A 111,492-nucleotide genomic window follows, 5' to 3' on the forward strand; every position below is an offset into this window, starting at 1 on the left:
GTTGATGGCGCGTTCTTGATGCCAGTTGAAGATGTGTTCTCTATTTCTGGTCGCGGTACAGTTGTGACTGGTCGTATCGAGCGCGGTATTGTTAAGGTTGGTGAAGAGATCGAGATCATCGGTATCAAGCCAACATTGAAGACAACATGTACAGGCGTTGAGATGTTCCGTAAGTTGTTAGACCAAGGTCAAGCTGGTGACAACGTGGGTATCTTGTTGCGCGGTACAAAGCGTGAAGAAGTTGAGCGTGGTCAAGTATTGGCTAAGCCAGGTTCTATTACGCCACACACACACTTCACAGCTGAAGTGTATGTGTTGAGCAAAGACGAAGGTGGTCGTCACACACCATTCTTCAACAACTACCGTCCACAGTTCTACTTCCGTACAACGGACGTAACAGGTTCAATCGAATTGCCGAAAGACAAAGAGATGGTGATGCCTGGTGATAACGTGACAATTACAGTTAAGTTGATCGCTCCGATCGCGATGGAAGAAGGTCTCCGTTTTGCGATCCGTGAAGGTGGCCGTACTGTAGGCGCTGGTGTTGTTGCTAAAGTTTTAGATTAATTAGTTTTGCAGAAAACGGTGACGTGAATGTTGCACGTCACCGCGCTCTTTAGTTATATCGCGACAACATCGCACTGCTCTTTAGGATAAAAAATGCAAAATCAGAAAATTCGTATTAGATTAAAAGCTTTTGACTATCGTTTGATCGATCAGTCAGCTGCTGAAATCGTTGACACAGCCAAGCGCACTGGTGCGGTTGTTAAGGGTCCAGTACCTTTGCCAACACGTATTGAGCGTTTTGACATCCTACGTTCACCACACGTTAACAAGACTTCACGTGATCAATTAGAGATCCGCACACATTTGCGTTTGATGGATATCGTTGATCCTACTGAAAAAACTGTTGATGCGTTGATGAAGTTGGATCTTCCAGCTGGTGTAGACGTAGAAATTAAGCTTCAGTAAGCAAAAAAGGCTATTGCAGGGCCCAAAAAAAGGCGCTACAATAGTCGGCTTTCCAGAAATATCTGGAAAAAGTAGTAAAAAAGTAATATTTATATAAATTTCCGCTGACCAATCGTAGTCGGCATTGGAGTAATGATATGAGCCTAGGCTTAATCGGCCGTAAGGTCGGCATGACCCGCCTCTTCACAGAAGAGGGTGATGCTGTGCCGGTCACAGTTATCGACGTAAGCGATAACCGCATTGCGCAAGTTAAAACCGAGGAAACTGACGGCTATACAGCTGTACAGTTGGCATTTGGAACTCGCCGTGCTTCACGCGTTGTAAAACCTCAAGCTGGTCACTATGCAAAAGCAGGTGTATTGGCAGGTAGCGCACTTAATGAATTCCGTATTGACGCAGCTAAAGCTGGTGAGCTTAAGGTTGGCGACATTATTGGTCTTGATACATTTGCCGTTGGTCAAAAAGTTGACGTGCAAGGTACCACGATTGGTAAGGGTTACGCCGGTACCATCAAGCGTTATCACTTCGCTTCAGGTCGTGCTTCACACGGTAACTCACGTTCACACAACGTTCCTGGCTCAATCGGTATGGCCCAGGACCCAGGTCGTGTTTTCCCAGGTAAGCGCATGACAGGCCACTTGGGTGACGTGACACGCACAGTTCAAAATCTTGAAGTTGCTCGTATCGATGCAGAACGCAAATTGCTCTTGATCAAAGGTGCAGTTCCAGGTTCTCGCGGCGGCAAAGTCATCATCACACCAGCAGTGAAAACTGCTGCTGCTAAATAAGGGGCCCGCACATGGAATTAAAGCTCCTACAAGCTGACGGAAAACTGGGCGCAGGCGTTTCTGCTTCACCAGAAGTTTTCGAGCGTGAATATAACGAAGCATTGATTCACCAGATCGTTGTTGCATATCAAGCCAACGCTCGCAGTGGTAATCGTGCTCAAAAAGACCGTGAACAAGTTAAACATACAACGAAGAAGCCATGGCGCCAAAAAGGCACAGGCCGTGCTCGTGCTGGTATGTCATCTTCACCATTGTGGCGCGGGGGTGGTCGTATATTCCCTAACTCACCTGAAGAAAACTTTTCACACAAAGTTAACAAGAAGATGTATCGCGCAGGTATGCGTTCAATCTTGTCTCAGTTGGCACGCGAAGGTCGCTTAAACATCGTTGAGAGTTTCTCAGTTGAAGCGCCTAAGACTAAGTTGTTGGCTGAAAAAGTTAAAGCAATGGGCTTGGAGTCAGTATTGATCATCGCCGACAAGGTTGATGAAAACTTGTACTTGGCTTCACGTAACTTGCATAAAGTTGGCGTAGTTGAAGCGCAGCATGCGGATCCACTTTCATTAATTCACTTCCAAAAAGTGTTGATCTTGAAATCTGCAGTTGCTCAAATTGAGGAGATGCTCAAATGATCGCTACACGTAAAAATGATCATCGCTTGATGCAAGTATTGGTTGGCCCAGTGATTTCTGAAAAAGCAACAATGGTTGCAGATAAGAATGAACAAGTGGTTTTCCAAGTGATGCGCGATGCAAACAAATTAGAAATCAAAGCTGCTGTTGAATTGTTATTCAAAGTAGAGGTGGAGTCTGTTCAGGTGGTTAATCAAAAAGGTAAAGCAAAGCGCTTTGGCCGTTTTGAAGGTCGCCGCAATCACACCAAGAAGGCTTATGTTTGTTTGAAGCCTGGTCAAGAAATTAATTTTGAAGCGGAGGCAAATTAATCATGCCTTTAATGAAGACTAAACCGACTTCACCTGGACGTCGTTCCATGGTGAAAGTGGTAAATCCAGATTTGCACAAGGGTAAACCTTTTGCAGGTTTGTTAGAGCCACAACATCAAAAATCAGGTCGTAACAATAACGGTCACATCACGACACGCCATAAGGGCGGTGGTCATAAGCATCACTATCGTGTTGTTGACTTTAAGCGTAATGACAAAGATGGTATTCCAGCGAAAATTGAACGCTTAGAATACGATCCAAACCGTACTGCAAACTTAGCCTTGTTGCTATTTGCAGATGGTGAGCGCCGTTACATCATTGCTCCTAAGGGTGCAGTGGTTGGTCAGGCAATCATGAGCGGTTCAGAGGCCCCAATCAAAGTTGGTAACAACTTGCCATTGAGAAATATTCCTGTTGGTAGCACGATCCACTGCGTGGAAATGTTGCCAGGTAAAGGTGCTCAAATGGTTCGTACTGCTGGTGGTTCAGCAGTGCTTTTGGCTCGTGAAGGCGTGTACGGTCAAGTGCGTTTGCGCTCTGGCGAAGTACGTCGTGTACACATTGAATGTCGTGCAACGATTGGTGAAGTAGGTAATGAAGAACACAGCCTACGTCAAATCGGTAAAGCTGGTGCAAATCGCTGGCGCGGTATTCGTCCAACAGTTCGCGGTGTTGCAATGAACCCAGTCGATCACCCACATGGTGGTGGTGAAGGTCGTACAGGCGAAGGTCGTGTTCCAGTATCTCCATGGGGCACGCCAACGAAGGGTTACAGAACACGTCGCAATAAGCGTACGACAAGCATGATTGCTCAACGTCGTCAAAAGCGCTAATAGAATAAGGAAATAGACATGACGCGCTCAGCTAAAAAAGGCCCATTCTGCGAAGTAACCCTTGTTAAAAAGGTTGAAACTGCAGTAGCCAACAAAGATAAGAAGCCCATCAAGACATGGTCACGCCGTTCGACCATTCTTCCAGACTTCATTGGTCTCACAATTGCCGTCCACAATGGTCGTCAGCATGTACCTGTGTACATCACTGAAAACATGGTTGGACATAAATTGGGTGAGTTTGCCCTAACGCGCACCTTCAAAGGTCACGCGGCAGATAAGAAAGCGAAGAAGTAAGAGGACGATGATGGAATCTAAAGCTATTCACCGCAGCGCCCGCATTTCAGCGCAAAAAACACGTTTGGTCGCTGACCAAATTCGTGGATTGCCAATTGCTCGCGCGCTAAATATTCTCACATTCAGCCCTAAAAAAGCTGCATTCATCATGAAGAAAGTAGTTGAATCTGCTATCGCTAACGCGGAGCACAATTCAGGTGCTGATATTGATGAGTTGAAAGTGAAGACAGTCACTGTTGATAAGGCCACATCGCTCAAGCGTTTTACTGCTCGTGCTAAGGGTCGCGGCAACAAGATTGAAAAACAAACTTGTCACATCACTGTGACTTTGAGCAACTAAGGAAGAGACATGGGTCAGAAAATACATCCAACCGGATTTCGTCTCTCGGTAAGCCGTAACTGGACTTCACGCTGGTACGCTAACAGCAACGACTTTGCAAAAATGTTGCAAGAAGACGTTGAAGTTCGTAGCTACCTTAAGAAGAAGTTGAAAAATGCATCAGTGAGCAAAGTGATCATTGAGCGTCCTGCAAAGAACGCAAAGATCACTATCTATAGCTCACGTCCAGGTGTTGTTATTGGCAAAAAAGGCGAAGACATCGAAGTGTTGCGCAAAGAGTTGCAAAAGCGCATGGGTGTGCCAGTTCACGTCAATATCGAAGAAATTCGCAAGCCTGAAGTTGATGCTCAGTTAATCGCTGATTCAATCACACAACAGCTTGAAAAACGTATCATGTTCCGTCGCGCGATGAAGCGTGCAATGCAAAGCGCAATGCGCTTAGGCGCTCAAGGTATCAAGATCATGAGTGCTGGCCGTTTGAACGGTGCTGAAATTGCTCGTACAGAATGGTACCGTGAAGGTCGTGTGCCTCTTCATACATTGAAGGCTGATATTGATTACGCAACATCAGAAGCAGAAACAACATACGGCATCATTGGTGTGAAGGTTTGGGTTTACAAAGGTGACACATTGGGTCGCGTTGATGTAAACGCAGTTGCACCTGCAGCACCTGAAGCAGATCAAGAGAAAAAGACTCGTCGTCCTAGCACACGTGCACCACGTAAAGCTAAAGAAGACGGTGATAAGCCAGCAGCTGATGCTAAGCCAGCAGTAAAACGCGTGCGCAAAGTAACTAAGCCTGCTGAGAAGGCTGGAGAATAATTATGTTGCAACCAAAACGTCGTAAGTACCGTAAGGAACAAAAAGGCCGTAATACTGGTGTTGCCACTCGTGGTAGCAGCGTAGCATTCGGTGACTTTGGTTTGAAAGCAGTTGGTCGTGGTCGATTGACAGCTCGTCAAATTGAGTCTGCACGTCGTGCGATGACTCGTCACATTAAACGTGGCGGTCGTATTTGGATCCGCATTTTCCCAGACAAGCCAATTTCTCAGAAGCCTGCAGAAGTTCGTATGGGTAACGGTAAGGGTAACCCAGAGTACTACGTAGCTGAAATCCAACCAGGTAAAGTTTTATACGAGATGGATGGTGTTGACGAAGTATTGGCGCGCGAGGCTTTTAGACTTGCTGCTGCTAAGTTGCCAATTCAAACTACATTTGTTGTGCGCCAGCTTGGCGCCTAATTTGGACGGGACAAAATGAAAGCTTCCGATTTGAACGCCAAAGACGTTAAATCTTTAAACCAAGAGCTATCTGAATTGCTCAAGGCCCAATTTAAATTGCGCATGCAAAAGGGCACTCAGCAACTTTCAGATACTAGCCAACTCGGCAAAGTAAAGCGCGACATCGCTCGTGTAAAAACTGTTATTGCCCAGAAAGCGAGCAAATAATGACTGAAACTACAAAAAAATCATTGCGCCGCACCTTGATCGGTCGCGTAGTGAGCGACAAAATGCAAAAAACTGTGACTGTATTGGTTGAGCGTCGTGTAAAGCATCCTTTGTATGGCAAATATGTTGCTAAATCAAAGAAATACCATGCTCACGATGAAACAAACCAGTACAAAGACGGTGATATGGTTGAGATATCAGAGTCAAAGCCAATCTCACGCAGCAAGTCATGGGTTGTAACAAAATTGGTTGAAGCGGCGAAAGCAGCTTAAAAACTAACAAAACGGGCTTGCAACGATAGTTCAGGCCTGTTATAGTAGAGGGCTTTCCAGCGACGTATGCTGGAAAGTAATTGATTCAGAAGTATTAATCCGGGATTTTGGTCGAAAGATTGAGGTCCCTCAACGGAACCAAGACTGATTGCCTATGGCGCTCAAGTTGGGGATAAAAAGATGATTCAAACTGAAAGCAGACTAGAGGTTGCCGATAACACCGGTGCCCGCGAAGTATTGTGCATCAAGGTGCTCGGTGGTTCAAAACGCCGTTACGCCAGCATTGGTGACATTATTAAAGTGACGGTTAAAGACGCCGCTCCGCGTGGTCGTGTTAAAAAAGGTGATATTTATAACGCCGTGGTGGTTCGCACTGCCAAGGGTGTACGTCGTCCAGACGGTTCACTAATCAAATTTGATTCCAATGCGGCTGTTTTGCTTAACGCAAAACTAGAGCCAATTGGTACACGTATTTTCGGGCCAGTAACACGCGAATTGCGTACTGAACGCTTCATGAAAATCGTTTCTCTCGCGCCAGAAGTTATTTAAGGGGTCGATATGAACAAGATTCGTAAAGGCGATCAAGTAGTAGTTATTACTGGTCGTGACAAAGGAAAAAAAGGCACAGTGACTGAAATCCTCGAGGGTAAATTACTCGTTGATGGCGTTAATGTGTACAAGAAAAACGTTAAACCAAACCCAGCGACTGGTGCAACAGGTGGTGTAGTTGATAAGACTATGCCAATCCAAGCATCTAACGTTGCATTGGTTGACGCAAACGGCAAACCATCACGCGTTGGCATCAAAGTGGCTGACGGCAAGAAGGTTCGCTACCTCAAGACAACTGGCGCTGTAATCGCTGCCTAAGACGAGGATAACTAAATATGTCAACACGTTTACACAGCTTCTATAAAGAAAAAGTTGCAGCCGATTTGATGAAGAAATTCGGTTACAAGTCTGTTATGGAAGTGCCGCGCATCACCAAGATCACATTGAACATGGGCTTGGGCGAAGCGGTGAATGATAAGAAAATTATTGAACACGCTGTTGGTGATCTAACAAAGATCGCTGGACAAAAGCCTGTTGTAACTAAAGCGCGTAAAGCTATTGCGGGTTTCAAAATCCGTCAAGGCTACCCAATTGGTGCAATGGTGACTTTGCGTGGTCAAACAATGTATGAATTCCTAGATCGTTTTATTACAGTTGCATTGCCACGTGTGCGCGATTTCCGCGGTATCTCTGGTAAGGCATTTGACGGTCGCGGTAACTACAACATTGGTGTTAAAGAGCAGATCATTTTCCCGGAAATCGAGTACGACAAAATCGACTCACTACGTGGATTAAATATCAGCATTACCACTACTGCTAAAACTGATGACGAAGCAAAAGCTTTGTTAGCAGCGTTTAAATTCCCATTCCGCAATTAAGAGGTCATCGTGGCTAAATTAGCATTGATTGAACGCGAAAAGAAGCGCACCAAGACTGTCGCAAAGTATGCCGCTAAGCGTGCAGAGTTAAAAGCGATTATTGATGACGTCTCTAAGAGCGAAGAAGAACGTTATGAAGCTCGTTTGAAGTTGCAACAGCTTCCACGTAACGCAAGTCCAACTCGCCAGCGTAATCGCTGTGCATTAACTGGCCGTCCTCGCGGCACGTTCCGCAAGTTCGGCTTGGCCCGTAGCAAAATCCGTGAAATCGCCTTCCGTGGCGAGATCCCTGGTGTAACCAAGGCCAGCTGGTAAGCGGCGAAAGATTAGGAGAACACATGAGTATCAGCGATCCAATCGCCGACATGCTGACGAGAATCCGTAACGCGCAAGCGGTACAGAAGACAAACGTCGCCATGCCTTCTTCCAAGCTCAAGGTAGCGATTGCCAACGTTCTAAAAGACGAAGGTTATATCGACAGCTTTGAAATTGCTGGAGAAGCGGCTAAACCTGTATTAAATATCAGCCTAAAGTACTACGCAGGCCGTCCAGTTATTGAGCGCATTCAACGCGTATCAACACCTGGTTTGCGTATCTACAAAGGTCGCCATGACATTCCAAAGGTTTTGGACGGTCTAGGTGTTGCAATCATTTCTACGCCACAAGGCGTGATGACAGATCGTAAAGCTCGCGCTATTGGCGTGGGTGGCGAAGTCATCTGCTACGTAGCTTAATAGGGAGAACGAAGATGTCAAGAGTCGGTAAAAGCCCTATTGAGTTGCCAAAAGGCGCGGATGTGCAGATTGCTGCAAATCAAGTAACAGTTAAAGGCCCATTGGGTACGTTGTCACACACATTGCACCCACTCGTTGGTTTGCAACAGAAAGATGGCGTTCTTCAAGTCGTTTGTAACGATGAGTCTGCAGAATCAAATGCTTTGTCAGGCACAACACGTGCCTTGGTGAGCAACATGGTTAAAGGCGTAACAACAGGTTTTGAGCGCAAGCTTAGCTTGGTGGGCGTTGGTTACCGTGCTTCTGTTCAGGGTAACGCATTGAAATTGCAATTAGGTTTCTCACATGATGTGATTCATGATTTGCCAGCAGGTGTTAAGGCAGAAACTCCATCACAAACTGAGATCATTATTAAAGGCGCCAACAAGCAGCAAGTTGGCCAGGTAGCCGCAGAAGTTCGCGCATACCGTCCACCAGAGCCATACAAAGGCAAGGGTGTACGTTATGTTGATGAAGTGGTTCGCCTCAAAGAAACCAAGAAGAAGTAATCGGGGTTAGATATGAACAAAAATGAAACACGAGTTCGCCGCGCACGCCAAACCCGCATCAGAATTGCGGAACAATTGGCTCATCGTTTGACGATTTATCGTTCTAACCAGCATATCGTTGCTCAGCTTTACAGCGCAGATGGCACCAAAGTTCTTGCAGCTGCTTCAACTATGGAAGCAGATATCAAAAAAGCATTGAACGGTAATGGTGGTAACAGTGCTGCAGCTCAGCATGTTGGCAAAACTATTGCTGAACGTGCCATCAAGGCAGGCGTTACAGAGGTAGCGTTTGACCGTGCTGGTTTCCGTTACCATGGCCGCGTGAAAGCGTTGGCAGAGGCTGCGCGTGAAGCCGGCCTTAAGTTCTGATCGCGAAGGCTCAAGGAAATAATATGGCAAAGATGCAAAATAAAGTTCAATCTGAAGAGCGTGATGATGGTCTACGCGAAAAGATGATCGCTATCAACCGAGTGACCAAAGTTGTTAAAGGTGGTCGTATTCTCGGTTTTGCTGCACTAACAGTGGTTGGTGATGGTGATGGCGGCATTGGTATGGGTAAGGGCAAGTCAAAAGAAGTGCCAGTAGCTGTACAAAAAGCAATGGACGAAGCACGTCGCAAGATGTTCAAGGTTTCTTTACGCAGCGGCACATTGCAGCACACAGTAGTTGGTCAGCATGGCGCGTCACGCGTTTTGATCTCTCCAGCTAAAGACGGTACTGGTGTTATTGCTGGTGGCCCAATGCGTGCGGTATTTGATGTGATGGGTATCACGAACGTGGTTGCAAAATCACTTGGTTCAACAAACCCATACAACATGGTTCGTGCAACTTTGGATGGCTTACGCAAAATGAGCACTCCTTCAGAAATCGCTGCAAAGCGCGGTAAATCTGTAGAGGAGATCCTAGGTTAATCGCCAGGAAAAATATATGAGCACAGTAAAAATTCAATTAGTACGTAGTCTTATTGCTACTCGTGAAGATCATCGCGCAACAGTACGTGGCTTAGGCTTGCGTCGCGTGAATTCTGTTTCTGAGTTGCAAGATACGCCAGCAGTTCGCGGCATGATTAACAAAGTGTCTTACTTGGTTAAAGTCATCAAGTAATACTTAGGGATAGATATGGAACTCAATAAAATTAAACCTGCAGAAGGTGCTAAGCACGCTAAGCGTCGTGTGGGTCGTGGTATTGGCTCAGGCTTAGGTAAAACTGCTGGCCGTGGACACAAAGGTCAAAAATCTCGTTCAGGTGGTTTCCACAAAGTTGGCTTCGAAGGCGGTCAAATGCCTTTGTATCGTCGCTTGCCAAAACGTGGTTTCGTATCTTTGAGCAAACAGTTTGACGGTCAAGTGACATTAACTGATTTGCAAAAGCTTGGTTTGGCTGAGATTGATCTAGTAACTCTTAAAAAGAGTGGCTTGGTATCTGGCTTAACTAAGAGTGTAAAAATCATTAAAACTGGTGAGTTATCAATGGCAATCACAGTGCGTGGCATTTTAGCTACTGCCGGTGCTAAAGCTGCTGTTGAAGCCGCTGGTGGCAAATTTGTTGAAGCAGCTTAAGAGTTAATCCTTAATGGCCATTGCATCTCCAAACCTCGCAAGCATGAAATCAGGAAGCAAGTTCGCCGACTTACGTCGTCGCTTGATTTTCTTGGTTTTGGCATTGGTGGTTTACCGCATTGGCGCGCATATTCCAGTGCCAGGTATTGATCCTGACCAATTGGCTCAATTGTTTGATAGCCAAAGTGGTGGAATTCTTGGAATGTTCAACCTGTTCTCAGGCGGAGCACTTTCTAGATTCACGGTGTTTGCACTTGGAATCATGCCGTACATTTCTGCATCGATCATCATGCAGTTATTGACCATCGTTCTTCCAACATTGGAGGCAATGAAAAAAGATGGTCAAGCAGGACAAAGAAAAATCACGCAGTACACACGTTATGCAACTTTGGTGTTGGCATCTTTCCAAGCGCTTGGTATTGCGATTGCATTAGAAGCGCAAGCAGGATTGGTGATTGATCCAGGCTTTACATTCCGTATGAATACTGTGATCACACTTGTGACAGGAACAATGTTCTTGATGTGGTTAGGTGAGCAAATCACTGAGCGTGGTTTGGGTAACGGTATTTCAATCATCATTTTCGGCGGTATTGCAGCTGGTTTGCCTGGCGCACTTGGTGGTTTGTTTGAATTGGTAAGAACTGGTTCAATGAGCGCACTATCAGCTATTTTGATTGTTGCAATCGTTATCGCCGTAACTTATTTTGTGGTGTTTGTAGAGCGTGGTCAGCGTCGTGTATTGGTTAACTATGCCAAACGTCAAGTTGGTAACAAGGTATACGGTGGCCAAGCTTCTCATTTGCCATTGAAGTTAAACATGGCAGGCGTTATTCCTCCAATTTTTGCTTCATCAATTATTTTGTTCCCGGCAACAATTGCAGGTTGGTTCACAGCAGGTGAGACAACAAGCTCTGTGACTTTATTTATTAAAGATTTGGCGGCAACTTTGTCACCAGGTCAGCCAGTTTATATTTTGATGTATGCATTAGCGATTATTTTCTTCTGCTTCTTCTACACAGCAATGGTGTTTAACAGCAGAGATACAGCAGACAACCTTAAGAAGAGTGGCGCTTTTGTTCCAGGTATTCGTCCTGGCGATCAGACCGCGCGTTACGTTGATAAGATTTTGACGCGCTTGACGTTGATCGGTGCTGCTTACATGGTTTTGGTTTGTTTGTTGCCAGAGTTTTTGGTGTTACGTTGGAATGTGCCGTTTTACTTCGGTGGAACATCACTTCTAATCATCGTGGTTGTGACAATGGACTTCATGGCCCAAGTTCAGTCATACATGATGCAGCAGCAATATGATTCACTATTGAAGAAGGCTAACTTCAAAATGGGTAACTCGTAAGCTATATGGCAAAAGATGATGTCATACAAATGGCTGGCGAGATTGTTGAAAACTTGCCTAATGCCATGTTTCGTGTGAAGTTAGAAAACGGACATGTGGTGTTGGGACATATCTCAGGAAAAATGCGTATGCACTATATCCGCATTCTTCCTGGCGACAAAGTGACGGTGGAGCTTACTCCATACGACTTGTCAAAAGCGCGAATTGTGTTCCGCGCGAAGTAGTAACTAATTGTATAGAAGAGGTTAATTATGAAAGTTTTGGCATCTGTAAAGTGTATCTGCCGCAACTGCAAGATTATTAAACGCAAGCGCGTGGTCCGAGTGATCTGTTCATCAGATGCTCGTCACAAGCAGCGTCAGGGTTAATAAGAAGCCGTCTCAAAAAAGAGGAACGTTACATGGCACGTATCGCAGGGGTAAACATCCCAAATCATCAACACACCGTTATTGGTTTAACGGCTATTTTTGGTATTGGCAATTCATTGGCTCGCAAGATTTGCGAAGCTTCTGGTGTTGCAATCGACAAAAAAGTTAAAGACCTAAACGATGCTGATTTAGAAAAACTTCGTGAAGAGGTAGGCAGGTTCACTGTTGAAGGTGACTTGCGTCGTGAAGTGACAATGAACATCAAGCGCCTAATGGACTTAGGTTGCTACCGTGGTCTGCGTCATCGCAAAGGCTTGCCAATGCGCGGTCAACGCACACGCACTAATGCTCGTACACGCAAAGGCCCTCGTAAGGCCGGTATTGCACTTAAGAAATAATTAGGAAGAGCTGACAATGGCAAAACCACAACAAAACAACGCGGCTCGCGCCCGTAAAAAAGTTAAAAAGAATATTGCTGACGGCATTGCGCACGTTCACGCATCATTCAATAACACTATCGTGACTATCACTGATCGCCAAGGCAATGCGTTGTCATGGGCTACATCAGGTGGCCAAGGTTTTAAAGGTTCTCGTAAATCGACACCGTTTGCCGCACAGGTAGCAGCTGAAGTTGCTGGCCGCGCAGCGATCGAGTGCGGTATCAAGAACTTGGCAGTTGAGATCAAGGGCCCAGGTCCTGGTCGCGAATCTGCTGTTCGTGCTTTGAATGCTCTTGGCATCAAAATCACGGAAATCCAGGACGTTACGCCAGTTCCACACAATGGCTGCCGTCCTCCAAAGCGTCGTCGTATCTAATTTTTTTAATCAAGCCCACCGTCCATTGCTTGTAAAGAATGGACTCACCCTCAGTTATTAACTGAAGGCAAAGAAAGGATGAATCGTGGCACGTTACATAGGCCCTAAAGCCAAACTATCACGTCGGGAAGGTACCGACTTATTTCTAAAGAGCACACGTCGCTCTTTATCAGACAAATGCAAGCTTGACACTAAGCCAGGTCAACATGGCCGCACATCTGGTGCGCGTACATCTGACTACGGTAATCAATTACGTGAAAAGCAAAAAGTTAAGCGTATTTACGGTGTTTTGGAGCGTCAGTTCCGCCGTTATTTCGCTGAAGCTGAGCGTCGCAAAGGCAACACAGGTGAAAACTTGTTGATGTTGTTGGAGTCACGTTTAGACAACGTCGTATACCGCATGGGTTTTGGCTCAACACGCGCCGAAGCACGTCAATTGGTTTCTCACAAAGCAATTTTGTTGAATGGTAATGTTGCAAACATTCCTTCAATGCAAGTTCGTCCAGGTGACGTTATTGCAATTCGTGAAAAAGCTAAAAAACAAACTCGTATTCAAGAGTCTTTAGGTCTTGTTGCTCAGTCAGCTGATGTTAGCTGGGTGAACGTAGACGCTACTAAATTAGAAGGCACATTCAAGCAAGCCCCTGATCGTGAAGACATCGGTGGCGATATCAATGAAAGCTTGATCGTCGAACTTTACTCACGTTAATGTGTCGCCCTCTTAAGGAATAAATATATGCAAAACACACTGCTGAAGCCGAAAATTATTTCCGTTGAAGCGCTTGCAGAAAACCAAGCGAAAGTAGTTATGGAACCGTTTGAACGCGGTTATGGCCATACCTTGGGTAATGCCTTGCGTCGTGTGCTTTTGTCGTCTATGGTAGGTTGTGCTCCAACAGAAGTCAGCATTGCTGGCGTAGTTCATGAGTACTCAACAATTGATGGCGTGCAAGAAGACGTTGTTAACCTATTATTGAACCTCAAAGGCATTGTTTTTAAATTAGAACAGCGTGATGAAGTAACCATCAACTTGCGCAAAGAAGGCGCAGGCGTTGTTTTGGCAAAAGACATTGAATTGCCTCACGATGTTGAAATCATCAATCCTGATCACGTGATCGCACACTTATCTGCAAACGGTAAGTTAGATATGCAAATCAAGATTGAAAAAGGACGTGGCTATGTTCCTGGCAACGTTCGTAAATATCAAGACGAATCTTCAAAGACGATTGGTAGCATTGTTCTAGATGCTTCATTCAGTCCAGTTCGTCGTGTTAGCTACGCCGTTGAATCAGCTCGTGTTGAGCAACGCACAGACTTAGATCGCTTGGTCATGACAATTGAAACGAACGGTGTATTAACACCTGAAGAAGCAATTCGTCAGTCAGCTAGCATCTTGGTTGATCAGTTAGTAGTATTTGCACAACTTGAAGGTACACAAGCTGCCGGCGACTTGGCTCCAAGCCGTTCACCAGCTGTTGACCCAATGTTGATGAGACCTGTTGATGATCTTGAATTAACAGTTCGCTCTGCAAATTGCTTAAAAGCTGAAAACATTTACTACATCGGTGACCTCATTCAACGCACTGAGAACGAGTTGTTAAAGACTCCAAATCTTGGCCGCAAATCATTGAATGAAATTAAAGATGTCTTGGCCGCTCGCGGTCTGACCTTGGGCATGAAGCTAGATAACTGGCCTCCTGCAGGTCTTGAGAAATAATAGAAAGGAAGAGCCACCATGCGTCACGGAAACGGACTTCGTAAATTAAATCGTACATCCTCACATCGTTTAGCGATGTTGCGCAACATGTCTAATTCATTGTTGCAGCACGAGGTTATTAAAACAACTTTGCCAAAAGCTAAAGAGTTGCGTCGTGTAGTTGAGCCGCTAATTACTTTAGGCAAAAAAGACAACTTGGCTAACCGCCGTTTAGCATTTGATCGTTTGCGCGATCGTGAAATGGTTACCAAACTCTTCACAGAGTTGGGCCCACGCTTTGCTACACGTCCAGGCGGCTATTTGCGTATTTTGAAGTTCGGCTTCCGCGTGGGTGACAATGCACCTATGGCTTTGGTTGAGCTTTTGGATCGCCCAGAAGTCACTGAAGCACCAGCAGCAGAATAAAGCTCGCTGTTCAATAAAAAAGCCTGGTTTTGCCAGGCTTTTTTGTTTGGAAGATAATGGGTGATGGATTCAATTTACCTGATCATTACAACGGTTGCTAAGCAAGAGGATGCCAATAAATTGGCCAACCTAGCCACAGAAAAAAATATGGCTGCCTGCGCACAAATACAGTCAGTGTGCACCTCTACTTATCGCTGGCAAGGTCAAATAGAAACAGCAACTGAATACCCGGTTCATTTCAAAACAAATGAATCAGGCAAGCAGGCCTTGATGAGCCTGCTGAAGCAAAACCACCCTTATGATGTCCCTGAAATTATTTGTATCAAGGTCGATGAGGTCGATTCAGATTATGCTGATTGGTTGAATGCCCAGATAACTAACAAAAATGATTAAAAATTTACTAATTTCTTTTGCATTAATGTTTAGTGCAATCACTGCGCAGGCGCAAAATTTTCTTGCGCCAGAGCAAGCCTTTCAGGTCAGTGCCGAATATCAGTCTAAGGATGAAATTGTTTTGAATGTAAAACCTGCGAAGGGTTATTACATCTACCGTGAATCAATCAAGTTCAAGCTGGTAAAAAATAATGGTGATCTATCGCTGGGTCCTTCGCAATTACCGCAAGGCAAAATTAAATTCGATGAAAACTTTGGTAAAGAACTAGAAACCTACCCAAAGGATTTCAGCATACTGCTTCCTTTGATTAATAACAAAGATGCTTCAGGAATGATTCTCAGCATGGAGTTGCAGGGCTGTGCTGATAAAGGAATTTGTTATCCGCCGATGGAATTAAGGTTCACTCTGTCAGGTTTGCAGTCAGTAGTAAATGGCGTTTTATATGAGGAGGGCGCTGAGGCTGAATCGGGTGCACAAAATACGACGAAGCAACTAGGCTTATCAGATCTATGGTCAGCTAGAGATGATGCTGGATTGTTAACGGGCATGTTGCAAAATATTTCCCCAATCATTTTGTTGGGATCATTCTTTATCTTGGGGCTTGCAATGGCTTTAACGCCCTGCGTGCTACCAATGTTGCCAATCATGTCGAGTGTGATATTTGGCTCAAAGACTAATCAACATCGTGATGTATCGAAGTTGAGATCATCAGTGCTAGCCATGTCTTATGTGCTGGGCATGGCAATCATGTACAGCGTGGCTGGCATGATCACAGCTGCGCTTGGCGCGAATATTCAAGCGTGGTTGCAAAACCCATGGGTCTTGAGCGTATTTGCATTGATGTTGTTGGCCCTGGCAGCGAGCTTGTTTGGTTTCTATGAGTTACGTTTACCCCAGTCGCTACACAACAAAATTGATCGCATTGCTGGAAAGCAAGAGGGCGGAAGTGTGGTTGGGGCATTCATGTTGGGCGCCATTTCAACATTGATTGCAAGTCCTTGCGTCACGGCACCATTGGCGGGTGTTTTGGCGTTCATTGCGCAAACAGGTTCAATCCCAATGGGAGGAGTTTTATTGTTTGTGATGGCCTTAGGCATGGGCTTGCCACTGATGCTGTTTGCAATTGGTGCTAAGGGTATCATTCCAAGGGCCGGTGCTTGGATGACGGTGGTGCAAAGAATTTTTGGTGTTCTTTTGATTGGATTGGCAGTTTGGGTTGCGTCACCAATTTTCACAAGCTCTAAGTCATCAAGTAACGAAACCATGCATCGATTGGAGTCGGGCATTGTGTTCCAGCGGGTTGCGAATACTGCACAGCTAGATGCCTTATTAAATCAGGCGAAACAAAAAGGGCAACCTGTCTTGCTTGATTTCTATGCAGACTGGTGTGTGACTTGTAAAGAGATGGAATTGCTGACTTTCAGTGATGAGAAAGTTAAAGCAGCGCTGGGTGCTTATTTGTTGATTCAAGTAGATGTCACAAAAAATACTGTGGACCATCAGCGCATATTGAAACAATATGCTTTGTTTGGGCCGCCTGCTATTTTGTTTTTTGACGCAAATGGCGAAGAAAAGATAAGCAGGAGAGTGATTGGATTTATGAAAGCAGAGCGCTTCTTAGAGCGCCTGCAATAAATCTAGCCAGTGATCTAATTACTTGTTGGCGTTTAAAAGTCTTGCTGCATCTCTGGCGAAGTAAGTCAGAATGCCATCCGCACCAGCACGCTTAAATGCCAACAAAGATTCCATCATTACTGCCTCTTCATTGATCCAGCCATTTTGTGCTGCAGCTTTGATCATTGCGTATTCGCCACTCACCTGATAAGCAAATGTTGGGTAGCCAAGCTCTTCTTTGACTCTTCTAACGATGTCTAAGTAAGGCATGCCAGGTTTGACCATCACCATGTCAGCACCCTCTTCAATATCAAGAGCGACCTCTCTGATTGCTTCATCAGAGTTGGCTGGATCCATTTGATAATTTTTCTTATCGCTCTTGCCTAAATTGCCGGCAGAGCCAACTGCATCTCTGAATGGGCCGTAAAAAGCTGAAGCGTATTTTGCAGAGTAGGCCATGATTTGAGTGTGAATAAACCCATGAGCCTCAAGAGAGTCTCTGATAGCACCAATGCGACCATCCATCATGTCAGATGGCGCGACGATGTCTGCGCCTGCTTGCGCATGTGTCAATGCTTGTTTGATCAATGCGTCAACTGTTGGATCATTGAGAACATAGCCATCAGCATCGATGATGCCGTCTTGACCATGGCTGGTGTATGGATCAAGAGCAATATCCGTCATGATGCCAAGATTGGGGAATTGTTTTTTGAGTTCTTTGATCGCCTGTGGAATCAATCCATTGGGATTGAAAGCTTCTTTGCCATCTGGAGTTTTGAGTTCTGCTCTGATCACTGGAAACAAGGCCATTACTGGAATGCCAAGCTTGACGCAATCTTCAGCAACTACCATCAACTTATCAAGAGATAAGCGACTAACGCCCGGCATGGATGAAACAGTTTCTTCTCGACCACTGCCATCAAGCAAGAAAACTGGATAAATAAAATCATTAGATGACAGTTGATTTTCTTGAACTAAGCGACGTGACCAATCTGTTTTGCGTAAGCGACGTGGACGATGAAATAGTTGCATATAAAACCTTATGAAGAAAGTTGGGGTTTTAGATTTTTAGAAATCCGATTTTCATTGCTGGTATGGGCTGCAGATGCTTCGATGCCCAACCAATTTGAAACCATAGCGTCAGCTTCAACCAGGCCAATTCTTTTGGTGCTTGAGAATAGCTGAACTGTGTATGGTCCATGCGGGTTAAGTTCTTTGAGCTTTTCTTGAAGTTTTTTAAGGGCCAAACGGCTCTCTGATTGATTCAATTTGTCGCATTTTGTTAATAAAACATGAATTGGGCGACCCGTTGGGCTGAACCATTCAATCATTTGCTGGTCTAAATCAGTCATGCCACGGCGAGAATCCATGATCAAAACCATGCCTTTTAAGTTCGGTCTGGTTTGCAAATAGCTGGAAAGCAGATTATTCCAATGACTCTTTGTTTTGAGGTCAACCTGGGCATAGCCGTAACCTGGTAAATCAACTAAATTCGCTAAATTGGTCTTATCTTTCGTTAAAATACCGAAAAAGTTGATATGTTGCGTTCTTCCTGGTGTTTTACTAGCAAAAGCAAGGCGATTTTGCTGGCAAAGTACGTTAATTGCAGTCGACTTTCCAGCATTTGAACGACCGGCAAAAGCCACCTCGGGGATCTCCCAAGTGGGCAAATCAACCAAGTGGTTAATGGTTACTAGAAATTGTGCTTGATGTAGGGTCGACATAGATGTTTAAGAGTTAGACCTATTGTAAAATCTAACGCTGTTAATTGGTTGTTTAGTTAAAAATAAAGATTTAATAATCTTCGCATCATATACACACAGGTGAGAGCACAATGCGTCAAACATTTTCCGTCACATTAAAAACTTTGGTGATTGCCCTAGGTTTATCTTTGGTCAATCCTTCATTTGCAGCTGAACCTGCTGCAGCGCCAGCTGGCCCAGCAAAGGCTGATATCGCAAAGGGTGAGGCTTTGTACAACGCCGGTGATGCCAAGCGTGGTCTTGCCGCTTGTATGGGTTGCCATGGCCCTAACGGAGTCAGTGGTGGTGGCACCTATCCTAAGTTAGCTGGTCAGCATGCTGCTTATACAGTGAAACAGCTAAAAGATTACAAGGCTGGAAAAGAGCGTCCTAATGCCATCATGTCTGCTTTTGCTGGAATGATGACAGAGGAAGACATGATCAACGTTGCTGCCTATTTGGAAAAGCAAACACCTGGTTTGGGTACTGCTAAAAACAAGGCCAGCATTGAATTAGGTCAAAAGATTTACCGTGGCGGTATTGCTTCTAAGCAAGTGCCTGCCTGCGCAGCTTGTCATGCACCGAATGGTGCAGGTATTCCATCACAGTATCCACGCCTATCAGGTCAGTGGGCTGAATACACGGAAGCTCAGTTGGTTGCATACCGTCAAGGTGAGCGTAAGAACAGCGTGCAGATGACTGGAATTGCCTCTAGAATGTCAGATGCTGAAATTAAAGCCGTGTCAGATTACATCGCCGGTTTGCGTTAATTTATAAATTAAGTAGCTCTCAATAAGAAGGGCCCACGAACATTGTTTGTGGGCTTTTTATTTTTTAAAAGAAGGTTATGGCGAACACGGTTCTTGCAACATCTGATAGTCGTTTGAAAAGATTTAATCGAGCTAGCGTTGAGTTGTTATCCTCAATGCGTTTCGCCATTGCATTGCTAACAATCATTTCTATTGCCAGCATCATTGGAACGGTGATTAAGCAAGGCGAGCCATACGCAAACTATGTCAATCAATTCGGACCATTCTGGGCAGAGATTTTCAACGGCTTAGGATTGTTTGCGGTTTATACAGCCTGGTGGTTCTTACTGATTTTGGCCTTTTTGGTTGTCTCAGTATCCTTCTGCGTGTTGCGCAACGCACCGAAAATGTTGGCCGATGTTCGTGCTTGGAAAGAGCATGTTCAAGAAGGTGGATTAAGAGCGCTTCACCATCACTTTGAATTTTCTACAGGCAATCTTTCTACTCAAGCCGCCGCAGCAAAAATTGCTGATCAGTTAGCAAAAGAAGGTTACTCAGTTAAGACGCTGGTTTCTGAGGACAGTTCTAGGGTGCTTGCAAAAAAAGGTGCTGCCAGTAAGTGGGGTTATATCTTCGCCCACAGTGCGATTGTTTTGATTTGCTTGGGTGGCTTGCTAGACGGTGATTTGTTCACACGCGGGCAAATTTGGTTCGGTGGGAAAAGTGTTCTTCCAGAGAGCACGCAGGGAATGTTGATTTCAGATATTCCAAGTGAACATAAATTAAGCGAAGCAAACCCAAGTTATCGAGCAAATATTTTTGTTCCAGAAGGTGGCACGAGCGCTACAGCATTGCTGAGCTCAACAAGTGGCAGCATCATTCAAGAATTGCCTTTTTCAGTTTCATTGAAAAAATTCCACGTGGAGTATTACAGCACCGGAATGCCAAAGTTATTCATGAGTGAAGTACTCATCAAAGATTTGGATACTGGTAAAGAAACAGAAGCAAAAATCAAAGTGAATGAACCAATGATTCACCGAGGCGTTGCCATTTATCAATCAAGTTTTGAGGATGGCGGCTCTAAATTAAAGTTGCGCGCTTACCCAATGCAGGGAGCTGCTAACTCTGTTCAAACAAGTTTTATTGTTGATGGCAACGTTGGTCAAAGTACCAAGCTAAAGTCCAGCGATGGTACAAGTTATACCCTCGAATTCAGCGGCTTTAGACCAACCAACGTTGAAAATATTTCTAATGCATCCGGTCAGTCTGATGCCAGAGGCGTTGCTTTGCAGCAATCCGATGCCGGCCTTAAGAAATTGCTCGGCGATCGATTGGGCTCTGGTGCAAAAACAAGCAAGCCAGTTGATTTAAAAAATGTGGGGCCATCAGTTCAATATAAGTTAAGAGATGCTGCCGGCCAAGCGCTTGAATATAGCAATTACATGCAGCCACTGTTCATCGACGAAATGCCGATGTTCATGTTGGGTGTGAGACAAAGTTCTGCGGAAGAGTTTAAATATTTGCGCATACCTGCTGATGCGAACTTGAGCATGAATGAGTGGTTGATTTTGAGAACTCTTTTGCAAGATTCAGGCGCTCGTCAACGTGCTGTGCAGCGCTTCATTGGAACCATCGGTCAGCAACAGGGTTTTGCTGGTGCGCCACAAATGTTGAACCAGTTAAGAGAGAGTGCTAGCAGATCAATTGAGTTATTTTCCGGCTCAACAGCATTCGCTATTCAGCAAGCAAAAGAAGCTGGTATCAAACCGGGTGGTTTTGCTGCCTTAGGTTCATTTATCGACAAAGCTGTTCCAGAAGCAGATCAACAAAAGGCAGCTGAAGTGGTTTTAAAAGTATTGAATGGGGTTATTTGGGAGTTGTGGCAAGAAGCCAGAGGTCAGTTGAAATTACCACCTTCTAAAAATGACATGGAGAGTCAGCGCTTCATTCAGGCTGCAACCTCTGCCTTGTCAGACGCTAATTTTTATCCTGCCCCTTTGGTCTTCCAGTTGGAATCATTTGAAGAGGTCAAAGCAAGTGTCTTTCAGGTCACCAGATCCCCTGGCAAGAACATGGTTTATCTAGGTTGTTTACTATTGACCCTGGGTATTTTTGCCATGTTCTATTTGCCAGAGAGAAGAATCTGGGTCAGAAGTCTATCTAATGGCAAACAACTATTTGCTATGTCGACATCCAGAAAAACATTGGATTTTGAAAAAGAGTTTGAAAAATATCAGAAAGATTTTCAATAATGGAAACTAAATACGTTAGTACGGTTCAAGGTGGCTTGCTTCAAAACCTAAAGCAAGGTTTTGTGAATATTTTTAAAAGCTTGGGCGTAATGGATTATCTGTTTGCTTTGGCTTTATTGGTTGGTGCATTTTTTGCCGAAAGTCGTTTCCATAACTTCATGGATAGCTATGAACAAACGATTTTGTTTTGTTCAGTTCCTGCATTAGCTATTTTGGGTTGGGCTTGGAAGCCGCTCAGAACTTTGATGATCAGTTCAACAATTCTGACTTTCATAGCCATCTATTTCTACCAAACGCCAGAGGGTGGAGTTCTTGCAAGGGCTGAGCAAGCATTCTTTTTGAAGTACATGCTTTCTAGCCAGTCTGCCATTTTGTGGATGAGCGTGTTTTTCTGTTTCAGCACACTTTTCTACACCTTGAACTTATTTTTCCGTTCACAAAATATGGGCTCAACTGGATCTAAATTCTGTTGGGCAGCGGTTTACATTGGCTTAACTGGCATGTTGGTGCGTTGGTATGAGTCTTATTTGATGGGCGCCGACATTGGCCACATTCCTATTTCAAATTTATATGAAGTATTCATTCTCTTCTGCTTGGTAACAGCACTGTTCCACTTGTATTACGAAGCCAAGTACAAATCTTTGGTGCTTGGTTCTTTTGTTTTATGGATCATTGCAGCAGCCGTGGGTTTTATTCTTTGGTACAGCGTCACGCGTGATGCGCATCAAATTCAACCATTGGTACCAGCCTTGCAAAGCTGGTGGATGAAAATACACGTGCCAGCAAACTTTATTGGTTATGGCACATTTGCTATTGCAGCTATGTTAGGCATTGCCTATTTGCTCAAGGCAAAAAATATCATGGCAGATCGTTTGCCAAGCTTAGAGTTACTTGATGATGTGATGTACAAAGCCATTGCAGTTGGTTTCGCATTCTTCACAATCGCAACGATTCTTGGCGCCTTATGGGCGGCAGAGGCCTGGGGTGGCTACTGGAGCTGGGATCCGAAAGAAACCTGGGCGCTGATTGTTTGGCTTAACTACGCTGCTTGGTTACACATGCGCTTGATGAAGGGCCTAAGAGGCGTGGTTGCAGCTTGGTGGGCAGTAGTAGGTCTTTTTGTCACGACCTTTGCTTTCATCGGTGTGAACATGTTCTTGTCAGGCTTGCACAGTTACGGAGCGCTTTAATTAAGAGTTATTAAAGCCTAGCGCTTGAGTATGAATGCCCTGAAATCTTTAAAAGCTTCAGGGCATTTTTTTAGTTGCTTTAGTTGCTTCAGTTGTTTAGGCGGGCAACAGTCTTTCGTTAGCAAAGAGACTTTCAATCGACTCTCGCTCTCGGATCAAATGAATCGTTGAACCATCAACCATCACTTCTGCTGCTCTGCCTCGGGTGTTGTAGTTTGAGCTCATGGTGAAGCCATAAGCGCCCGCTGACAAAATAGCTAATTGATCACCAGCTTGAACATTGAGTTCGCGATCTCTTCCAAGCCAATCACCTGATTCACAAATAGGCCCGACGACATCACAAGTCATGTTCGGTGCAGTTGATTGCTTCACTGGAACAATTGAGTGATAGGCCTCATACATGGCTGGACGCATTAAATCGTTCATGGCTGCATCAACAATACAAAAATTCTTGGTTTCACCAGGCTTGATGTATTCAACAGTCGTCAATAAAAGACCTGCATTGCCAACTAAAGATCTACCTGGTTCAAAGAGCACCTCAAGGTGTCCGTAACCTTTTGCTTCAATGTGGTTGAGCAAAGTGTTGGCAAAGTCAGTGATCGCTGGTGGCGTGTCGTTTGCGTAGTTGATGCCCAAGCCACCGCCGATATCCAAGTGATGAATGTTGATACCGTTGTCGCCAAGAGATTTAATTAACTCCAGTACGCGGTCCAAGGCATCTAAGTAAGGGCTGATTTCTGTGATTTGTGAACCAATATGACAATCAATGCCAACAATCTTGCAATTGCTCATCGATGCAGCTTCACGATAGGTGTTGATCACCTCATCATAGGCGATACCAAATTTATTGCCCTTCAGGCCCGTTGAAATGTAAGGGTGTGTTTTAGGGTCGACATCTGGATTGACCCTTAATGAGATTGGCGCAACAACTCCTAAGCTTGCAGCGACTTCATTTAATCTTGAAAGTTCAGGAATTGATTCAAGGTTAAAACATTTAACCCCTGCTTTGAGGGCGGCAGTCATTTCTGTGCGACTTTTGCCAACCCCAGAAAAAACAATTTTTTTCGCTTCGCCGCCAGCTGCTAAAACTCGTGCCAACTCACCAGCGCTCACAATGTCAAAGCCAGCGCCTAGGCGAGCAAAAACATTCAAGATGGCTAAATTGCTATTGGCTTTCATGGCATAGTGAACTTGTGCCCGGCGCTCACCGTTTGGCTTAAAACAGGCCTTTTCGTAGGCATTAAAAGCATCTGTCAGAGCTTTTCTGCTGTAAACGTACGTTGGCGTACCAAATTCTTTGGCAATTTGAGAGAGGGGCACATTTTCAGCAAACCATTCTTGCTGGACGATTGAGAAGCCATTCAGGCTTGGAACAGAATTCATTTGGAATCTTTCGCAGGAGGCCACTGTTTACCGGTGGGTTCTGCTTTTTCAGGTTGAGTCGGGGCTGGAGGTATAGTTGGTAGCGTGAGAGGTCCACGTATCCCACATCCGAAGAGGGATATTGCTACACAAAGAAGCCAAGTCCTAGATACAATAAAACGCATATGTATAAGTATATAAATGATCTCTGACTATAGCATGGCAAATATAAAAATGATGAACAAAGACATAGAAACATTATCAGACGCTGGTTTTTACGCAATTGCTGAAAAAACCTTGAAAGCCATTGAGATTTCTTTGGAGGAGGCTTTTCAGGAAACGGATTTAGACCTTGATATCTCAAGACAGGGTGGCAATGTCGTGAATATTCAATTTGAAGACAAGAGTGTGATTGTTGTGAACACGCAGTCACCGCTTCAAGAGATTTGGGTTGCTGCGAAAGAGGGCGGGTTTCACTATAAGTGGGCTGGTACTCTTCAAGAGCCTCTGTGGTTGGATACAAAAACGGGTGCTGAACTATTTAGCGAATTAAGCCGTCTCGCTAGTCAACAAGCGAAAACCACCTTAGAAGTGAAATTTATTTAAAGCTGCAATTAATTTAAAGCGGCGCTTAATCTAAGGTAGTTGTTTTGCCAAAGAATGGAACAAATGCAGGAATGGTCCAGTCGCCATCTTGCTGAGCAACGCCTGCAGGCACTGGTCGTGGTGATTCTGGAACACCGTTCAGTGCAGTCTTCATGTACCTGATCCACATAGGTAATGCTAGGCCGCCACCAGTCTCGCGATCACCTAAGCTCTTGGGCTTATCAAAGCCCATCCATGCGACTGCCACCACATCTGATTGATAGCCTGCAAACCATGCATCCATGGATTCATTGGTTGTACCTGTTTTACCCGCAATGTCAGATCTACCTAAAGCAGGTCTGGCTGAGGCAGCTGTTCCAGATTTGGTGACTTCTTGTAACAAACTATCCATCACAAAAGCAGTGCGCGCATCCAATGCCCGTAAATTTGCATCGCCTGCTTTTTGAGGGCTTGCTTCAAATAGAACGTTGCCTTTTGCATCAATCACTTTACTGATCAAGTAAGGCTCAACACGGTAACCGCCATTGGCGAATACGCCGTAACCAGTGGCAAGTTCAAGTGGCGTTACTGCGCCAGCACCTAAAGCCATGGTTAAGTAGGGCGGATGTTTTTCTGCTTCAAAGCCAAAGCGTTGAATAAAGTCTTGAGCGTAACGAGGACCAATCTTTCTAATGACTCTGACCGATACCAAGTTTTTAGATTTTGCCAAAGCGGCACGAAGTTTCATTTGACCTTCAAACTTACCGTCGTAGTTTTTAGGGCTCCACATCTGACTGCCTGTTTCAAGTGCGCTGATTGAAAGTGGCGCATCATTCACCAGCGTATTTGGCATGATGCCCTTTTCAAGTGCGGCAGCATAGATGAACGGTTTGAATGAAGAGCCAGGCTGGCGTTGCGCTTGAGAAACACGATTGTATTTATTTCTATTGAAATCAAAGCCACCTACTAAAGCTCGAATACCACCATTGTTTGCATCTAAGGCGACAAAGGCAGCTTCAACTTGAGGCATTTGCGCCAGAATCCAGCGACCATCTGATGGTAATACTCGAATAATGGCGCCAGGTTTGATTTGTTGTTTTGGTTGAGCTTTGTCTGACAAAGCGACTGTGCCAAGCTTGAGGTCGTCACCTTTGATTGTGACAGTGTCACCAGTGGCAATCACCGCTTGAATTTCTTTTGGATTGGCCGCTATCACCACGCCAGCTAACAAATCATCACTGCTTGGATGATCACTCAAGATGTCGTCAATGGCTCTTTGTCTGGCAGTTGAATCTTCAGGAAGTTTGATATATCCCTCAGGCCCTCGGTATTTATGACGTAGCTCATAATCCATGATGCCTTTTCGAACCGCTGAATAGGCAGCATCTTGTTCTGCTTTTCTGATGGTGGTGATAACAGTCATGCCTTGGGTATAAATGCCATCACCATATTCACTGATCAATAACTGGCGAACCATTTCAGTTGCGAAGTCAGCTTTGGTTGTGAACTCTCGACCAATTCCGCGAATATGAAGTGTTTCACTCATGGCAGATTGATACTGGCTTGGGGTGATCATTTTTAAGTCACGCATTCTTTGCAAAATATATTCTTGACGAATTTTTGCGCGACGATAATTCACCACTGGGTTGTATGCTGATGGGGCTTTAGGTAAGCCAGCCAGCATGGCTGCTTCAGCAATTGAAATTCGTTGAATATCTTTACCAAAGTAAATTTGAGCAGCACTGCCAAATCCGTAAGCCCTCTGTCCCAAATAAATTTGGTTCATGTACAACTCAAGAATTTGTTCTTTAGATAGGTTGGATTCAATTTTCCAAGCTAATAAGACTTCATAAATTTTTCTGGCGAATGATTTTTCATTCGTTAAGAAAAAGTTTCTGGCCACTTGCATGGTGATCGTTGATGCACCTTGCGCAAGTCGACCCCTTAAGTTTGCGAGCGTGGCTCTTAGTACGCCCCAGTAATCAACGCCACCGTGCTCATAAAAACGCTCATCTTCAATCGCAACAACAGCATTTTTAAGATAACTTGGAATTTCTTCAATCGCAATGATGTTTCTGCGTTCCTCGCCAAACTCGCCAATCAATGCATTGTCGGCGGTGTAAATGCGCAGAGGAACTTTGGGGTTGTAATCTGTGATGGTGTCTAGGTCGGGTAGATTGGGTTTTGCAACAACCAGCGCATAAACAATCACCAGGCCTAATAAGATAAGGCCGGCGCTTCCCAAGAAAATCCCCCAACGAATTAAATACTGTTGCCAATTGCGTCGTGGTTTTCTAGATTGTGCACCCCCGCCTAAGCGTGAGGGTGGTCTGACTGGCTTGCGAGATTCACTCATGACTTGATTATAGAGATAGCTTGAAAAGAGGGGTATGAAAAAAAATCAGGGAAACCCTGACAAAAATTTCAGAATTTTCTGACAAGAAATCAGCATTTTGCTGATTTATGAAGATGAAGCCAGTCTAGATAATCCTTTGATGATCAAACGCAACTTCACTTCAGACTCTTATGACCAAGCTTTTTCTGAGCAAGGGATAAAAACACCAGTTTTTCATCAAGAGCTCATTAAAAAATTGACCGGCGAGAAAATCCAAATTTTTTGCTCAAAACATGGCTTATTAATACTCAGCTTTATCAATCTTATTGGGATCCTTGGGTTGCTAATTTTTATGATGAGCCAATTGCATGATTTTCATCAGCGCATGGATGACGAGCGCAGCAAATTTTCGAGATTGGAAAGTCTGGTCAAGGAACTTGGGAGTCATCCACAGAAAGCCAAGCGCCATGAATTGTCTCCTCAAGATACTCAGCCTGAGCCAGAGCCGGACTTAATGAGCGCTGACTTGAACATCAGATATTTGGGCTTGATGCATGCGGGTCACTCATTCAAAGCCCTGATGGAGATTGATGACGTCACAAGCTTTTATGGCAAGGGGCAAATGATCAATGGTCGTTGGTTGATTAAATCTTTTGATCAGTCCCAAATGGTTTTGGAATCAATCAAGGGTCAGCAAGTGACCATTCTTTTGGAGTAATGACGATGAATAAAAGAAGGTTATGGCTCAAGTTGTCTCTGATGATGTTGATGATTCGATCATCGAATGCGTGCGCCCAAGATGGGTTTGGCGAGAAAACGATCACCCTTAAATTTTCATCCATAGATCTTCGACAACTCTTGCAAATGTTGGCAGATATGCGAGGTTTGAATTTGATGATGAGCGATAAGGTTTCTGGCAAAACCAGTATCAATATGAGAAATGCATCATGGCAAACAACCTTTGATTCAGTTTTGGCCAGCAAATCTCTTGGCTCGCGTTTTGATAAAGATGTTTTATGGGTGGCACCCTATGAAGAGCTCGCCTTGTTTCATCAAAGACAAAAAGACCGTGAGCAGCAGCATCAAATGGGGCAGATGGGAGAGCTGCGTCAAATCATGATTGAGGCAAGGATTGTTGAGGCCGAGAGAAGGTTTGCGCAAAACTTGGGGGCAAAGTTGGCTTATCAACAACAGCCTAATTTAAAAACGGCTCATCATCTCGGCGCTTCTGGTCTGAATGGGTTTGAACCTGGAACTGCGGCTATCACCCTATTGGGCAAGCAGGCAACCCAAGCTTTGAATATGGAACTTTCAGCCCTAGAGTCGAATGGCTTAGGGAATATTGTGTCGAATCCAAGAGTGTTGGCCGCTGAGAATACTCAGGCCCTGATTGAACAAGGCACCGAGTTGCCTTATCAGTCATCAGCAGGTCAGGGCGCCACAAAAGTTCAGTTCAGGAAAGCCAATCTTCGTTTGGAGGTTAAACCGCGGATTCAGAAAAATCAGATGATTGTTTTAGATGTGGACATCAATAAAGACAGTGTCGGATTAAAAACCGAGCAAGGGTTTGCCATTGATACCAAGCATGTCAAAACACAGGTTTTGGTTGAAAGCGGTGGAACGGTGATTTTGGGAGGTATTTTTCAAGAAACAGAAAGAAAAGATGATGCCAAGGTCCCATTCTTGGGCTCAATTCCATTGATTGGCTTTCTTTTCAGGCAGGAGTCGAAGTTCAAGGACAAAACAGAATTATTAATTTTTTTAACACCAACCTTGGTTTCTGGTCAAAAGCCTCAGTAGAATCTCATGTATGAACAGTTTTCCAGAAAATATCTTTTTAGTTGGGGTGATGGGCGCCGGTAAAACCACCGTTGGCCGTCTCTTGGCTAAAAAATTAGGAAGACGATTTGTGGATTCGGATCATGAGATTGAAGCGCGTTGTGGCGTTCGCATCCCAACCATTTTTGAAATGGAGGGTGAAGAGGGATTTCGCAAGCGTGAGGCTCAGGTCATTGATGAATTAACCCAAGAAAAGAATTTGGTTTTGGCTACGGGTGGTGGTGCTGTTTTATTGCCTGAAAATCGTCAACATCTTCATGAAAGGGGTGTGGTTGTGTATTTGCGCGCAACACCTCATGAGCTTTGGTTAAGAACTCGCAATGACAAGGGCAGACCATTGCTCAATAATGATGACCCTAGAGGTACCCTTGAAAAGCTTTTCGCGATTCGTGATCCCTTATACAGAGAAACCGCCCATCATGTGATTGATACTGGCAAGCCCAGCGTCACTCAGTTGGTGAACACACTAATGATGCAATTCGAATTATCAACATGAATACTCTTCAATTAGATTTAGGTCAGCGCAGTTATCCGATTCATATTGGACCTGGCTTACTTGATCAAGCAGACTTATATAAAAAACACATCAAGGGTACTTTCACAGCGGTGGTCACCAATGAAACGGTTGCTCCTTTGTATGCCGATAAGGTGGTTAAAACCCTAGAGGGCATTGGTCAAAAAGTGAAGCTGATTGTTTTGCCTGATGGTGAAGTATTTAAAACATGGGAAGTGTTGCAAAAGATTTTTGATGGCTTGTTAGAGAATTCTGCTGATCGAAAAACCACGCTGCTTGCATTGGGTGGTGGTGTGATTGGTGATATGACAGGCTTTGCTGCTGCATGCTATATGCGTGGCATCAAATTCATTCAAGTTCCAACCACCTTGTTATCTCAAGTAGATTCATCAGTGGGTGGTAAGACAGGCATCAACCATCCTTTGGGTAAAAACATGGTGGGTGCTTTTCATCAGCCGCAAGCTGTGATCGCTGATCTAGATACTTTAAAGACCTTGCCGCCTGAAGAATTGGCAGCGGGTTTGGCTGAAGTGATCAAGCATGGCGCCATTGCTGATCATGAATTTTTATCTTGGATTGAGAAAAATCAAGACGCACTGAATAACTGTGATCCGGCTGCCATGGAATACGCTGTGCGCCGTTCATGTGAAATCAAATCTGAAGTGGTGGCTCAAGATGAAAAAGAAGGTGGTATTCGTGCGATCTTGAATTTTGGTCACACCTTTGGTCATGCGATTGAAGCGGGCATGGGTTACGGTGCTTGGTTGCATGGTCAAGCCGTTGGTTGTGGCATGGTCATGGCTGCTGATTTATCAGTTCGAGTAGGTTTGCTATCTGAAGCCGAAGCATCACGCTTAAAGAAGATCATCGAAGCGCTTCGTTTGCCGACTCAACCTCCTAAATTAGGGGTTGATCGTTTCATGGAATTAATGAGTGTTGATAAAAAAGCAGAAGGTGGCGAGGTTCGTTACATTTTGCTCAATGGTTTGGGGCAGGCAAAAATCCAAAAAGTGGATGATGATCTTGTGATTCAAACGCTGATCGCCAACGGGGTAGCTTGATGAGCTTGCTTGAGTGAGTTGTGATGAGCTTAGCTAGTTATGCAGCAAACCCGGCATTATCTTTAGGACGCTTGCATCCTGAGCCAGAGGAGCCAACCCAATCTGGCCGAAATGCATTTCAACGAGACCGAGACAGAATCATTCATTCAACCGCCTTTCGCCGGCTTGAATACAAAACTCAAGTTTTTTTAAATCATGAAGGCGATCACTTCAGAAATCGCTTGACCCATAGTTTGGAAGTTGCGCAGATTGGTCGTTCGGTGGCCAGGCGCTTAAATCTCAACGAAGACTTGGTAGAAGCTATTTCTTTGGCTCATGATTTAGGTCACACGCCTTTTGGTCATGCGGGACAAGATGCGCTCAACGAGTGCATGAAAGAATATGGCGGCTTTGAACACAATTTACAAAGTTTATGGGTCGTTGATTTTTTAGAAGAGCGCTACGCAAGGTGGGATGGCTTAAATCTTTCTTTTGAAACTCGTGAAGGCATTCTGAAACATTGCTCCAGAAAAAATGCTGAAAAATTAGGCCCTTTGGGACAGAGATTTTTAAAAGGACATCAACCGAGTTTAGAAGCGCAGTTGGCTAATTTTGCTGATGAAATCGCTTATAACAATCACGATATCGACGATGGTATTCGCTCGGGTTTATTAAATATTCAGCAACTGTCTGAAGTTGCCTTGTGGCAAGAGCAGTATGATCGGGTGAAACATTCATTCCCTGATTTGAGCGGGCGCCGCTTGGTCTATGAAGTGATTCGACACATCATTCATGTGCTCGTTGATGATTTGGTCAAAGAAACACAACGCCGACTTGAGGAGTTCTCGCCAAGCACCATTGACGATGTGCGTCATGGTTCACCGATAGTTGGCTTTTCCGCAAGCATGCGTGAACAAGCCAGTGCGATGAAAAAGTTCCTTTTTAAAAACTTGTATCGTCATCCACGAGTTCAATCTGTCACAAGTGAAGCGGCCAACATGGTTAAAGTGTTATTTGCACACTACCAAGAATCCCCGCAAGACTTACCTGATGGATTCAGATCTGAAGATGAGTTGCAACGACGCATATCGCATTACATTGCTGGCATGACAGATCGTTTTGCCAATAAAGAATTTCATAAGTTGACTGCTTAAATGGCCAGACTTCAAAGAGTAGTTCTTCCTGGTTATCCGCTTCACATCATGGTCAGGGGGCACAACTCCAAAGATATTTTTATTTCTGATGAAGATAAAAAATCTTATCTTGAGTGGCTCAAAGATGCTGCACGAGAATATGAGCTCGCCATTCATGCTTTTGGATTGATGCCCAATCATGTGCATATTTTGGCGACACCAAAAACCGTCTTAAGTGCCTCTAAAGTGATGCAATCGATTGGGCGTCGCTACGCACAATTGTTTAATCAAACACATGCTTCAAGTGGCACTGTGTGGGAAGGCAGATTCAAATCCTGCTTGATTGACCCTGATGCTTACTTTTTATTGGTTCAAAAATACATCGAACAAAATCCAGTGAGAACTGGCTTGGTTCAAAAACCTGAAGAATGGCCTTGGTCCAGTTATCGACATCATGCAGGCGCTGAAACAATCCCTTGGATTGCGGACCATCCATCCTATTGGGCGATCGCCAACACCCCTTTTGAGCGGCAAATGGCTTGGCAAAGATCAGTATTGGAGCCATTAAGTCCTGGTGAAGTTGAAAAAGTAAGTAAACACTTAAGCTATGGCTGGCCAATGGCAAGCGAAGACTTTCTAAAGCAATTAGCTCTCAAAACATCCAGGCCGCTTCAGCCTCGACTTGCTGGCAGACCTAAAAAGTCTTAAAAAGCCTGAAAAGAAACAAGTTTTGCCATAATTTGGTGCATAAATCTCTTCATTTCAAATGACTATGTCCCCAATTTATTGATTCAAATATTTGGCCGTTAAATAATTAGTGACAGACACCAATTATTTTTATTGCTTGCCCACGGGTAATCCCCTATAGTTGTCAAAAACCCTGTTTCGCCGGGGACAAAGTCTTTTAAAAAGACGCCCATTGTTATTTATCAAGGAATTATCTGTGACTACTACTCCTTCATTGCGCCCTGAAGCGCAAGGTCTTTATGACCCAGTCAATGAACACGACGCATGCGGCGTTGGCTTCGTTGCTCACATCAAAGGCCACAAGAGCCATGACATCGTTTCTCAAGGTTTAAAGATTCTTGAGAACATTGATCACCGTGGTGCGGTAGGTGCAGATCCGTTGATGGGTGACGGTGCTGGTATCTTGATTCAAATTCCAGATCAGTTCTACAGAGAAGAAATGGCCAAGCAAGGCGTGAATTTACCGCCAGCAGGTGAGTACGGCGTTGGTATGGTGTTCATGCCAAAAGAAAGTGCTTCACGTTTAGCTTGTGAGCAAGAATTAGAAAGAACAGTTCGCATTGAAGGTCAAGTGGTCCTAGGTTGGAGAGATGTACCAGTTGATGCAACGATGCCAATGTCACCAACTGTTAGAAAAACAGAGCCAGTGATCCGCCAAATTTTCATTGGCCGCGGTCGCGACATCATGACAACTGATGCTCTAGAGCGTAAGTTGTATGTGATCAGAAAGACAGGCAGTCACGCAATTCAAGCATTACAACTACAGCATGGCAAAGAGTACTTTGTGACTTCTATGTCAGCCAGAACAGTGGTTTACAAAGGCCTTCTTTTGGCAAACCAAGTAGGTGCTTATTACGAAGATTTAAAAGATTCAAGAGTAGTGTCAGCGTTGGCCTTGGTGCATCAGCGCTTCTCAACCAATACATTCCCAGCATGGGAGTTGGCTCACCCATACCGCATGATTGCTCATAACGGAGAAATCAACACAGTTAAGGGTAACGTTAACTGGATCAACGCAAGAACAGGCGCCATCAGTTCACCAGTGCTTGGCGATGACTTACAAAAATTATGGCCTTTGATTTATCCAGGTCAATCAGACACAGCCAGTTTTGATAACTGTTTAGAGTTATTGGTGATGGCTGGATACCCAATGTCACACGCCATGATGATGATGATTCCTGAAGCATGGGAACAACACACATTGATGGACGAGAATCGTCGTGCTTTCTATGAATACCACGCAGCGATGATGGAGCCATGGGATGGTCCTGCAGCGATCGCCTTCACAGATGGTCGTCAGATTGGTGCAACTTTAGACCGTAATGGTCTACGTCCAGCACGTTATTACGTGACTGATGATGACTTGGTCATCATGGCTTCAGAGGCAGGTGTATTGACCTTCCCAGAAAACAAAATTGTTAAGAAGTGGCGTTTGCAACCAGGCAAGATGTTCTTGATTGACATGGAGCAAGGTCGCATCATTGATGACGTTGAGTTAAAAGATGCTTTAGCAAAAGCCAAGCCATACAAGAGCTGGATTGAAGCAGTTCGTATCAAGCTTGATGAAATCGACGTGACATCGGAAGATGTTAAAGAGGATGCACAGAATATTCGTCCTGCAGCCAGCTTGCTAGATCGTCAACAAGCATTTGGTTACACACAAGAAGATTTGAAGTTCTTGATGGCGCCGATGGCTTCAAACGGTGAAGAAGCGATTGGTTCAATGGGTAATGACAGCCCATTGGCAGTTCTATCAAATAAGAACAAACCTTTGTACAACTACTTTAAGCAGTTGTTTGCTCAGGTAACAAACCCACCAATCGATCCTATTCGTGAAAACATGGTGATGTCTTTGGTTTCATTCGTAGGACCAAAGCCAAACTTGTTGGATACCAATAACATCAATCCACCGATGCGCTTGGAAGTGTCACAACCAATTTTGGATTTTGATGACATCGCTAAAGTTCGTCACATTGAACACTACACAGGCGGTAAGTTCCGCTCATACGAGTTAGACATTTGCTATCCATCAGCATGGGGCAAAGACGGTGTAGAGGCACGCCTTGCATCACTCTGTGCTGAAGCAGTAGATGCAGTTCATTCTGGTTACAACATTTTGATCATCAGCGATCGTCAAGTGGCTGCTGATCACGTCGCTATCCCGGCGCTATTGGCAACATCAGCCATTCATCAACATTTGGTTGATAAAGGCTTGCGTACAAGCACTGGTTTGGTTGTTGAAACAGGCAGTGCGCGCGAGACACATCACTTTGCATTGTTAGCAGGTTACGGAGCTGAAGCAGTTCATCCGTACTTGGCAATGGAAACTTTGGTTGATATGGCCAAAGGTTTGAAGGGTGATCTATCTGCTGAGAAAGTTGTTAAGAACTTCACCAAAGCTGTTGGTAAGGGCTTGCAAAAAGTGATGTCTAAGATGGGTATCTCAACATACATGTCTTACACCGGCGCACAGATTTTTGAAGCCATCGGTTTGAACAAAGAGTTGATCGATAAATACTTCAAAGGTACTGCATCGAATGTTGGTGGTATTGGTATTTTCGAAGTGGCTGAAGAAGCATTGAAGATGCACAGCTTGGCATTTGGTAATGATCCAACATTGACCAATATGTTGGATGCTGGTGGTGAGTACGCTTTCCGTGTTCGTGGTGAAGATCACATGTGGACACCAGACTCAATTGCTAAGTTGCAACACTCAACACGTCAGGGCCCGGAAAAAGGTGGCTACCAAACGTATAAAGAGTACGCCAACATCATCAATGATCAAACCAAGCGTCATATGACTTTGCGTGGTTTGTTTGAGTTTAAGATTGATCCTAATAAAGCAATTCCATTAGATGAAGTTGAGTCAGCAAAAGAAATCGTGAAGCGTTTCGCAACAGGTGCGATGTCTTTAGGTTCTATTTCTACAGAAGCTCACGCAACTTTAGCAATCGCGATGAACCGCATCGGTGGTAAATCAAATACTGGTGAAGGCGGTGAAGATAACAAGCGTTATCGCAATGAACTCAAAGGTATTGCCATCAAGAATGGTGAAACTTTGGCCAGCATCCTTGGTGATGATGTGATCGAAGCAAACATCCCATTGAGTGAAGGCGATTCATTGCGTTCTAAGATCAAGCAAGTTGCTTCAGGTCGTTTTGGTGTGACTGCTGAGTATTTAACTTCTGCTGATCAAATTCAGATCAAGATGGCTCAGGGTGCTAAGCCTGGTGAAGGTGGTCAGCTTCCTGGTAGCAAGGTGTCAGATTACATCGGTAAATTGCGTTATTCAGTACCGGGCGTTGGTTTGATTTCTCCTCCTCCGCACCATGACATTTACTCAATTGAAGATTTGGCTCAATTGATCCATGATTTGAAAAACGTTAACAGCAAAGCCGATATCTCAGTGAAGTTGGTTTCTGAGGTGGGTGTTGGTACTGTTGCTGCTGGTGTTGCCAAGGCAAAAGCAGATCACGTTGTGATCGCTGGCCACGATGGTGGTACAGGCGCATCACCGTTGTCATCGATCAAGCATGCTGGTAGCCCATGGGAATTGGGTCTTGCTGAAACACAGCAAACATTGGTATTGAATGGTTTGCGCAGCCGTATTCGTGTTCAAGCAGACGGACAAATGAAGACTGGTCGTGACGTGGTGATTGGTGCTCTATTGGGCGCTGATGAATTTGGTTTTGCTACTGCACCATTAGTGGTTGAAGGTTGCATCATGATGCGCAAGTGTCATTTGAATACTTGTCCAGTGGGCGTTGCAACACAAGATCCTGAATTGCGTAAGAAGTTTTCAGGCAAGCCAGAACACGTTGTGAATTTCTTCTTCTTCATCGCTGAAGAAGCTCGCGAAATCATGGCGCAATTAGGCATCCGCAAATTTGACGATTTAATCGGTCATACAGAGCTCTTGGATACGAAGAAGAGCATTGAGCACTGGAAAGCTCGTGGTTTAGATTTCTCAAAGATCTTCCAAGCTCCAAATGTTCCAGCAAGCGTGCCTAAGTTCCAAGTTGAAACTCAAGACCATGGTTTAAGCACAGCCTTGGATCATGCTTTGATTGAAAAATCAAAAGCTGCTTTAGAAAAAGGTGAGCGAGTTTCATTCATTCAACCAATCAAGAACGTGAACCGCACAGCTGGTGCGATGTTGTCTGGTGAAGTGGCCAAACGTTATGGTCACGAAGGTTTGCCTGAAGACACGATTCATATTCAATTGAACGGCACGGCTGGTCAAAGTTTTGCTGCCTTCTTGGCGCATGGCGTGACGATGGATTTGGTCGGTGACGGTAATGACTACGTGGGCAAAGGTTTGTCAGGTGGTCGAGTGATTGTTCGTGCACCACATGAGTTCCGTGGCGACACATCGCAAAACATCATTGTTGGTAACACAGTGCTTTACGGAGCAATTGGTGGTGAAGCTTTCTTCAACGGTGTTGCTGGTGAGCGTTTTGCAGTTCGTAACTCAGGCGCAATTGCAGTGGTTGAAGGTACAGGCGATCACGGTTGTGAATACATGACCGGCGGTACGGTTGTGGCTCTGGGTTTAACAGGCCGTAACTTTGCTGCAGGTATGAGCGGCGGTATTGCTTATGTTTACGATGAAGATGGTTTGTTTGCTAAACGCTGCAACACCAGCATGGCAACACTTGAGCCAGTTCTAAGTTCAGCAGAGCAAGAAGCCAAGATGCCTAAGCCAGAATGGCACGCTCCAGTGAATGTGAAGGAAGGTGGCGAGCGTTTAACAGACGAAGTCATTTTGAAGAATTTGATTGAGCGCCATTTCAAACACACAGGTTCAGAACGTGCAAAAGCAATTTTGGCTGATTGGGACAAGTCACGTGCGCGTTTCTTAAAAGTATTCCCGACTGAATATAAGCGAGCTTTGGGTGAACTTTGGGAGAAATCTCAAGGCAACAAACAAACCGCTTCTGTTTAAGTAATGAATCAAGAGATAAAGGAATAAAGATGGGTAAGGTCACTGGATTTATGGAATTTGAGCGCCTCAGCGAGCATTATGAGGAGCCACAAAAACGCGTGAAGCATTACAAAGAATTTGTGATGACTTTGTCTGATGATGAGGCAAAAACTCAGGGTGCACGTTGCATGGATTGCGGCATTCCGTTTTGCAATAACGGTTGCCCAGTCAATAACATCATCCCTGACTTCAATGATTTGGTGTATCAACAGGATTGGAAGAATGCGATTGATGTTTTGCATTCAACCAATAATTTCCCTGAGTTCACCGGTCGTATTTGTCCAGCACCTTGTGAAGCTGCTTGCACATTGGGTATTCATGAAGAGCCAGTGGGCATCAAATCAATTGAGCACGCCATCATTGATAAAGCATGGGCCAATGATTGGGTGAAGCCTCAGATTGCCAAACAAAAAACAGGCAAGAAAGTAGCCATCGTTGGATCAGGTCCTGCGGGCATGGCCGCAGCACAGCAATTGGCTCGTGTGGGACATGATGTCACGCTTTATGAAAAGAACGATCGCGTGGGTGGTTTGTTGCGTTATGGCATTCCTGACTTCAAGATGGAAAAAACCTTGATTGATCGTCGTGTCGAGCAGATGAAGGCCGAAGGCGTGAAATTTGAGACAGGTACTTTTGTTGGTAAAGATACTTTGGGTAAAGAAGTTAAGAATTACTCCAAGAAGGTGGTTTCTCCAGAGCAGTTACAAAAAGACTTTGACGCTGTGGTGATCACTGGTGGTGCTGAGCAACCACGTGATTTGCCTGTTCCTGGTCGTGAGCTATCAGGCATTCATTACGCATTAGAGTTTTTGATTCCTCAGAACAAAGAAGTTGCTGGAGATAACAAAAATGAAATCCGTGCAGACGGCAAGCATGTGATCGTGATTGGTGGTGGTGACACTGGTTCAGACTGTGTGGGTACATCGAATCGTCATGGCGCAGCTTCAATCTCACAATTTGAATTATTGCCTCAGCCACCTGAGCAAGAAAATAAACCATTGGTTTGGCCTTATTGGCCAACCAAGTTACGCACATCTTCATCGCACGATGAAGGCTGTGATCGTGATTGGTCAGTGGCTACCAAGCGTTTTGAAGGTAAAAACGGCAAGGTTGAAAAGTTGATCGGTGTGCGTCTTGAATGGAAAGACGGCAAGATGCAGGAGATTGCTGGCAGCGAATTTGAAATGAAAGCAGATTTGGTGTTTTTAGCTATGGGCTTTGTGTCACCAGCTCAGCAAGTATTGGATGCATTTGGTGTTGAAAAAGATCCTCGCGGTAATGCTAAAGCCAGTACCGAAGGTGAAAAGGCTTACTACACTAATGTGCCTAAGATTTTTGCTGCAGGCGACATGCGTCGCGGTCAATCTTTGGTAGTGTGGGCTATTCGTGAAGGTCGTCAATGTGCGCGAGCTGTTGACGAGTTTTTGATGGGTAGCAGCGTTTTGCCACGTTAATTGATTAAACATCATCAGCTATTGATACACTGCCATCATGATTTCAATAAAAAACATGGTGGCAGTCTGTAAATGACAAATCCCACTGAATCAATTGTTTCACTAAAAGGCGTCGACTTTTCTTATGCGCCTGGGGAAAGAAACATTCTTTCTGGCCTCAACATGGAGTTCCCGCGCGGCAAAGTGATTGCTGTGATGGGTGGTTCTGGTTGCGGTAAAACCACGGTCTTGCGTTTGATTGGTGGACAAGTCACAGCGCAACAAGGTGAAGTTTTGTTTGAAGGTCAAAACGTTGGCTTGATGAACACCCAGCAATTGATGGCTGCACGTCGTCGCATGGGCATGCTGTTTCAGTTTGGTGCTTTATTCACTGACATGAGTGTTTTTGAAAACGTCGCCTTCCCATTGCGCGAACATACCAAATTAAGTGAAGCAACTTTGCGTGATTTGGTGCTGATGAAACTCAATGCTGTTGGTTTGCGCGGAGCGCGTGATTTAATGCCTTCACAAATTTCAGGTGGTATGGCTAGACGCGTGGCTCTTGCGAGAGCCATTGCGCTGGATCCTCCATTGATCATGTACGACGAGCCATTCGCTGGCTTGGATCCGATTTCTTTGGGCATCACTGCTCGCTTGATTAAAAATATGAATCAGGCTTTGGGTGCCACCAGCATTTTGGTGACCCACGATATTCCGGAAACATTTGAAATTGCAGATTATGTTTATTTCATTGCAAACGGAACGATTGCTGCTGAAGGCACTCCAGATGATTTGAAACTATCAACAGATCCATTTGTGAAGCAGTTTGTTTCTGCTGATCCTGATGGTCCTGTGCCATTCCATTACCCTGGAAAAACATTGGCTGAAGATTTTGGAGCTCAGTCATGAACAGTGTTTTAAATACATTAGGTAATTTGGGTGCCTTTGTTCGAGAGCATCTAGTGGGGCTCGGTTATGCCTCAAGGATGTTTGTCACCATCATGCGACGCTCTGCCTTCTTGCTGAAGCGTCCTCGCTTGGTCACTGATCAAGTACATTTTGTTGGCAATTATTCTTTTGTGATCATTGCTGTATCAGGATTATTTGTTGGTTTTGTTTTGGGCTTGCAAGGTTATTACACCTTGAATCGTTATGGTTCTGAGCAGGCCCTTGGTTTATTGGTGGCTTTGTCATTGGTTCGTGAATTGGGCCCAGTGGTCACCGCGCTTTTATTTGCTGGCCGTGCTGGAACATCGTTGACCGCTGAAATTGGACTTATGAAAGCAGGCGAACAATTAAGCGCCATGGAAATGATGGCCGTGGATCCTTTGACGCGAGTGATTGCTCCAAGATTGTGGGCTGGCATCATCGCCATGCCAATCCTGGCTGCCATTTTCAGTGCGGTGGGCATCATGGGTGGATATTTGGTGGGTGTACCATTGATCGGTGTGGACGACGGTGCGTTTTGGGCACAAATGCAAGCTGGTGTTGATGTCGTTAAAGACATTGGTAATGGTGTGATCAAGAGCATGGTGTTTGGCGTTGCTGTTACTTTTATTGCTTTGTATCAAGGTCATGAAGCTAAGCCAACACCAGAGGGTGTTGCAAGAGCAACCACTCGAACAGTGGTGATTGCTTCCTTAGCAGTATTGGCGCTGGATTTCCTTTTAACTGCAGTGATGTTCTCAAGCTGATAAAGTCTTATAAATTCTGTAAATATTATGAAAAAACAATCATTAGATATCTGGGTCGGTTTATTTGTGGCGCTCGGCCTCTTGGCTTTGCTATTTTTAGCATTGAAGGCTGGGAATATGAGTGCTTTTACTTTTGAGCCAACTTATCAGGTCAGCGCCAAGTTTGACAACATTGGCGGATTAAAACCTCGTGCTCCTGTGAAGAGCGCAGGCGTGGTGGTTGGCCGTGTTTCAGAAATTCGTTTTGATGATCAAAGTTATCAAGCCACGGTGTTCATGAATTTAGAAGAGCGTTATAAGTTCCCTAAAGACAGTTCTGCCAAGATTTTGACTTCTGGTTTGTTGGGTGAGCAGTACATTGGTTTAGAAGCTGGCGGCGATGAAGCCATGATTGCTGGTGGTAGCAAGTTAGCTCAAACACAATCAGCCATCGTTTTAGAAAATCTGATCAGTCAGTTTTTATATAACAAAGCTTCCGATGGCGCGCCATCGGACAAGAAATAGACCGAACACTTAAAAGAAAGAAGAGTAGCGATTCAATATGTTGAACTTAATCAATAAAACAATCATAAAAAAAATCTTGATGTTCAGCGTGATCGTGATGACAGGTTGTGCCACCACTCAACAAAATGAGCGCGTTGCCAAGATCGATCCATTTGAGCCCATGAATCGTGCTGTTTTCTCATTCAACGAAGCGGCTGATGATTATGTGATCAAGCCAATTGCGCAGGCCTATAAATTTGTCTTGCCTGAATTTGTTCGCACAGGCGTAACAAACTTTTTTAGTAACATCAATGATGTGTTGATTGCAGCCAATAATTTATTGCAAGCTAAACCTGTAGAAGCGGCGAGTGATATTGGACGATTTTTAATTAACTCGACCATCGGTGTTTTGGGTTTGTTTGATGTGGCGACTGATATGGGTTTGGATAAGAATAGAGAAGACTTCGGCCAAACACTTGGCGTTTGGGGTATTTCTGATGGCCCATATGTTGTGTTGCCATTCTTCGGCCCAAGCAACGTGAGAGATACAGTTGGTTTGGTGGTTGATATCGAAACTGATTTCATGATCAACACCAATAAACTCAATAGCGATGAAAAAATCGCTGTGAATGCCCTAAGAGTGATCAATCGTCGTGCAGACTTATTGGATGCAGGGCAACTTTTAGAAGATGCTGCATTTGATAAGTACAGTTTCATGAGAGATGGCTATTTACAGCGTCGCCGCAATCAGGTTTATGACGGTAATCCCCCTCCTGTGAAAGAGGAAGATTGACGAGAAAGACTGACCCTCTGAAATTGCTCGGCATTATCTATACAATTTAGGTATCTGAGACAGATCTATTAAATAAGGCACCTCGACTAATGATGCACCCTATTTTGAATAAAACATTTGCAACTATTGCTTTGACATTGATCACAGCAACAGCTTCTTTTGCTCAAGCGCCGCAAGCTGCAGCCAATATGAGTACACCAGATGGCTTGGTGAAGTTTGTGGTTGAAGATGTTATGAACACCATCAAATCTGATAAAGCCATTCAAAGTGGTGATTTAAGAAAAATCAATGCTTTGGTTGATCAAAAGATTTTGCCTTACAGTGACTTTCAAAAAACCACTCGCTTAGCGATGGGCCGCAACTGGCCGAAGGCTACACCCGCGCAGCAAGCTTTGATCACGCAAGAATTTAAGACGCTATTGATACGTATCTATGGTGGCGCTTTGGCGCAAGTAAAGGATCAAAAGATTCAATACAAGCCATTCAGAGCGTCTGCAGATGACATCGATGTGATTGTTAGAACAGTAGTTGTCGGTAAGGGCGAGCCAATTCAGTTGGACTATCGCTTAGAAAAGACCGCGAACGCTTGGCGTGTTTATGACATCAATATTTTGGGTGCATGGTTGGTTGAGTCATACCGCAACCAATTCAATGACCAGGTCAGTAAGGGTGGTATTGACGGCTTGATTCAGTTTTTACAACAAAGAAATAATTCTTTGGCCAACGCTAAATAACAATGACTGCTAGCTTCAAATTTCCTGCAAAGATTGATCACGCGAATGTTGAGTCCGTGTTAGCCGATGGGCTTGGCATGATGAAGACTTTGGCGCAGGGAAGTTTGATGGTGATTGACTGCAAGGACTTGCAATCGTTCGACTCGAGTGCCTTGAGCATGATTTTATCGATCAAGCGTCAAGCGCAAATGCAGTCAGTCAATATTCAATTAGACGCCATACCTGAAAAACTAGCGAGCCTAGCAACGGTTTATGGTTTATCAGATGTTGTGCTTGCATGAGTGCGATTGAATTTAAAAACCTCAGTAAAAATTACGGCCCTTTACTAGCACTTAATGACATTAATTTAAGTATTGAAGAGGGCGAGTTCTTTGGATTGTTAGGTCCTAACGGGGCTGGTAAAACAACACTCATTTCTATCTTGGCTGGCTTATGCAAACCAACTCATGGTCAAGTAAAAGTCATGGGTCATGATGTTCAAACAGACTTTCGTGCAGCCAGACGTTTGCTCGGCATAGTTCCACAAGAATTGGTATTTGATCCCTTTTTCAATGTTCGCGAGGCACTTGAGTTTCAATCAGGTTACTTTGGTATTAAAAATAATGGCGCCTGGATAGATGAAATCATGCACCACTTGGGCTTAACTGATAAAGCCAATAAAAACATGCGTGCTCTTTCTGGCGGTATGAAGCGCCGTGTCTTGGTAGCTCAGGCTTTGGTTCATCGCCCACCCGTGATTGTTTTGGATGAGCCAACAGCGGGTGTGGATGTGGAGTTGCGCCAATCGCTTTGGAAGTTCATCAGTCGCTTGAATCAAGAAGGTCACACGATTGTGTTGACCACTCATTACCTTGAAGAGGCAGAGCAATTGTGTAATCGCATCGCGATGCTAAAAAAAGGTCAAATCGTGGCCTTAGATACGACTGCTAATTTATTGGCAAGAGTAAAAAACCCAAATGCCAAAGATGGCGACTTGGAAGATGTCTTCATGCAAATCATGCAAGAGGAGAGTGCTTCTTGAGTCAATCAAATTTGAATACCTTCGAATCAAGCAGTGGTTTTTATGCGCTCTTCTATAAAGAAGTCAAAAGATTTTGGCGCGTGAGCTTTCAAACGGTGGCGGCACCAGTTTTAACAGCCATCTTGTATCTGATGATTTTTGGCCATGTCTTAGAAGATCATGTCAAGGTGTATGAAACCATTGGCTACACCGCATTTTTGATTCCTGGTTTGGTGATGATGAGCTTATTGCAAAATTCTTTTGCGAATACATCGTCATCTTTGATTCAGTCAAAAATCACAGGCAATTTGATTTTTGTATTACTGGCGCCTCTGTCACATTTTGAATTCTTCTCTGCTTATGTCTTGGCTGCCATGGTCAGAGGCATTGCTGTAGGAGCGGGTGTGTTTTTGGCAACCTGCTGGTTCACAGATATGAGTTTTGTTCATCCTTTGTGGGTGATTGTCTTTGGCCTCTTGAGTGCTGCACTATTAGCAGCATTGGGTTTGATCGCAGGTATTTGGGCTGAAAAGTTTGATCAGTTGGCGGCATTCCAGAATTTCTTCATCATGCCTGCGACGATGTTGTCGGGAGTTTTTTATTCGATTCACAGCTTGCCACCCATTTGGCAAACCATTTCTCATTTCAACCCATTCTTCTACATGATCGATGGTTTTAGATATGGGTTTTTTGGCATTTCTGATGTGTCACCTTGGTTCAGCTTATTGATCATCGGCGTTTTCTTTACTGGGGTGGCTGGTTTAACCTTGAAGCTGTTATCGACCGGTTATAAATTAAGACATTGATGAGCTTTATTTCATTGATGGTTGTTATTTAAAAGAGATATTCATATGTTGCCAACACCTGAACAAGTCAAAAGCTATATTGCCAATGGCATTAATTGCCTTCATCTCGAGGTTGAGGGAGATGGCCAACATTTTTTTGCTACGATTGTGAGTGCTGACTTTGAGGGCTTGCGTTTGGTCCAGCGTCATCAAAAAGTCTATGCTGCTTTGGGCGATCGGATGAAGTCTGAGATTCATGCCCTATCATTCAAGGCATTGACGCCAGAAGAGCATGCGGCTGGGAAATAATTAAAAGGTTATAAGACGTGGATAAGTTATCAATACAAGGCGGCATCCCTTTAAAAGGTGAGATCACCATCACGGGTGCTAAAAACGCGGCACTGCCGATTTTGTGTGCAGGTCTTTTAAGCGCCGAGCCGATCACTTTAAGAAATCTCCCTGATCTTCAGGATGTGCGCACAATTCTAAAAATTTTGGCGCAGATGGGCTTGAAGGTTACATTCCCGAATCCGGAAGATCGTTCAGTGGTTATTTTGGATGGCTCTGAAATTCATACGCCGGAAGCTTCTTATGACTTGGTGAAAACCATGCGCGCGTCTATCTTGGTATTAGGTCCATTGTTGGCGCGTTTTGGCCATGCCAAAGTATCTTTGCCAGGTGGTTGTGCGATTGGTGCGCGCCCAGTGGATCAGCACATCAAGGGCTTGAAAGCCATGGGTGCGGATATTCATATTGAGCATGGTTACATCGAAGCAAAGTTTGGTAAAAATCCGAATGCCTTGGTGGGTGCAAAAATTTTGACCGACATGATCACGGTCACTGGCACAGAAAACTTGATGATGGCTGCAGTGCTGGCTGAGGGTGAAACAGTTTTAGAAAATGCTGCCCGTGAACCAGAGGTGACTGATTTAGCAGAATTGCTGATCAAGATGGGCGCCAACATCAAGGGTCTTGGTACTGATCGTTTGATCATCAAGGGAGTTAAAGCTTTGCATGGTGCTGAGCACAGCATTATTCCGGATCGTATTGAAACTGGCACATTCATGTGCGTGGCTGGTGCCATGGGTGAATTGGGCGCTGATCTGATGATTAAAAATGCTCGTCCTGATACCTTGGATGTGGTGATTGATAAATTGCGCGAAGCGGGTTTAAAGATTGAAGTGGGGGCTGATTGGATCCATGTGACCATGAATCAACGTCCTAAAGCCGTTAGTTTCAAGACTTCTGAATACCCAGCCTTCCCAACTGATATGCAGGCCCAGTTCATGGCCATGAATGCGATTGCCAATGGCACATCACGGGTCACGGAAACCATCTTTGAAAATCGTTTTATGCACGTTCAAGAGCTGAATCGCTTGGGTGCCAATATTGTGATTGAGGGCAATACTGCCACCACCGAGGGAGTCAAAGGCTTATCCGGAGCCATTGTGATGGCCACGGATTTGCGGGCATCTGCCAGTTTGGTGATTGCTGGCTTGGCCGCTCAGGGCGAGACGATTGTGGATCGGATTTACCATTTGGACCGCGGATATGACCGGATGGAGAAAAAATTAGCCGCAGTAGGCGCTAACATCGTTCGCATGAAATAATAGAGCCATGTCCAAAATGATTACTTTGGCCCTATCCAAGGGCCGTATCTTTGATGAAACTTTGCCGATGCTGGCAAAGGCGGGTATCACTGTGTCTGAAGATCCAGAGACTTCACGCAAATTAATCTTGCCAACTTCCAGTCCTAATCTAAGGGTGATCATCGTCCGAGCATCTGATGTGCCAACGTATGTGCAATACGGGGCTGCTGATTTAGGTGTGGCTGGTTACGATGTATTGGCAGAACACGGCATGGATGGTTTGTATGCGCCCATCGATTTGGGTATTGCAAAGTGTCGTATGTCAGTGGCTGTTCGTGAAGGATTTGATTATGTAAACGCGGTTCGCCAAGGCGCTCGTTTGCGCGTGGTGACAAAGTATGTCGAACAGGCACGCGAACACTTTGCTAATAAAGGTGTTCACGTTGATTTGATCAAATTGTACGGCTCAATGGAATTAGGCCCATTGGTTGGCTTGGCGGATGCCATTGTTGATTTGGTGTCTACGGGCAATACTTTAAAAGCCAATCAATTAAAAGAAGTTGAAGTGATCAGTCAGATCAGTTCTCGCTTGGTCGTGAATCAGGCCGCGTACAAGAGACGCCGTGCTGATTTGCAAGCTTTGTTAGACGCATTTTCAAAAGTGTGATGTTCTGATGACCAATCTTGTTCGCCAACTCAATAGTCAAGACGCTGATTTTTCATCTGCGCTTAAAAAGCTATTGGCTTTTGATGCAGCAGATGACGAAGCGATTGATTTAGCTGCAGCAAAAATTTTGGCCGATGTCAAAGCGCGTGGTGACCAAGCTGTATTGGACTACACGCAAAATTTTGATCGCCTCTCTAAAGAGCAAGCAAGTTCAATCAAATCATTAGAAATTACAAAAACAGAATTATTTGCAGCGCTTGAATCTTTGCGAAAAGAACAAAGAACCGCTTTAGAGGCCGCAGCTGCCAGAGTTAAAAGTTATCACGAGCGTCAAAAGATTGAATCAGGTTGTCACAGCTGGGACTACGCTGATGAAGACGGTACTCGTTTAGGTCAAAAGGTAACGCCTTTGGATCGTGCAGGTTTGTATGTTCCAGGCGGTAAAGCTGCCTATCCATCATCTGTGTTGATGAACGCCATTCCAGCGAAGGTGGCTGGTGTGAGTGAAGTCATCATGGTGGTGCCAACACCTGATGGTGTACGCAATCCATTGGTTTTGGCTGCTGCAGCAGTCGCTGGTGTGGATCGAGCCTTCACCATTGGTGGTGCTCAAGCTGTGGGTGCTTTGGCTTATGGCACAGAAACAATTCCAGCGGTCGATAAGATTGTCGGTCCGGGTAATGCTTATGTGGCGGCTGCTAAGCGTCGCGTATTTGGTACTGTTGGTATCGATATGATTGCAGGCCCATCAGAGATTTTAGTTTTGTGTGATGGCAATACCAATCCAGATTGGATTGCGATGGATTTGTTCTCACAAGCTGAACATGATGAATTGGCCCAATCTATTTTGTTGTGCCCAAGTCAATCATTCATTGATCAAGTCCAAGCCAGCATTTTGAAGTTTTTGCCAGAGATGCCAAGACAGGCAGTGATTAAAAAATCATTGCAAGATCGTGGCGCGATGATTTTGGTCAAAGACATGCATGAGGCTTGTGAAATTGCTAATTCAATTGCAGCCGAGCATTTAGAAATTTGCGCAGACAATCCTCGTCAATGGTCAGAGTTAATTCGTCATGCGGGCGCGATTTTCATGGGCCCATACACCAGTGAGTCTTTGGGTGATTATTGCGCTGGACCGAATCACGTTTTACCGACGATGAGAACGTCACGCTTTTCATCTCCTTTGGGTGTTTATGATTTCATCAAGCGTTCAAGCATGATCGAGGTCAGTGAAACAGGTGCTCAAAAGCTAGGACAGATCGCCAGCACCTTAGCGCACGGCGAAGGTTTACAAGCTCACGCAAGAGCCGCCGAGTTAAGACTCAAGAAGTAATCCAATAAAAAGTATTAAAAGTAATGGCACACAAACTGTGTGCCATTACTTTTGTCGATTTGATTTCTTACTTATAAAAACTATAAAATTCTGTTTTAAGAGGAGACAATATGAACATAACATCATTCAGCACCCTTCAATACTCAAAAGAATTACAAGCTGTTGGGTTCAGTCAATCTCAGGCAGAGGTCATCGCCGAAGGTGTGGGCATGAATTTAAATGCCACACATGACTTTTCAACCAAGAAAGAGTTGTATGAAGTTAGAGATCAGTTGAATGAAAAAATTGATCAAAAGTTTGATCATCTAGATAAGAAAATTGATCTTCTTGATGTGAAATTTAAACACTTGGACGGCAAGGTTTCCGATTTAGAAGGCAAAATTAACTGCATGGCAGATGTGTTAACTAGCAAACTATTCAATCGCCTGGGAGGCTTGATGGTCGCATGCATGTCAGTGGGTATTAGTGCAGTGGCATTTTTTACAAGAGGTATCGCCTAAGTGGATACTTGTCAAATATCAGCTATATCCGAGATAAAAGGATTTTTTGGCACTTCAAATAAAAAAGTGACCACAGATCAGATGAATAAAGCAGTTATTGAAAAAGTAAAGACGAATAACGGATGCAATATTCCAAAGTTAGTTAAAGAATCTCTTTGATCGCTTTAACTAAGGCATCACACTGTTCGTCAGTGCCGATGGTGATGCGAAGATATTGATCAATCCTCGGTAATTTGAAATGACGCACGATGATGTGTTTTTCGCGAAGTGATGCTGATAATTTTGCAGCATCGTGTTTAGGATGTTTCGTGAAAATGAAATTGGCCGAAGACGGAATGGTTTCAAAGCCAAGAGCATTCAGTGATTGAATCAAGTTCTCACGCGTTTTGATGACAGCCTGACTGATCTTCTTCAAGTAATCTTGATCTTCAATCGCTGCCATAGCGCCAGCCATCGCTAATTTATCAATCGGGTAAGAGTTAAAACTGTTTTTAACGCGCTCAAGTGCTTCAATCAAATCAGGATGACCCACGGCATAACCCACACGCAAGCCAGCCAAAGCATATGACTTTGATAGGGTGTGAGTAACCAATAGGTTGTTGTATTGCTTGATCAATGGCACGGCTGATGAAGTTCCAAAATCAACATACGCTTCATCAATCACCACAACGCTGTCTTTGTTGGATTGAAGCAATGTTTCAATGACTTTTAATGGCAGTGCTTTACCTGTGGGTGCATTCGGGTTCGGGAAAATGATGCCGCCATTACGACCATTATTTTTCTTCAGGTAGTCAGCAACTGAAATTGAAAAGTCATCGCTCAGTGGAATGTTCTCAAAAGCGATGCCGTAGAGTTTGCAGTAGACCGGATAAAAACTGTAAGTAATGTCCGGAAATAGAATGGGGTCTTCGTGTTTGAGTAAACCTAAAAACAAATGGGCTAAGACTTCATCGGAACCATTGCCAACAAATACTTGATTGGCTGTCAGACCATGAAGTTTGGCAATGCTTTGCTTCAAGGCATCAGAATTTGGGTCCGGATAAAGACGCAGGGCTTCGGTATTGGCGGCGGCGATTGCGGCCAATGCTTTTGGAGAGGGGCCATAAGGGCTCTCATTGGTATTGAGCTTGATGAGCTGGCTTAATTTGGGTTGTTCGCCCGGAACATAGGGCGTTAACTCTTTAACAGTTTTGCTCCAAAAACGGCTCATCTTCTTGTCTTGCCTTATTAATTCAGTAATTTATACGGTTATTTCAATGATTTTTAGCTAATTTCGTTCAAAATCAGCACCTTCAGAAGGTTACCACGGGGTGGAATTTCAGGGGGACGGTGATATTATGACGGTATGCGCAACGTAGACGTCACTCGTAACACCTCAGAAACCCAAATCCAGATTGCTCTCAACCTGGATGGCACGGGTAAAGCTCAACTTAATTCTGGGGTTCCATTCCTAGATCACATGCTTGATCAAATTGCTCGCCATGGCATGATCGACTTGGCTGTTACAGCCAAAGGCGACACGCATATTGACGATCACCACACTGTTGAAGATGTGGGCATCACTTTGGGTCAAGCGATTGCTAAGGCAGTAGGCGATAAAAAAGGCATCACTCGTTATGGCCATTCTTATGTGCCATTGGATGAAACCTTGTCACGCGTTGTGATTGATTTCTCAGGTCGTCCAGGTTTGGAGTTCCATGTACCTTTCACACGCGCACGCGTGGGTGATTTTGATGTTGATTTGACGATTGAGTTTTTCCGCGGGTTCGTGAACCACGCGGGTGTGACTTTGCACATCGACAATATTCGCGGCATCAATGCGCACCACCAAATTGAAACAGTGTTTAAGGCCTTTGGTCGTGCTTTGCGCATGGCTTTGGAATTAGACCCTCGTGCCAGTGGTGTGGTTCCTTCTACAAAAGGTAGTTTGTAAAAACTCGTCCACTCACCTGTCCGCTATTAGGTTCAGACCTTGTCTAAAAATTCACCAAGCATTGCCATTGTCGATTACGGAATGGGTAATCTGCGCTCAGTTGCGCAGGCATTGATGCATGCTGCTCCTGAAGCAAAAGTGATGATCTCTTCAAAAGTTGAAGAAATTAAAGCCGCAGACAAAGTGGTGCTCCCAGGACAAGGTGCCATGCCTGATTGCATGTCACATTTACAAGAGTCTGGATTATTGGACGCCGTTTTAGAAGCCAGCCGCACCAAACCAATGTTGGGTGTTTGTGTGGGTGAGCAAATGCTGTTTGAGAGTAGTACCGAGGTTCGTTTTGATGCACCCGCTGGAACAAATGTCACCCCAGGTCTTGGTTTGTTGCCAGGCAAGGTGATTCGTTTTGATTTGGCTGGAAAAAATCAGGCGGATGGCTCACACTTCAAAGTGCCGCACATGGGTTGGAATCAAGTGCAACAAGTTCAAAAGCACGCATTGTGGGAAGGTATTCCAGATAACAGCGCCTTTTATTTTGTGCACAGCTACTATGCAGTTCCTGCTAATTCAGCTCATACTGTAGGTGCAACAGATTACGGATCTTTGTTTACATGTGCCGTGGCAAAAGATAATATTTTTGCAACACAGTTTCACCCAGAAAAAAGCGCACACTTAGGTTTGCGTTTGTATCAGAATTTCACTCGTTGGCAACCTTAATCATTTTTATTAAATATCTATCATGTTGTTAATACCTGCAATTGATCTCAAACAAGGCCACTGTGTTCGTTTAGAGCAAGGTGATATGGATAAAGTCACGACTTTCTCGGAAGATCCAGGCGCGATGGCAAAGCACTGGGTTGAACAGGGTGCACGTCGTTTGCACTTGGTTGATTTGGATGGTGCCTTTGCTGGTAAACCTAAAAATGAATCTGCGATTAAATCAATTTTAAAAGCGGTTGGTGACGATATTCCTGTTCAATTGGGTGGTGGTATTCGTGATCTAGAAACCATTGAGCGTTTATTGGATGATGGCATCAGCTACGTGATCATTGGTACGGCTGCGGTGAAGAACCCAGGATTTTTACAAGACGCATGTGTGGCTTTTCCAGGGCACATCATTGTTGGTCTAGATGCCAAAGATGGCAAAGTGGCCACCGATGGTTGGAGCAAATTAACCGGCCATGAAGTGATTGATTTAGCAAAAAAATACGAAGACTATGGTGTTGAAGCCATTGTCTATACCGACATTGGTCGCGATGGTATGTTGCAAGGTATCAATATGGACGCCACTGTGAAGTTGGCGCAAGCGGTGAACATTCCAATCATTGCCAGTGGTGGCTTGACCAATATGAAAGACATTGATGCTTTGTGCGCTGCTGAGCCAGAGGGTGTGATGGGCGTGATCGCAGGCCGTGCGATTTATACCGGTGATCTTGATCTTGCCAAAGCTCAGAAGTATGCCGATGGTAAGAAGTGACGGTAAGAATTTATTAAGTCCTTGATCATCATTAAATAAACAAACAAATAAAAAAGTAATAAAACATTCATGCTTTCAAAAAGAATCATTCCTTGTTTAGACGTCACCGCAGGTCGGGTGGTCAAGGGCGTGAACTTTGTTGAGTTGCGTGATGCTGGTGACCCTGTTGAAATTGCCAAGCGTTATGACGATCAGGGCGCCGATGAAATTACTTTTTTAGATATCACTGCCACATCTGATGAGCGTGATTTGATTTTGCACATCATCGAAGATGTGGCCTCACAAGTGTTCATTCCTTTAACAGTCGGTGGCGGTGTTCGTGCTGTGGCCGATGTGCGTCGTTTGCTGAATGCTGGTGCAGATAAAGTGGGCATGAACTCTGCTGCCGTGGCCAACCCAGATTTAGTCTCTGATTCCGCGGCCAAGTATGGTTCGCAATGCATCGTGGTGGCCATTGATGCCAAACAAACTTCACCAGGTGTGTGGGAAGTGTTCACGCATGGTGGTCGAAAGAATTCGGGTATCAATGCCATTGCTTGGGCGCAAGAAGTAGCCAAGCGAGGTGCTGGTGAAATTTTATTGACCAGCATGGATCGCGACGGCACAAAAAATGGATTTGATTTAGCTTTGACCCGTGCAGTGAGTGATGCTGTGTCTGTGCCGGTGATTGCATCAGGTGGCGTGGGCAATTTGCAGCATTTGGCTGATGGCATCAAAGAAGGTCATGCTGATGCAGTGTTGGCCGCGAGTATTTTTCACTTTGGTGAATACACCGTGGGTCAAGCCAAACAGTTGATGGCCGAGCAAGGTATACCGGTGCGCCTTTAGCATTTAAGGTGTCTAAGGCATCTAACGTATTTAACCGAATCGATTTGGAATTGACATGAGTGATAAAAACGCACAATCAAATAACTGGCTAGACCAAGTGACTTGGAATGAGCAGGGCTTGGTGGCTGTGATCGCTCAAGAGTTTGATACGGGTGACGTGCTGATGATGGCGTGGATGAACCGTGAATCATTGCAGCTCACTTTAGAAAAAGGCGAGGCCGTGTATTGGTCGCGTTCTAGAAAAAAGATTTGGCACAAGGGCGAAGAATCTGGCCATGTGCAAACAGTGAAGAGTATTCATTTGGATTGTGATGGCGATACGATTTTGATCAAAGTGGATCAAAAGGATCGCATTGCTTGTCACACGGGTGAACATAGTTGTTTTTTCTTGGATTTAGAAAAAACATCCAATGGCCCTGTTTGGAAAAAATAGTTTAGAGTTGTTCCATTCAGATAAGTGCCTCATTAAATAAAAAGCTAAATATGACAGAGCAAAACAAATTAATTAACAGCATGGATGCAATCAAACGATTGGCCGATGTGGTGGATGCTCGTCGTGCTGATTTTTTAGCAGGCAATGCCAATCCTGATGTTTCTTATATTGCTAAGTTATTCAGTAAGGGCGATGACGCGATCTTGAAAAAGATTGGCGAAGAAGCTGCTGAGACTGTGATGGCGGCCAAAGATAGTCGTTTTGCCAACTTAGCCCCAGAAATGCAAAGCAAGTTGGTGGGTGAGATTGCCGATCTTTGGTTCCACTGTTTCGTGGCTTTGTCTCAGTTCAATTTGCGTCCTGAGGATGTGATTGCTGAGTTAGAGCGCCGCGAAGGGGTTTCTGGCATTGCTGAAAAAGCCGCCAGAAAATCTTAATCTTCCCTAAGTTCAGTCTTATGAGCCAAGAATCTACTCACAATCATTCAGAAAATTGCATTTTTTGCAAAATCATTGCCGGTCAAATACCGAGTAAAAAGGTCTATGAAGACGAGGATTTATTTGCCTTTCATGACATAAATCCTGGGGCGCCGGTTCATTTTCTGATTGTGCCTAAGCGTCATTTTGCTAATTTAATGAATACGACTAGCGCAGATGGTGAATTACTGGGTAGAATGTTAACAATTGCACCGCGCCTTGCCCAAGAGCAAGGATGCCGCCCTGGCGACTCCGGGGGCTTTCGTGTAGTTATCAATAACGGTGTAGATGGTGGTCAAGAGGTTTACCATTTGCACATGCATGTGATGGGTGGCCCCCGTCCGTGGAATAAAAACTAATTAGGAGTTAAAAAATGGGTTCATTTAGCGTTTGGCATTGGATTATTGTTTTAGTGATCGTTCTTTTGGTGTTCGGTACTAAAAAATTGCGCAACATTGGTTCAGATTTGGGTGGAGCTGTTAAAGGCTTTAAAGATGGCATGAAGAATGGCGAAGAGAAGCCAGCAGATCCTGCTAATCAGATCCAAGGTCAGAACGATGGCAAGACAGTGGATGTTCAAGCCAAGGATGTGAACAGAGGTTAAGACCTCCAAGCATTGGGTGTGTTTGCCATTGCTGGTATACACAACTTTGCTTGATACACACCATCATTATTTTTAAGTTCATTTGACATGATCGATCTTGGAGTTTCCAAGCTCGCCCTCATTGCGGTAGTCGCATTGGTGGTGATTGGTCCTGAGCGTTTACCAAAGGTTGCACGCATGGCGGGTAATTTGTTGGGTCGTGCTCAGCGCTATATGGCTGAAGTGAAAAGTGAAGTCAATCGTCAGGTTGAATTAGATGAACTGAAGAAGATGCAAGAAGCTGCAACTTCAGCTGTGAAAGATGTTGAGTCCAGTATCAATCAAGTCACGAGCGAAGCTAGTTCGAGTTTGAACGATCCTGAGTTCAGTTATGACTTTGATAATAACTATGGTGTGCGTGAGCCTAAAAGTAATGTGCGCCAAGGTCGCGATAGCTGGGGTGTGAAGAAAACAGCGATGCCTCAGTGGTACAAGCGCAACACTGGCGTGAAAACAAAGATTCAGTCGGGTGCAGCCAGAGTGAAGCGTTTTCGCCGTGCTGCTAGTCAGCAAAAAACACCAAAATCATTTTTCTAAGAGCGCAAGTATTTAAACCATGTCACAAAATCAAACACCTGAAGCAGATAAAGAAGACGGAATCCAAGAAACATTCCTGTCTCATTTATTTGAGCTGCGTGATCGCTTGATCAAAGCAGTCGGTGCTTTGTTGTTGGTGTTTTTGTGTTTGGTGTATTGGGCGCCGGATATTTTCCATTTGTTCTCTAAGCCTCTACTTGATGCATTACCAAGTGGCGGCAAGATGATCGTGACCGATGTCACGGGTTCATTCTTCGTGCCAATGAAAGTCACGATGTTGGTGGCGTTCTTGGGTGCTTTACCTGTGATCATGTATCAGTTGTGGGCTTTTATTGCTCCGGGTTTGTATAACCACGAGCGTCAATTGATCCTGCCGATTGTGACCAGCAGTTATTTGTTGTTCATCGCTGGTATGGCATTCGCCTACTTCTTAGTGTTCCCAACTGTGTTTCAGTTCATGGCGCATTACAACGCACCCTTAGGTGCTGATATGGCGACTGACATTGATAAGTATTTGAGTTTTGCCATGACCACTTTCTTGGCATTTGGTTTGACCTTTGAAGTCCCCGTGGTTGTGGTGGTGTTGGTGAAGTTGGGCATGGTCAGAATCGCAAAGCTCAAAGAGATCCGCCCTTACGTGATTGTGGGCGCCTTCGTGATTGCCGCAGTTGTGACGCCACCAGATGTGTTGTCACAATTATTGTTGGCTGTGCCTCTTTGTATCTTGTATGAGTTGGGTATTTTTGTGGCCAGGTTCTATGAGAAGAAGTTAGATCCTGCCGATGAAGCGGCTGAAGCGGCTGCAGCCAATTAATTTACGAATTAAATTAGTTAGAAATATAAAAATAAAATAGTTAAAAAACTCAGTTATTTAACTTGCACCATTTCCATGAGTTTTTCTAAGCGATAACGTCGCTGTCTTAAATTACCTTCATCCAAACTATTACTAAGTTCAGCATTTGCAAATGCTTTGCTGGCCATCATCAATGCTTTGCGTTGCTCTAATGTTTCAATCAATATGAGTCGTGGAGTTGAGCGGGGTAGTTCTGCTCTGATATCTACCACTGCACCATGTTCATGTTGAATGGCTGCAATGTTAGCAAGCAACAATTCTGCTTTTGATAAATTTAATTGATTCGCCACAATCACTCGATGACACATGAGAAGTATTTCTCCAGTGAAGCGATGAGAGTTTTCAATCATTGCTTGAGCAACAGCACTTGCTAGTTGATGCCAATCATTTTTCTTGGGATTGGAATGACTTTCCATGATTTTAGAAAGCAATTCTTGAGCTTCTGGTACACCTTGCTGTGTGGCATGCCATACCCAATACGAAGCTTGTAGCCCTTCAACTTCTTCTGATAGTTGTGCACGTTTGCGCCAGAGAGCTGCACCTTTGCGGTATTGAGCTTGTGGATGACCTAGGTCGGCCGCCTTGTCAAAAAATAAATCACTGTCTTCAGCACTGTAGCCAGAGTATTGCGGCATGCGGTTAATAAGACCCAGTGCGTACCAAGCTTCGCGTTCGCCGTGATTGGCAGCAAGCTTTAGCCAATAAACCGCACGCTTTAAGCGAGCGTTACCAGAATTTATTTTTGCTTCAGTGGCTGTCGAAACATTTTTATCGTTACCAATCACTTCATCAACTATTGTGTCTAATTTTGCAAGGCGTAAACCCATGGCGAGTTGCGCTGGAACGTAGCCAAGCTCAGCAGCAATTTCTAATGCATCAGCATTTTGTAATTGTTGCCATCCTGCCCAGTAAATGGGGAGGTGTTTTTGTTGGTGTTTTTTATTGCTAAGTAGGCTCGGTAGATGCATCTTCAATGCGGGCACTAAGCTGGCATCAATACCTTGACTGAAAGAGAAGCCTAAAGAAAGTAAGCTACTTAAACCGATGTCATTCGATTGAGTGGCCAATGAGGCGATGATTTTTTTTGAGCGATCAACATCCAATGTGCCTAAGCGACCATCTTGCAAGCATTGAGCGAGTAATTTTTTAGCAGAAGCTTGCTCATTGAAAGAAGATAAGTCAGCGAGTTCTTCTAAATAGCGATGAGCGAGCGTGAGAAATGATTCAAGACCACCAGCATCACTCCAATTTTTTTCAGACATTTGTGCAAATGCCAAAGCAGTGATGGGTGTTTGAGATATTTGATTTGTTTGAGGTGCAAATTGAGAGATGGCTTGTGCCATCAGCCATCTGGCACGGGTGTGCCCTGTGTTGGCGGCCAATAAAAGGCATTTCCAGGCAAAGGGTGCTTGGCTTGAGGAGAGGTTGATCGTGAGTTCAAGGTGATCAGCCACAAAATTAAATATTTCGTCATTAAATCCGATACTTACGGATGCTTTTTCAAGCCAAAGCAAAGCATTTTGAGAGTTTTTGGGCACTCCATCGTCCCCAAGCATATAAATATGGCCTATTTTCTGTTGCGCCAAAGCATCACCAGAGCGGGCTAATTTCATGATTTTCAGGAATTCTCTGCTTGCCATGTGACAAAAATACCTTTTTTATTAGGGTTAATATGTATTTAACACCTAATTTCTCTTGAAATACAGTGATTTAAAAATGATTTGTTGCGTAGATGCAACACTATGTGAATTTGTTCCAAAAATCGACAGAGAAACACCCCCGCAGCCCCGCAACTACACAATAAGAGCCAATGACCTGTTGCAGTATGGCTAGGTCCCTAGATTAACTAGGTACGTTTATTTCACATTTTTGGAGATTTACGAATGAAAAAATTATTAATCGCTTCTGCAGCATTAGCAATGGTTGCTGGTACAGTGCAAGCCCAATCATCAGTAACTATTTCTGGTCGTATCGATCAGTCTGTTGCTTCTCATGATGCTGGTGTTGCAAATCAAGGTAATCTTGGTAAAGTTAACTCAAACACATACGCTACAAGCCGTATTACTTTTGCTGGCGTTGAAGATTTAGGCGGTGGTATGAAAGCTGGTTTCTTCTTGGAAACTGGTTTGTCTCCTGATGCTGGCACAGCAGGTAGCACATCTACAACAGGTCAATTCTTCAGCCGTGAATCAAACATGTACGTAAGCGGTGGTTTCGGTGAAATTCGTGTTGGTAAGATCACAACAGACGCAACTGATTCTGACGTATTTGTTAACGCAACAGCTTCTCACGTTGCTGGTATGAACCAAGCGTTGGTTGGTAAGCGTATTGGTGGTGTTGCTGGTGCAGCTGCAACTGGTATCGACTCTTTGGGCGACAACTCTGACAACACAGTGGCTTACAAGCTACCGACATTCTCTGGCGCAACAGTACAGTTGTTCCGTGCTGCTGGTGAAAACGCAGGTGGCTACGACACAGGTTCAGCTAACGGTGCTTCAGTACGTTACGTTAACGGTAAGTTGAAAGCTACTGCAGCTCAAATCAACAAAAAGATCTCTACTGGTAAATCACAAGACCAAACTTCATATGGTTTGAGCTATGACTTCGGTATGGTTCGCGTTGGTGCAATTCAAGTTGTTTCTGATTACACAGAAACAACTGCTAACGACAAAGCTAAAGCAACTGTATTCAGCGCAGCTGTGCCAGTTAACGCTAAGGTAACTTTGGTTGGCGCATACCACACAGCTAAGAACGATTTAGGTTCAGCTTATGATGGTAAAGCTACAGTAGTTGGTGCAACTTATGACTTCAGCAAGCGTACAGCTGCTTACGTAACATATGCAGCATCTAAGAACGAAGCATCTGGTAACTACTCTGTTACAGGTATGACAGGTACAACTGCTGGTGCGGATGAGAAGTTGACATCTGTTGGTATCAAGCACTTCTTCTAATCTAATGCTGGCCTAGCCAGTTTTAGTTAGATGAAATTGAACCCACTCTTCGGAGTGGGTTTTTATTTTTTCAACTCTAGATCTTTAGTCATTCTTGTTTAGAATATCCCAATGGGTATCTTAGACACTTCCAACATGGTTTTAATTAGCGAGGTAGGCCCACGTGATGGCTTGCAATCGATTAAGAGCATCATGTCAACCGAAAGCAAGCGACTTTGGTTAAATGCCTTGTATGAAGCCGGACTCAAAGAAATAGAAGTTTGCTCATTTGTACCCGCTAGCTTATTGCCTCAAATGGCAGATGCTCCAGAAATTGCCAGTTATGCAAAGTCATTGAAAAAAGGAATGGTCCTTGCATTGGCTCCGAATTTGAAGGGGGCTCAATTAGCAATCCAATCAGGAGTTGATAAAGTCACGATTCCTGTTTCAGCAAGTGAAGCTCACTCACTGGCTAATGTCAAAAAAACACGCCAAGAAATGATTTCTGAAGTTAAGAAAATCATTGAGTATAAAAATCAAACCTCTCCCAATGTACTGATAGAAGTGGGTATTTCAACTGCATTTGGTTGCACCCTGCAGGGGTCTGTCAGTGAATCAGACGTTATATCTATGTCTTATGAGCTGGCGAATATGGGTGTAGATGAAGTGGGTTTGTCTGATACTGCTGGCTATGCCAACCCTGCACAAGTAAAACGATTATTTAAACAGTTGAGACAAGAAGTTAATGAAAAAGCTGGGGCTGCTCATATGCATAACACTCGGGGCTTGGGTCTTGCAAATTGCTTAGCGGCATTTGAGGAAGGGGTCAGAACATTTGATTCCTCACAAGGTGGACTTGGGGGATGTCCCTATGCTCCAGGCGCATCAGGCAATGTGGTGACAGAGGATTTGGTATTTATGTTTGAGGCGATGGGAGTTATGACTGGCATCAATTTTGAGCAGCTATTAAAGGCTAGAGAGATTCTTCAGGCGGCATTACCCAATGAAACAATTTATGGAATGACTCCACAAGCAGGTTTGCCTAAAGGCTCATCCTTGAAATGAAGAAAAAATCTTTGCCTTATGAAGGGGTTCGAGTCATTGAATTTAGTCACATGGTGATGGGGCCAAGTTGCGGAATGGTTCTTGCTGACCTTGGTGCAGAAGTGATCAAAGTTGAGCCAATTGAAGGAGACAGGACGCGCGATCTCTTGGGGTCTGGCGCTGGCTTTTTTTCAATGTTTAATCGCAATAAGAAAAGTATTGCAGTGAATTTAAAGTCAGATGAAGGTCGAACTTTCGTCGAAAAATTAGTTGCCGGCGCAGATATTGTCAGCGAAAACTTTCGTTCGGGTGTGATGGCTCAATATGGCTTTGACTATGCCACGCTCTCAAAGAAATATCCCAAAATCATCTACGTCTCTCACAAGGGATTTCTGCCTGGACCTTACGATCACCGCACAGCTTTAGATGAGGTTGTACAAATGATGGGAGGATTGGCTTATATGACTGGCCCTGAAGGGCAACCTCTGCGAGCCGGCAGTTCAGTCAATGACATCATGGGTGGCATTTTTGGCGCCATTGGAGTCATGGCAGCTTTAAGAACCCGTGAACATACGGGGATAGGTCAGGAGGTTCAATCTGCCTTATTTGAAAATAATGTGCTTTTGGTTGGTCAACACATGATGCAATATGCAAGCACAGGCGTACCAGCATCTCCCATGCCAAGTCGTGTTTCAGCTTGGGGTATTTATGATGTTTTTAAAGTCAAAGACGAAGAACAAATATTTTTAGCAGTGGTTTCAGATGGTCAATGGGAAACGTTCTGTGATGCTTTTAAATTAGAGCAACTAAAGTTGGACGAACGATTAAAAACAAATAACTTAAGAGTTGAAAATCGGACTTTATTGCTGCCAATCTTAAGAGAAATGTTTTTGACCATGGATATCAAGCATGTCGCAGAAATTTTTGAGAAAAACGGGTTGCCTTATGCGCCAATCACAAAACCACAAGAACTGTTTAATGACCCTCATTTAGCGGCAACGAATGGTCTAGGTGAATTGGTGATGTCATCTGGCCCACGAGCCGGTAAAAAAACCAAAACACCGCTTTTGCCAATTACTATAGGCGGAAATCGTTTACCCATTAGGTTAAGCCCCCCGCAATTGGGAGAGCATACGCAACAGTTGATGCAAGAGCTTGGTTATTCAGAGGAAGCATTTCAGGACTTTATTGACAAGAAAATTATCAAATAAATTACCGAATTGCGATACCAACTCTTTTAATCTTAGCTAGCTTAATCAGCGGCGGAATGACCAATAAGGCAATTGCAATCAACATGATTGATCCGGAAATTGGCCGTGTAAAAAATGTACTCCACTGACCTTGACTAATTGTCATTGCTTGACGCATTGATTGTTCAGCCATCGGGCCAAGAATCAAACCAATAATCATGGGTGCTGCAGGAAAATCAAAGCGACGCATCACGAAACCCAGCAACCCAAAAAAGAATAAAAGTGCTACGTCAAATGATGAATTACTAGATCCATAAACACCTGCGGCAGAAATAACAATGATGCCGGCATATAGCCATGGTGGAGGAATTTTAAGTAATTTGACCCATAGTCCAACTAAAGGAAGATTAAGAATCAATAAAATAACGTTACCGATATAAAGACTTGCAATCAAAGTCCAAACCAAACCACTTTGTTGTGTGAATAACTGTGGGCCAACTTGTATGCCATATGATTCAAATGCTGACAAGATAATGGCGGCAGTTGCAGAAGTTGGAATGCCCAGAGTTAATAAAGGCATCAAGACACCGGCAGCGGATGCATTGTTAGCAGCCTCTGGTCCAGCCACCCCTTCAATGGCACCATGACCAAACTCTTCAGGATTTTTTGAGAGTTTCTTTTCTGTGTAATAAGAAAGTAATGTCGGCAATTCTGCTCCGCCAGCAGGCATTGCACCTACCGGGAAACCAAAAAAAGCTCCCCTGATCCAAGGCTTCCAAGAGCGCTTCCAATCCTCTTTGCTTAGCCACAAACTTCCAGAAACTTTTAATACTTCAGAATTCTTATTTTCTTTTCCTTGCCAGGCCAGATATAAAGCCTCTCCCACAGCAAAAAGTCCAACAGCCGCAATGGTTACTTCAATGCCATCTAAAAGCTCGGGTTGACCAAATGTGAAACGGGCTTGACCTGTTTGCAAATCAATCCCCACTAAACCAAACAAAAGACCGGCAAATAAACTGATAAGGCCTCGCAGAGCAGAGTTACCCAATACTGCAGATACCATAATTAAAGCGAGTACCATTAAGCTAAAGTACTCAGCAGGTCCAAAAGCCAAAGCTAGATCAACCACCATTGGTGCAAAAAAGGTGAGTGCAATGGTGCCAATTGTCCCTGCAATAAAGCTACCAATCGCAGCTGTAGCTAAAGCAGGTCCTGCACGGCCTTTTCTAGCCATTTTGTTACCTTCTAAAGAAGTAACAATCGTTGCAGATTCGCCTGGAGTATTTAACAAAATCGAGGTTGTTGAGCCACCGTACATTGCCCCGTAGTAAATACCAGCAAATAATACAAACATGGCAGTTGCTGGAACCTTAAAGGTCAGCGGTAAAAGTAGCGCAATTGTTAATGCTGGCCCAATTCCTGGGAGAACTCCAATAAGGGTTCCAACCAGACAGCCAATAAATCCATACATTAATGTTAAAGGTTGCAATGCAACTGCAAAACCTTGCATCAAAGAATCAAATGAACCCATAATTTTTTACTTAAAAAGGTAAGCGAATAAGAGGTCCTAAATCAACCCCAAGTAAAGCTGAGAAAAGCCCCCAGAAGGCGAGAGAAATAGAAGAACAAATAGCAAAAGTTTTTATATTCAGCGGTGCATCAAATGATTTCGCTATGCCAACCCCACAAACTGTGGCCGGAATTAAAAAACCTAAAGGTTTTATTAAAAGAATAAAAATCATGCCAGCTATCAAAAAATAAAAAACTCTTTGATTGCCACCTTCAATAGGCACGCCATCATCACTTTCGATGCAATCTGGATTTTTATTTTTCATGGACAGTATTAAGTAGATTATTCCTAATACAGTCAAAGCAGCAATGACTACTGAGGGGGCCAAGATTGGCCCTACCTCAGAGTACATTGTTGACTCAGGAATGATTGTTGTTTGCCAAATGCCGATTGCACATAAGGCTAACAATAAACCGGAGACAATTTTACTGTTCATGCTAGACCAAGATCTTTCAAAACAGCTTCAGTGTCAGCAATGCTTTGTTTGATTTGCTCATCAAACGCTGCACCAGCTGTAAACACATCAGTCCACTTTCTCTTGCTCAAAGTTTCTTTCCAGCCTTTTGAATCATGAATCTTCGTCACTAGGTCAACCAGAGCAGCTTTTTGTTGAGCATTAATGCCTGGTGCAGCAAAAACACCACGCCAGTTGGCAGCAGTGACATTCACACCCAATTCTTTGAGGGTGGGAACATCAATGCCTGGGATGCGTTTATTGCCAGATACCGCAATGGCGCGCATGCGACCTGCTTTAATTTGCTCTTCAAACTCTGAATAACCTGAAATACCTGCAGTCACTTGTCCGCCCAAGATTGCAGCATTAGCTGGGCCGCCGCCTGCAAATGCTACATAGGCAGCATCTCTTGGATTTTTGCCCAAAGCTTTAATGATTAGACCCAATAATTGATGATCCGTACCACCAGCACTACCGCCGGCAACAGAAACAGCTTTCGGATTTGCTTTGAATGCGGCTTCTAAATCTTTCCAGTTTTTAATTTTTCCATCAGCTGGTACGGCAATAACACCAGCTTCTTCTGTTAATTTTGCAATTGGAGTAACGTCTTTCATGGTCACTGGGCTCTTATTTGTGATGGCTGCGCCAACCATGACTGAGCCACCAATCATCAATGAATTACCTTGACCTTTGCGTTGATTAACGAAGCGTGGCAATCCGACCATGCCGCCAGCACCACCAACGTTTTCAAATTGAAATGCCCCAACAAGACCAGCTTCTTTGGCAGCAACTTCAATTGCTCGACCAGTACCATCCCAACCACCACCAGGCGCTGCAGGGATGAACATATTAATTGAGTCAAAAAGAGGTTTTGCTTGAGCAAACACATTAAATGGCAACAAACTGCTAGCACCCAAAGCAGTGCTATATGATAGAAAATCTCTACGTGATAGTTTCATCTTTTACTCCAACAGATATATAAGTGGTTAAATTGCAAAATAACTAACGCCATATAGCTATGACAATCAAATCATCACCCAAGCCACTGTCAATTAGCTGTCAAAATGACTAAGGTTTTACCCTAATGAAAGTACTTTTAGTTGAAGATACCCAGGAGCTAGCCTTATGGCTCAGCTCTGCCCTCCGAAAAATGGGGCTGGAAGTTACTTTAGCTATGGATGGTCAGGAAGCAGCCAATCTTCTATTTAGTCATGAATTTAAGCTGATTATTTTGGATTTAAATTTGCCAAAACGTGATGGCCTCACGATATTGCAAGAAATTAGAGCTAGGAAAGATTTTGTTCCTGTCCTAATTTTGACCGCAAGGGCAGATGTTGGTGATCGAGTCAAAGGTCTAAATGCTGGGGCTGATGATTATTTGCCAAAACCATTTGACTTGGAAGAGTTTGATGCAAGAGTTCATGCTCTATTAAGAAGGGCCCCTCAAATTGTTTCTGAAATTGAATCTTATGGAAACCTTAGTTATGAGAAATCAACCCAAAGCTTTTTCAACAAAAATGAACTGATCAGCTTAACTCCAAGAGAAAGCGCATTATTAAGATTGTTGTTTGATCGAAAAAATAGAGTGGTGGCCAAAGATTTTTTACATGAGCAAATATTTCAACATGAAAACGCAGCACCCGATGCAGTTGAGGTTCTGATTTATAGAATAAGAAAAAAAATTACTGCTGAGCTGGGGTGCGAAATCACAACAGTGAGAGGCATTGGTTATATGTTGAGGATTGATTCATGAGTCTACGAATTAAATCTCTCAAGCAGGCCTTGTTTATTTGGCTAGTTTTGCCCTTGGTTCTATTGATCATCATCAATGCTATTTTTTCTTATAGAAATAGCGTGGATGCTGCTAACAATGCATATGATCGCTCTTTGTATATTGCAGCAAGAACAATTGCTGAAGAATCAAAATTAGAAGGCGGACGATTAAAGATTGAAGTGCCTGAATCAGCCACATACTTGTTTGAAAGTAACATCGGCTCAAGGTTTTTTTATCAAATCGTCAATGAAGATAATCAAACCTTGGTTGGCAATGCAATGCTGCCAAGCCCTTCTGGCCAAACAGAGAACTCAGTCAATTACTTTTCACTGGTAAGTTTTCATAATGAAAATATCAATGGATTGCCAATTCGTTTGGCCATATTGAAACACTCATTGGTTGAGTCAGCAGACCTCAATCAAAAGTCGGGAACTAAAGGATTAATCACGATCAAGGTTGCCGAGACTTTAGAGGCAAGAAATATATTAATTTCCCACATGCTTAGAGAGCTCTTGTTAGGTCAAACAATTTTGCTCATTGCTTTAACTGGGCTTATTTGGATTGTGATTAATAAGAGCCTTAAGCCGATTAATCGTTTGAGTCGTTATTTAGCGAATCGTGATGAATCAGATTTAAGTACGATAGAGAACAAGTCTTTACCAAAAGAGCTTGTTCCTTTTATAGAAAGTTTAAATATTTATCTATCTCGATTAGCTAATCTGCTCACGCTTAGAAAAAAATTCATAGGCAATGCCGCACATCAACTAAGAACTCCTTGGGCGATTGTTAAAACTCAAGTTGGTTTAGCAAAAAAAGAGCCCATGAATGAAGAGCTGGCGAAGATTATTGAAGGCCTCTCAAAAACAGCTGACACTTCGGTTAGGTTGACTGAGCAACTTTTATCAATGACGAAGGCTGAGCATGGGTATGAGATTGATTTGACTAAAAACGTAGATTTGGTCGCTCTGTCAAAACAATTGGTCATTGATTATTACCCGCATGCACAAAAATTAGGCATTGATTTAGGGATTGATTGTCAGGTTAACTCTTTGGTTGTTAGGGGATCTGAAATTTTGTTATCAGAATGCATTGGCAACCTAATCGATAACGCTATTAGATATTGCCCTTCTGGTACTCAAGTAACCATCAGGGCTGATCATGATTCATTGAGCGTCATTGATAATGGCCCCGGCATTCCATTGCAGTATCAGGAAAAGGTCTTTAATCGCTTTTTTAGAGGTGATAGCAAAGAACCTGGTAGTGGATTGGGTCTATCGATAGTTAAAGAGATTGTTTTGCAACATAATTTAAAGATTAGTTTAGATAGTCCTTATCTGTTAGATAGTGAAAATTACCAATCTGGTACAAAAATTACCCTATTTATTCCAAATTAACGGCACATAATTAGGGCATACCCATCTACTTTTATTTCTCAAAATCTGCTAAAAAGTCTAAATCCGGCTTTTTGCCTGATTGGGTCTGTTTTCGGTTCGTTTTAATAACAATGAAGGAGCAGTAATGAAAAAGAATCTATTAGTTGCAGCATTATTAGGTTTGGGCGTGATCGCCACAGCACAAGCTGACACTTTGGCAAAAATCAAATCATCAAGCGCAGTAACAATGGGTGTGCGTGAGTCTTCAGGTGCCTTGTCATACACAGTGGGTGACGGCAAGTTTGCTGGTTACCACGTAGAAATTTGCCAACGCGTTTTGGGCGACGTGCAAAAACAATTGAAATTGAACAAGCTAGATATCAAATATCAAGCTGTGACTTCACAAAATCGTTTGCCATTGGTGGCTAACGGTACAGTGGACATTGAGTGTGGTTCAACAACAAACAATGCAACACGTCAAAAAGACGTGGCTTTTGCTGTAACAACATATGTTGAAGAAGTTCGCATTGCTGTTAAAGCAAACTCTGGCATCACTTCTTTGAACCAATTGGCTGGCAAGAAAGTAGCCACAACAACAGGTACAACATCAGTTCAGTTGTTGCGCAAGCACGAGCGTGCTGCAAACGTGAACTTTGATGAAGTATTTGGTAAAGACCACGCTGACAGCTTCTTGTTGTTAGAGTCTGGTCGTGCTGATGCATTCGTCATGGACGGCTCAATTTTGGCCGGCAACATTGCCAACGCTAAGAACTCAGCCGATTTCAAAATCGTTGGTGAAGTTATTGCAGTTGAGCCAATCGCGATCATGATCCGTAAAGATGACCCAGCGTTCAAGAAGTCTGTGGACGACAGCATCAAGAAGATGATGAAAGACGGCACATTGGCTAAGTTGTGGGACAAATGGTTCTTGCAACCAATTCCACCAAAAGGCAATAAAGTTGGTTTAGCTTTGTCTGCAAGTACAAAAGACGCTTGGGCTAATCCAAACGACAAACCTGCTGAAGACTACGCTAAGAAGTAATTCCCTAACCAAGTAACAAGTAGTAGAAAGTAAACACATTAGATGTCTTGGAATTGGGAAGTATTTTGTAAAAGTACTTTAGAAGAAGATTTCTCACCGGTGTGCTTTGGCACCGGTGGAGAAATCACTTATTTAGACTGGATGTTATCTGCTTGGGGCTGGACCTTATCGGTTTCAGCCCTAGGTCTTTTTGTGGCCATGATTTTGGGTGTCTTGATGGGCACTTTAAGAACCTTGCCCCCCGATAATTTATTGACCCGAGCGCTCGCATTATTGGGCACTGTATGGGTTGAGTTGTTCAGAAATATTCCTGTATTGGTTCAGGTATTTCTTTGGTATCACGTGATACCCGCGCTATTTCCTGTGATGAAGGGCTTCCCTTCATTTGTATTGGTGAGTTTGGCCCTGGGCTTCTTCACTTCTGCTCGTATTGCAGAACAAGTCAGAGCCGGTATTGGCTCTTTGCCTAGAGGTCAACGTTACGCTGCATTGGCAGTTGGTTTAACCACTGCTCAGTCATATCGCTATGTGATTTTGCCCATGGCTTTACGCATCGTGATTCCTCCGTTGACATCAGAGTCAATGAACATCATTAAAAACTCTTCTGTGGCTTTTGCTGTTTCAGTTGCAGAGCTGACTTTGTTCGCGATGCAGGCACAAGAAGAGACCTCCAGAGGTATCGAAATCTATTTAGGTGTGACAGCCTTGTACGTGGTTTCTGCTTTAAGTGTGAACCGTGTCATGGCTTTCATTGAATCTAGAACCAGGGTGCCTGGTTTCATTGCTGCAGCTAGCAGCGGTGGTCATTAAGAAAGATAAATAAATGAATATTGATCTTTCTTTTTACAGCTGGGAACTCATCCGAAGTTATGTCTTGAGTGGCTTGGTGTTTAGTATCCAGTTGACAGTGATTGCCACCGTGGGAGGTATTTTCTTTGGCACTCTTTTGGCTTTGATGCGTTTATCTGGCAATAAGTGGTTAGAGATACCTGCAGCTGCTTATGTGAACACGATGCGCTCGATTCCATTGGTGATGGTGATTCTCTGGTTCTTCTTATTGATGCCAGCTATTCTTGGTAAACCAATTGGCGCCGAACTATCAGCCATCATCACTTTTGTTGCTTTTGAAGCGGCCTTTTTTTGCGAAATCATGCGCTCAGGTATTCAATCGATTCCTAGAGGGCAAATCCATGCTGGCCAAGCCATGGGCATGACTTATTCTCAAAACATGCGTTTGATCATTTTGCCGCAAGCCTTTAGGAACATGATTCCGGTATTGCTCACTCAAACCATCATTTTGTTCCAGGACACGTCCTTGGTTTACGCCATTGGTGCCTATGACATGCTCAAAGGGTTTGAAGTGGCTGGTAAAAACTTTGGACGTCCGATTGAAACTTATTTGGCTGCAGCCGTGATTTATTTCTTGATCTGCTTTAGCTTATCAAGACTTGTCAGAGTATTGCAGCAACGTGTGGCGATTATTCGTTAAAACATAATTAATCAATAGCCTAAAAATAGCTTAAGTAAATTAAATATCAAATAACAAAGACATAAGAGATCACCATGATTGAAATGAAAAACGTCTCCAAGTGGTATGGCAATTTCCAGGTATTAACGGATTGCACCACTGACATTAAAAAAGGTGAGGTAGTTGTTGTTTGTGGTCCATCAGGTTCTGGTAAATCAACCTTGATCAAGACCATCAATGCATTAGAGCCATTTCAAAAAGGTGAAATCACCGTTGATGGCATCGCCGTTCATGATTCCAAAACCAATTTACCTAAATTGCGCTCAAGAGTGGGTATGGTGTTCCAGCACTTTGAATTATTCCCACATTTATCTGTCACTGAAAACTTAACATTGGCTCAAGTCAAGGTACTTGGACGTAGTCCAAGTGATGCGCTGGCGCATGGTTTAAAGTATTTAGATCGAGTAGGCTTATCTGCTCAAAAGGATAAGTTCCCAGGTCAGCTATCAGGCGGTCAGCAGCAACGCGTGGCGATTGCAAGAGCTTTGAGCATGGATCCGATTGTGATGTTGTTTGATGAGCCTACATCCGCTCTAGACCCTGAAATGGTGGGTGAGGTATTGGATGTGATGGTTCAGCTCGCCAATGAAGGCATGACCATGATGTGCGTGACCCACGAAATGGGTTTTGCCAGAAAAGTTAGTAATCGCGTGATCTTCATGGATCAAGGCAAGATTGTTGAAGATTGCCCGAAGGATGATTTCTTTAACAAGCCTGAAGAAAGATCACCAAGGGCTAAAGATTTCTTATCTAAGATCTTGGCGCATTAATTTTTTACTAAACCACTTACTTGACTTAAATCAAGTAAGTGGTACTTAGCCACTTTGGCTAAGTTTGATTTGATGCAGGTCAAATCTTTGTTTCTCTTCCCTTTCTAAGATTGGTAGGTCAGATAGTGACTATTTTTGAGGGAAAGAAAAATGAATAAGAAAACAATCAGCAAATTGGCTTTGGGTTTTTTGGCAGCTTTGTCATTCAATGCAATCGCACAGGAAAATCCTTGGATGGTTCGTGTGCGCGCTACGGATTTAAATTGGGAAAATGGTCAGAGTACCGCCACAATTAATGCTTCCGGTTTGAATGTCAACGCAAAAGATAAAACTATTCCAGAATTAGACATTACGTATTTCTTTACTAAGAACATCTCAGCAGAGTTAGTTTTGACCTATCCACAACGAGTCGACGTAAGAAGTCATAGCACTTCATTAGGAACAGTTACTGCTCTGCCTCCAACATTATTGGCTCAATACCACTTCACTCAGTTTGGCCCGTTAAAGCCATATGTGGGTGCTGGTATTAACTATACTCGTTTTGGCAGTCGAAATCTTGGTGGCGCTGATGAGTATTCAGTTGAAAAATCAAGTATTGGTTATGCAGCTCAAATTGGCGCTGATTACATGCTCACAAAAAACTGGGGCATTAATTTAGATGTTAAATATCTTCAGATTGAAACATATGTGATTGTTAATTCTTCTGGTGCATCTGCAGGCACATTGAAGTTAAGTCCAATCGCTACATCTGTGGGTGTGACATACAAGTTTTGATGTGATTGGTTAACTTGTTTGAAAGGGGCTCTGTGATTCACGAGGCCCCTTTTCATTTTTATTTTGTTTCTATCGCTTCTTGGGCCCTGGTCTCTTGCCTACTTGTATTTCTAGTTCTAAGTTTTTACCTTTGCGATTGATCGTGGCTTTGATCTTGTCGCCTGGAGGTACTTCAGATATTTGCTTCAATAGCTGAGTGATGTTGTTAACTGGTTTGTTGTTGATTGTTTTTAAAACATCACCTGGCTGAATGCCGGCTTTATCCGCTGGGCCACCTTTGAGTGTGCCATTGATCAATACACCATCAGCACTGATCTTGAGTGTGTCTGCCATCTCTGCAGAGATGTTCATGGGTTCAACACCAATCCAACCTCTGACAACACTGCCGTTTTTGATAATGGATTCCATCACATCTCTGGCGGTGTTAACCGGGATGGCAAAACCAATGCCCATAGAACCGCCACTTCGTGAATAGATGGCTGTATTGATGCCAATCAGATGTCCTCGGGTGTCAACCAAGGCACCGCCCGAGTTACCGGGGTTGATCGCAGCATCTGTTTGAATAAAGTTTTCAAAGGTGTTGATGCCCAAATGATCTCTGCCTAATGCAGAGACAATTCCGGATGTGACTGTTTGACCAACGCCAAACGGATTGCCAATCGCAAGAACCACATCACCTACTTTGACGGATTCTATTTTTCCGAATGTGATGGGTTTGGGTAGATTGGGCATTTGCACTCGAAGAACTGCGAGGTCTGTGTCTGGGTCGCTACCAATCAGAGTCGCTGTGGTTTTTCTGCCATCAGCTAAAGCCACTTCAATGACATCAGCACCTTCGATGACGTGTTCATTGGTGAGGATCAAGCCTTCTGCGCTGACGATGACACCTGAGCCTAAGTTGGGATTGAAGTCTTCAGGATTAGGTATTTGAGGATGTTGTGGTGGCAGTGCTTTTGATTTAGATTTTTTATTAGAATTATTTTTGCTGATAAAAATATTGACCACTGCTGGCATGGAGCTTTTAACGGCTTCATGATGTGAGCCTGGGTTAGGTGTGCTGGGATCAATGCTGGATTCTTTGAGGGTGATCGTTGAGATTGAATCACCAAAGTATTTAAAAGGACCACCTTCTAACCATTGTGGTTTGAAAGTTGCCAAAATAAATACCAGGGCCAGTAGGGCCGTGAAGATTTGTGCGAAAAGTAACCAAAGATGTTTCATCATGTTGTTAGGTTAATCTATTTGCATTAAAAACGAGAAAATAATTAAGAGAATTAAAAAAGACCATGACTAAGAAAATTCAGCCAAACAGGAAATCCGTGAAAACTGTGAAAACTCCAAAAGCCAAACTTGCTCACTCTGTGACTCAAGATGAGTTGTCTTTGTATTTGGATGATCAGTTGCAGGTGGCTCGCATCAAGGATTACTGTCCCAATGGTTTGCAGGTTCAGGGTAAGCCCATCATCAAAACTTTGGTCAGCGGGGTGACGGCTAGCTTGGCGTTGATTGAAGAGGCGATTGCATTGAAGGCGGACGCCATCATGGTTCACCATGGCTGGTTTTGGAAAAACGACGATGCTCGGCTCGTTGGGCAGTTGCACAGTCGCTTGAAGTTGCTGATGGACCATGAGATCAATTTGTTTGCATATCACTTACCTTTGGATGTGCACCCTGTGTTGGGTAATAACGCTCAATTGGCCAAAGTGATGGGTTGGAAGCCTCTTATGGGCTCTAAGAGGGTTTCTTTGAGCTCCGCCTCACCCATGGATGGTCTGATTTGGGAGGGGCGTCCTGAGGCTTCTCAAAAGACTTTGGGGCAATTGGCCAGGAGTATCTCTGGTCGTTTGGGTCGGGACCCTCTGGTGATTGGCGACCTAAATAAGCCCATCAAACACATTGCCTGGTGCACCGGTGGTGCTCAGGGGTATATCAATGAAGCTATTTCAATGAAAGTGGACGCTTACATCAGTGGAGAGGTTTCTGAGCAGACCTTCCATGCTGCACAAGAGTCAGGGGTGGCTTACATTGCTGCTGGCCATCATGCCACTGAGCGTTACGGCATTGCTGCTCTGGGTGAATTTGTGGCCCAGAAATACAAGCTCAAGCACCAATTTGTGGATATTCCTAATCCAGTTTGAAGCGCTTAACACTTTACAACTTTGTAAGTTGATCATTTTTTGCGCTTTTTAGCTGGTTTTTGATCTGATGGGGTTTAAATCAAGCCCCCGGATTAGCTATAATCTTTAATTGACGTCATCAATATGCCTTTCTAGAGGAAATTTCAGTAATGAGCGAACAAAGCATGGATAGCAGCCGTCGTAAGTGGCTTATTGCAACATCTGTTGCGGGTGGAGTTGGTACGGCAGCAGTAGCGTTGCCATTGGTGAGCACATTTGCTCCCTCAGAGAAGGCTAAGGCCGCAGGTGCTCCAGTTGAAATGGATATCGGCGGTATGCAGCCAGGCGAAATGCGCACAGTTGAGTGGCGCGGTAAGCCAGTATGGGTTGTGCGCCGCACACCAGAGATGTTGGCATCTTTGGCAAAAGTTGAAGGCGATTTGGCTGATCCAAAGTCAGAGCGCAATCCAAAAGATTTGACACCTGCTTATGCACAAAATCAACACCGTTCTATCAAGCCAGAGTACTTGGTAGCCGTTGGTATTTGTTCGCACTTGGGTTGTTCACCAATCACAAAATTTGAAACAGGCGCTCAGCCATCATTGCCAGATAACTGGACAGGTGGTTTCTTGTGCCCATGCCACGGTTCAACATTTGACTTGGCAGGCCGCGTGTTCAAGAACAAACCTGCACCAGACAACTTAGAAGTGCCGCCACACATGTATGTGAGCGACACAAAGTTGATCATTGGTGAAGACAAGAAAGCGTAAGGGGTAGACCATGGCATTTCATGAAAAAGAAGTTCCAGCGAATGCATCACGCGGAACAAAATTATTGGCTTGGGTAGATTCACGTTTTCCACTCACAGCAACTATCGAAGGTCACTTAACCAAATACTACGCACCAAAGAACTTTAACTTTTGGTACTTCTTTGGTTCATTGGCAATTTTAGTTTTGGCTTTGCAAATCATCACCGGCATTTTCTTGGTGATGCATTACAAGCCAGATGCAGAAAAAGCTTTCCAATCTGTTGAATACATCATGCGCGAAGTGCCATGGGGTTGGTTAGTGCGTTACTTGCACTCAACGGGCGCCTCGATGTTCTTCGTGGTGGTTTATTTGCACATGTTCCGCGGCATGATTTACGGTTCATACCGTAAGCCACGTGAATTGGTGTGGATTTTCGGTTGCGCGATTTTCTTGTGCTTAATGGCTGAAGCGTTCATGGGTTATTTGTTGCCATGGGGTCAGATGTCTTACTGGGGCGCTCAAGTGATCGTTAACTTGTTTGCTGCAATCCCATTGGTAGGTCCTGATCTTTCATTGTGGATCCGTGGTGACTATGTGGTGGGTGATGCGACGTTGAACCGTTTCTTCTCATTCCACGTGATCGCTGTGCCATTGGTATTGATTGGTTTGGTTGTTGCTCACATCATCGCATTGCATGAAGTGGGTTCAAACAATCCTGATGGTATCGAAATCAAAGAAAACTTAGATGCTAATGGCGTGCCATTGGATGGTATTCCATTCCACCCGTATTACTCAGTACATGACATCATGGGTGTTGGCGTGTTCTTGATGATCTTCGCCTTCATCGTGTTCTTTGCTCCTGAAATGGGCGGCTACTTCTTGGAGTTCAATAACTTCATTCCTGCTGATCCATTGAAGACGCCTCCGCACATTGCACCGGTTTGGTATTTCACACCGTTCTACTCTATGTTGCGTGCGGTGACCGGTGAGTTCTTGATCCCAATGTGGTTGTTTGCTGCTGCGTTGTTGGGTCTTGTGATTCGTGGCACAAAAGACAAAAAAGTACAGGGTATTTGTGCTGGTATTTTGGTGGCTCTTGCAGCTGGCTTCTTCTTGTTTGATGCCAAGTTCTGGGGCGTGATGGTGATGGGCGGTTCAGTGGTAATTTTCTTCTTCTTGCCATGGTTGGACAACTCACCAGTTAAATCAATTCGTTATCGTCCACAAGGCCAAAAATATATTTATGGCTTATTTGTGGTGACGTTTGTTGTGTTGGGTTACTTGGGTATTCAGCCACCATCACCAATCGGTGAGAAGGTGTCTCAATTGGGTACATTGATTTATTTTGGTTTCTTCTTGGCGATGCCATGGTGGAGCAAGATGGGTCAATTCAAGCCAGTGCCAAGTCGCGTTAATTTTGTTGCGCATTGATCGCGAGCACCCAAAAGGAAAAATGAAAATGAAAAAAATCATCTGGAAAATGTTTGGTGGCTTGGCAGTTGTTTTGTCAGTGAATGCTGTGCAAGCTGCTGGCAGTAACTTCCCATTAGATTCTGCGCCAAAGCGTGTGAACAGCGAAGTCGCACTTCAAAATGGTGCCAAGTTATTTGTTAATTACTGTTTGAACTGTCACGGTGCAGTGAGCATGCGTTACAACCGTTTGCGCGATATCGGTTTGACGGACGAGCAGATCAAGCAAAACTTGTTGTTCAGTGGTGAAAAAGTTGGCGACATGATGAATGTGGCTATTTCACCAAAAGATGCCAAGACATGGTTCGGTGCAATGCCTCCTGATTTGTCAGTGATTGCTCGTGCCAAAGGTGTGGATTATTTGTACACCTACTTGCGTACTTTTTACAAAGACGATACAAAAATCACTGGTTGGAACAACATGGCTTTCCCAAGTGCAGGTATGCCGCACGTGATGTGGGAATTGCAAGGTGTTCGTACGGCCAAGTTTGCTGATGAGAAAGATCCGCACGATGCTACGAAGACAGTTCACGTTTTCAAGGGCTTCGAGCAAGTGACTCCTGGTAAGTTAAAGCCACAAGAGTTTGATGATGCGATGGGTGATTTGGTAGCTTATCTTCAGTGGATGGGTGAGCCTGCGCAGTTGGATCGTAAGCGTTTAGGCGTTTGGGTTTTGATGTTCTTAGCAATATTTACAGTTTTGGCTTGGGGATTGAACAAGTCTTACTGGAAAGACATCCACTAAAAAATAATTAGGAGTTTGACCCATGATGGTTTTGTATTCGGGCACTAACTGCCCATTCTCGCAGCGTTGTCGTTTGGTTTTGTTTGAAAAAGGCATGGACTTTGAAATCCGTGACGTTGATTTATTTAACAAGCCAGAAGACATCTCTGTGATGAACCCTTATGGTCAGGTACCTATTTTGGTTGAACGTGATTTGATTCTTTATGAATCAAACATCATCAATGAATACATCGATGAGCGTTTTCCACATCCACAGTTGATGCCGCCTGATCCAGTAGCGCGCGCACGTGCACGTTTGTTCTTGTTCAATTTTGAAAAAGAATTATTCGTTCACGTATCAACCTTGGAAAATGAAAAAGGCAAGGCTGCAGAAAAGAATCACGAGAAAGCTCGTTTAGCGATTCGTGATCGTTTGACACAGTTGGCACCGATTTTCATCAAGAACAAATACATGTTGGGTGATGACTTCTCAATGCTAGATGTGGCGATTGCCCCATTGCTATGGCGTTTAGAGCATTACGGTATTGATCTATCTCGTAATGCTGCACCGTTGATGAAATACGCCGAGCGTATTTTCAGCCGTCCTGCATACATCGAAGCGTTGACGCCTTCTGAGAAAGTGATGCGTCGCTAATTAGGTGACTAATTAGCCATCACTGCTCAATGGATTTTATGAGCGCTGTTCCAAGCAATAAACCCTATCTGATCCGCGCACTACACCAGTGGTGTGTGGATCATGGTTTTACGCCTTACATTGCGGTCTTCGTGACTGAAGAAGTGCAAGTGCCGATGGATTATGTGAAAGACAATGAAATTGTTTTAAACATCAGTCCTGATGCTTGCCAGCAATTGTCTTTGGACAATGAATGGATTTCACTTAAGGCGCGCTTTGCAGGAGTGCCTCGAGATATTCATGTGCCTATGAGCCATGTGATGGCGATTTATGCCAAAGAAAATGGCCAGGGCATGTCTTTCCCGGTTGAGAAAGCAAGCCCACCAGAGCCAACAGCAGACAAAAATACACCGATTTCTAAAGGAAGACCTAGCCTAAAGCTGGTGAAATAAGTTAGAATATCGGGCTTAGCAGCAAAGAAATTAGTAGTTCTTAGAGTAGTAAAAGAGTCAGCAGTAATTCTCTAGTAACACCGCAGGCCCCCTTAGTTAAATGGTATAACACTTGACTTGTAATCATGGATTGGCAGTTCGATTCTGTCAGGGGGCACCAAAAATCCTCAAGTAATTCAACGGTAACTTCTCGTATTATGAGAAATTTACCATTTTTGTCGCAATGCAACAAAAATACCTTGAATTGTCACATTTATTCCCTAAAATAGAGTTTGTGCAGTGCAATATATGCGCTGCAAAATAATTAACTAACCTATTTGGAGTAAACATGAACCAAGATCAAATCACAGCAAAAATGGCAGAAATCCAAGGCGAGAGCTTGAATACAGCATTCGCATTGAGCACAAAAGCAATCGAGCGCGCTCAAGAATTGGCTGACTTGAACTTCTCAGCAACTAAAGCAGTTATTGTTGAAGCTCAAGACGGTTTAGAGCAAGCTTTGACAGTTAAAGATCCACAAGCATTCGTTTCATATGTTCAAAGCGACACATTGGCACCTTTGGGTAACAAGCTAGCTGCTCATCAGCGCGCTGTAGCGAAGATTGTTCGCGACGGTCAAGTTGAGTTGGCAGAAGTTGCTGAAGCTCAATTAGAACAGTTCCAAGAAGGCGTACAAAACTGGGTAAACACTTTTGCAGCAAATGCACCAGCTGGTTCAGATGTGTTTGTTAACGCATTGAAAACTTCTGTTGGTTCAGCATTGCAAGGTTTCGAGCAATTCCAAGCTGCTGCTAAAGAAGCTGCTGCTGTTGCTGAAGCAAATGCAGAGCAAGCTGTTGAAGCAATTCAAGGTTTTGCTAAGCAAGCTAAAACTGCAGCTGCTAAGCCAGCTACACGTGCATCAGCTGCTAAGAAGCCAGCTGCTCGTCGCGGTCGTAAGTAATAGCCGACAGAGTCAGTTGCGTAAGCGCTGACTCAATGCTCTGCAAAGAGCGCAGTCAATAAAAAAACCCGCATGATGAATGCGGGTTTTTTATGGTCAAAGTTATTTTGAACTAATCGTAAAAATAATTAAAAGTAAAAAAGGAAAAATAATGGGGCAGGGATGACTTATTCGTCATCATCCGCAACATCGGTTAATTTGCTTGGTAATGATTTGTTTGGTTTAACACCGAGCTTTTTAACGTTCTCCGCCGTGCGAATCAAATTGCCACGACCAGTTTTAAGTTTACCAACAGCATCTGCATAACTGATTTGTGCTTGTTCCAAACGTTGTCCCACTTTATCCAGGTCTTCAACAAATCCAACAAACTTATCATAAAGAGAAGCGCATTGACGAGCGATTTCTTGGGCATTGCGATTTTGATGTTCTTGTCGCCACAAGTGGGCCACGGTTCTGACGGTAGCCAATAAAGTACTTGGACAAACAATCACGATGTTCTTCTTAAGAGCGTCTTGATAAATATCAGGCGCATGGCGCATCGCCGCTAAGAAGGCTGGCTCAATCGGAATGAACATCAATACAAAGTCGATCGAACCAACGCCGTAGAGGTCTTGGTAGTTCTTCGCCGATAAGCCTTGAATATGTTGCTTGATCGATAGAACATGGCTGTTGAGCTCAGCAGTTTTGATGGTGTCATCATCAGCTTGTATGTAACGCGTGTAAGCGGTGATAGAAACCTTGCTGTCAATCACCAAGTGCTTAGCTTCGGGTAAACGAATCACCACATCTGGTTGCAGTCTCGATCCATCACTGATGGTTTGAGAATCTTGTACAAGGTATTCTTCGCCTTTGCGCAATCCTGAGTTTTCTAAAATGGTTTCAAGAACCAATTCACCCCAATCACCTTGGGTTTTGGATTCGCCTTTCAGGGCGTTGGTGAGAGCGCGAGTTTCATCCGTCATGCGCAGATTAAGGCCAGCCAGTTTTTCAACTTCTTGTTTTAAGGCAAAGCGCTCTCGTGCTTCAGACTGATATGTCTCATCCACCTGTTTGCGGAAGTCTGTGAGTTTTTCTTGCAGTGGCTTTAAAAGAATATCGAGGTTTTGCTGATTTTGTTCAGCAAAGCGTTTTGATTTTTCTTCGAGGATTTCATTGGCAAGATTTTTAAACTGATCAGATAGAACAGTTTTTGCTTCTTGAGCTGTTTGTTGAAGAGTAGCTAGTTTGTCAGCGCTTTGACGACGTTCAGCGGCTAACTCAGTTTCTGCTCTGACCCTGGCTTGGCTTTGTTGCCAAGCGTAATAGAGACTAAATAGAGCAATGAAGCAAAAAAGAGCCAGTAATAGAAAAGCGATTGTTGTGTCCATATCGCTATGCTAAACCAATGCTGGCTCTTCATGAGAGCCAGCACTTAAATAATTAGCAATAATTGGTAATACCTTGAGGGGTATTGCTTAGGCTTTTAGCAGTTGTTGCAATTCACCGCTTTGGTACATTTCAGTCATGATGTCTGAACCGCCGATGAACTCGCCATTAACATAGAGTTGTGGGATGGTTGGCCAGTTGGCATATGCTTTCACGCCTTCGCGGATGTCTTGATCTTCTAAAACATTGACAGTGTGTGGCTTGTCTATGCCACAGGCTTGCAAAATTTGAATGGCTCTTCCTGAGAAGCCGCATTGCGGAAACTGAGCATTGCCCTTCATGAATAGAACCACTGGGTTGCTTTCAACGATTTCTTTGATTTGTGCTTGTGTGTCCATGGTGCTTCCTTATGTAGATGTCTTATTTTAGCCAAGCTTAACAGACGCTGCTCGATTGGCCGATGCGACGCGCCAAATACCCGCAAGATCCTGGTGGGCTTTGATATTGATGTAATTTTGTTCCTGCAATAACTGACAAACTTGTTTGTATTGATCAAATCCATGTTCTACCAAGATGAATCCATCCTCTGCCAAATAAGCAGGGGCTTCTTTGAAAATAGCGCGGTATGCCATCAAGCCATCATGATCATCGGTCAGTGCTGAGATTGGCTCAAAGCGCAAGTCACCCATGGATAAGTGATGATCACCCGCTGGAATGTATGGCGGATTACTCACAATCACATCAAATACGCATTCTTCAGCTGGCAGGTTTGTGGTCAGGCCAATCAGACCATCGAACCAATTCGATTGAAGGAACTTCACTGAGTTCAGATTCAAAAGGCCGGCATTTTCTTGAGCTATCTTGAGTGCTTCAGCGCTGACATCCACACAGGTCACTTGGGAGTTAGGAAGGTTCTTGGCCAAGGCCAAACCAATCGCGCCACTGCCTGTGCCTAAATCTAGAATCTTTGGTGTTTTTTTGCCTGATGATTGAATGTGATCAATCGTCAACTCAACCAAGAGTTCTGTTTCAGGCCTTGGGATTAAAACGCCAGGGGCTACTTTGAGCTCAATGTTAAAAAACTCTTTTTTACCAATTAGGTAAGCGACTGGATGACCTTCAGTTCGTTGCTTTTCTAATAGCGCCCATTCTTCGAGCAAGGCCTTGGGCAATGCATCTGTATCACGGCTAATCATTGCAGATTTTGGCCAATTCAAATGTTGATCAATCAAGTGAGCCAACAACACTTTGGCATCCACTTTGTCCAAAGTGCTTTCTTTAAGAAGTTCTTGTATGGTTGACACTAAACGGGGTGATGAGTGATGAAGGCTGATGCTTTAAATATCACCCAAGCTGGCCAATAACTCAGCTTGGTGCTCGGCAGACAACGCGTTCAAAAGGTCTTGAATATCACCATCCATCATGGCATCAATCTTGTACAGAGTGAGATTGATGCGGTGGTCGGTGATGCGTCCTTGGGGGAAGTTGTAGGTGCGGATGCGATCGCTGCGATCACCAGAACCCACCAAGCTCTTGCGAGTCTCAGCTTCTTTGTCGTGCGCAGCGCGACGCTTGGCATCCATGATTCTAGATACAAGCACTTTCATGGCTTGATCTTTGTTGCGGTGTTGGCTGCGATCATCTTGGCATTCCACCACCGTACCCGTTGGTATGTGCGTGATGCGCACCGCAGAGTCTGTTTTATTGATGTGCTGACCACCGGCGCCAGACGCTCTGAATGTGTCAATGCGCAAATCAGCAGGATTGATTTCAATATCGCTGATTTCATCGGCTTCGGGCATCACAGCCACAGTACAGGCTGAAGTGTGAATGCGTCCTTGAGTTTCGGTTTGAGGCACCCGTTGCACACGGTGACCGCCTGATTCAAATTTGAGTCTTGAAAAAGCACTTTGTCCAACAATGCGCAAAATGACTTCTTTGTAACCACCCAAGTCTGATTCTGAAGCGCTCACGACTTCCACTTGCCAACGTTGTCTTTCGGCAAAGCGTGTGTACATCCTGAATAAATCAGCAGCGAATAAAGCACTCTCATCGCCGCCGGTGCCCGCACGAATTTCCAAAAAGATATTTTTATCATCATTGGGATCTTTGGGTAATAGCAGGCGCTGTAAATCAGCTTGCATGTTTTCCATGCGCTCTTTGGCAGATTTGATTTCTTCTTCTGCAAAGTCTTTCATTTCAGGATCGGCTTGCATCGCTAAAGCTGCTTGCTCGTCGGCTTCTGCTTGCAGGAATAACTGGAATTGTTCGACAACAGGGGATATCTCCGCATGCTCACGATTGAGTTTGCGGTACTGATCCATGTCCTTGGTAATTTCTTCCTGGACTAACAATGAATTGAGTTCTGCGAGCCTGGCATCTAACTGCTCAAGCTTCGCTTTCATACTTGGTTTCATCTATTGATTGGAGTTGTTTGACCGGAATAGACCCGGTAAGATTTTCATGAGTGCATCACGCTCTTCACCTTGTGCATGTTGCAAGGCATGTAAAGAGCCGTGTAAAAACTTATTGGTAAGACCTTGGGCTAAAAGATCTAGTACCACTTGTGGGTCTTCACCTTTAGCGAGTAGCTTGCGGGCACGCTCAAGCTCAACTGAGCGCAAGTCTTCACCTCGTTGGCGCAAGTCTTGAATCAAAGGCACGGTGCCTCTGGTTTCTAACCAGTGCATGAAATGCGATACGCGAGTTTCAATGATTGCTTCAGCCTGACCCACGGCTGCTTGACGAGAATCTGAACCAGCTTGAACAATGTCACTCAAGTCATCAACGGTGTAGAGGTACACGTCGTTTAATTTACCTACTTCAGCTTCAATGTCACGAGGCACCGCCAAGTCAATCATCACGACTGGGCGATGACGGCGTTGCTTGACAGCATTCTCAACCATGCCCAAACCAATGATCGGTAAGGTGCTGGCAGTGCAAGAAACCACAATATCAAAATCATGCAAGCGTGTCGGTAGATCAGAGAGTCGTAAAGATTCTGTTGCCAAGCCTTGTTCGGATAATTGATCAGCCAATTCTTGGCCGCGCTCTAAAGTACGATTGGCCACAGCCATTAATTTTGGTTTGCGCGCCGCAAAATGCGTGGCGCACAAATTGATCATTTCACCAGCGCCGATAAATAAAACTTTTTGATCAGAAACGCTTTCAAAAATTCTTTCAGATAGGCGCACTGCAGCAGCTGCCATTGAAATGGAGTGTGCTCCGATTTCAGTGGTGCCACGAACTTCTTTGGCGACCTGAAAAGTTTTTTGAAAAAGTTGATTGAGGTAAGTGCCTAGTGAGCCTGCTTCATCAGCACAGCGCACCGCATCTTTTAACTGACCCAAAATTTGTGTTTCACCAACCACCATTGAATCTAAACCGCAGGCCACTCTGAATGCGTGACGAACAGCCAGTGATTGTGGCAAGACATAAACGTGAGGCATTAATTCTTGGTGATCGATGCCGCGAGATTTAGCGAGCCACTCAATCGCACTTTTCTTCAGTAAAGAAGATTGCTGATCAGCGTGCTCGTCATTGGCGGCGCAATACAATTCTGTTCTATTGCAAGTTGATAAGATCGTTGCTTCTGGCAAATGTGTTTCAGATACACTGGCCAAATGATCTTTCAAATGATGCAAGGCAGGCTGAATCATCTCAGGTGTGAATGCCACCTGTTCACGTACCTGAATCGGTGCGGTGTGATGATTAATGCCCAATGTCAAAATCTGCATAACGAAATTATAAGTTTTTCATGGAGTTAGGATGAGTTTTCTAGCATTTTTAGTGTTTGGTGGATCAGTTGGTTTTCTCAGCGCCTTCTTTCATCCTAAAAAAATGAGTAAAAACACGTCCTTTTTTAAGAAATATGGTTGGGCAGTATTGATCGGAGTCGTTTCTTCAGCGATTGCATCGGTTTTGGGCCAAAGCTTGAAATTCTTTCAATCTGGGCAAGTTTTGGAGTGGTTATCAGCCATGGTTTTTGCGTTTTTCTGCGTTTTTTTGTTCAAATTAGGCCAAAAATGACAAAAAAACGATGAAAAATGACTAAAAATCAAAAAACCTGAAATTTGGCTTCATTTTATTTTGTTGCGCTTAATTTCATATGAATTCGGTGATTAAAAGTAAAAAGGGCTCAGATTTGAGCCCTTTTTTATGGGAATCAGCCTTTTTAGACGTTAAAAAGGAAATTCAGGACATCACCATCTTTAACGACATACTCTTTGCCCTCGGCGCGCATCTTGCCAGCCTCTTTTGCACCCGTCTCACCCTTGAAACTGATGAAATCGTCAAAAGCGATGGTTTGCGCACGAATGAAGCCACGCTCAAAGTCGGTATGGATCACACCCGCTGCTTGAGGGGCGGTGTCACCAATACGAATCGTCCAAGCACGAACTTCCTTCACACCTGCTGTGAAGTAGGTTTGTAAACCGAGCAAATTAAAGCCGGCTCTGATCACTCGATCAAGACCTGGCTCATCCATGCCCATATCACTTAAAAATTCTTTTTTATCAGCATCTTCTAGTTCTGCAATTTCTGCCTCAATGGCGGCGCATACGGCCACCACAGGGGCTTTTTCAATCGCCGCGTGAGCTTTGACCGCATCAAGATGAGGATTGTTCTCAAAGCCATCTTCTTTGACGTTGGCGACGTACATCACTGGTTTGGCAGTGATGAGGCAGAAGGGCTTTAAAAGTGCCAAATCTTCTTCACTTAAACCCATGGCGCGCACAGGTTTGGCTTCATTGAGTTGTGCCTGTACTTTGGCGAGCAATGGGGCCAAAGCATTGGCTTCTTTGTCATTGCCAGACTTTGCAGCCTTGGAATAACGAGCATAGGCTTTATCCACCGTGCCCAAGTCTGCAAGAGCTAACTCGGTGTCGATGACGCCGATGTCTGAAATTGGGTCCACCTTGCCAGCGACGTGGATCACGTTGCCGTCTTCAAAACAGCGCACCACATGGGTGATGGCATCGGTTTCTCGAATATTGGCCAAGAACTGATTGCCCAGTCCTTCGCCTTTCGAGGCACCGGCTACCAAGCCAGCGATGTCCACGAATTCAACCACGGCAGGCAAAATGCGTTCAGGTTTAACAATTTCCGCTAATTGAGCCAAGCGAGGGTCTGGAACCTCGACCACACCGACATTGGGCTCAATGGTGCAAAAAGGATAGTTCTCCGCTGCGATACCAGCTTTGGTAAGCGCATTAAACAGAGTTGATTTGCCGACGTTAGGCAGGCCGACGATGCCACATTTTAAAGACATAGGGCGTTATTATTCCATGTATGAAGACTTATGACCTTATTATCGTCGGAGCAGGCATTGCTGGGAAGGCAACTTCTTTGCGTTTAGCGCAATTAGGCTTGAAGATTTTGCATTTAGCACCGAGCTTTGAAGTTGGTTTTCAGGGCAATGATTCTGCTGTGTGGGATAGTCGTATTTACGCTTTATCAGCCAGCAGCAAAAATTTATTAGAGCAAATGCATGTTTGGTCAGCTTTGGATCAAGGACGCATTCAGGTGGTGAGTGATATGCGCGTGTTTGGCGACAGTGGTCATGCCGATGATGAAATACATTTCTCAGCATTCAGTGCCACCGTTCCACAATTGTCTTGGATTGTTGAATCGGGTCACATTGAAAAAACTTTGGATGCAGCGATTCAGTTTCAGGGTTTGATTGAACGCATCACTGATAAAGTTGTTGGCGTTATTTCAAACAATGAGGGCGTCACAGTCACAACACAATCCGGTTTGAGTGTTAGCAGCAAACTTTTGTTGGCCGCCGATGGGGCTCAATCATTTGTGAGAGAGCAGCTTCAAATCGAGACCACTCAGAATGCTTATGATCAAATCGGTGTGGTTGCAAATTTTCAGGCTGAAAAACATCATCAAGGCACTGCATGCCAATGGTTCTTGCCGGGCGGTGAAATTTTGGCTTTATTACCTTTGCCAGATAAAAAACTTTCAATGGTTTGGTCGGCTTCTACTGATCATGCCGAGCAATTAAAAAAACAGAGTCCTGAATCATTGTGCGCAGAAGTGATGAGAGCCGCTCAAGGACAGGTTGCGCAAAGAACAGGTCAGTTGCAGATGTTGACAGCGCAACAAGGATTTCCATTGAGACGCATGAAAGCAAAGCGCATGATTGCGCCAGATACAAGGCCTCGCATTGTGCTGATCGGAGATGCGGCGCATGTGATGCATCCATTGGCGGGCCAGGGCCTTAACTTGGGTTTGAGAGACGTGGCAAGCCTGGCAGATATTTTAGATAATAAAGAAGCATTCAGAGCGTTTGATGACCCGGTGTTGCTAAGAAGGTTCGAGCGTGCGCGACATGGTGATACAGATGCATTACTTTTCACCACCGACCGCTTACAAAAACTTTTTGCTAACGAAGCAGGGCATGTGAAAACAATCAGAAATTTAGGCATGAAATTAGTGAATCGCAGTCATTTTTTAAAGAGACAATTGATCAAGCAGGCTTTGGCTTGATCAACGCTATAGCCATTTAATTTATTGGAAAAAATTATGAAATTATTTAAAACAATCAATCTTATTTGCGCCATGGGCGCCGCTTCATTATTGAGTTTTTCAGTGGCTGCCCAAGGCAATCCTGAAGCCAAGATCAAAACAGAGATGCAAAAGCAATTGGGTGAGCGCGCCAAAGTAGATGCGGTGCGCACAACGCCGGTCGCTGGTTTGTATGAAGTGACAATTGGCACTGATATTGTTTACACAGACGCCAGCGCACGTTATTTGATTCAGGGTGAGGTGGTTGATTTAAAAACTGGCACCAATCTCACAGAACAGCGCAGCAATGATTTGAATCGTATTCGTTGGGCAGATTTGCCATTGAATGATGCCATCAAGGTGGTGCGTGGTAAAGGCACTCGTCAGGTGGCAGTGTTTGCTGATCCAAACTGTGGTTTTTGCAAACGTTTAGAAAAAGGCTTTCAGCAGTTAGACAATGTCACGATCTATACATTCATGGTGCCGATGTTATCTGCTGATTCACTCATTAAGTCTCAACAGATTTGGTGCTCATCAGACAAAATTAAAGCTTGGAATGATTGGATGATCAATAACCAAGCGCCGACTGGTAAGGGGGATTGCGGCAATCCGTTGGAGCGCAATACGGCCTTGGCTAGAAAGTTAGGCATTACTGGAACTCCAGCGATGTTCTTCACAGATGGCACGCGTCTAAATGGTGCTGTACCGATGGCGCAAATTGAAAAAAAATTGAAGTGATTGACTGAAATGCCAAAAACCAGGTTCACTAGCATCACCAAGAACAACAACGATAAAGGCTTCAAAGGCAAGCAGTCAAAGAACTCCATCACCTATGTGATTGGATGTGATGATTGGCGAGCTCATCGCTTTGATGTTGTGATGCAAATTCCTGGTGAGATTGCCAGTCAAGGCCCCCTTCATCTGCAATTGCCTGCTTGGATTCCAGGCAGTTACATGATCCGAGATTTTTCAAAGCATCTTGAATCCATCAGTGCTTCTGAAATTATTTCTGCTAAATCGATCAAGCCAATCAAACTTAACAAAATTGATAGCCACACTTGGGAGCTGAAATCCAAGCAAGATGTGGAAGTGAGGTATCAGGTGTATGCCTTTGATACGTCAGTGAGAGCTGCTTACTTGGATCACGAGAGAGCGTTTTTTAATGCCAGCAGTTTGTGTTTGCAGTTGTTGGGCTTTGCCAATCTTCCTTGTGATGTGAAATTACTCGAGCCCAAAGATCCTGACATGAGTCAGCGTTGGTCTGTGCAAACCACATTACCTGTTAAAGAGTCGAAGCAAATCAAGCGTTCAGGTTTTGGGGTGTATCAAGCAGAGAGTTACGATGCTTTGATTGATCACCCGGTGGCCATGGGTGAGTTTCAGGTGATTCAGTGGCAAGTGCATGGCACGCCTCACCGCATGGTGATTCAGGGATTGTTGGATGGCGTGGATGAGCGTCAATTGAGCAAAGACTTGAAAGCAATCTGTGAAGCTCATATCAGCTTTTTTGAACCAGAAAAACCAAGAGCTCCTTTCAAAGAGTATTGCTTTATGGTGAATGCCGTGGGCGATGGTTATGGCGGTTTAGAGCATCGCAACAGCACGGTTCTTTTGTGTAAGCGTGCTGATTTGCCTTACCCTGAACAAAATTTACAGAAGCATGAAGCTTATGAAGATTTTCTTGGCTTGTGCAGTCATGAGTATTTCCATTCGTGGATGGTCAAGCGAGTCAAACCCAAAGCATTTGATCCTTATGTCTTAGATCAAAAAAATCATACGCGCTTGCTGTGGTTGTTTGAGGGCTTCACCAGTTACTACGATGATCTTCAGTTATTCAGAAGTCAGAGAATTAATCTTGCGTCTTACCTCAAGCGTCTTGAGAAAACTTGGAACATGGTTTTGCGTGGGCCGGGAAGACACAAACAAAGTTTGTCAGAGAGTTCTTTTGATGCTTGGACCAAGTATTACCAAATGGATGAGAACACACCCAATGCAGTGGTGAGTTATTACGCCAAAGGATCTTTGTTGGCATTGGCCCTTGATTTAAAGATTCGTGAACACACCAAGCAAAAGCAATCCTTGGATGATGTGATGCGACATTTATGGCAAATGTATCAGCTGACTGAAATAGGGATGGCTGAGGATGACTTTGATCATGCCATTGAGTTTGTGATTGGTTCTGGTTTCAAAGCTACTTGGCAACAAATCAAGCGTGATCACATCGATGGTGTTCATGACTTGCCTTTAGAGGCCTTGTTGCAAAAAGTGGGCGTCAAGGTTCAGTTGAAAAAAACGCTTGCCACTGAAAGCGCTGAAGTTGCCAAGCAATTATTGGGTATCCGAACCAGCATGAACAATGGTTGGGTCAGACTGACCCATGTCTTGGATGGCGGCTTGGCCCAAGAGGCAGGTTTGTCTGCGGGCGATCATTTGGCATCGATCAGTGGTGAACGTGTCACGCCATCTCGCTTGGAAGAGTTGCTCTTGGCATTGATTCAAAAGTTATGCCGAGGCCAAGTTGTTAAGTTTTTGGTTTATCGCCATGACAAAGAGTTGGTGTTGAGTATTCAATCTCCTAAAACCAAAGAAAATGTTTTGGCAGCTAAGCCGAAGCAACACACTTTGTCCGTTTAATTTGCTTAGCTGATGTCATCATCGTTTTCGATTAAAGCGTCATTGCCAGGTGATTGGCTTGAATTGATTCATGATGAATTGGCTTCTGGTCGTTTTGAGCGTTTAGAGCAAGAAGTGTCATCTATTTACAGCAAGCATGCAGAAGAGCTTGCGCCATCGCTAGACAATATTTTTCGCGCTTTCAAAGAAACTTCAGTAGAGCAAACCAAGGTCATCATTTTGGGTCAAGACCCGTATCAAACACCGGGTCTCGCTCAGGGTTTGTCATTTTCTATTCCAAAAGAAATCAAGCCAGGTTGGAGAGCGTTTCCAAGCTCTTTGAGAAATATCAGCAAGGCATTGGCTTTAGATGGTTATCAGGCTTTGCCGCATGGTGACTTGAGTGCTTGGGCTGCGCAAGGGGTTCTTTTGTTGAATGCCACATTGACGGTGCAACTGAATTTAGCTGGATCTCATGCGCAGCTTGGCTGGCAAGATTTAACCGATGTGCTTTTGTATCAATTGGCCAAGAAAAAATCTCTGATTTGGATGTTGTGGGGTGCGCACGCACAAAAGAAACTGGCTTTGATTGAAGAGGCCAGTCAGGAGTCTGGTGTTAAGCAAGAAATTTTGACGGCTTCACATCCATCTGGCTTGAGTGTGTACAAAACCAAAGAACCTTTTATTTACCCTGGTGATCAGCAATCATGCGGACACTTTCGCAAGGCCAATGAGCTCTTGCTTCAAAAAGGCTTAAAGCCGATTGAGTGGTTGGTGCCTAGTTAGCCTCAGCACTTAGTGTTATTTAAGCGTTGAATAGTTCTGCTAAAGCTGCGCCTGGATCTTCTTGGCGCATAAAGGCTTCACCTACCAAGAATGCATCTACTTTCGCGGCGCGCATCAAAGCGACGTCTGCTCTTGTGAGAATGCCACTTTCTGTGACCACACGTTTTTCTGCAGGAATTTCTTTTAGTAAAGAAAGAGTGGTTTCTAAACTGACTTCAAATGTGCGTAAATTGCGATTATTGATTCCTAGCAATGGCGTCTTCAGTGCCAAGGCTCGCTCTAGCTCGTAGGCATCGTGAACTTCGACCAACACATCCATTTGTAGTTCATGAGCAATGGTTTCAAAGTCTTTCATTTGCGCATCATCCAAAGCAGCTGCAATCAAAAGAATGGCATCAGCACCCATCGCACGCGCTTCATAGACTTGGTACGGATCGACCAAGAAGTCTTTGCGCAATACAGGGATGTTGCAGGCTTGACGGGCTTCGCGCAAATACTGAGCGGAACCTTGAAAATATTCTTTATCCGTTAAAACCGATAAACAAGCAGCCCCATTTTTTTCGTAAGACTGGGCAATTTGAGCTGGATTGAAATCTTCGCGAAATACGCCCTTGCTTGGGCTGGCTTTTTTAATTTCTGTGATGACCCCAGCATGACCTTGAGAAATTTTTTCTTCAATGCTGGCAGTAAAACCACGGGGCTTTAATCCTACTGCTTGGATACTGGCTTCTGCATCCGCTCTTAGGACGTGCATCGCCACCTGAGAAGAGGCTTTGGCGACTTCATCAAATTTGGTTGCCAGGATGCGTTTCAGAATATCGCTCATAAATACTTTATAGGTGGTTAAGTGTCTAGCTTACGCTAATGTGATTAATATTTCAGTAGGGTAGCTCACGCTAATGATTGCGTGGTTTTAATGAATTCATCTAACTTGGCTTTTGCTTTGCCAGAAGCAATCGCTTGTCTGGCAAGCTCTAGACCGTGCGCAATGTCTTTGGCAATGTCGGCAGCGTAAAGAGCAGCGCCTGCATTCAAGCAAACGATGTCTTGTGCGGGTCCAGGCTCATTGGCCAAAACGCCCAATAGAATCTTCTTTGATTCTGCTGCATCGGCCACTTTGAATGTATTGGTTTTGCAAACGCTTAGACCAAAGTCTTGTGGTTTGACTTCATATTCTTTGATCTGACCATCTTTGAGCTCTCCAACCATGGTCGGAGCTTCTAAAGATATTTCATCTAGGCCATCTTTGCCATAAACCACCAGGGCGTGTTTCATGCCTAGTTGTTGAAGAACTCTGATTTGTACACCCACCAAATCTGGATGGAAAACACCCATCAACATGTGCGCCGCATTGGCTGGATTGGTGAGAGGACCCAAGATATTGAAAATCGTGCGCACACCCATTTCTTTGCGAACAGGGGCCACGTTTTTCATGGCTGGGTGATGATTTGGTGCAAACATGAAGCCAATGCCACAGCTGTTCAATGATTCGGCCACCTGAGGTGCTTGTAATGTGATTTGCACGCCCAGCGCTTCAAGAACATCCGCTGCCCCTGATTTGCTGCTCACACTGCGGTTACCGTGCTTAGCAACTTTTGCACCAGCTCCAGCAGCCACAAACATGGCTGTGGTTGAAATATTGAAGGTGTGTGCACCATCACCGCCCGTGCCCACAATATCCACAAAATGACTGTTATCAGCCACAGATACTTTGGTTGCGAATTCGCGCATCACCATGGCAGCAGCTGTGATTTCACCAATGGTTTCTTTTTTGGTGCGCAAGCCCGTCAAGATCGCAGCAGTCAGCATGGGTGACAACTCGCCAGACATGATCGAACGCATGATCTGCATCATGTCATCGTGTTTGATTTCTTGATGCTCAATGCAGCTGAGTAATGCTTCTTGTGGAGTAATGGCCATAGTGTTAATTCAATTGGATTGTTTAGGCGATTGTGTGGCTAATTATTTAGGCGACCGTTGCTTTTGTGGTTTTTAGAAAGTTATTCAATAACTCATGACCATATTCAGACAGAATAGATTCTGGGTGGAATTGAACACCTTCAACAGCAAATTTTTTATGACGCACACCCATGATCTCGCCATCATCCGTCCATGCAGTGATTTCTAAGTCAGCCGGCAAACTTTCTTTTTCAATCGCCAATGAGTGGTAACGCGTCACGGTGAAGTCTTTTGGTAAGTCTTTGAACACACCTGTTTGGTGTGTGTGAACCGTGTCTGTTTTACCGTGCATCACTCGTTTGGCTCTAATCACTTTGCCGCCAAAGGCTTCGCCAATAGCTTGGTGGCCTAGGCACACACCTAAGAGGGGCACCTTGCCAGCAAAGTGTTGCAAGGCAGCCACTGAGATACCAGCTTCTTTAGGGCTGCATGGGCCTGGAGAAATACAAATATGATCTGGCTTCAGAGCTTCAATTTCAGCGATGGTGATTTCGTCATTGCGAAACACCTTTACTTCTGCACCTAATTCACCAAAGTATTGAACCAGGTTATAGGTGAAGGAGTCGTAGTTATCAATCATTACCAGCATCTAGACCTCCTTGAACCATTTCTACTGCGCGCAATACTGCTCGAGCTTTTGCTTCTGTTTCTTTCCATTCTGATTCAGGATCAGAGTCAGCCACCACGCCAGCACCTGCTTGAGCGTGAACCATGCCATCTTTGATCACTCCTGTGCGAATCACAATCGCCACATCCATGTCGCCGGAGAATGATAGGTAACCAGCTGCCCCACCATAAACACCGCGTTTGACGATTTCCATTTCATCGATGATTTCCATCGCACGAATTTTTGGTGCACCTGACAATGTGCCCGCAGGGAATGTCGCTTTCAATACATCCATATTGCTAGCATCATTCAAAAGCTCACCTTCTACGGAGCTCACAATGTGTTGAACATGAGAGTACTTTTCGATCACCATGCGATCAGTGACTTTCACGGTGCCATTTTTAGCAATTCTGCCCACATCGTTGCGAGCTAAATCGATGAGCATCACGTGTTCTGCAATTTCTTTCGGATCTGCTAAAAGTTCTTTGGCTAAAACTGCATCTTGCTCTGGATTGCTGCCACGTGGTCGTGTTCCCGCAATTGGTCGCACAATCACAAAACGTTTTTCTTGACCATCGATCTGTCTCTTTTCTTGACGCACGAGAATCTCTGGAGAAGAACCAACAATCTGGTGATCGCCAAAATCATACAAATACATGTAGGGCGATGGGTTCAAAGAGCGCAGGGCGCGGTACAAGGACAAAGGTGAGTCACTGAATGGCTGACTGATTCTTTGGCCAATCACCACTTGCATACAGTCTCCGGCCAAAATATATTCTTTGGTACGTTTCACTGCATCCATGAATTCGGCTTTACCAAAGCGACGAATTGCTTCGGTTTTTGAAGAGGCGCTGTTGCTTGGTTTTTTAACCGGCGCATCAAGACTAGCGAGTAATTCTTTTAATCTCTTCTCGGCAGCGTCATAAGACGCTGGTTCTTGAGGGTTGGCGTACACAATCAAGTACAACTTACCTGCCAGGTTATCGATGACAGCCAATTCTTCAGTCAACATCAGCTGAATATCAGGGGTGTTGATTTCATCTGGCAGAGAGTTTTTCGCTAAACGTGGTTCGATGTAACGAATGGTGTCGTAACCAAAGTAGCCAGCCAAGCCACCGCAAAATCTTGGTAAGCCATCTTGAAGGAAGACTTTGAAGCGCGCGTGGTAGCTGGCGATAAAGTCCAAAGGGTTGCCGTGATCAGTTTCAATCACTTGGCCATTGTTGATGACTTGAGTGATTGTGTTGTTAGGGCCACCAGTGACCTTGATGAGAGTTTTGGCTTGCAAGCCAATGATCGAGTAGCGACCAAAGCGTTCGCCGCCCACCACAGACTCTAATAAGAATGTGTTGCTTGAGCCGTGAGCTTGCGTGAGTTTTAAATACAGAGATAGAGGCGTCTCTAAATCTGCAGAAACCTCAGACACTAATGCCGCGCGGTTATAGCCCTGTTTTGCCAGGGCATCGAAGTCTTGTCGTTGCATCAGACTTTTCCTAATTCCTCACGCATCTTGTCGATGATCGCTTTGTAATCAGGTTTGCCAAAAATAGCAGAGCCAGCAACAAACGTATCAGCACCAGCGGCAGCAATTTCACGGATGTTGTCGACTTTCACGCCGCCATCAACTTCTAAACGAATCTTGCGACCTGTTTTAGCTTCATATGCTTGTAGCTTGGCTCTGGCTTCACGCAATTTATCCAAAGTGCTTGGAATAAAAGATTGACCACCAAAGCCTGGGTTGACTGACATCAATAGAACTAAATCTAACTTATCCATCACATAGTCTAGATGATGCAAAGAAGTGGCTGGATTGAACACCAAGCCTGCTTGACAACCGCTGTCTTTGATAAGACCCAAGGTTCTATCAACATGAGAGCTGGCTTCTGGGTGAAAGCTGATCAAATTAGCACCTGCTTTAGCAAAGTCGGGAACGATGCGATCAACTGGCTCAACCATCAAGTGAACATCAATACAGGCTGGCTGGCCGTTTTTAACCGCGTGAGAGCGAATAGCCTCACATACCAAAGGGCCAATGGTTAAATTGGGCACATAATGGTTGTCCATCACGTCAAAGTGGATCCAGTCTGCCCCGGCAGCCAAGACATTGCTAACTTCTTCGCCCAGGCGAGCAAAGTCCGCAGACAGAATAGAGGGGGCAATCAGGTATGAATTTGGGGTATTTAAATTAGCCATAGTGTGATTCTATCGTGGACTGGCTTGCAGTAGCGTGTTCTATAGCGGAGAATCATGAATATGGATCAACATCAATTCAGTGTTCAGGTCAAAGTGACCTACTTACCAGACGAATCAGATGCCGAAAATCGGCAATTTGCCTTCGCTTACACCATCACGATCAAAAATACGGGGCAGGTTCCAGCCCAATTGATTGCTAGGCATTGGATCATCACCGATGGTGATGAAGGGGTGGAAGAGGTCAAGGGTTTAGGGGTGGTTGGTCAGCAGCCATTATTGCGACCAGGGGAGCAGTTTGAATACACCAGCTGGGCGACTTTGCCGACCCCGATGGGCACCATGAGAGGGGATTTTTTCTGTGTCAGCGAAGATGCACAGTTTTTCCAGACCCCAATCCCAGAATTTGCCTTGGTGATGCCTCGCACACTCCATTAATTCAATTCTAGAGCCTTCATTTGTCTTTACGGCGACCCATCATGGTCCAAACCACAATGATCACAAACAATACAAGCGCAGCGCCTGCTTCAATCAAAAATAACAACATGGGATATTGGTCAAATAAATCGCTCAATGAACAGCTCCTTTTGCTTGAGTCTGGTGTTTGTCACTCAGGTGTTGGTATGAAGAGGTTTTTATCATACGGACTTTTGATTGCTTTTGCATTCGCATTGATTTCTTGCGCCAGCGCACCCGAGTACAAAGCAAAGCCAGTTACAAAGAGCAGCTCTGCAAGTTCAAGCGAGTATTCATCATCAGTATCTAAATTAATCAATGCTTCCTGGAATGATTTGCCTGGTTGGTATGACGATGATTTAACAGCTGCATGGCCAGCTTGGAAAAGAAGTTGCGAAGGTTTGGTCAGACGTAATCCGAGCGGTCTAGATTGGAAGTCAGTGTGTTCAATGGCTAATCGTGTTAATTCATCGAGTAATCAATCTATCCGTGATTTTTTTGAAACCCACATGAAGGTGATGGAGATCAGGCATCAGACTGGCGCAAGAGCTGGAGGTTCGCAAGGTTTGGTCACTGGTTATTACGAGCCGTACTTGAATGGCTCTCGTCAAAGAGGTGGGGTTTATCAAACGCCGATTCATCAATACCCCGATGCCTGGAAAAAACGTAAACCAGCTGAACTGCCAAGCCGCGCTGAATTGCTCTCCAGTGGTCAATTGAAGGGCCAGGAGATTCTTTGGGTGGACGATCCTGTGGCTGCGGCATTCATGCAGGTTCAAGGATCTGGTCGCGTGAGGATGAGTGATGGCAAGGTGATTCGTTTGGGTTTTGCTGGCACCAATGATCACAAGTTCAAATCTTTTGCGCAATGGCTGTTAGATCGTAAAGAAATCAATCACTCAACCGCCACCATGCAAGGTATCCAAGCATGGTCAAAGAAAAATTCTCCACAGCGAGTTCAAGAAATGCTGAATGCCAATCCAAGGTACGTTTTCTTTAGAGAAATGCCTGTGGTAGCTGATATCAATGTCGGCCCTATTGGCGCATTGGGTGTGCCATTAACAGCCGAGCGCAGTATTGCGGTTGATCCTAAAGCACTCCCTTTGGGCGCACCCGTTTATTTAGCCAGCACATACCCTTTGAGTGAAAAACCTTTGCGTCGTTTGATGATGGCCCAGGATACTGGCAGTGCGATCGTCGGTGCGGTACGAGCAGATTTTTATTGGGGTACGGGTGATCAGGCAGGCGAATATGCTGGCAGAATGAAGCAGCAAGGGCGCATGTGGGTATTTTTACCGCGCTAAAGTATTACCATTTGAGCATTACTATTAGGGCGTTAACTTAAAAAGAGGTTGTTATGAGTGATGAAATGATTATTACGTCGGTAACCGATCGAGTGGCCTTGATCACTCTTAATCGACCCAAAGCACTGAATGCTTTGAATGATCAATTGATGAACGAATTGGGCGCCGCTCTTTTAAAGTTTGATGCTGATGATCAAATTTCTTGCATGGTCATCACTGGCAGTGAAAAAGCCTTTGCTGCGGGTGCAGACATTGGAGGCATGGCCAACTTTAGTTTTAATGATGTTTATCAAGGTGATTACATCACCAAGAATTGGGAAACCATTCGCCGCATTCGTAAACCTGTTATTGCTGCTGTGTCTGGATTTGCTTTGGGCGGTGGCTGTGAGTTGGCGATGATGTGTGATTTCATCATTGCTGCAGATAATGCTAAGTTTGGTCAGCCTGAAATCAAATTGGGTATCTTGCCAGGAGCCGGTGGCACACAGCGTTTGCCAAAAGCAGTTTCAAAATCAAAAGCGATGGACATGTGTTTGACCGCCCGCATGATGGATGCCCAAGAAGCTGAAAGAGCTGGCTTGGTGTCTAGAGTTGTGCCAGCAGAGCGCCTGATGGAAGAAGCCATGGGTGCAGCAAAAACTATTTCAGAGATGTCTTTACCGATTGTGATGATGGTCAAAGAAAGTATCAATGCATCTTATGAATCCTCTTTGAGTGAAGGCATTCGTTTTGAGCGCCGAATGTTTCATGCAGCATTTGCCACAGAAGATCAAAAAGAGGGCATGAAGGCTTTTTTAGAAAAGCGACCGGCGAAATTCAAGCATCAGTAAATCAGAAAATTTAATTTTTTCTTAAAAAAGACTTTCTTTGAAATCATTCAAGCAACTCGGATTTATTTTCTTGGGAGTCTTTTTTTTAAGCTCCTGTGCAACGGTTGATGTTGCTGAAAAGAATGTGCCGCCACCTGAGAACGTTGATAAGTTCTCAATCCTCAATGAGGGTGGGAAGTTGCCTAAAGCATGGCAAATTTGGCGAGTCACACCACAGAAAAATAAAACTCAATACACCTTAAAGAACTATCAAGGCCGCACGGTTCTGCATGCGAGTGCAGATGTGGCCGCCTCTGGTTTGGTTTTGCCGCTTAAGCCAAGACCTGCTGCGCAACAAGTGTTGTCTTGGGAGTGGAAGGCTATGAACTTGATTGCTGAGGCAGACAATCAAGAATCAAGCAAAGATGATGCACCGTTGAGAATCGTCGTAGCATTTGATGGCGATAAAACAAAATTACCACTCAAAGATCAGATGGTTTTTGAAATGGCAAAAATCATCAGTGGTCACGACATGCCCTATGCCAGTCTGATGTATGTCTGGTCATCTAAAAGCCCACTTGAATCGATCATCCCAAGCCCTAGAACATCCAGAATCAAGATGATTGTTGTGAACAGTGGCAGCGATCGCTTGGGTCAGTGGCAGAAGCATCAACGAGACTTATCAAAAGACTATCAGGCGGCCTTCAACGAGTTGCCTGGCAAAGTCATTGGTTTGGGTTTGTTGACTGATTCAGATAACACCAAGAGCAAGGTTAATGCGATTTATGGTGATATTGAATTAAAGAAAGTATCCGCAAAAAAATAAAGACCCAAGCTTGTGAGGCCTTGAGTCTTTGCGTTGTTTCTTTGAAGCTCTTCTATTTGATTATTTAGTCGACTCTAAATAACGCTCTACCAAACGAACCCAATAAGTGCTGCCTAGTGGCAATAATTGATCATTGAAGTCATAGCAAGGGTTGTGCAGTTGGCAAGGACCAAGGCCATGACCTTGTGAGCGATGATCACCATCACCGTTGCCAATGAACACGTAGCAGCCAGGTTTTTCTTGAAGCATGAAGGCAAAGTCTTCTGCGCCCATGGTTGGATCAATTCTTGAATTCACGTGATGCTCGCCAACCAATTCTTTCATGACATCAACTGCAAAAGCAGTTTCTTTTTCATGATTGATCGTGGGCGGATAATTTCTAGAGAAGCTCACTTCTGCTGAGCAGTCAAATGCTTGTGCCGTGGCGCTGGCGATTTCGCGCAATCTTGATTCAATCAAATCTAGCACTTCAATCGTGAATGTTCTGACCGTGCCACCAATCCAGGCGCTGTCAGGAATGATGTTGCTGGCATCGCCAGCATGAAATTGAGTGATCGATAGAACAGCTGCATCAACTGGGCGTTTGTTACGCGTGATGATCGCTTGTAGTGAACTAATGATTTGACTGGCGGCAAACACTGGGTCAGCACTGTTGTGCGGCAATGCAGCGTGACCACCTTTACCTTTAACAGTGATCTGGAATTCATTGCTAGAAGCCATCATTGGTCCTGGGGTCACTCCAAAGTCACCAACTGGAATGCCAGGCCAATTGTGCATGCCAAACACGGCATCACAAGGGAATAAATCAAACAGGCAATCACGAATCATTTCTCTGGCACCGCCACCGCCTTCTTCGGCCGGTTGGAAAATGAGATGAACCGTGCCTTTGAAATCGCGATGTTGCGCAAGATATTGTGCAGCCCCTAATAACATCGCCACGTGACCATCATGACCGCAAGCGTGCATTTTTCCAGGGTGCTGGGAAGCGTGTTCAAAATGATTGTGTTCTTGGAGTGGTAGTGCATCCATGTCTGCACGCAAACCAATGCTGCGACCTTTACCTAAAGATCCTTCGATGATTCCGACAACACCGGTTTTACCTAAGCCACGATGAATCTTGATGCCCCAAGATTCTAATTTTTGAGCCACCACATCAGATGTGCGTTTTTCTTCAAAGCACAACTCTGGGTGTGCATGAATATCGCGGCGAATCGCTTGAATGACTTCGGCAGACTCTAAGATTTCTGGTAATAATTTCATAATCTTGATTGATGAGTGACTTAACCCTAATCATAGCTCTTATATAGCAGTAATGCTAAATACTTCAGAATTACCCAAGTTTGGTACAGTGTTTCTGAAGCAGTCAATCACATGTGATTTTTTAAAGGAAATGCCTTGAATCAAGATAAGCCTTGGTTGAACAGTTATCCCGATGGGGTGCCGCATCAAGTGGATGGGACCCAATTTGAGTCATTGAATGATTTATTTGCTCAATCATTTGCTCAATACGGCTCAAGGCTTGCCTTTGATTGCATGGGTAAAAAAATCACTTACAAAGAATTAGATGAATTGTCTTGGCAGTTTGCCGCTTATTTACAGTCGCAGGGCTTGAGTAAAGGCGATCGCATTGCTTTGATGATGCCCAATCTCTTGCAGTACCCCATCGCTTTATTGGGGTCATTGAGGGCGGGTTGTGTGGTCGTGAACGTCAATCCAATGTATACCGCTCGCGAACTGGCCTATCAGTTGAATGACTCTGGCGCAGATGCTTTGGTGATCTTGGAAAACTTTGCGCATGTTTTTCAGAGTATTCAAGATCAGGTGTCAGTAAAGCATGTGCTGGCCACCAGTGTTGGTGAACTCATGGGGTTCAAAGGACATTTGATTAACTGGATCATCAGGCATGTCAAAAAGGCAGTGCCAAGCTGGTCATTGAATGGCGTGAGCAGTTTTCAGGAAGCTTTGCAAAAAGGAAAAAATGTCAGAGCTTCTTTTGTTCCTGTGTCCATGAAGAGCAATGACATCGCTTTCTTGCAATACACCGGTGGCACAACGGGTGTAGCCAAGGGAGCGGTTTTATTGCACCGAAATATTTTGGCCAATATTGCGCAAATCGATGCTTGGCTTGAGCCAGGCTTAAGAGGTTTGCGCATTGAGCAATTGGTATTTGTTTGTGCTTTGCCGATGTATCACATCTTTGCTTTGACGGCGTGTTGCTTATTTGGTCTTAAGGCCGGCGGTTTGAATATTTTGGTGACCAATCCAAGAGATATTCCAGGTTTTGTGAAGTTGCTAAAGGGCTTGAAAGAATTCCACGTATTTCCTGCAGTTAATACCTTGTTCAATGCTTTGATGAATCATCCAAAATTTTCAAGCATTGATTTTTCATCATTGTTGGTGAGCATTGGTGGCGGCATGGCTGTACAAAAGTCTGTGGCAGATCGTTGGCAAAAGTTAACGGGTAAACCGATTGCTGAAGGTTATGGGCTTTCTGAGACTTCACCAGTGGTTTGTTGCAATACGCCATTGATCGATGGTTTTACAGGAACAATTGGTTTGCCTCTACCTGGAACCGACATTTTGATTTTGGATAATGAGGAGCGCTCGGTAGCCATTGGTGAGCCTGGAGAGATTTGCATCAAAGGCCCTCAGTTGATGGCTTCTTACTGGAAGCGTGATACCGAAACAAAGGAATCAATGACGGCGCACGGTTTTTTTAAAACAGGCGATATCGCCTACATGACGGCAGATGGTTACGTAAAAATCATTGATCGCAAGAAAGACACCATCGTGGTGTCGGGGTTCAATGTTTACCCCAATGAGATTGAAGAGGTCTTAACGATGATGCCTGAAGTGTTGGAGTGCGCAGCGGTCGGAGTGAAAGATGGCCCTGCTGGCGAAGCTGTGAAAGTCTTTATCGTTAAAAAAGATCTTGGCTTGACTGAAAGTCAGGTGCTTGAGTATTGCAAAACACAATTAACCAATTACAAGCGACCAAAGTTCATTGAGTTTAGAAATGAATTGCCAAAATCAACAGTTGGCAAAATTTTGCGCCGAGAGCTCAGGGATAACTGAGGGATAACTAAGAGATAACTAAGCTTGAGAAAAGCTTTTTATTTTTTAGATTTTTAAAAAACTGGCAGCTTTTTCCATGGCGTTGATGCTGTAAGGAGTTTGAATGATCTCTTTGGGTAGCTCTGGAATAACTCCCATCAGAGGCGCTGGTATCAGGTTTTCTAAGGTGGCAATGTTTTCTTGAAGCAGTGTCATAGGACCTATGGTGTTAGCCACCCATCCAGCCAAGCGCAAGCCCCTTGTCTGAATGGCTTCAACTGTGAGCAAGGCGTGATTGATGCAGCCCAATCTCATGCCAACCACTAGGACGATCGGTAGTCTAATATCTTGAGCAAAATCAGCGCTTGTTTTGTCATTATGAAACGGCACTTTAAAACCACCAACCCCTTCAACTACGATTGCATCTGATTGCTCGCGTAAATCTTTGAAGGCATTGAGCATCACTGAATAATCCAGATGCGTGCCAGATGCTTTTGCAACTAAATGAGGGGCTGCTGGGGTTGAGAGTTGATATGGACAAATATCCAAATAATCTTCTCGTGCTTTGTAAGTCATAACGCTGGATAGCGCCAAGATGTCTTCATTGCACATCATTCCAGCAATGTCTCTTAAGCCAGCAACCACAGGTTTGAAAGCGGCAACCACAGCGTGTTGTTTTTTTAAGTGGGTGATCAAGGCGCCAGAAATTAATGTCTTACCAACTTCTGTGTCCGTGCCGGTCACGAAAAAACCAGCTTTGCCAAGTTCGCTGGGATTATTAGATTTAAAGGCCATCTTCAATCTCCATCAGCGCTTGAATTAATTGATCAATCTGTTCAGTCGTGTGGCTTGCTGAGAATGTGATCCGCAGTCTGGCGGTATTTACGGGCACAGTCGGAGGTCTGATCGCTGGTACCCAGATATTCTTTTTGTAAAGTTGTTGAGCTACTTTCAATGCGTCTTCAGTTTTACCAATCATGATTGGTTGGATGGCTGTGTCTGATGGCATCAACGACCATTTTTTTAGGCGCAGTGTTTTTTTCCAATGCTGAATATTGTGATTCAGCGCTGTGCGATAAGCATTATCAGAGATCAACTCTAAGCTTTTGAGTAAGCCGTGAGCAATCGCAGGCGGAGACGCGGTGGTGTAAATGTAAGGACGACCTTTTTGTAAGATCCACTCCACCAATGTCTGATGTCCAGCAACGAATGCGCCACTGATGCCAGCTGCTTTACCCAAGGTGCCGATATAAATGATTCTTGATGCAGCTTCATTAGATTTTTGAATGCCGGCATGTTCAAGAATGCCAAAACCGTGTTGACCAAGAACGCCAAAGCCGTGAGCATCATCAACCAAAATCAAAGCATCGTATTGATGAGCCAGTTTGAGTAATGCGGTGACTTGTGCAAGATCACCATCCATGCTGAAGACGCCATCAGTGACAATCAATTTAAATTGATTGGTGTCATTGGCTAAGAGTTGTTCAAGGGCTTGCAAGTCTTGGTGAGGAAATACTTGTACTTTGGCTTGATTTTGTTTGCTGGCCAAACGAACGCCGTCGATCAGGGATGCATGGTTCAACTCTTCAGAGTAGATGCTCATCACTTGATTGGATCCAAGACTGCTGCTAATCGCAGTGATGGCCGCCAGATTAGCCATGTAGCCTGTGCTAAAAAACAATGCACGAACTTCTGGAATGAATGCTTCTTGAGTTTTCGCCAAAGCTTTTTCTAGATCATCATGCGGACGATGATGACCGCTGATCATGTGTGATGCGCCACTGCCTGACCCAAAGAGTTGTAGACCTTCAGAAATTGCTTTGGCTAATTCAGGATGATTGGCCAGTCCCAAATAGTCATTGCTGCAAAAAGTCAGCATGGCTTGACCATCAATTGTCATCACAGGCGCACTGGCGCTGTCACAAATCTTCAGCGTTCTTTTAAGCGACTGTTGTTCTAAGTCGCCTAGAAGATGATTGAAATGGTCGATGTATCTGAGGGTCATGCTTTAACTGTGGCATTCAAGCTTGCTTGAATGCCATTTGATAAGTGAGTGATTTCATCAGCACTGATGATATACGGCGGCATGATGTAAATCGTTGAACCAATTGGGCGAACCAGCACACCTTGATTTAAAGCGTGAGCAAAAAATTCTTTTGAGAAATTCTCACAGAGATGTTCTGCTTTGATATCAAAGGCCAGGATCATGCCTGCTTGCCTGAAATGAATGATTCGTTCATCTTCTTTGGCCCAAATAAAAGCTGTGGCTAATTCCTGCGCAAGAACTTTGTTCTTTTCTAGGATATTTTCTTTTTCAAAAATATCCAATGTGGCCAAGGCTGCTCTACAAGCCAAAGGATTGCCTGTGTATGAATGGGAGTGTAAAAATCCTTTGCGCACATCTTGGTGGTAGAAGGCCTCATAAATATCATCAGTCGTCATGACGAGCGATAGGGGTAAGTAACCACCGCTGATGCCTTTAGATAAAGCTAAAAAGTCAGGCCATATGCCCGCTTGTTCAACAGCAAAGAAAGTACCTGTTCTGCCGCAACCCACAGCGATTTCATCGGCGATCAAATGTATTTGATATTGATCGCAAAGTTTTCTGATGCCTTGAAGATAAGAAGGATCATGCATGACCATGCCTGAGGCACATTGAACCAATGGTTCAACAATCAAGGCTGCAATATTTTTTGATTGCTTGCTCAGTAACTCTTCTAAATTTATTAAAGCGCTGGTTGCGATATCTTTGGCGGTTTGATTGCCTGTTGCAAGACGTGCATCGGGGTTCGCAACAATGTGAGCTGGGTGAGTCAGTGGACCATAGGTTTCTTTAAAGACTGCAATGTCGGTAACAGCCAGAGCGCCTAGTGTTTCACCGTGATAACTATTTTTAAGGCAGATGAATTCTTTTTTATTGGCCAAGCCTTTGTTCTGCCAATAATGAAAGCTCATCTTCAACGCCATCTCAATGGCTGATGCCCCATCAGATGCATAAAAGGTATGACCCAATTGATGTTGGGTCAGTGCACTTAAGCGCTCTGATAGTTCCACCACAGGTTTGTGTGTGAAGCCTGCCAACATGACGTGCTCTAAAGAATCCAGTTGATCTTTCAGTGCCTGATTGATCGATAGGTTTGCATGACCAAATAAATTGACCCACCAAGAGCTGATCGCATCCAAGTAGCGATTGCCATCATGGTCGTATAACCATGCGCCTTTGCCATGAGAAATTGCCACCAAGGGAAATTGTTCATGATGTTTCATTTGAGTGCAAGGGTGCCACACAGATGCCAAACTGCGCTCTACAAGATCTTGAGAGAGTGAAGAGGTTTTTGGATTCATTCGGCTTTGATTCCTGTGTCCTCGATTAACTTGGACCAACGTTTGGAGTCTTGTTGAATTAATTGGTTCAATGCTTCTGGTCCTTGAGGATTTGCTTCTAAGCCGATGGCTGACAGTCGTTCTCTCACTTCTGGAAGATTCAGGATGCGTTTTGTTTCTAGCGCAATTTTTTGTACGTCGGCTTTATTCATCCCTGCAGGCCCATTCAGAGAGAACCAAGAAGTGACCTGGAAGTTTTTCAAGCCAGGTACGCCAGACTCACTCAAAGTTGGGATATCTGGTGCGTGTATTGAGCGCTGCATACTGGTGACCCCAATGGCTTTTAAGTCACCGGATCTAATCAAGGGTAATGCAGAAGCCAAGTTATCAAAACTCATTTGTACTCGTCCACCCAACAAATCTGGCATGGCTTGCGCTCTGCCTTTGTATGGGATGTGTTTGATTTTTGTTTTGGTCAGTTGTTGAAATAGTTCACCTGATAAATGAATCGATGTTCCGATACCAGAGGATGAGTAACTTAAATCATGAGGCTTTGATTTGGCTAAGGCAATCAAACTTTTTGCATCTGTGGCAGGTACATGTTTATTCAATACCAATACATTAGGAGTGCTGGCTAAAAAGGTGATTGACTCTAAATCTTTGCGAGGATCATAGTTAAGATTTTTATATAAAAACGGATTGATGGTCAGTGTCCCAACTGTTCCAATCACCAGCGTATGACCATTGGGTTGAGCTTTGGCAGTCAGCTCTGTGCCAATATTGCCACCCGCACCTGGTTTATTTTCAACAATTACCTGATTATTAAGGTCTTTTTGCCAATGTTCAGCCAAAATTCTGGCCAAAATATCGGGTGCTCCACCGGGTGTAAAGGTGACAATGATTTTGACTGGCTCTGAACTGCGGTTAGGCCAAGACTTTTCTGCATAAGACGCAAAGGTCAGGATACTTAAAGAAATAAAAGTTAGGATGTGACGCATACCTCTATTTGAACACTTCGACCTGTATCATTGGCAATTATGACTATGAATGACCCTAAAAAATACTCTTCCATTTCTGTAGAGCAGGTCTTAGAGCTCTATGAATTGCCCATGAATGAATTGATGGCTCGCGCAGCACAAGTCCATCAAGAAAACTTTCCAGAGGGTGATATTGAGTTAGCCACTTTGTTGTCAATCAAAACGGGTGGATGTCCTGAGGATTGCGGATACTGCCCACAAGCAGCCAGATATCACACCGATGTCAAAGCAACTAAGTTGATGGATGTCGAAGAAGTTTTGACTGCGGCAAAAGCTGCTAAAGAAGCAGGATCGAATCGTTTTTGTATGGGTGCTGCTTGGCGCGAACCAAAAGATCGCGACATCGAAAAAGTGGTTGCCATGATCAAAGGCGTTAAAGATTTAGGTTTAGAGACTTGCGCCACATTGGGCATGTTGGCACCTGAACAAGCAAAAGCCCTGGGTGATGCGGGTCTTGATTATTACAACCACAATCTTGATACCAGCGAAGATTTCTACGGTTCAGTGATCAACACACGTCAGTATCAAGATCGCTTGGATACCTTACAAAGTGTGCGCAGTGCAGGCATGTCTGTTTGTTGTGGCGGCATCATTGGTATGGGCGAAACTCGTCGTCAACGTGCTGGATTAATCGCCAAGCTAGCGAATTTAAATCCATACCCAGAATCAGTGCCTATCAATCATTTGGTACCAGTTCCTGGCACTCCATTAGAGGATCAAAAAGGTGTTGATCCTTTGGAGTTTGTGAGAACCATTGCGATTGCACGTATCACCATGCCAACTGCCAGAGTTCGTCTATCAGCCGGTCGTCAAGAATTGGGTCGACCAGTTCAAGCGATGTGTTTCATGGCGGGCGCCAATTCGATTTTCTACGGCGATAAATTACTCACAACCGACAATCCCGAGGCAGATGCCGATCGTGAGCTGTTAGCTGAGCTAGGCTTGAAAACTAAAACAGCTTGTAAAGCTGAAGTGCTTGTTTAAGATTAACTAAGCCAGACCCAGCCTAATCCAATCAAGCTAAGCTAGTCGCGGGATTAAAACTTGTGTCTTAATCCTGCTGTCACACCATACTGACTTTTTTGACGATTGCCATTAGCAACACCATTTGAATTGCGGTGTTGATCTAAGAAACCATAGATATCAGTTTGTTTTGACAGTTTATAAACGCTGGTTAAGACCAAGCTTTTATCTTTGTCGACCAGATGACGACTCTTGTGATCATGGTGCAATTTTGTGTAGTGAGCAAGACCTAAGTCCACCTTAGGAGTTAATTGATATTGCATACCCCAAGCGCTCACAAATACATCAGATGCCAATTGATCACGTTCCGGAGATGACTGATGATTTATGTGTGAGATGCTGCCACGCTGAATGGCTGGCAGCTTTGAGTGAGACATGCCGGATTTAAATGTCCAACGATTAAAGCGATATTCACCACCAAAGTTAATGATCTTTGTTGAGCCTAATGATTGGGATGATTTAGCAGCAGTGCCTGCTGATTTAGCAACATCAATTTCTGTAAAAGATCCACCCACAGACCAATGGGCATCTCGATACTTCAAACCAATTGCCGTGCTGCTGCCGTGCTTCACAGAGCCGACTTGATTGCCACTTTGATAGCTTGCTAAAAATGTCACGCGCTTGATTTGGTGTTGATACTTGATGGTGCCATCAGAGCGATTGTGATTATTTTTCAAATCAGTATAGCCACTCAAATAATGAATCAAACCTTTTTGGTTCAAGTTATTCGTTGGATCAAAATCTTTGATCGTGTCATAGCTAACAGTGTTCTGACGACCGATGGTTAGTTGACCTAAGGATTGATTGCTGATGCCTAAATGCGCTTGGCGTCCAAAGAAACTTTTGTTGTCTGATTTTTTGCCGTGCACTGATGTGTCACTGGATGAATTGTTGTCACCCGTATTCATATCAAAGCCAGTTTCTAGTTTGAAAAAAGTTTTATTACCGCCACCTAAATTTTCTTCTCCTTTAAAACCGAGGTGTGGTGCTGATAAACCTCCTGAGTTAGTGCTTAACTGAGAATCTTTGCTATTACCTAGCTGATCTTTACCCGCATGATTTTGATACCTCATGCCAGCATCAACCGTGCCGTAAATGGTGACATTGGATTGAGCCTGGACACTTTTGATGACCAGTGGTGAAGCCATAAGGGACATCACCGCTACGCTGATGAGCGATTTCTTCATTGTTTCTCCGTAAAAGTAGTGATGTAAAAAAACAACAAATACCGTGTTTTTTCACAGGTTCTACATAAGAACCTATTACAAAGATAACAATAAAGTCATTAATAAACCAAGTTAACCATTAAAATTAAGGTTATTTATGTGATTAATGTTGTAATAAAACAACAAAAACCCCTGATATGTGTCAAAACTAATAATCGTCTGAGCGTTTAAGATATTCCCATGAGCTCATTTGCAAAATCATCCCAACATCCTATTGATGGTTTCATCATTGAATTTGATCGCGCATTGCGTTCAATAGTTGGTGCAACTCCCATGAGACGACCTGTTCCAGATGCGTCAACAATGAGTGAAACTGAATTAAGCGTTGAAGAAAAAAAACACGCTGCAGGTTTGATGCGTGTTAATCATGTTGGAGAAGTTTGTGCGCAGGCTTTGTATCAATCACAAAAGTTGCACGCAAAAAGTGATGACTTAAAAAATAAATTAGAGCATGCAGCGATTGAGGAAGAAGACCACCTGGCTTGGTGCGAGAGGCGATTGGAAGAATTAGATTCTCGTCCAAGTTTGCTTAATCCCATTTGGTATGCGGGATCATTTGTGCTTGGTTCAATCGCTGGTTTAGCGGGTGACAAAATCAGTTTAGGGTTCGTTGCTGAAACAGAAAAACAAGTAGAACATCATTTGGATGATCACTTAAAAGAATTGCCAAGCAATGATCATCGTTCCCGTGCAATTGTTGCGCAAATGCGTGCCGATGAAATTGCACACGGACAAATGGCAATTCAAGAGGGTGGAGTTGAATTACCAAGCGCTGTTCAAAAGGTCATGAAAACAATGGCCAAAATAATGACCGTCACAGCTTATCGCGTCTAACCCTAAGCTAACTTCTTAAGAGTATTTTCCAGCCCCATGTTTTTATTGAATTTTTACTCGTAAAATAGTATCAACATGTGCGTCTAAGTGCTTGTTCTAAATAAAGAATTTACAAAAAAACCACCTAAAACACTTGACCATGAATTACGCATCCTCTAAAGTGGGGAAAAGTGTGAAAAAGTGGGGAAATATTCGTGTTTCAAGGTGCTTCTGCATTAACTCTCGATGCCAAGGGTCGCATGTCGATTCCTGCAAGGCATCGTGACGCCTTGCAATTACAAGGCGAAGGCAGAGTCACGCTCACAAAACACCCTGATGGTTGCTTGTTACTTTTCCCACGTTCTGAGTGGGAAGCATTCAGAGGTCGCATCGCACAATTGCCAATGGATGCCCATTGGTGGCGCCGAATCTTTTTAGGTAATGCCTCTGACATAGAGATGGATGGATCTGGTCGAATTTTGGTCACCCCAGAATTAAGAGCTGCCGCAAGTATTGAGCGCGATGTGATGCTATTGGGAATGGGCAGTCACTTTGAATTATGGGATGCCGCAACGTATGCACAAAAAGAGCAAGTTGCAATCGCACAAGGCATGCCAGATGCTCTCAAACAATTCACCTTCTGATGTTGGCCAACCATGACATTTACCCATCGCCCAGTATTACTGGCCGAGGCAGTCACCTCGGTATTGGGAGAAACGACTTCATCAGAACAGCAATCAATCACCATCATCGATGGCACATTTGGTCGCGGTGGTCACAGCCGAGAAATACTGAAGCATCTCAATGCGCAATCAAAGTTGATTGCCTTCGACAAAGATCTTCAAGCAATTGCAGAAGCGAAAACAATTCAAGACCCGCGCTTTCAAATCATTCACGAGAGCTTTGCTTCGATGGCAGAGGAAGTTCCGAGCGACTCTATCGATGGCGTGCTCTTGGATCTAGGAATCAGCTCTCCACAAATCGACGATCCAAGTCGTGGATTTTCATTTCGAGGCGATGGTCCATTGGATATGCGGATGGACACCACTCGTGGACAGAGTGCAGCCGAATGGTTGGCAGTAGCGGAACAAAAAGACATAGCGAGGGTCATTAAAGAGTATGGGGAAGAACGGTTTGCTTTACAGATTGCAAAGGCGATTATTGCTCGCAGAGAGCAAGGCGATTCCCTCACTAGGACCGGAGAACTCGCGTCGCTCGTGGCTAGTGTCGTCCGCACCCGCGAAGCGGGCCAAGATCCGGCCACGCGCACCTTTCAAGCTATACGGATTTATATCAACCAAGAACTCGCCGACTTGGAGAGTGGGTTGAAAGCAGCATTTCAATGCCTCAAGCCGGGCGGCCTATTGGCCGTCATCAGCTTTCATTCTTTAGAAGATCGAATCGTGAAGCAGTTCATGCAAGGTTTGTCTAAGGTATCAGTGCCAAGAGGTTTACCTTTGACTGAAAACCAAATGCCAAAACCACAGGCAGAGTTATTGGGTCGCATCAAACCAAGTGAGCAAGAAGTTCAAGAAAATCCACGTGCTCGCTCAGCTATTTTGAGAGTGATGCGAAAAATGAAGACTGTTCCAATGGGAGCCGCTTCATGAATCGCTCCACCATCATTCTTTTGATTATTTTGATGTTGTGCTCATTATCTTTGGTGGCCGCTCAACAAAAAACCAGGTCGCTGTATGTGGCTCTTGAAAGAGCACAAACTGAAGAGCGACGTTTGAATCAAGAATGGCTTCGCTTGGAATTCGAGCAAAGAAATTTATCTAAGTCTTCACGCATCACAGAGATTGCTCGCAAGCAATTAAGAATGCAAGCGATCAATCCTGGTCGAACACAATATGTGGTGGTTGATTAATGGCGCAGATATCTTTTTCTTCCACGCCTAATTTGGTCTTGCGCCTACCTATGTGGCGCTCAAGACTCATTTTGTTTTTAATCTTCATTGGTTTTATCGCATTGGTGGTGCGTGCCATGTGGGTGCAAGGTTTTGGTAATTCTTTTTATGAAGAAAAGGGTAACAAGGCGACTTTGCGCTCAATTGAAATGCCTGCAAGCCGCGGAAAAATTTTAGATCGTCATGGTGAGGTTTTGGCAACAAGCTTGTTGGCCAAAGCCATCATTGCATTCCCTGATGCGATTCCTGAAGATTTATCCAAAGAGAAAATTTCACAACTGGCTAAATTGTTAGAAGTCAGTGAAGCGGAGTTGCGCAAAAAATTTGCTTCTGAAAGAAACCAAGTGTTCTTGAAGCGTCAAGTTGATTTAGATGTCGCAAAGCAAATCAGAGAATTAGGTATTCCTGGTATTGCACAAAACAATGAATACAAGCGCTTGTATCCAGAAGGCGAAGCCATGGCTCACATCGTTGGTTTCACCAACGTTGAAGATCGCGGTCAAGAAGGTATGGAGTTGGCGAAAGAAAAAGAATTGGCCGGCCAACCGGGTCGTCGTCGTGTGATTCAAGATCGACTCGGGCGTTATGTTGAAGGCTTAGGAATCATTAGCCCACCAAAAGATGGCGCTGACTTGCAGTTATCGATTGACAGCAAAGTACAGTTTTTAGCATTTAATGAATTAAAAGCAATTGCAGAAAAGCACCGTGCGAAAGCGGCTGGTGCTGTTGTGTTGGATGTGCAGACTGGTGAAGTGCTTGCCTTGGCTAACTGGCCAACCTATAACCCAAATTCAAGAACTAATTTGAGTGGTGAGCAATTAAGAAACCGAGTGCTCACAGATACATTTGAGCCTGGCTCAACGATGAAGCCGTTTGCGATTTCATTGGCTTTAGAAAAAGGTTTGGTGCAACCAAATACTTCTATGCCTATTGGTAAATCGATGGTGATTGGTAAAAAAGCCATCACAGATACGCATCCTTATCCAGTGTTAACTGTTTCAGAGATTGTGCAAAAGTCGAGCAACATTGGTACCGTGAAAATGGCCATGCAGTTGCAGCCACAAGAAATGTGGGAAATGTTCCAAGCCGTTGGCTTAGGCCAAGCACCTAATTTAGGTTTCCCAGGAGCGGTTGCTGGAAGATTGAGACCATATAAAAATTGGGTGCCGATTGAGCAAGCCACCATGTCATACGGCTATGGCTTATCTGCTTCTTTATTCCAGATGGCGCGTGCATACAGTATTTTTGCGCGAGATGGTGAGCTTGTACCCGCCACCATTTATAAGACAAGCGGTGTTCCAAAAGGTACACAAGTTATCTCTGCTAAGACAGCCATACAAATGCGAGAGATGTTAGAGCTTGTGACGCAAACGGGCGGCACTGCAACCAATGCTCAAACCATGGGTTATCGCGTGGGTGGTAAAACTGGTACAGCTCACAAGGTTGAAGGTAAGGGTTACGCAAGTAATAAATACCGAGGCTTTTTTGTGGGCATGGCCCCGATGAGCGCTCCAAGAATTGTGGTGGCTGTGATGGTGGATGAGCCAAGTGCTGGTGGTTATTACGGCGGTGTTGTTGCAGCGCCTGCATTTGCAAATATTGTTGCAGGTACCTTGCGCACCATGAATGTTTTACCAGATGCAGCAGTCAAGCAAATGGTTGATAAAGAATTACAGCTTGGACCAAATGGTTCAACGCAAAAGGTGTCATTGAGCAGATGAACGCCATGTTGCCAATCAACTCCATCCCTCTTGAATCATTGCTCAGTGAGCATGTAAAGCCTGATGCTCATATGACATCAGACACAAGAGTATTGAAGGCTGGAGATGTGATGCTGGCTTACCCGGTTGGCAATAGCAGGCAGTTAACAGATAACCGTGTTCACATTACTCAAGCATTGAGTTTGGGTGCCGCATTGGTCTTGTATGAGCCAAGTGGTCTGATTGAAGAATTAAAAGCAGTTTGTAAAGATAGTCGTTGCGTTGCTGTGAATGATTTGGCTGAACAGGCTGGAGAAATTGCAGCGAATTGGTATGGTCATGCCAGTCAATCAATGAGAGTGATGGGTATCACTGGAACCAATGGCAAAACAACAATCAGTCAGTGGTTGTCACAAGCATTGCACAGTGCTGATGAACCATGTGGCGTGATTGGTACTTTGGGCGCTGGCCTTGTGAATGATCTGACCATGACCGGTTTTACAACACCTGATGCCGCGCGCATGCAGAGTTTGTTAAAAGACATTCAAAAAAATGGTGCGCGCAGTGTGGCTGTCGAAGTATCTTCACATGCTTTGGATCAAGGTCGTGTCAATGGCACTCATTTTGATACGGTTGTGATTACGAATTTGAGTCAGGATCACCTGGATTACCACGGTGATATGAAACAGTACGCCGCTGCTAAAAAGAAAATCTTGGATTTACCAGGCATTAAACATGTCGTGGTGAATGCTGATGATTCTTTTGGCCAAGAGTGCTTGCAGTGTTTGGCAAAAAAGATGGGTGATGCCGACATCACTGTTTGGGCTTACGCCAACAAATCAGAAAATTTATTATCTTTGCCGTGTTTTGCAAAGCAATCATTTAGAAAAGTACTTGCCACTGATCTTCAAATGAATGATCAAGGTATGAAGTTTCAACTCATCGTTGATGG

The 111,492-nt window shown here is 44.3% G+C and carries 129 protein-coding genes and 1 tRNA gene (2 of these 130 running past the window's edge); 102 read left to right on the plus strand and 28 right to left on the minus strand.

The window, feature by feature from the left end:
- The 32 genes from tuf to dsbD form a co-directional block, all read left to right on the plus strand.
- Window positions 1-567, plus strand: the final stretch of a protein-coding gene (gene tuf / locus GQ367_RS00280) for an elongation factor Tu (protein WP_215290576.1). 624 nt of this gene lie to the left of the window's left edge; the window shows 567 of its 1,191 coding nt (coding positions 625-1,191); its start codon lies beyond the left edge, outside the window; the stop codon is at window positions 565-567.
- Between the two features lie 93 nt (window positions 568-660).
- Entirely contained in the window at window positions 661-972 is a 312-nt protein-coding gene (gene rpsJ / locus GQ367_RS00285; protein ID WP_011901899.1) for a 30S ribosomal protein S10, read from the plus strand.
- 137 nt (window positions 973-1,109) lie between these two features.
- Window positions 1,110-1,760 carry a 50S ribosomal protein L3 gene (gene rplC, locus GQ367_RS00290; protein WP_215290583.1) on the plus strand — a complete coding sequence of 217 codons (651 nt, stop codon included), beginning with the start codon at window positions 1,110-1,112 and terminating at the stop codon, window positions 1,758-1,760.
- Window positions 1,761-1,771: 11 nt separating this feature from the next.
- On the plus strand, window positions 1,772-2,392 hold the full coding sequence (gene rplD, locus GQ367_RS00295) for a 50S ribosomal protein L4 (RefSeq protein WP_215290584.1): 621 nt from the start codon (window positions 1,772-1,774) through the stop codon (window positions 2,390-2,392).
- A complete protein-coding gene (gene rplW / locus GQ367_RS00300; RefSeq protein ID WP_215290585.1) occupies window positions 2,389-2,703 on the plus strand; it encodes a 50S ribosomal protein L23 in 315 nt (104 codons plus the stop codon). Before rplD ends, rplW begins: the two co-directional genes overlap by 4 nt.
- Before the next feature lie 2 nt (window positions 2,704-2,705).
- On the plus strand, window positions 2,706-3,536 hold the full coding sequence (gene rplB / locus GQ367_RS00305) for a 50S ribosomal protein L2 (RefSeq protein WP_089514993.1): 831 nt from the start codon (window positions 2,706-2,708) through the stop codon (window positions 3,534-3,536).
- 18 nt (window positions 3,537-3,554) lie between these two features.
- The gene (gene rpsS / locus GQ367_RS00310) at window positions 3,555-3,830 is read left to right on the plus strand and encodes a 30S ribosomal protein S19 (protein WP_088812730.1); all 276 of its coding nucleotides are present in this window, start codon (window positions 3,555-3,557) and stop codon (window positions 3,828-3,830) included.
- Between the two features lie 10 nt (window positions 3,831-3,840).
- Window positions 3,841-4,170 carry a 50S ribosomal protein L22 gene (gene rplV / locus GQ367_RS00315; RefSeq protein WP_089514994.1) on the plus strand — a complete coding sequence of 110 codons (330 nt, stop codon included), beginning with the start codon at window positions 3,841-3,843 and terminating at the stop codon, window positions 4,168-4,170.
- Between the two features lie 9 nt (window positions 4,171-4,179).
- The gene (gene rpsC / locus GQ367_RS00320) at window positions 4,180-4,992 is read left to right on the plus strand and encodes a 30S ribosomal protein S3 (protein WP_215290586.1); all 813 of its coding nucleotides are present in this window, start codon (window positions 4,180-4,182) and stop codon (window positions 4,990-4,992) included.
- A 2-nt stretch (window positions 4,993-4,994) separates the two neighbouring features.
- On the plus strand, window positions 4,995-5,411 hold the full coding sequence (gene rplP / locus GQ367_RS00325; RefSeq protein ID WP_215290587.1) for a 50S ribosomal protein L16: 417 nt from the start codon (window positions 4,995-4,997) through the stop codon (window positions 5,409-5,411).
- A 15-nt stretch (window positions 5,412-5,426) separates the two neighbouring features.
- Window positions 5,427-5,618, plus strand: coding sequence for a 50S ribosomal protein L29 (rpmC, locus tag GQ367_RS00330; RefSeq protein ID WP_089514997.1), 192 nt, complete (start codon window positions 5,427-5,429; stop codon window positions 5,616-5,618).
- Window positions 5,618-5,890 (plus strand): 30S ribosomal protein S17, encoded by a 273-nt coding sequence (gene rpsQ, locus GQ367_RS00335; protein ID WP_215290588.1) that lies wholly within the window; start codon window positions 5,618-5,620, stop codon window positions 5,888-5,890. The genes rpmC and rpsQ overlap by 1 nt, the downstream gene beginning before the upstream one ends.
- A gap of 180 nt (window positions 5,891-6,070) precedes the next feature.
- Window positions 6,071-6,439: a 50S ribosomal protein L14 gene (gene rplN / locus GQ367_RS00340; RefSeq protein ID WP_088812724.1), complete on the plus strand. Its 369-nt coding sequence runs from the start codon at window positions 6,071-6,073 to the stop codon at window positions 6,437-6,439.
- A 9-nt stretch (window positions 6,440-6,448) separates the two neighbouring features.
- Window positions 6,449-6,757, plus strand: coding sequence for a 50S ribosomal protein L24 (rplX, locus tag GQ367_RS00345; protein WP_215290589.1), 309 nt, complete (start codon window positions 6,449-6,451; stop codon window positions 6,755-6,757).
- 17 nt (window positions 6,758-6,774) lie between these two features.
- Complete coding sequence (gene rplE / locus GQ367_RS00350; protein WP_215290590.1) at window positions 6,775-7,317, plus strand: 50S ribosomal protein L5; 543 nt, start codon at window positions 6,775-6,777, stop codon at window positions 7,315-7,317.
- Window positions 7,318-7,326: 9 nt separating this feature from the next.
- Entirely contained in the window at window positions 7,327-7,632 is a 306-nt protein-coding gene (gene rpsN, locus GQ367_RS00355) for a 30S ribosomal protein S14 (protein WP_089515001.1), read from the plus strand.
- Window positions 7,633-7,655: 23 nt separating this feature from the next.
- A complete protein-coding gene (gene rpsH / locus GQ367_RS00360; protein ID WP_089515002.1) occupies window positions 7,656-8,051 on the plus strand; it encodes a 30S ribosomal protein S8 in 396 nt (131 codons plus the stop codon).
- A gap of 14 nt (window positions 8,052-8,065) precedes the next feature.
- On the plus strand, window positions 8,066-8,599 hold the full coding sequence (rplF, locus tag GQ367_RS00365; protein ID WP_089515003.1) for a 50S ribosomal protein L6: 534 nt from the start codon (window positions 8,066-8,068) through the stop codon (window positions 8,597-8,599).
- Window positions 8,600-8,611: 12 nt separating this feature from the next.
- On the plus strand, window positions 8,612-8,968 hold the full coding sequence (rplR, locus tag GQ367_RS00370; RefSeq protein ID WP_089515004.1) for a 50S ribosomal protein L18: 357 nt from the start codon (window positions 8,612-8,614) through the stop codon (window positions 8,966-8,968).
- 23 nt (window positions 8,969-8,991) lie between these two features.
- Window positions 8,992-9,510 carry a 30S ribosomal protein S5 gene (rpsE, locus tag GQ367_RS00375; protein WP_089515005.1) on the plus strand — a complete coding sequence of 173 codons (519 nt, stop codon included), beginning with the start codon at window positions 8,992-8,994 and terminating at the stop codon, window positions 9,508-9,510.
- Between the two features lie 16 nt (window positions 9,511-9,526).
- On the plus strand, window positions 9,527-9,703 hold the full coding sequence (gene rpmD / locus GQ367_RS00380) for a 50S ribosomal protein L30 (protein WP_088812716.1): 177 nt from the start codon (window positions 9,527-9,529) through the stop codon (window positions 9,701-9,703).
- A 15-nt stretch (window positions 9,704-9,718) separates the two neighbouring features.
- Entirely contained in the window at window positions 9,719-10,159 is a 441-nt protein-coding gene (rplO, locus tag GQ367_RS00385; protein ID WP_215290591.1) for a 50S ribosomal protein L15, read from the plus strand.
- 13 nt (window positions 10,160-10,172) lie between these two features.
- Window positions 10,173-11,510, plus strand: coding sequence for a preprotein translocase subunit SecY (secY, locus tag GQ367_RS00390; RefSeq protein ID WP_215290592.1), 1,338 nt, complete (start codon window positions 10,173-10,175; stop codon window positions 11,508-11,510).
- 5 nt (window positions 11,511-11,515) lie between these two features.
- Entirely contained in the window at window positions 11,516-11,734 is a 219-nt protein-coding gene (gene infA, locus GQ367_RS00395; RefSeq protein WP_088812713.1) for a translation initiation factor IF-1, read from the plus strand.
- 27 nt (window positions 11,735-11,761) lie between these two features.
- Window positions 11,762-11,878, plus strand: coding sequence for a 50S ribosomal protein L36 (rpmJ, locus tag GQ367_RS00400; RefSeq protein ID WP_012357167.1), 117 nt, complete (start codon window positions 11,762-11,764; stop codon window positions 11,876-11,878).
- A gap of 32 nt (window positions 11,879-11,910) precedes the next feature.
- Window positions 11,911-12,276 carry a 30S ribosomal protein S13 gene (gene rpsM / locus GQ367_RS00405; RefSeq protein WP_215290593.1) on the plus strand — a complete coding sequence of 122 codons (366 nt, stop codon included), beginning with the start codon at window positions 11,911-11,913 and terminating at the stop codon, window positions 12,274-12,276.
- 16 nt (window positions 12,277-12,292) lie between these two features.
- On the plus strand, window positions 12,293-12,694 hold the full coding sequence (gene rpsK / locus GQ367_RS00410; RefSeq protein ID WP_088812711.1) for a 30S ribosomal protein S11: 402 nt from the start codon (window positions 12,293-12,295) through the stop codon (window positions 12,692-12,694).
- A gap of 85 nt (window positions 12,695-12,779) precedes the next feature.
- Entirely contained in the window at window positions 12,780-13,403 is a 624-nt protein-coding gene (gene rpsD / locus GQ367_RS00415; protein WP_089515009.1) for a 30S ribosomal protein S4, read from the plus strand.
- A 27-nt stretch (window positions 13,404-13,430) separates the two neighbouring features.
- Window positions 13,431-14,411 carry a DNA-directed RNA polymerase subunit alpha gene (rpoA, locus tag GQ367_RS00420; RefSeq protein WP_089515010.1) on the plus strand — a complete coding sequence of 327 codons (981 nt, stop codon included), beginning with the start codon at window positions 13,431-13,433 and terminating at the stop codon, window positions 14,409-14,411.
- 18 nt (window positions 14,412-14,429) lie between these two features.
- Window positions 14,430-14,816, plus strand: a complete 387-nt coding sequence (gene rplQ / locus GQ367_RS00425; RefSeq protein WP_089515011.1) for a 50S ribosomal protein L17 — start codon at window positions 14,430-14,432, stop codon at window positions 14,814-14,816.
- A 63-nt stretch (window positions 14,817-14,879) separates the two neighbouring features.
- On the plus strand, window positions 14,880-15,209 hold the full coding sequence (cutA, locus tag GQ367_RS00430; RefSeq protein ID WP_215290594.1) for a divalent-cation tolerance protein CutA: 330 nt from the start codon (window positions 14,880-14,882) through the stop codon (window positions 15,207-15,209).
- A gap of 25 nt (window positions 15,210-15,234) precedes the next feature.
- Window positions 15,235-16,845 carry a protein-disulfide reductase DsbD gene (gene dsbD / locus GQ367_RS00435; RefSeq protein ID WP_251370167.1) on the plus strand — a complete coding sequence of 537 codons (1,611 nt, stop codon included), beginning with the start codon at window positions 15,235-15,237 and terminating at the stop codon, window positions 16,843-16,845.
- An 18-nt stretch (window positions 16,846-16,863) separates the two neighbouring features.
- Here the strand turns inward: dsbD and hemB are convergent, their stop codons facing one another.
- Together hemB and yihA are read right to left on the minus strand one after the other, a co-directional pair.
- On the minus strand, window positions 16,864-17,856 hold the full coding sequence (gene hemB / locus GQ367_RS00440) for a porphobilinogen synthase (RefSeq protein ID WP_215290596.1): 993 nt from the start codon (window positions 17,854-17,856) through the stop codon (window positions 16,864-16,866).
- 8 nt (window positions 17,857-17,864) lie between these two features.
- Entirely contained in the window at window positions 17,865-18,548 is a 684-nt protein-coding gene (gene yihA, locus GQ367_RS00445) for a ribosome biogenesis GTP-binding protein YihA/YsxC (RefSeq protein WP_089515015.1), read from the minus strand.
- Between the two features lie 110 nt (window positions 18,549-18,658).
- Between yihA and GQ367_RS00450 the strand changes: the two genes are divergently transcribed.
- From GQ367_RS00450 to ccsB, 3 genes are all read left to right on the plus strand, one after another.
- Complete coding sequence (locus tag GQ367_RS00450) at window positions 18,659-19,336, plus strand: cytochrome c (protein ID WP_215290597.1); 678 nt, start codon at window positions 18,659-18,661, stop codon at window positions 19,334-19,336.
- Window positions 19,337-19,413: 77 nt separating this feature from the next.
- Window positions 19,414-21,567 (plus strand): cytochrome c biogenesis protein ResB, encoded by a 2,154-nt coding sequence (locus GQ367_RS00455; RefSeq protein ID WP_215290598.1) that lies wholly within the window; start codon window positions 19,414-19,416, stop codon window positions 21,565-21,567.
- An 89-nt stretch (window positions 21,568-21,656) separates the two neighbouring features.
- Window positions 21,657-22,757: a c-type cytochrome biogenesis protein CcsB gene (gene ccsB, locus GQ367_RS00460; protein WP_251370213.1), complete on the plus strand. Its 1,101-nt coding sequence runs from the start codon at window positions 21,657-21,659 to the stop codon at window positions 22,755-22,757.
- A 96-nt stretch (window positions 22,758-22,853) separates the two neighbouring features.
- On the opposite strand, the gene lysA is transcribed toward ccsB, so the two are convergent.
- A complete protein-coding gene (lysA, locus tag GQ367_RS00465; protein ID WP_215290600.1) occupies window positions 22,854-24,140 on the minus strand; it encodes a diaminopimelate decarboxylase in 1,287 nt (428 codons plus the stop codon).
- Window positions 24,137-24,304, minus strand: coding sequence for a lipoprotein (locus GQ367_RS08655; RefSeq protein ID WP_371818537.1), 168 nt, complete (start codon window positions 24,302-24,304; stop codon window positions 24,137-24,139). Before GQ367_RS08655 ends, lysA begins: the two co-directional genes overlap by 4 nt.
- 34 nt (window positions 24,305-24,338) lie before the next feature.
- Here GQ367_RS08655 and cyaY point away from each other — a divergent pair, with 34 nt between their 5' ends.
- Window positions 24,339-24,725: an iron donor protein CyaY gene (gene cyaY / locus GQ367_RS00470; protein WP_251370168.1), complete on the plus strand. Its 387-nt coding sequence runs from the start codon at window positions 24,339-24,341 to the stop codon at window positions 24,723-24,725.
- 25 nt (window positions 24,726-24,750) lie between these two features.
- Here cyaY and GQ367_RS00475 read toward each other — a convergent pair whose 3' ends face one another.
- Entirely contained in the window at window positions 24,751-27,060 is a 2,310-nt protein-coding gene (locus GQ367_RS00475; protein WP_215290601.1) for a penicillin-binding protein 1A, read from the minus strand.
- Window positions 27,061-27,157: 97 nt separating this feature from the next.
- On the opposite strand from GQ367_RS00475, the gene GQ367_RS00480 reads away from it, so the two are divergent.
- From GQ367_RS00480 to GQ367_RS00580, 21 genes are all read left to right on the plus strand, one after another.
- On the plus strand, window positions 27,158-27,757 hold the full coding sequence (locus tag GQ367_RS00480; RefSeq protein ID WP_215290602.1) for a hypothetical protein: 600 nt from the start codon (window positions 27,158-27,160) through the stop codon (window positions 27,755-27,757).
- Window positions 27,757-28,839, plus strand: coding sequence for a type II and III secretion system protein (locus GQ367_RS00485; RefSeq protein ID WP_251370169.1), 1,083 nt, complete (start codon window positions 27,757-27,759; stop codon window positions 28,837-28,839). The genes GQ367_RS00480 and GQ367_RS00485 overlap by 1 nt, the downstream gene beginning before the upstream one ends.
- Before the next feature lie 10 nt (window positions 28,840-28,849).
- Entirely contained in the window at window positions 28,850-29,374 is a 525-nt protein-coding gene (locus GQ367_RS00490) for a shikimate kinase (RefSeq protein ID WP_215290603.1), read from the plus strand.
- Window positions 29,371-30,453, plus strand: a complete 1,083-nt coding sequence (aroB, locus tag GQ367_RS00495; protein ID WP_215290604.1) for a 3-dehydroquinate synthase — start codon at window positions 29,371-29,373, stop codon at window positions 30,451-30,453. The genes GQ367_RS00490 and aroB overlap by 4 nt, the downstream gene beginning before the upstream one ends.
- A gap of 23 nt (window positions 30,454-30,476) precedes the next feature.
- A complete protein-coding gene (locus GQ367_RS00500) occupies window positions 30,477-31,586 on the plus strand; it encodes a deoxyguanosinetriphosphate triphosphohydrolase (protein ID WP_215290605.1) in 1,110 nt (369 codons plus the stop codon).
- A complete protein-coding gene (locus GQ367_RS00505) occupies window positions 31,587-32,273 on the plus strand; it encodes a transposase (RefSeq protein WP_215290606.1) in 687 nt (228 codons plus the stop codon). It begins immediately after the preceding gene.
- Between the two features lie 235 nt (window positions 32,274-32,508).
- Entirely contained in the window at window positions 32,509-37,257 is a 4,749-nt protein-coding gene (locus GQ367_RS00510; protein WP_371818538.1) for a glutamate synthase-related protein, read from the plus strand.
- 29 nt (window positions 37,258-37,286) lie between these two features.
- Window positions 37,287-38,750, plus strand: a complete 1,464-nt coding sequence (locus GQ367_RS00515; protein ID WP_215290608.1) for a glutamate synthase subunit beta — start codon at window positions 37,287-37,289, stop codon at window positions 38,748-38,750.
- A gap of 72 nt (window positions 38,751-38,822) precedes the next feature.
- Entirely contained in the window at window positions 38,823-39,638 is an 816-nt protein-coding gene (locus GQ367_RS00520; RefSeq protein WP_215290609.1) for an ABC transporter ATP-binding protein, read from the plus strand.
- Window positions 39,635-40,423, plus strand: a complete 789-nt coding sequence (gene mlaE / locus GQ367_RS00525) for a lipid asymmetry maintenance ABC transporter permease subunit MlaE (protein ID WP_089515028.1) — start codon at window positions 39,635-39,637, stop codon at window positions 40,421-40,423. The genes GQ367_RS00520 and mlaE overlap by 4 nt, the downstream gene beginning before the upstream one ends.
- Before the next feature lie 27 nt (window positions 40,424-40,450).
- Complete coding sequence (gene mlaD / locus GQ367_RS00530) at window positions 40,451-40,927, plus strand: outer membrane lipid asymmetry maintenance protein MlaD (protein WP_089515029.1); 477 nt, start codon at window positions 40,451-40,453, stop codon at window positions 40,925-40,927.
- A 37-nt stretch (window positions 40,928-40,964) separates the two neighbouring features.
- Window positions 40,965-41,699 carry a VacJ family lipoprotein gene (locus GQ367_RS00535; protein ID WP_215290610.1) on the plus strand — a complete coding sequence of 245 codons (735 nt, stop codon included), beginning with the start codon at window positions 40,965-40,967 and terminating at the stop codon, window positions 41,697-41,699.
- An 89-nt stretch (window positions 41,700-41,788) separates the two neighbouring features.
- Window positions 41,789-42,433, plus strand: coding sequence for a phospholipid-binding protein MlaC (locus GQ367_RS00540; protein ID WP_251370170.1), 645 nt, complete (start codon window positions 41,789-41,791; stop codon window positions 42,431-42,433).
- A gap of 2 nt (window positions 42,434-42,435) precedes the next feature.
- On the plus strand, window positions 42,436-42,714 hold the full coding sequence (locus tag GQ367_RS00545; RefSeq protein WP_215290611.1) for a lipid asymmetry maintenance protein MlaB: 279 nt from the start codon (window positions 42,436-42,438) through the stop codon (window positions 42,712-42,714).
- Window positions 42,711-43,454 carry an ABC transporter ATP-binding protein gene (locus tag GQ367_RS00550; RefSeq protein WP_215290612.1) on the plus strand — a complete coding sequence of 248 codons (744 nt, stop codon included), beginning with the start codon at window positions 42,711-42,713 and terminating at the stop codon, window positions 43,452-43,454. Before GQ367_RS00545 ends, GQ367_RS00550 begins: the two co-directional genes overlap by 4 nt.
- Entirely contained in the window at window positions 43,451-44,239 is a 789-nt protein-coding gene (locus GQ367_RS00555) for an ABC transporter permease (RefSeq protein WP_215290613.1), read from the plus strand. Before GQ367_RS00550 ends, GQ367_RS00555 begins: the two co-directional genes overlap by 4 nt.
- 45 nt (window positions 44,240-44,284) lie before the next feature.
- Window positions 44,285-44,527 (plus strand): BolA family protein, encoded by a 243-nt coding sequence (locus GQ367_RS00560; protein ID WP_215290614.1) that lies wholly within the window; start codon window positions 44,285-44,287, stop codon window positions 44,525-44,527.
- Between the two features lie 17 nt (window positions 44,528-44,544).
- Window positions 44,545-45,828 (plus strand): UDP-N-acetylglucosamine 1-carboxyvinyltransferase, encoded by a 1,284-nt coding sequence (gene murA / locus GQ367_RS00565; RefSeq protein ID WP_215290615.1) that lies wholly within the window; start codon window positions 44,545-44,547, stop codon window positions 45,826-45,828.
- 7 nt (window positions 45,829-45,835) lie between these two features.
- Window positions 45,836-46,474 carry an ATP phosphoribosyltransferase gene (gene hisG, locus GQ367_RS00570; protein ID WP_215290616.1) on the plus strand — a complete coding sequence of 213 codons (639 nt, stop codon included), beginning with the start codon at window positions 45,836-45,838 and terminating at the stop codon, window positions 46,472-46,474.
- Window positions 46,475-46,481: 7 nt separating this feature from the next.
- The gene (gene hisD / locus GQ367_RS00575; protein ID WP_215290617.1) at window positions 46,482-47,807 is read left to right on the plus strand and encodes a histidinol dehydrogenase; all 1,326 of its coding nucleotides are present in this window, start codon (window positions 46,482-46,484) and stop codon (window positions 47,805-47,807) included.
- A gap of 110 nt (window positions 47,808-47,917) precedes the next feature.
- On the plus strand, window positions 47,918-48,307 hold the full coding sequence (locus GQ367_RS00580; RefSeq protein WP_215290618.1) for a hypothetical protein: 390 nt from the start codon (window positions 47,918-47,920) through the stop codon (window positions 48,305-48,307).
- A 142-nt stretch (window positions 48,308-48,449) separates the two neighbouring features.
- Here GQ367_RS00580 and hisC read toward each other — a convergent pair whose 3' ends face one another.
- A complete protein-coding gene (hisC, locus tag GQ367_RS00585; RefSeq protein WP_215290619.1) occupies window positions 48,450-49,517 on the minus strand; it encodes a histidinol-phosphate transaminase in 1,068 nt (355 codons plus the stop codon).
- 135 nt (window positions 49,518-49,652) lie between these two features.
- Here hisC and hisB point away from each other — a divergent pair, with 135 nt between their 5' ends.
- From hisB to tatC, 10 genes are all read left to right on the plus strand, one after another.
- Window positions 49,653-50,240, plus strand: coding sequence for an imidazoleglycerol-phosphate dehydratase HisB (gene hisB / locus GQ367_RS00590; protein ID WP_215290620.1), 588 nt, complete (start codon window positions 49,653-49,655; stop codon window positions 50,238-50,240).
- An 81-nt stretch (window positions 50,241-50,321) separates the two neighbouring features.
- Window positions 50,322-50,957 carry an imidazole glycerol phosphate synthase subunit HisH gene (gene hisH / locus GQ367_RS00595; RefSeq protein WP_215291810.1) on the plus strand — a complete coding sequence of 212 codons (636 nt, stop codon included), beginning with the start codon at window positions 50,322-50,324 and terminating at the stop codon, window positions 50,955-50,957.
- A 22-nt stretch (window positions 50,958-50,979) separates the two neighbouring features.
- The gene (gene hisA / locus GQ367_RS00600; RefSeq protein WP_215290621.1) at window positions 50,980-51,717 is read left to right on the plus strand and encodes a 1-(5-phosphoribosyl)-5-[(5-phosphoribosylamino)methylideneamino]imidazole-4-carboxamide isomerase; all 738 of its coding nucleotides are present in this window, start codon (window positions 50,980-50,982) and stop codon (window positions 51,715-51,717) included.
- Between the two features lie 69 nt (window positions 51,718-51,786).
- Window positions 51,787-52,545, plus strand: a complete 759-nt coding sequence (gene hisF / locus GQ367_RS00605; RefSeq protein WP_215290622.1) for an imidazole glycerol phosphate synthase subunit HisF — start codon at window positions 51,787-51,789, stop codon at window positions 52,543-52,545.
- A 55-nt stretch (window positions 52,546-52,600) separates the two neighbouring features.
- A complete protein-coding gene (gene hisI, locus GQ367_RS00610; protein ID WP_215290623.1) occupies window positions 52,601-52,978 on the plus strand; it encodes a phosphoribosyl-AMP cyclohydrolase in 378 nt (125 codons plus the stop codon).
- Between the two features lie 50 nt (window positions 52,979-53,028).
- The gene (locus tag GQ367_RS00615) at window positions 53,029-53,415 is read left to right on the plus strand and encodes a phosphoribosyl-ATP diphosphatase (protein WP_215290624.1); all 387 of its coding nucleotides are present in this window, start codon (window positions 53,029-53,031) and stop codon (window positions 53,413-53,415) included.
- 20 nt (window positions 53,416-53,435) lie between these two features.
- Window positions 53,436-53,813: a histidine triad nucleotide-binding protein gene (locus GQ367_RS00620; RefSeq protein WP_215290625.1), complete on the plus strand. Its 378-nt coding sequence runs from the start codon at window positions 53,436-53,438 to the stop codon at window positions 53,811-53,813.
- A 14-nt stretch (window positions 53,814-53,827) separates the two neighbouring features.
- Complete coding sequence (tatA, locus tag GQ367_RS00625) at window positions 53,828-54,058, plus strand: Sec-independent protein translocase subunit TatA (RefSeq protein WP_215290626.1); 231 nt, start codon at window positions 53,828-53,830, stop codon at window positions 54,056-54,058.
- A gap of 87 nt (window positions 54,059-54,145) precedes the next feature.
- Window positions 54,146-54,634, plus strand: a complete 489-nt coding sequence (gene tatB, locus GQ367_RS00630) for a Sec-independent protein translocase protein TatB (RefSeq protein WP_215290627.1) — start codon at window positions 54,146-54,148, stop codon at window positions 54,632-54,634.
- A gap of 19 nt (window positions 54,635-54,653) precedes the next feature.
- On the plus strand, window positions 54,654-55,448 hold the full coding sequence (gene tatC / locus GQ367_RS00635) for a twin-arginine translocase subunit TatC (RefSeq protein ID WP_215290628.1): 795 nt from the start codon (window positions 54,654-54,656) through the stop codon (window positions 55,446-55,448).
- A gap of 53 nt (window positions 55,449-55,501) precedes the next feature.
- On the opposite strand, the gene GQ367_RS00640 is transcribed toward tatC, so the two are convergent.
- Complete coding sequence (locus GQ367_RS00640) at window positions 55,502-57,100, minus strand: SEL1-like repeat protein (protein WP_215290629.1); 1,599 nt, start codon at window positions 57,098-57,100, stop codon at window positions 55,502-55,504.
- A 270-nt stretch (window positions 57,101-57,370) separates the two neighbouring features.
- Here GQ367_RS00640 and GQ367_RS00645 point away from each other — a divergent pair, with 270 nt between their 5' ends.
- From GQ367_RS00645 to GQ367_RS00655, 3 genes are all read left to right on the plus strand, one after another.
- Window positions 57,371-58,438: a porin gene (locus GQ367_RS00645; protein ID WP_215290630.1), complete on the plus strand. Its 1,068-nt coding sequence runs from the start codon at window positions 57,371-57,373 to the stop codon at window positions 58,436-58,438.
- Between the two features lie 111 nt (window positions 58,439-58,549).
- Window positions 58,550-59,482 (plus strand): hydroxymethylglutaryl-CoA lyase, encoded by a 933-nt coding sequence (locus GQ367_RS00650; RefSeq protein WP_215290631.1) that lies wholly within the window; start codon window positions 58,550-58,552, stop codon window positions 59,480-59,482.
- Window positions 59,479-60,672: a CaiB/BaiF CoA-transferase family protein gene (locus GQ367_RS00655; RefSeq protein WP_215290632.1), complete on the plus strand. Its 1,194-nt coding sequence runs from the start codon at window positions 59,479-59,481 to the stop codon at window positions 60,670-60,672. Before GQ367_RS00650 ends, GQ367_RS00655 begins: the two co-directional genes overlap by 4 nt.
- Window position 60,673: 1 nt before the next feature.
- Here the strand turns inward: GQ367_RS00655 and GQ367_RS00660 are convergent, their stop codons facing one another.
- Genes GQ367_RS00660 through GQ367_RS00670 form a run of 3 tightly spaced genes read right to left on the minus strand, consistent with a single transcriptional unit; the run spans window position 60,674 to window position 63,634 of the window.
- Window positions 60,674-62,182: a tripartite tricarboxylate transporter permease gene (locus tag GQ367_RS00660; RefSeq protein WP_215290633.1), complete on the minus strand. Its 1,509-nt coding sequence runs from the start codon at window positions 62,180-62,182 to the stop codon at window positions 60,674-60,676.
- Window positions 62,183-62,192: 10 nt separating this feature from the next.
- A complete protein-coding gene (locus GQ367_RS00665; protein ID WP_215290634.1) occupies window positions 62,193-62,657 on the minus strand; it encodes a tripartite tricarboxylate transporter TctB family protein in 465 nt (154 codons plus the stop codon).
- A complete protein-coding gene (locus GQ367_RS00670) occupies window positions 62,654-63,634 on the minus strand; it encodes a tripartite tricarboxylate transporter substrate binding protein (protein WP_215290635.1) in 981 nt (326 codons plus the stop codon). Before GQ367_RS00670 ends, GQ367_RS00665 begins: the two co-directional genes overlap by 4 nt.
- Window positions 63,635-63,759: 125 nt before the next feature.
- Here GQ367_RS00670 and GQ367_RS00675 point away from each other — a divergent pair, with 125 nt between their 5' ends.
- The 7 genes from GQ367_RS00675 to GQ367_RS00705 all read left to right on the plus strand — a co-directional run bounded on the left by GQ367_RS00675 (window position 63,760) and on the right by GQ367_RS00705 (window position 69,936).
- Window positions 63,760-64,428, plus strand: coding sequence for a response regulator (locus tag GQ367_RS00675; protein ID WP_215290636.1), 669 nt, complete (start codon window positions 63,760-63,762; stop codon window positions 64,426-64,428).
- Window positions 64,425-65,843, plus strand: a complete 1,419-nt coding sequence (locus GQ367_RS00680) for a sensor histidine kinase (protein WP_215290637.1) — start codon at window positions 64,425-64,427, stop codon at window positions 65,841-65,843. The genes GQ367_RS00675 and GQ367_RS00680 overlap by 4 nt, the downstream gene beginning before the upstream one ends.
- 124 nt (window positions 65,844-65,967) lie before the next feature.
- Complete coding sequence (locus tag GQ367_RS00685) at window positions 65,968-66,864, plus strand: amino acid ABC transporter substrate-binding protein (RefSeq protein ID WP_215290638.1); 897 nt, start codon at window positions 65,968-65,970, stop codon at window positions 66,862-66,864.
- Between the two features lie 42 nt (window positions 66,865-66,906).
- Window positions 66,907-67,674, plus strand: a complete 768-nt coding sequence (locus GQ367_RS00690; protein WP_215290639.1) for an amino acid ABC transporter permease — start codon at window positions 66,907-66,909, stop codon at window positions 67,672-67,674.
- 13 nt (window positions 67,675-67,687) lie between these two features.
- Entirely contained in the window at window positions 67,688-68,353 is a 666-nt protein-coding gene (locus tag GQ367_RS00695) for an amino acid ABC transporter permease (protein ID WP_215290640.1), read from the plus strand.
- A gap of 74 nt (window positions 68,354-68,427) precedes the next feature.
- Window positions 68,428-69,162 carry an amino acid ABC transporter ATP-binding protein gene (locus GQ367_RS00700; RefSeq protein WP_215290641.1) on the plus strand — a complete coding sequence of 245 codons (735 nt, stop codon included), beginning with the start codon at window positions 68,428-68,430 and terminating at the stop codon, window positions 69,160-69,162.
- Window positions 69,163-69,312: 150 nt separating this feature from the next.
- On the plus strand, window positions 69,313-69,936 hold the full coding sequence (locus GQ367_RS00705; RefSeq protein ID WP_215290642.1) for an OmpW family protein: 624 nt from the start codon (window positions 69,313-69,315) through the stop codon (window positions 69,934-69,936).
- A 69-nt stretch (window positions 69,937-70,005) separates the two neighbouring features.
- Here GQ367_RS00705 and GQ367_RS00710 read toward each other — a convergent pair whose 3' ends face one another.
- Complete coding sequence (locus GQ367_RS00710) at window positions 70,006-71,160, minus strand: S1C family serine protease (RefSeq protein ID WP_215290643.1); 1,155 nt, start codon at window positions 71,158-71,160, stop codon at window positions 70,006-70,008.
- Window positions 71,161-71,297: 137 nt separating this feature from the next.
- Between GQ367_RS00710 and GQ367_RS00715 the strand changes: the two genes are divergently transcribed.
- The 8 genes from GQ367_RS00715 (at window position 71,298) to GQ367_RS00750 (ending at window position 77,026) form a co-directional block, all read left to right on the plus strand.
- Window positions 71,298-72,074, plus strand: coding sequence for a Nif3-like dinuclear metal center hexameric protein (locus GQ367_RS00715; protein ID WP_215291817.1), 777 nt, complete (start codon window positions 71,298-71,300; stop codon window positions 72,072-72,074).
- A 149-nt stretch (window positions 72,075-72,223) separates the two neighbouring features.
- On the plus strand, window positions 72,224-72,823 hold the full coding sequence (petA, locus tag GQ367_RS00720) for a ubiquinol-cytochrome c reductase iron-sulfur subunit (protein ID WP_215290644.1): 600 nt from the start codon (window positions 72,224-72,226) through the stop codon (window positions 72,821-72,823).
- Window positions 72,824-72,833: 10 nt separating this feature from the next.
- On the plus strand, window positions 72,834-74,234 hold the full coding sequence (locus GQ367_RS00725; RefSeq protein ID WP_215290645.1) for a cytochrome bc complex cytochrome b subunit: 1,401 nt from the start codon (window positions 72,834-72,836) through the stop codon (window positions 74,232-74,234).
- Between the two features lie 49 nt (window positions 74,235-74,283).
- Complete coding sequence (locus GQ367_RS00730) at window positions 74,284-75,018, plus strand: cytochrome c1 (protein WP_251370214.1); 735 nt, start codon at window positions 74,284-74,286, stop codon at window positions 75,016-75,018.
- Between the two features lie 22 nt (window positions 75,019-75,040).
- Window positions 75,041-75,652 (plus strand): glutathione S-transferase N-terminal domain-containing protein, encoded by a 612-nt coding sequence (locus GQ367_RS00735; protein WP_215290647.1) that lies wholly within the window; start codon window positions 75,041-75,043, stop codon window positions 75,650-75,652.
- A 38-nt stretch (window positions 75,653-75,690) separates the two neighbouring features.
- Window positions 75,691-76,083, plus strand: coding sequence for a ClpXP protease specificity-enhancing factor (locus tag GQ367_RS00740; protein ID WP_215290648.1), 393 nt, complete (start codon window positions 75,691-75,693; stop codon window positions 76,081-76,083).
- Between the two features lie 86 nt (window positions 76,084-76,169).
- A tRNA-Thr gene (locus GQ367_RS00745) sits at window positions 76,170-76,243 on the plus strand.
- Window positions 76,244-76,411: 168 nt separating this feature from the next.
- Entirely contained in the window at window positions 76,412-77,026 is a 615-nt protein-coding gene (locus GQ367_RS00750; RefSeq protein WP_215290649.1) for a phasin family protein, read from the plus strand.
- Window positions 77,027-77,193: 167 nt separating this feature from the next.
- Here the strand turns inward: GQ367_RS00750 and rmuC are convergent, their stop codons facing one another.
- The 5 genes from rmuC to hemA all read right to left on the minus strand — a co-directional run bounded on the left by rmuC (window position 77,194) and on the right by hemA (window position 82,128).
- The gene (gene rmuC / locus GQ367_RS00755; RefSeq protein WP_215290650.1) at window positions 77,194-78,393 is read right to left on the minus strand and encodes a DNA recombination protein RmuC; all 1,200 of its coding nucleotides are present in this window, start codon (window positions 78,391-78,393) and stop codon (window positions 77,194-77,196) included.
- Window positions 78,394-78,480: 87 nt separating this feature from the next.
- Entirely contained in the window at window positions 78,481-78,789 is a 309-nt protein-coding gene (gene grxD, locus GQ367_RS00760; protein ID WP_215290651.1) for a Grx4 family monothiol glutaredoxin, read from the minus strand.
- Between the two features lie 27 nt (window positions 78,790-78,816).
- On the minus strand, window positions 78,817-79,695 hold the full coding sequence (prmC, locus tag GQ367_RS00765; protein ID WP_215290652.1) for a peptide chain release factor N(5)-glutamine methyltransferase: 879 nt from the start codon (window positions 79,693-79,695) through the stop codon (window positions 78,817-78,819).
- A 33-nt stretch (window positions 79,696-79,728) separates the two neighbouring features.
- Entirely contained in the window at window positions 79,729-80,808 is a 1,080-nt protein-coding gene (gene prfA, locus GQ367_RS00770) for a peptide chain release factor 1 (RefSeq protein WP_089515069.1), read from the minus strand.
- A complete protein-coding gene (hemA, locus tag GQ367_RS00775) occupies window positions 80,809-82,128 on the minus strand; it encodes a glutamyl-tRNA reductase (protein WP_215290653.1) in 1,320 nt (439 codons plus the stop codon). It lies immediately after the preceding gene.
- Between the two features lie 31 nt (window positions 82,129-82,159).
- Here hemA and GQ367_RS00780 point away from each other — a divergent pair, with 31 nt between their 5' ends.
- The gene (locus GQ367_RS00780) at window positions 82,160-82,420 is read left to right on the plus strand and encodes a hypothetical protein (RefSeq protein ID WP_215290654.1); all 261 of its coding nucleotides are present in this window, start codon (window positions 82,160-82,162) and stop codon (window positions 82,418-82,420) included.
- A 145-nt stretch (window positions 82,421-82,565) separates the two neighbouring features.
- Here GQ367_RS00780 and ychF read toward each other — a convergent pair whose 3' ends face one another.
- Window positions 82,566-83,660, minus strand: a complete 1,095-nt coding sequence (gene ychF, locus GQ367_RS00785) for a redox-regulated ATPase YchF (RefSeq protein WP_215290655.1) — start codon at window positions 83,658-83,660, stop codon at window positions 82,566-82,568.
- A 20-nt stretch (window positions 83,661-83,680) separates the two neighbouring features.
- Here ychF and GQ367_RS00790 point away from each other — a divergent pair, with 20 nt between their 5' ends.
- Genes GQ367_RS00790 through GQ367_RS00805 form a run of 4 tightly spaced genes read left to right on the plus strand, consistent with a single transcriptional unit; the run spans window position 83,681 to window position 88,303 of the window.
- A complete protein-coding gene (locus GQ367_RS00790; protein WP_215290656.1) occupies window positions 83,681-84,886 on the plus strand; it encodes a UbiH/UbiF family hydroxylase in 1,206 nt (401 codons plus the stop codon).
- A gap of 36 nt (window positions 84,887-84,922) precedes the next feature.
- Complete coding sequence (locus GQ367_RS00795; RefSeq protein ID WP_215290657.1) at window positions 84,923-85,642, plus strand: DsbC family protein; 720 nt, start codon at window positions 84,923-84,925, stop codon at window positions 85,640-85,642.
- Window positions 85,643-85,651: 9 nt separating this feature from the next.
- On the plus strand, window positions 85,652-87,538 hold the full coding sequence (locus GQ367_RS00800; RefSeq protein ID WP_215290658.1) for a M61 family metallopeptidase: 1,887 nt from the start codon (window positions 85,652-85,654) through the stop codon (window positions 87,536-87,538).
- 12 nt (window positions 87,539-87,550) lie between these two features.
- Entirely contained in the window at window positions 87,551-88,303 is a 753-nt protein-coding gene (locus GQ367_RS00805; RefSeq protein WP_215290659.1) for a uracil-DNA glycosylase, read from the plus strand.
- A 19-nt stretch (window positions 88,304-88,322) separates the two neighbouring features.
- On the opposite strand, the gene trpC is transcribed toward GQ367_RS00805, so the two are convergent.
- The 5 genes from trpC to rpe all read right to left on the minus strand — a co-directional run bounded on the left by trpC (window position 88,323) and on the right by rpe (window position 93,062).
- Window positions 88,323-89,129 carry an indole-3-glycerol phosphate synthase TrpC gene (trpC, locus tag GQ367_RS00810; RefSeq protein ID WP_215290660.1) on the minus strand — a complete coding sequence of 269 codons (807 nt, stop codon included), beginning with the start codon at window positions 89,127-89,129 and terminating at the stop codon, window positions 88,323-88,325.
- 65 nt (window positions 89,130-89,194) lie between these two features.
- A complete protein-coding gene (gene trpD / locus GQ367_RS00815) occupies window positions 89,195-90,223 on the minus strand; it encodes an anthranilate phosphoribosyltransferase (protein WP_215290661.1) in 1,029 nt (342 codons plus the stop codon).
- Between the two features lie 46 nt (window positions 90,224-90,269).
- A complete protein-coding gene (locus GQ367_RS00820; RefSeq protein ID WP_215290662.1) occupies window positions 90,270-90,851 on the minus strand; it encodes an aminodeoxychorismate/anthranilate synthase component II in 582 nt (193 codons plus the stop codon).
- On the minus strand, window positions 90,835-92,352 hold the full coding sequence (trpE, locus tag GQ367_RS00825) for an anthranilate synthase component I (protein WP_215290663.1): 1,518 nt from the start codon (window positions 92,350-92,352) through the stop codon (window positions 90,835-90,837). The genes GQ367_RS00820 and trpE overlap by 17 nt, the downstream gene beginning before the upstream one ends.
- The gene (rpe, locus tag GQ367_RS00830) at window positions 92,352-93,062 is read right to left on the minus strand and encodes a ribulose-phosphate 3-epimerase (protein WP_215290664.1); all 711 of its coding nucleotides are present in this window, start codon (window positions 93,060-93,062) and stop codon (window positions 92,352-92,354) included. Before rpe ends, trpE begins: the two co-directional genes overlap by 1 nt.
- Window positions 93,063-93,122: 60 nt before the next feature.
- On the opposite strand from rpe, the gene apaG reads away from it, so the two are divergent.
- The 4 genes from apaG to GQ367_RS00850 all read left to right on the plus strand — a co-directional run bounded on the left by apaG (window position 93,123) and on the right by GQ367_RS00850 (window position 96,454).
- Window positions 93,123-93,497 (plus strand): Co2+/Mg2+ efflux protein ApaG, encoded by a 375-nt coding sequence (apaG, locus tag GQ367_RS00835; protein WP_215291819.1) that lies wholly within the window; start codon window positions 93,123-93,125, stop codon window positions 93,495-93,497.
- A gap of 185 nt (window positions 93,498-93,682) precedes the next feature.
- Window positions 93,683-94,819: a murein transglycosylase A gene (locus GQ367_RS00840; protein ID WP_215290665.1), complete on the plus strand. Its 1,137-nt coding sequence runs from the start codon at window positions 93,683-93,685 to the stop codon at window positions 94,817-94,819.
- 53 nt (window positions 94,820-94,872) lie between these two features.
- On the plus strand, window positions 94,873-95,649 hold the full coding sequence (locus GQ367_RS00845) for an enoyl-CoA hydratase (protein WP_215290666.1): 777 nt from the start codon (window positions 94,873-94,875) through the stop codon (window positions 95,647-95,649).
- A gap of 37 nt (window positions 95,650-95,686) precedes the next feature.
- Entirely contained in the window at window positions 95,687-96,454 is a 768-nt protein-coding gene (locus GQ367_RS00850; RefSeq protein ID WP_215290667.1) for a DUF3047 domain-containing protein, read from the plus strand.
- A 60-nt stretch (window positions 96,455-96,514) separates the two neighbouring features.
- On the opposite strand, the gene GQ367_RS00855 is transcribed toward GQ367_RS00850, so the two are convergent.
- Complete coding sequence (locus GQ367_RS00855; protein ID WP_215290668.1) at window positions 96,515-97,714, minus strand: M20 aminoacylase family protein; 1,200 nt, start codon at window positions 97,712-97,714, stop codon at window positions 96,515-96,517.
- Window positions 97,715-97,849: 135 nt separating this feature from the next.
- On the opposite strand from GQ367_RS00855, the gene GQ367_RS00860 reads away from it, so the two are divergent.
- On the plus strand, window positions 97,850-99,529 hold the full coding sequence (locus tag GQ367_RS00860; RefSeq protein ID WP_215290669.1) for a long-chain-fatty-acid--CoA ligase: 1,680 nt from the start codon (window positions 97,850-97,852) through the stop codon (window positions 99,527-99,529).
- Window positions 99,530-99,574: 45 nt separating this feature from the next.
- Here the strand turns inward: GQ367_RS00860 and bioD are convergent, their stop codons facing one another.
- Genes bioD through GQ367_RS00880 form a run of 4 tightly spaced genes read right to left on the minus strand, consistent with a single transcriptional unit; the run spans window position 99,575 to window position 103,830 of the window.
- Window positions 99,575-100,303, minus strand: a complete 729-nt coding sequence (gene bioD, locus GQ367_RS00865; protein WP_215290670.1) for a dethiobiotin synthase — start codon at window positions 100,301-100,303, stop codon at window positions 99,575-99,577.
- A complete protein-coding gene (gene bioF / locus GQ367_RS00870; RefSeq protein WP_215290671.1) occupies window positions 100,293-101,513 on the minus strand; it encodes an 8-amino-7-oxononanoate synthase in 1,221 nt (406 codons plus the stop codon). Before bioF ends, bioD begins: the two co-directional genes overlap by 11 nt.
- The gene (gene bioA, locus GQ367_RS00875) at window positions 101,510-102,853 is read right to left on the minus strand and encodes an adenosylmethionine--8-amino-7-oxononanoate transaminase (RefSeq protein WP_215290672.1); all 1,344 of its coding nucleotides are present in this window, start codon (window positions 102,851-102,853) and stop codon (window positions 101,510-101,512) included. The genes bioF and bioA overlap by 4 nt, the downstream gene beginning before the upstream one ends.
- Entirely contained in the window at window positions 102,850-103,830 is a 981-nt protein-coding gene (locus tag GQ367_RS00880; RefSeq protein WP_215290673.1) for a tripartite tricarboxylate transporter substrate binding protein, read from the minus strand. The genes bioA and GQ367_RS00880 overlap by 4 nt, the downstream gene beginning before the upstream one ends.
- A 39-nt stretch (window positions 103,831-103,869) precedes the next feature.
- On the opposite strand from GQ367_RS00880, the gene bioB reads away from it, so the two are divergent.
- Window positions 103,870-104,853 carry a biotin synthase BioB gene (bioB, locus tag GQ367_RS00885; RefSeq protein WP_215290674.1) on the plus strand — a complete coding sequence of 328 codons (984 nt, stop codon included), beginning with the start codon at window positions 103,870-103,872 and terminating at the stop codon, window positions 104,851-104,853.
- Between the two features lie 53 nt (window positions 104,854-104,906).
- Here the strand turns inward: bioB and GQ367_RS00890 are convergent, their stop codons facing one another.
- Window positions 104,907-106,079: a porin gene (locus GQ367_RS00890; protein ID WP_215290675.1), complete on the minus strand. Its 1,173-nt coding sequence runs from the start codon at window positions 106,077-106,079 to the stop codon at window positions 104,907-104,909.
- A gap of 219 nt (window positions 106,080-106,298) precedes the next feature.
- Here GQ367_RS00890 and coq7 point away from each other — a divergent pair, with 219 nt between their 5' ends.
- The 6 genes from coq7 to GQ367_RS00920 form a co-directional block, all read left to right on the plus strand.
- A complete protein-coding gene (coq7, locus tag GQ367_RS00895; protein ID WP_215290676.1) occupies window positions 106,299-106,952 on the plus strand; it encodes a 2-polyprenyl-3-methyl-6-methoxy-1,4-benzoquinone monooxygenase in 654 nt (217 codons plus the stop codon).
- 194 nt (window positions 106,953-107,146) lie between these two features.
- On the plus strand, window positions 107,147-107,575 hold the full coding sequence (gene mraZ, locus GQ367_RS00900) for a division/cell wall cluster transcriptional repressor MraZ (RefSeq protein WP_215290677.1): 429 nt from the start codon (window positions 107,147-107,149) through the stop codon (window positions 107,573-107,575).
- A 12-nt stretch (window positions 107,576-107,587) separates the two neighbouring features.
- Window positions 107,588-108,541 (plus strand): 16S rRNA (cytosine(1402)-N(4))-methyltransferase RsmH, encoded by a 954-nt coding sequence (rsmH, locus tag GQ367_RS00905; protein ID WP_215290678.1) that lies wholly within the window; start codon window positions 107,588-107,590, stop codon window positions 108,539-108,541.
- Window positions 108,538-108,801 carry a cell division protein FtsL gene (ftsL, locus tag GQ367_RS00910; RefSeq protein ID WP_215290679.1) on the plus strand — a complete coding sequence of 88 codons (264 nt, stop codon included), beginning with the start codon at window positions 108,538-108,540 and terminating at the stop codon, window positions 108,799-108,801. Before rsmH ends, ftsL begins: the two co-directional genes overlap by 4 nt.
- Entirely contained in the window at window positions 108,801-110,561 is a 1,761-nt protein-coding gene (locus GQ367_RS00915) for a penicillin-binding protein 2 (RefSeq protein ID WP_215290680.1), read from the plus strand. Before ftsL ends, GQ367_RS00915 begins: the two co-directional genes overlap by 1 nt.
- Window positions 110,562-110,566: 5 nt before the next feature.
- On the plus strand, window positions 110,567-111,492 hold the 5' portion of the coding sequence (locus tag GQ367_RS00920; protein WP_251370171.1) for a UDP-N-acetylmuramoyl-L-alanyl-D-glutamate--2,6-diaminopimelate ligase. 625 nt of this gene lie beyond the right edge of the window; the window shows 926 of its 1,551 coding nt (coding positions 1-926); it begins with the start codon at window positions 110,567-110,569; its stop codon lies off the right edge, out of view.

This window comes from Polynucleobacter sp. MWH-CaK5 (assembly GCF_018687615.1).
Taxonomy (GTDB): domain Bacteria; phylum Pseudomonadota; class Gammaproteobacteria; order Burkholderiales; family Burkholderiaceae; genus Polynucleobacter.

Bases quoted from the DNA above. Each gene is read 5' to 3' on its own strand.
- rpsJ (WP_011901899.1), top strand. From the start codon at position 661: ATGCAAAATCAGAAAATTCGTATTAGATTAAAAGCTTTTGACTATCGT.
- rplC (WP_215290583.1), top strand. From the start codon at position 1,110: ATGAGCCTAGGCTTAATCGGCCGTAAGGTCGGCATGACCCGCCTCTTC.
- rplD (WP_215290584.1), top strand. From the start codon at position 1,772: ATGGAATTAAAGCTCCTACAAGCTGACGGAAAACTGGGCGCAGGCGTT.
- rplW (WP_215290585.1), top strand. From the start codon at position 2,389: ATGATCGCTACACGTAAAAATGATCATCGCTTGATGCAAGTATTGGTT.
- rplB (WP_089514993.1), top strand. From the start codon at position 2,706: ATGCCTTTAATGAAGACTAAACCGACTTCACCTGGACGTCGTTCCATG.
- rpsS (WP_088812730.1), top strand. From the start codon at position 3,555: ATGACGCGCTCAGCTAAAAAAGGCCCATTCTGCGAAGTAACCCTTGTT.
- rplV (WP_089514994.1), top strand. From the start codon at position 3,841: ATGGAATCTAAAGCTATTCACCGCAGCGCCCGCATTTCAGCGCAAAAA.
- rpsC (WP_215290586.1), top strand. From the start codon at position 4,180: ATGGGTCAGAAAATACATCCAACCGGATTTCGTCTCTCGGTAAGCCGT.
- rplP (WP_215290587.1), top strand. From the start codon at position 4,995: ATGTTGCAACCAAAACGTCGTAAGTACCGTAAGGAACAAAAAGGCCGT.
- rpmC (WP_089514997.1), top strand. From the start codon at position 5,427: ATGAAAGCTTCCGATTTGAACGCCAAAGACGTTAAATCTTTAAACCAA.
- rpsQ (WP_215290588.1), top strand. From the start codon at position 5,618: ATGACTGAAACTACAAAAAAATCATTGCGCCGCACCTTGATCGGTCGC.
- rplN (WP_088812724.1), top strand. From the start codon at position 6,071: ATGATTCAAACTGAAAGCAGACTAGAGGTTGCCGATAACACCGGTGCC.
- rplX (WP_215290589.1), top strand. From the start codon at position 6,449: ATGAACAAGATTCGTAAAGGCGATCAAGTAGTAGTTATTACTGGTCGT.
- rplE (WP_215290590.1), top strand. From the start codon at position 6,775: ATGTCAACACGTTTACACAGCTTCTATAAAGAAAAAGTTGCAGCCGAT.
- rpsH (WP_089515002.1), top strand. From the start codon at position 7,656: ATGAGTATCAGCGATCCAATCGCCGACATGCTGACGAGAATCCGTAAC.
- rplF (WP_089515003.1), top strand. From the start codon at position 8,066: ATGTCAAGAGTCGGTAAAAGCCCTATTGAGTTGCCAAAAGGCGCGGAT.
- rplR (WP_089515004.1), top strand. From the start codon at position 8,612: ATGAACAAAAATGAAACACGAGTTCGCCGCGCACGCCAAACCCGCATC.
- rpsE (WP_089515005.1), top strand. From the start codon at position 8,992: ATGGCAAAGATGCAAAATAAAGTTCAATCTGAAGAGCGTGATGATGGT.
- rpmD (WP_088812716.1), top strand. From the start codon at position 9,527: ATGAGCACAGTAAAAATTCAATTAGTACGTAGTCTTATTGCTACTCGT.
- rplO (WP_215290591.1), top strand. From the start codon at position 9,719: ATGGAACTCAATAAAATTAAACCTGCAGAAGGTGCTAAGCACGCTAAG.
- secY (WP_215290592.1), top strand. From the start codon at position 10,173: ATGGCCATTGCATCTCCAAACCTCGCAAGCATGAAATCAGGAAGCAAG.
- infA (WP_088812713.1), top strand. From the start codon at position 11,516: ATGGCAAAAGATGATGTCATACAAATGGCTGGCGAGATTGTTGAAAAC.
- rpmJ (WP_012357167.1), top strand. From the start codon at position 11,762: ATGAAAGTTTTGGCATCTGTAAAGTGTATCTGCCGCAACTGCAAGATT.
- rpsM (WP_215290593.1), top strand. From the start codon at position 11,911: ATGGCACGTATCGCAGGGGTAAACATCCCAAATCATCAACACACCGTT.
- rpsK (WP_088812711.1), top strand. From the start codon at position 12,293: ATGGCAAAACCACAACAAAACAACGCGGCTCGCGCCCGTAAAAAAGTT.
- rpoA (WP_089515010.1), top strand. From the start codon at position 13,431: ATGCAAAACACACTGCTGAAGCCGAAAATTATTTCCGTTGAAGCGCTT.
- rplQ (WP_089515011.1), top strand. From the start codon at position 14,430: ATGCGTCACGGAAACGGACTTCGTAAATTAAATCGTACATCCTCACAT.
- cutA (WP_215290594.1), top strand. From the start codon at position 14,880: ATGGATTCAATTTACCTGATCATTACAACGGTTGCTAAGCAAGAGGAT.
- dsbD (WP_251370167.1), top strand. From the start codon at position 15,235: ATGTTTAGTGCAATCACTGCGCAGGCGCAAAATTTTCTTGCGCCAGAG.
- hemB (WP_215290596.1), bottom strand. From the start codon at position 17,856: ATGCAACTATTTCATCGTCCACGTCGCTTACGCAAAACAGATTGGTCA.
- yihA (WP_089515015.1), bottom strand. From the start codon at position 18,548: ATGTCGACCCTACATCAAGCACAATTTCTAGTAACCATTAACCACTTG.
- GQ367_RS00450 (WP_215290597.1), top strand. From the start codon at position 18,659: ATGCGTCAAACATTTTCCGTCACATTAAAAACTTTGGTGATTGCCCTA.
- GQ367_RS00455 (WP_215290598.1), top strand. From the start codon at position 19,414: ATGGCGAACACGGTTCTTGCAACATCTGATAGTCGTTTGAAAAGATTT.
- ccsB (WP_251370213.1), top strand. From the start codon at position 21,657: ATGGATTATCTGTTTGCTTTGGCTTTATTGGTTGGTGCATTTTTTGCC.
- lysA (WP_215290600.1), bottom strand. From the start codon at position 24,140: ATGAATTCTGTTCCAAGCCTGAATGGCTTCTCAATCGTCCAGCAAGAA.
- GQ367_RS08655 (WP_371818537.1), bottom strand. From the start codon at position 24,304: ATGCGTTTTATTGTATCTAGGACTTGGCTTCTTTGTGTAGCAATATCC.
- cyaY (WP_251370168.1), top strand. From the start codon at position 24,339: ATGGCAAATATAAAAATGATGAACAAAGACATAGAAACATTATCAGAC.
- GQ367_RS00475 (WP_215290601.1), bottom strand. From the start codon at position 27,060: ATGAGTGAATCTCGCAAGCCAGTCAGACCACCCTCACGCTTAGGCGGG.
- GQ367_RS00485 (WP_251370169.1), top strand. From the start codon at position 27,757: ATGACGATGAATAAAAGAAGGTTATGGCTCAAGTTGTCTCTGATGATG.
- GQ367_RS00490 (WP_215290603.1), top strand. From the start codon at position 28,850: ATGAACAGTTTTCCAGAAAATATCTTTTTAGTTGGGGTGATGGGCGCC.
- aroB (WP_215290604.1), top strand. From the start codon at position 29,371: ATGAATACTCTTCAATTAGATTTAGGTCAGCGCAGTTATCCGATTCAT.
- GQ367_RS00500 (WP_215290605.1), top strand. From the start codon at position 30,477: ATGAGCTTAGCTAGTTATGCAGCAAACCCGGCATTATCTTTAGGACGC.
- GQ367_RS00505 (WP_215290606.1), top strand. From the start codon at position 31,587: ATGGCCAGACTTCAAAGAGTAGTTCTTCCTGGTTATCCGCTTCACATC.
- GQ367_RS00515 (WP_215290608.1), top strand. From the start codon at position 37,287: ATGGGTAAGGTCACTGGATTTATGGAATTTGAGCGCCTCAGCGAGCAT.
- GQ367_RS00520 (WP_215290609.1), top strand. From the start codon at position 38,823: ATGACAAATCCCACTGAATCAATTGTTTCACTAAAAGGCGTCGACTTT.
- mlaE (WP_089515028.1), top strand. From the start codon at position 39,635: ATGAACAGTGTTTTAAATACATTAGGTAATTTGGGTGCCTTTGTTCGA.
- mlaD (WP_089515029.1), top strand. From the start codon at position 40,451: ATGAAAAAACAATCATTAGATATCTGGGTCGGTTTATTTGTGGCGCTC.
- GQ367_RS00535 (WP_215290610.1), top strand. From the start codon at position 40,965: ATGTTGAACTTAATCAATAAAACAATCATAAAAAAAATCTTGATGTTC.
- GQ367_RS00540 (WP_251370170.1), top strand. From the start codon at position 41,789: ATGATGCACCCTATTTTGAATAAAACATTTGCAACTATTGCTTTGACA.
- GQ367_RS00545 (WP_215290611.1), top strand. From the start codon at position 42,436: ATGACTGCTAGCTTCAAATTTCCTGCAAAGATTGATCACGCGAATGTT.
- GQ367_RS00550 (WP_215290612.1), top strand. From the start codon at position 42,711: ATGAGTGCGATTGAATTTAAAAACCTCAGTAAAAATTACGGCCCTTTA.
- GQ367_RS00560 (WP_215290614.1), top strand. From the start codon at position 44,285: ATGTTGCCAACACCTGAACAAGTCAAAAGCTATATTGCCAATGGCATT.
- hisG (WP_215290616.1), top strand. From the start codon at position 45,836: ATGTCCAAAATGATTACTTTGGCCCTATCCAAGGGCCGTATCTTTGAT.
- hisD (WP_215290617.1), top strand. From the start codon at position 46,482: ATGACCAATCTTGTTCGCCAACTCAATAGTCAAGACGCTGATTTTTCA.
- GQ367_RS00580 (WP_215290618.1), top strand. From the start codon at position 47,918: ATGAACATAACATCATTCAGCACCCTTCAATACTCAAAAGAATTACAA.
- hisC (WP_215290619.1), bottom strand. From the start codon at position 49,517: ATGAGCCGTTTTTGGAGCAAAACTGTTAAAGAGTTAACGCCCTATGTT.
- hisB (WP_215290620.1), top strand. From the start codon at position 49,653: ATGCGCAACGTAGACGTCACTCGTAACACCTCAGAAACCCAAATCCAG.
- hisH (WP_215291810.1), top strand. From the start codon at position 50,322: ATGGGTAATCTGCGCTCAGTTGCGCAGGCATTGATGCATGCTGCTCCT.
- hisA (WP_215290621.1), top strand. From the start codon at position 50,980: ATGTTGTTAATACCTGCAATTGATCTCAAACAAGGCCACTGTGTTCGT.
- hisF (WP_215290622.1), top strand. From the start codon at position 51,787: ATGCTTTCAAAAAGAATCATTCCTTGTTTAGACGTCACCGCAGGTCGG.
- hisI (WP_215290623.1), top strand. From the start codon at position 52,601: ATGAGTGATAAAAACGCACAATCAAATAACTGGCTAGACCAAGTGACT.
- GQ367_RS00615 (WP_215290624.1), top strand. From the start codon at position 53,029: ATGACAGAGCAAAACAAATTAATTAACAGCATGGATGCAATCAAACGA.
- GQ367_RS00620 (WP_215290625.1), top strand. From the start codon at position 53,436: ATGAGCCAAGAATCTACTCACAATCATTCAGAAAATTGCATTTTTTGC.
- tatA (WP_215290626.1), top strand. From the start codon at position 53,828: ATGGGTTCATTTAGCGTTTGGCATTGGATTATTGTTTTAGTGATCGTT.
- tatB (WP_215290627.1), top strand. From the start codon at position 54,146: ATGATCGATCTTGGAGTTTCCAAGCTCGCCCTCATTGCGGTAGTCGCA.
- tatC (WP_215290628.1), top strand. From the start codon at position 54,654: ATGTCACAAAATCAAACACCTGAAGCAGATAAAGAAGACGGAATCCAA.
- GQ367_RS00640 (WP_215290629.1), bottom strand. From the start codon at position 57,100: ATGAAATTAGCCCGCTCTGGTGATGCTTTGGCGCAACAGAAAATAGGC.
- GQ367_RS00645 (WP_215290630.1), top strand. From the start codon at position 57,371: ATGAAAAAATTATTAATCGCTTCTGCAGCATTAGCAATGGTTGCTGGT.
- GQ367_RS00650 (WP_215290631.1), top strand. From the start codon at position 58,550: ATGGGTATCTTAGACACTTCCAACATGGTTTTAATTAGCGAGGTAGGC.
- GQ367_RS00655 (WP_215290632.1), top strand. From the start codon at position 59,479: ATGAAGAAAAAATCTTTGCCTTATGAAGGGGTTCGAGTCATTGAATTT.
- GQ367_RS00660 (WP_215290633.1), bottom strand. From the start codon at position 62,182: ATGGGTTCATTTGATTCTTTGATGCAAGGTTTTGCAGTTGCATTGCAA.
- GQ367_RS00665 (WP_215290634.1), bottom strand. From the start codon at position 62,657: ATGAACAGTAAAATTGTCTCCGGTTTATTGTTAGCCTTATGTGCAATC.
- GQ367_RS00670 (WP_215290635.1), bottom strand. From the start codon at position 63,634: ATGAAACTATCACGTAGAGATTTTCTATCATATAGCACTGCTTTGGGT.
- GQ367_RS00675 (WP_215290636.1), top strand. From the start codon at position 63,760: ATGAAAGTACTTTTAGTTGAAGATACCCAGGAGCTAGCCTTATGGCTC.
- GQ367_RS00680 (WP_215290637.1), top strand. From the start codon at position 64,425: ATGAGTCTACGAATTAAATCTCTCAAGCAGGCCTTGTTTATTTGGCTA.
- GQ367_RS00685 (WP_215290638.1), top strand. From the start codon at position 65,968: ATGAAAAAGAATCTATTAGTTGCAGCATTATTAGGTTTGGGCGTGATC.
- GQ367_RS00690 (WP_215290639.1), top strand. From the start codon at position 66,907: ATGTCTTGGAATTGGGAAGTATTTTGTAAAAGTACTTTAGAAGAAGAT.
- GQ367_RS00695 (WP_215290640.1), top strand. From the start codon at position 67,688: ATGAATATTGATCTTTCTTTTTACAGCTGGGAACTCATCCGAAGTTAT.
- GQ367_RS00700 (WP_215290641.1), top strand. From the start codon at position 68,428: ATGATTGAAATGAAAAACGTCTCCAAGTGGTATGGCAATTTCCAGGTA.
- GQ367_RS00705 (WP_215290642.1), top strand. From the start codon at position 69,313: ATGAATAAGAAAACAATCAGCAAATTGGCTTTGGGTTTTTTGGCAGCT.
- GQ367_RS00710 (WP_215290643.1), bottom strand. From the start codon at position 71,160: ATGATGAAACATCTTTGGTTACTTTTCGCACAAATCTTCACGGCCCTA.
- petA (WP_215290644.1), top strand. From the start codon at position 72,224: ATGAGCGAACAAAGCATGGATAGCAGCCGTCGTAAGTGGCTTATTGCA.
- GQ367_RS00725 (WP_215290645.1), top strand. From the start codon at position 72,834: ATGGCATTTCATGAAAAAGAAGTTCCAGCGAATGCATCACGCGGAACA.
- GQ367_RS00730 (WP_251370214.1), top strand. From the start codon at position 74,284: ATGTTTGGTGGCTTGGCAGTTGTTTTGTCAGTGAATGCTGTGCAAGCT.
- GQ367_RS00735 (WP_215290647.1), top strand. From the start codon at position 75,041: ATGATGGTTTTGTATTCGGGCACTAACTGCCCATTCTCGCAGCGTTGT.
- GQ367_RS00740 (WP_215290648.1), top strand. From the start codon at position 75,691: ATGAGCGCTGTTCCAAGCAATAAACCCTATCTGATCCGCGCACTACAC.
- GQ367_RS00750 (WP_215290649.1), top strand. From the start codon at position 76,412: ATGAACCAAGATCAAATCACAGCAAAAATGGCAGAAATCCAAGGCGAG.
- rmuC (WP_215290650.1), bottom strand. From the start codon at position 78,393: ATGGACACAACAATCGCTTTTCTATTACTGGCTCTTTTTTGCTTCATT.
- grxD (WP_215290651.1), bottom strand. From the start codon at position 78,789: ATGGACACACAAGCACAAATCAAAGAAATCGTTGAAAGCAACCCAGTG.
- prfA (WP_089515069.1), bottom strand. From the start codon at position 80,808: ATGAAACCAAGTATGAAAGCGAAGCTTGAGCAGTTAGATGCCAGGCTC.
- hemA (WP_215290653.1), bottom strand. From the start codon at position 82,128: ATGCAGATTTTGACATTGGGCATTAATCATCACACCGCACCGATTCAG.
- GQ367_RS00780 (WP_215290654.1), top strand. From the start codon at position 82,160: ATGAGTTTTCTAGCATTTTTAGTGTTTGGTGGATCAGTTGGTTTTCTC.
- ychF (WP_215290655.1), bottom strand. From the start codon at position 83,660: ATGTCTTTAAAATGTGGCATCGTCGGCCTGCCTAACGTCGGCAAATCA.
- GQ367_RS00790 (WP_215290656.1), top strand. From the start codon at position 83,681: ATGAAGACTTATGACCTTATTATCGTCGGAGCAGGCATTGCTGGGAAG.
- GQ367_RS00795 (WP_215290657.1), top strand. From the start codon at position 84,923: ATGAAATTATTTAAAACAATCAATCTTATTTGCGCCATGGGCGCCGCT.
- GQ367_RS00800 (WP_215290658.1), top strand. From the start codon at position 85,652: ATGCCAAAAACCAGGTTCACTAGCATCACCAAGAACAACAACGATAAA.
- GQ367_RS00805 (WP_215290659.1), top strand. From the start codon at position 87,551: ATGTCATCATCGTTTTCGATTAAAGCGTCATTGCCAGGTGATTGGCTT.
- trpC (WP_215290660.1), bottom strand. From the start codon at position 89,129: ATGAGCGATATTCTGAAACGCATCCTGGCAACCAAATTTGATGAAGTC.
- trpD (WP_215290661.1), bottom strand. From the start codon at position 90,223: ATGGCCATTACTCCACAAGAAGCATTACTCAGCTGCATTGAGCATCAA.
- GQ367_RS00820 (WP_215290662.1), bottom strand. From the start codon at position 90,851: ATGCTGGTAATGATTGATAACTACGACTCCTTCACCTATAACCTGGTT.
- trpE (WP_215290663.1), bottom strand. From the start codon at position 92,352: ATGCAACGACAAGACTTCGATGCCCTGGCAAAACAGGGCTATAACCGC.
- rpe (WP_215290664.1), bottom strand. From the start codon at position 93,062: ATGGCTAATTTAAATACCCCAAATTCATACCTGATTGCCCCCTCTATT.
- apaG (WP_215291819.1), top strand. From the start codon at position 93,123: ATGGATCAACATCAATTCAGTGTTCAGGTCAAAGTGACCTACTTACCA.
- GQ367_RS00840 (WP_215290665.1), top strand. From the start codon at position 93,683: ATGAAGAGGTTTTTATCATACGGACTTTTGATTGCTTTTGCATTCGCA.
- GQ367_RS00845 (WP_215290666.1), top strand. From the start codon at position 94,873: ATGAGTGATGAAATGATTATTACGTCGGTAACCGATCGAGTGGCCTTG.
- GQ367_RS00855 (WP_215290668.1), bottom strand. From the start codon at position 97,714: ATGAAATTATTACCAGAAATCTTAGAGTCTGCCGAAGTCATTCAAGCG.
- bioD (WP_215290670.1), bottom strand. From the start codon at position 100,303: ATGGCCTTTAAATCTAATAATCCCAGCGAACTTGGCAAAGCTGGTTTT.
- bioF (WP_215290671.1), bottom strand. From the start codon at position 101,513: ATGACCCTCAGATACATCGACCATTTCAATCATCTTCTAGGCGACTTA.
- bioA (WP_215290672.1), bottom strand. From the start codon at position 102,853: ATGAATCCAAAAACCTCTTCACTCTCTCAAGATCTTGTAGAGCGCAGT.
- GQ367_RS00880 (WP_215290673.1), bottom strand. From the start codon at position 103,830: ATGCGTCACATCCTAACTTTTATTTCTTTAAGTATCCTGACCTTTGCG.
- bioB (WP_215290674.1), top strand. From the start codon at position 103,870: ATGACTATGAATGACCCTAAAAAATACTCTTCCATTTCTGTAGAGCAG.
- GQ367_RS00890 (WP_215290675.1), bottom strand. From the start codon at position 106,079: ATGAAGAAATCGCTCATCAGCGTAGCGGTGATGTCCCTTATGGCTTCA.
- coq7 (WP_215290676.1), top strand. From the start codon at position 106,299: ATGAGCTCATTTGCAAAATCATCCCAACATCCTATTGATGGTTTCATC.
- rsmH (WP_215290678.1), top strand. From the start codon at position 107,588: ATGACATTTACCCATCGCCCAGTATTACTGGCCGAGGCAGTCACCTCG.
- ftsL (WP_215290679.1), top strand. From the start codon at position 108,538: ATGAATCGCTCCACCATCATTCTTTTGATTATTTTGATGTTGTGCTCA.
- GQ367_RS00915 (WP_215290680.1), top strand. From the start codon at position 108,801: ATGGCGCAGATATCTTTTTCTTCCACGCCTAATTTGGTCTTGCGCCTA.